General features: G+C 52.1%; 92 protein-coding genes and 1 pseudogene (2 of these 93 running past the window's edge). 37 read left to right on the top strand and 56 right to left on the bottom strand.

What is annotated here, in order from left to right; translation table 11 throughout:
* On the bottom strand, positions 1–1,174 hold the 5' portion of the coding sequence (gene hemL, locus LFE_RS12055; protein ID WP_014450497.1) for a glutamate-1-semialdehyde 2,1-aminomutase. Its footprint begins 143 nt before the window's first position; 1,174 of the gene's 1,317 nt are visible here — the first part of the coding sequence; the start codon lies at positions 1,172–1,174; its stop codon lies off the left edge, out of view.
* A gap of 276 nt (positions 1,175–1,450) precedes the next feature.
* Between hemL and LFE_RS12050 the strand changes: the two genes are divergently transcribed.
* The 13 genes from LFE_RS12050 (at position 1,451) to LFE_RS11985 (ending at position 11,050) form a co-directional block, all read left to right on the top strand.
* Positions 1,451–1,663: a hypothetical protein gene (locus LFE_RS12050; protein WP_014450496.1), complete on the top strand. Its 213-nt coding sequence runs from the start codon at positions 1,451–1,453 to the stop codon at positions 1,661–1,663.
* A gap of 17 nt (positions 1,664–1,680) precedes the next feature.
* Entirely contained in the window at positions 1,681–2,277 is a 597-nt protein-coding gene (locus LFE_RS12045) for a J domain-containing protein (RefSeq protein ID WP_014450495.1), read from the top strand.
* Between the two features lie 404 nt (positions 2,278–2,681).
* Positions 2,682–3,920, top strand: coding sequence for a transketolase C-terminal domain-containing protein (locus tag LFE_RS12040; RefSeq protein WP_014450494.1), 1,239 nt, complete (start codon positions 2,682–2,684; stop codon positions 3,918–3,920).
* Positions 3,921–4,078: 158 nt separating this feature from the next.
* The gene (locus LFE_RS12035) at positions 4,079–4,954 is read left to right on the top strand and encodes a thiamine pyrophosphate-dependent enzyme (RefSeq protein ID WP_014450493.1); all 876 of its coding nucleotides are present in this window, start codon (positions 4,079–4,081) and stop codon (positions 4,952–4,954) included.
* 34 nt (positions 4,955–4,988) lie between these two features.
* Positions 4,989–5,684, top strand: a complete 696-nt coding sequence (locus LFE_RS12030) for a 2-oxoacid:acceptor oxidoreductase family protein (RefSeq protein WP_014450492.1) — start codon at positions 4,989–4,991, stop codon at positions 5,682–5,684.
* A gap of 29 nt (positions 5,685–5,713) precedes the next feature.
* Positions 5,714–6,025 (top strand): 4Fe-4S dicluster domain-containing protein, encoded by a 312-nt coding sequence (locus LFE_RS12025; protein ID WP_014450491.1) that lies wholly within the window; start codon positions 5,714–5,716, stop codon positions 6,023–6,025.
* Positions 6,026–6,111: 86 nt separating this feature from the next.
* Positions 6,112–6,396, top strand: coding sequence for a hypothetical protein (locus tag LFE_RS12020; protein ID WP_014450490.1), 285 nt, complete (start codon positions 6,112–6,114; stop codon positions 6,394–6,396).
* Positions 6,397–6,819, top strand: a complete 423-nt coding sequence (locus LFE_RS12015; protein ID WP_014450489.1) for a DUF1841 family protein — start codon at positions 6,397–6,399, stop codon at positions 6,817–6,819.
* Positions 6,820–7,647: 828 nt separating this feature from the next.
* Positions 7,648–8,853 (top strand): transketolase C-terminal domain-containing protein, encoded by a 1,206-nt coding sequence (locus LFE_RS12005; protein ID WP_014450488.1) that lies wholly within the window; start codon positions 7,648–7,650, stop codon positions 8,851–8,853.
* Between the two features lie 49 nt (positions 8,854–8,902).
* A complete protein-coding gene (locus LFE_RS12000; RefSeq protein ID WP_014450487.1) occupies positions 8,903–9,796 on the top strand; it encodes a thiamine pyrophosphate-dependent enzyme in 894 nt (297 codons plus the stop codon).
* 27 nt (positions 9,797–9,823) lie between these two features.
* A complete protein-coding gene (locus tag LFE_RS11995; protein WP_014450486.1) occupies positions 9,824–10,513 on the top strand; it encodes a 2-oxoacid:acceptor oxidoreductase family protein in 690 nt (229 codons plus the stop codon).
* 19 nt (positions 10,514–10,532) lie between these two features.
* Positions 10,533–10,745, top strand: coding sequence for a 4Fe-4S dicluster-binding protein (locus LFE_RS11990; RefSeq protein WP_014450485.1), 213 nt, complete (start codon positions 10,533–10,535; stop codon positions 10,743–10,745).
* A gap of 41 nt (positions 10,746–10,786) precedes the next feature.
* On the top strand, positions 10,787–11,050 hold the full coding sequence (locus LFE_RS11985) for a hypothetical protein (protein ID WP_014450484.1): 264 nt from the start codon (positions 10,787–10,789) through the stop codon (positions 11,048–11,050).
* A gap of 207 nt (positions 11,051–11,257) precedes the next feature.
* Here the strand turns inward: LFE_RS11985 and LFE_RS11980 are convergent, their stop codons facing one another.
* The 7 genes from LFE_RS11980 to gltX form a co-directional block, all read right to left on the bottom strand.
* Complete coding sequence (locus LFE_RS11980; RefSeq protein ID WP_014450483.1) at positions 11,258–11,575, bottom strand: hypothetical protein; 318 nt, start codon at positions 11,573–11,575, stop codon at positions 11,258–11,260.
* Between the two features lie 24 nt (positions 11,576–11,599).
* Positions 11,600–12,382, bottom strand: coding sequence for an OmpA family protein (locus LFE_RS13345; protein WP_014450482.1), 783 nt, complete (start codon positions 12,380–12,382; stop codon positions 11,600–11,602).
* Between the two features lie 75 nt (positions 12,383–12,457).
* Positions 12,458–12,919, bottom strand: a complete 462-nt coding sequence (gene mscL / locus LFE_RS11970; protein WP_014450481.1) for a large conductance mechanosensitive channel protein MscL — start codon at positions 12,917–12,919, stop codon at positions 12,458–12,460.
* 233 nt (positions 12,920–13,152) lie between these two features.
* Positions 13,153–13,566 (bottom strand): hypothetical protein, encoded by a 414-nt coding sequence (locus tag LFE_RS11965; protein WP_014450480.1) that lies wholly within the window; start codon positions 13,564–13,566, stop codon positions 13,153–13,155.
* A gap of 168 nt (positions 13,567–13,734) precedes the next feature.
* Positions 13,735–14,316 (bottom strand): DUF2939 domain-containing protein, encoded by a 582-nt coding sequence (locus tag LFE_RS11960; RefSeq protein ID WP_158310276.1) that lies wholly within the window; start codon positions 14,314–14,316, stop codon positions 13,735–13,737.
* Positions 14,317–14,345: 29 nt separating this feature from the next.
* Positions 14,346–14,861, bottom strand: a complete 516-nt coding sequence (locus LFE_RS11955; protein ID WP_014450478.1) for a phosphate-starvation-inducible PsiE family protein — start codon at positions 14,859–14,861, stop codon at positions 14,346–14,348.
* Positions 14,858–16,351 (bottom strand): glutamate--tRNA ligase, encoded by a 1,494-nt coding sequence (gltX, locus tag LFE_RS11950; protein ID WP_014450477.1) that lies wholly within the window; start codon positions 16,349–16,351, stop codon positions 14,858–14,860. Before gltX ends, LFE_RS11955 begins: the two co-directional genes overlap by 4 nt.
* 116 nt (positions 16,352–16,467) lie before the next feature.
* Between gltX and LFE_RS11945 the strand changes: the two genes are divergently transcribed.
* The 5 genes from LFE_RS11945 (at position 16,468) to LFE_RS13340 (ending at position 22,496) form a co-directional block, all read left to right on the top strand.
* Entirely contained in the window at positions 16,468–17,013 is a 546-nt protein-coding gene (locus tag LFE_RS11945) for a hypothetical protein (RefSeq protein WP_014450476.1), read from the top strand.
* A complete protein-coding gene (locus tag LFE_RS11940; protein WP_232502528.1) occupies positions 16,988–18,553 on the top strand; it encodes an L-aspartate oxidase in 1,566 nt (521 codons plus the stop codon). The genes LFE_RS11945 and LFE_RS11940 overlap by 26 nt, the downstream gene beginning before the upstream one ends.
* 5 nt (positions 18,554–18,558) lie before the next feature.
* Positions 18,559–19,422: a DnaJ domain-containing protein gene (locus LFE_RS11935; RefSeq protein ID WP_014450474.1), complete on the top strand. Its 864-nt coding sequence runs from the start codon at positions 18,559–18,561 to the stop codon at positions 19,420–19,422.
* Positions 19,423–19,475: 53 nt separating this feature from the next.
* A complete protein-coding gene (locus tag LFE_RS11930; protein ID WP_014450473.1) occupies positions 19,476–19,775 on the top strand; it encodes a chaperone modulator CbpM in 300 nt (99 codons plus the stop codon).
* A gap of 120 nt (positions 19,776–19,895) precedes the next feature.
* Positions 19,896–22,496: a sensor domain-containing protein gene (locus LFE_RS13340; RefSeq protein ID WP_014450472.1), complete on the top strand. Its 2,601-nt coding sequence runs from the start codon at positions 19,896–19,898 to the stop codon at positions 22,494–22,496.
* Positions 22,497–22,524: 28 nt separating this feature from the next.
* On the opposite strand, the gene LFE_RS11920 is transcribed toward LFE_RS13340, so the two are convergent.
* Positions 22,525–23,841: a diguanylate cyclase domain-containing protein gene (locus LFE_RS11920; RefSeq protein WP_014450471.1), complete on the bottom strand. Its 1,317-nt coding sequence runs from the start codon at positions 23,839–23,841 to the stop codon at positions 22,525–22,527.
* Positions 23,842–24,397: 556 nt separating this feature from the next.
* On the opposite strand from LFE_RS11920, the gene LFE_RS11915 reads away from it, so the two are divergent.
* From LFE_RS11915 to LFE_RS11870, 8 genes are all read left to right on the top strand, one after another.
* Positions 24,398–25,078 (top strand): c-type cytochrome, encoded by a 681-nt coding sequence (locus LFE_RS11915; RefSeq protein WP_014450470.1) that lies wholly within the window; start codon positions 24,398–24,400, stop codon positions 25,076–25,078.
* 42 nt (positions 25,079–25,120) lie between these two features.
* Positions 25,121–25,924 carry a c-type cytochrome gene (locus LFE_RS11910; protein WP_014450469.1) on the top strand — a complete coding sequence of 268 codons (804 nt, stop codon included), beginning with the start codon at positions 25,121–25,123 and terminating at the stop codon, positions 25,922–25,924.
* Positions 25,925–26,009: 85 nt separating this feature from the next.
* A complete protein-coding gene (locus tag LFE_RS11905) occupies positions 26,010–26,834 on the top strand; it encodes a c-type cytochrome (protein WP_014450468.1) in 825 nt (274 codons plus the stop codon).
* A gap of 251 nt (positions 26,835–27,085) precedes the next feature.
* Positions 27,086–29,677, top strand: coding sequence for an ATP-dependent chaperone ClpB (clpB, locus tag LFE_RS11900; RefSeq protein ID WP_014450467.1), 2,592 nt, complete (start codon positions 27,086–27,088; stop codon positions 29,675–29,677).
* A complete protein-coding gene (locus LFE_RS11895; protein WP_014450466.1) occupies positions 29,674–30,255 on the top strand; it encodes a helix-turn-helix domain-containing protein in 582 nt (193 codons plus the stop codon). The genes clpB and LFE_RS11895 overlap by 4 nt, the downstream gene beginning before the upstream one ends.
* 280 nt (positions 30,256–30,535) lie before the next feature.
* On the top strand, positions 30,536–31,639 hold the full coding sequence (locus LFE_RS11885) for an HD domain-containing phosphohydrolase (protein WP_232502527.1): 1,104 nt from the start codon (positions 30,536–30,538) through the stop codon (positions 31,637–31,639).
* Positions 31,640–31,678: 39 nt separating this feature from the next.
* Positions 31,679–34,204 (top strand): hybrid sensor histidine kinase/response regulator, encoded by a 2,526-nt coding sequence (locus LFE_RS13335; protein WP_014450464.1) that lies wholly within the window; start codon positions 31,679–31,681, stop codon positions 34,202–34,204.
* A gap of 557 nt (positions 34,205–34,761) precedes the next feature.
* Entirely contained in the window at positions 34,762–35,628 is an 867-nt protein-coding gene (locus LFE_RS11870; protein WP_014450463.1) for a crotonase/enoyl-CoA hydratase family protein, read from the top strand.
* A gap of 93 nt (positions 35,629–35,721) precedes the next feature.
* On the opposite strand, the gene LFE_RS11865 is transcribed toward LFE_RS11870, so the two are convergent.
* Entirely contained in the window at positions 35,722–36,672 is a 951-nt protein-coding gene (locus LFE_RS11865) for a patatin-like phospholipase family protein (protein ID WP_014450462.1), read from the bottom strand.
* A gap of 274 nt (positions 36,673–36,946) precedes the next feature.
* On the opposite strand from LFE_RS11865, the gene LFE_RS13330 reads away from it, so the two are divergent.
* The 4 genes from LFE_RS13330 to LFE_RS11840 all read left to right on the top strand — a co-directional run bounded on the left by LFE_RS13330 (position 36,947) and on the right by LFE_RS11840 (position 40,453).
* Positions 36,947–38,779, top strand: a complete 1,833-nt coding sequence (locus LFE_RS13330; protein ID WP_014450461.1) for a sensor histidine kinase — start codon at positions 36,947–36,949, stop codon at positions 38,777–38,779.
* The gene (locus LFE_RS11850) at positions 38,776–39,246 is read left to right on the top strand and encodes a response regulator (protein ID WP_014450460.1); all 471 of its coding nucleotides are present in this window, start codon (positions 38,776–38,778) and stop codon (positions 39,244–39,246) included. Before LFE_RS13330 ends, LFE_RS11850 begins: the two co-directional genes overlap by 4 nt.
* A 95-nt stretch (positions 39,247–39,341) precedes the next feature.
* Entirely contained in the window at positions 39,342–40,142 is an 801-nt protein-coding gene (locus LFE_RS11845) for a PAS domain-containing protein (RefSeq protein WP_014450459.1), read from the top strand.
* On the top strand, positions 40,139–40,453 hold the full coding sequence (locus LFE_RS11840) for a hypothetical protein (protein WP_014450458.1): 315 nt from the start codon (positions 40,139–40,141) through the stop codon (positions 40,451–40,453). Before LFE_RS11845 ends, LFE_RS11840 begins: the two co-directional genes overlap by 4 nt.
* A gap of 70 nt (positions 40,454–40,523) precedes the next feature.
* Here the strand turns inward: LFE_RS11840 and LFE_RS14190 are convergent, their stop codons facing one another.
* On the bottom strand, positions 40,524–40,679 hold the full coding sequence (locus LFE_RS14190) for a hypothetical protein (protein WP_158310275.1): 156 nt from the start codon (positions 40,677–40,679) through the stop codon (positions 40,524–40,526).
* A gap of 68 nt (positions 40,680–40,747) precedes the next feature.
* Here LFE_RS14190 and LFE_RS11830 point away from each other — a divergent pair, with 68 nt between their 5' ends.
* Positions 40,748–42,835, top strand: coding sequence for a c-type cytochrome (locus LFE_RS11830; RefSeq protein ID WP_014450456.1), 2,088 nt, complete (start codon positions 40,748–40,750; stop codon positions 42,833–42,835).
* A gap of 344 nt (positions 42,836–43,179) precedes the next feature.
* Here LFE_RS11830 and LFE_RS13325 read toward each other — a convergent pair whose 3' ends face one another.
* The 4 genes from LFE_RS13325 to LFE_RS14005 all read right to left on the bottom strand — a co-directional run bounded on the left by LFE_RS13325 (position 43,180) and on the right by LFE_RS14005 (position 48,612).
* Entirely contained in the window at positions 43,180–46,020 is a 2,841-nt protein-coding gene (locus tag LFE_RS13325; protein WP_081495434.1) for an EAL domain-containing protein, read from the bottom strand.
* A gap of 754 nt (positions 46,021–46,774) precedes the next feature.
* Positions 46,775–47,230 (bottom strand): DUF5069 domain-containing protein, encoded by a 456-nt coding sequence (locus tag LFE_RS11820; RefSeq protein WP_014450454.1) that lies wholly within the window; start codon positions 47,228–47,230, stop codon positions 46,775–46,777.
* A 33-nt stretch (positions 47,231–47,263) separates the two neighbouring features.
* Positions 47,264–48,175: an NAD(P)-dependent oxidoreductase gene (locus tag LFE_RS11815; protein ID WP_014450453.1), complete on the bottom strand. Its 912-nt coding sequence runs from the start codon at positions 48,173–48,175 to the stop codon at positions 47,264–47,266.
* A gap of 182 nt (positions 48,176–48,357) precedes the next feature.
* Positions 48,358–48,612 carry a hypothetical protein gene (locus LFE_RS14005; RefSeq protein WP_014450452.1) on the bottom strand — a complete coding sequence of 85 codons (255 nt, stop codon included), beginning with the start codon at positions 48,610–48,612 and terminating at the stop codon, positions 48,358–48,360.
* Between the two features lie 217 nt (positions 48,613–48,829).
* Here LFE_RS14005 and LFE_RS11805 point away from each other — a divergent pair, with 217 nt between their 5' ends.
* A complete protein-coding gene (locus tag LFE_RS11805; RefSeq protein WP_014450451.1) occupies positions 48,830–50,068 on the top strand; it encodes an MFS transporter in 1,239 nt (412 codons plus the stop codon).
* 57 nt (positions 50,069–50,125) lie between these two features.
* Here the strand turns inward: LFE_RS11805 and LFE_RS11800 are convergent, their stop codons facing one another.
* Positions 50,126–52,732: an AAA family ATPase gene (locus LFE_RS11800; protein WP_081495432.1), complete on the bottom strand. Its 2,607-nt coding sequence runs from the start codon at positions 52,730–52,732 to the stop codon at positions 50,126–50,128.
* Positions 52,733–53,254: 522 nt separating this feature from the next.
* Here LFE_RS11800 and rhuM point away from each other — a divergent pair.
* Complete coding sequence (gene rhuM / locus LFE_RS11785) at positions 53,255–54,238, top strand: virulence protein RhuM/Fic/DOC family protein (protein ID WP_014450448.1); 984 nt, start codon at positions 53,255–53,257, stop codon at positions 54,236–54,238.
* A gap of 102 nt (positions 54,239–54,340) precedes the next feature.
* The gene (locus tag LFE_RS11780) at positions 54,341–57,979 is read left to right on the top strand and encodes an ATP-binding protein (RefSeq protein WP_014450447.1); all 3,639 of its coding nucleotides are present in this window, start codon (positions 54,341–54,343) and stop codon (positions 57,977–57,979) included.
* 31 nt (positions 57,980–58,010) lie between these two features.
* On the opposite strand, the gene LFE_RS11775 is transcribed toward LFE_RS11780, so the two are convergent.
* The 21 genes and pseudogenes from LFE_RS11775 to LFE_RS13810 form a co-directional block, all read right to left on the bottom strand.
* Positions 58,011–58,364 (bottom strand): hypothetical protein, encoded by a 354-nt coding sequence (locus tag LFE_RS11775; RefSeq protein ID WP_014450446.1) that lies wholly within the window; start codon positions 58,362–58,364, stop codon positions 58,011–58,013.
* Between the two features lie 98 nt (positions 58,365–58,462).
* Entirely contained in the window at positions 58,463–60,007 is a 1,545-nt protein-coding gene (gene tssA, locus LFE_RS11770; RefSeq protein WP_014450445.1) for a type VI secretion system protein TssA, read from the bottom strand.
* A 45-nt stretch (positions 60,008–60,052) separates the two neighbouring features.
* Complete coding sequence (locus LFE_RS11765; protein ID WP_014450444.1) at positions 60,053–63,895, bottom strand: type VI secretion protein IcmF/TssM N-terminal domain-containing protein; 3,843 nt, start codon at positions 63,893–63,895, stop codon at positions 60,053–60,055.
* Between the two features lie 16 nt (positions 63,896–63,911).
* A complete protein-coding gene (locus LFE_RS11755; RefSeq protein WP_014450443.1) occupies positions 63,912–64,580 on the bottom strand; it encodes a DotU family type IV/VI secretion system protein in 669 nt (222 codons plus the stop codon).
* Positions 64,580–65,959 (bottom strand): type VI secretion system baseplate subunit TssK, encoded by a 1,380-nt coding sequence (gene tssK / locus LFE_RS11750; protein ID WP_014450442.1) that lies wholly within the window; start codon positions 65,957–65,959, stop codon positions 64,580–64,582. Before tssK ends, LFE_RS11755 begins: the two co-directional genes overlap by 1 nt.
* A 16-nt stretch (positions 65,960–65,975) precedes the next feature.
* The gene (locus LFE_RS11745; protein ID WP_014450441.1) at positions 65,976–66,659 is read right to left on the bottom strand and encodes a type VI secretion lipoprotein TssJ; all 684 of its coding nucleotides are present in this window, start codon (positions 66,657–66,659) and stop codon (positions 65,976–65,978) included.
* A 31-nt stretch (positions 66,660–66,690) separates the two neighbouring features.
* The gene (locus LFE_RS11740) at positions 66,691–67,086 is read right to left on the bottom strand and encodes a DUF4150 domain-containing protein (RefSeq protein ID WP_014450440.1); all 396 of its coding nucleotides are present in this window, start codon (positions 67,084–67,086) and stop codon (positions 66,691–66,693) included.
* Positions 67,087–67,105: 19 nt separating this feature from the next.
* On the bottom strand, positions 67,106–67,756 hold the full coding sequence (locus LFE_RS11735) for a DUF3540 domain-containing protein (RefSeq protein WP_014450439.1): 651 nt from the start codon (positions 67,754–67,756) through the stop codon (positions 67,106–67,108).
* Positions 67,757–67,770: 14 nt separating this feature from the next.
* Entirely contained in the window at positions 67,771–68,838 is a 1,068-nt protein-coding gene (locus tag LFE_RS11730; RefSeq protein ID WP_014450438.1) for a pentapeptide repeat-containing protein, read from the bottom strand.
* Complete coding sequence (locus tag LFE_RS11725; protein WP_014450437.1) at positions 68,835–71,579, bottom strand: DUF2169 domain-containing protein; 2,745 nt, start codon at positions 71,577–71,579, stop codon at positions 68,835–68,837. Before LFE_RS11725 ends, LFE_RS11730 begins: the two co-directional genes overlap by 4 nt.
* Positions 71,580–71,662: 83 nt before the next feature.
* Complete coding sequence (locus LFE_RS11720) at positions 71,663–72,385, bottom strand: hypothetical protein (RefSeq protein ID WP_014450436.1); 723 nt, start codon at positions 72,383–72,385, stop codon at positions 71,663–71,665.
* 79 nt (positions 72,386–72,464) lie between these two features.
* The gene (locus LFE_RS11715; RefSeq protein WP_014450435.1) at positions 72,465–73,967 is read right to left on the bottom strand and encodes a type VI secretion system Vgr family protein; all 1,503 of its coding nucleotides are present in this window, start codon (positions 73,965–73,967) and stop codon (positions 72,465–72,467) included.
* Between the two features lie 5 nt (positions 73,968–73,972).
* Positions 73,973–76,633 carry a type VI secretion system ATPase TssH gene (gene tssH, locus LFE_RS11710; protein ID WP_014450434.1) on the bottom strand — a complete coding sequence of 887 codons (2,661 nt, stop codon included), beginning with the start codon at positions 76,631–76,633 and terminating at the stop codon, positions 73,973–73,975.
* Entirely contained in the window at positions 76,630–77,664 is a 1,035-nt protein-coding gene (gene tssG / locus LFE_RS11705) for a type VI secretion system baseplate subunit TssG (protein WP_014450433.1), read from the bottom strand. The genes tssH and tssG overlap by 4 nt, the downstream gene beginning before the upstream one ends.
* A complete protein-coding gene (gene tssF / locus LFE_RS11700) occupies positions 77,628–79,361 on the bottom strand; it encodes a type VI secretion system baseplate subunit TssF (RefSeq protein ID WP_014450432.1) in 1,734 nt (577 codons plus the stop codon). The genes tssG and tssF overlap by 37 nt, the downstream gene beginning before the upstream one ends.
* Positions 79,362–79,451: 90 nt before the next feature.
* A complete protein-coding gene (gene tssE / locus LFE_RS11695; RefSeq protein ID WP_014450431.1) occupies positions 79,452–79,868 on the bottom strand; it encodes a type VI secretion system baseplate subunit TssE in 417 nt (138 codons plus the stop codon).
* A gap of 13 nt (positions 79,869–79,881) precedes the next feature.
* Positions 79,882–80,370 (bottom strand): Hcp family type VI secretion system effector, encoded by a 489-nt coding sequence (locus tag LFE_RS11690; protein WP_014450430.1) that lies wholly within the window; start codon positions 80,368–80,370, stop codon positions 79,882–79,884.
* A 39-nt stretch (positions 80,371–80,409) separates the two neighbouring features.
* The gene (gene tssC / locus LFE_RS11685) at positions 80,410–81,903 is read right to left on the bottom strand and encodes a type VI secretion system contractile sheath large subunit (RefSeq protein WP_014450429.1); all 1,494 of its coding nucleotides are present in this window, start codon (positions 81,901–81,903) and stop codon (positions 80,410–80,412) included.
* 37 nt (positions 81,904–81,940) lie between these two features.
* Positions 81,941–82,441, bottom strand: a complete 501-nt coding sequence (gene tssB / locus LFE_RS11680; RefSeq protein WP_014450428.1) for a type VI secretion system contractile sheath small subunit — start codon at positions 82,439–82,441, stop codon at positions 81,941–81,943.
* Between the two features lie 429 nt (positions 82,442–82,870).
* Positions 82,871–83,035: pseudogene (locus tag LFE_RS13815) on the bottom strand (BrnA antitoxin family protein); the annotation flags it as partial.
* Positions 82,999–83,196, bottom strand: coding sequence for a hypothetical protein (locus LFE_RS13810; protein ID WP_014450426.1), 198 nt, complete (start codon positions 83,194–83,196; stop codon positions 82,999–83,001). The gene LFE_RS13810 and the pseudogene LFE_RS13815, both read right to left, overlap by 37 nt.
* A 98-nt stretch (positions 83,197–83,294) precedes the next feature.
* On the opposite strand from LFE_RS13810, the gene LFE_RS11670 reads away from it, so the two are divergent.
* Positions 83,295–84,518 carry an ISNCY family transposase gene (locus tag LFE_RS11670; RefSeq protein ID WP_014450425.1) on the top strand — a complete coding sequence of 408 codons (1,224 nt, stop codon included), beginning with the start codon at positions 83,295–83,297 and terminating at the stop codon, positions 84,516–84,518.
* Between the two features lie 803 nt (positions 84,519–85,321).
* Positions 85,322–86,272 (top strand): PEP-CTERM sorting domain-containing protein, encoded by a 951-nt coding sequence (locus LFE_RS14590; protein ID WP_041774472.1) that lies wholly within the window; start codon positions 85,322–85,324, stop codon positions 86,270–86,272.
* Between the two features lie 489 nt (positions 86,273–86,761).
* On the opposite strand, the gene LFE_RS11655 is transcribed toward LFE_RS14590, so the two are convergent.
* Together LFE_RS11655 and LFE_RS11650 are read right to left on the bottom strand one after the other, a co-directional pair.
* Positions 86,762–87,634 carry a ThiF family adenylyltransferase gene (locus tag LFE_RS11655; RefSeq protein WP_014450422.1) on the bottom strand — a complete coding sequence of 291 codons (873 nt, stop codon included), beginning with the start codon at positions 87,632–87,634 and terminating at the stop codon, positions 86,762–86,764.
* A 4-nt stretch (positions 87,635–87,638) separates the two neighbouring features.
* The gene (locus LFE_RS11650) at positions 87,639–88,418 is read right to left on the bottom strand and encodes an N-acyl amino acid synthase FeeM domain-containing protein (RefSeq protein ID WP_014450421.1); all 780 of its coding nucleotides are present in this window, start codon (positions 88,416–88,418) and stop codon (positions 87,639–87,641) included.
* 165 nt (positions 88,419–88,583) lie between these two features.
* Between LFE_RS11650 and LFE_RS11645 the strand changes: the two genes are divergently transcribed.
* The gene (locus LFE_RS11645) at positions 88,584–89,666 is read left to right on the top strand and encodes a glycosyltransferase family 2 protein (RefSeq protein WP_014450420.1); all 1,083 of its coding nucleotides are present in this window, start codon (positions 88,584–88,586) and stop codon (positions 89,664–89,666) included.
* Between the two features lie 115 nt (positions 89,667–89,781).
* Here the strand turns inward: LFE_RS11645 and LFE_RS11640 are convergent, their stop codons facing one another.
* From LFE_RS11640 to LFE_RS11560, 17 genes are all read right to left on the bottom strand, one after another.
* Positions 89,782–91,587, bottom strand: coding sequence for an ABC transporter ATP-binding protein (locus tag LFE_RS11640; protein WP_014450419.1), 1,806 nt, complete (start codon positions 91,585–91,587; stop codon positions 89,782–89,784).
* Positions 91,588–91,995: 408 nt separating this feature from the next.
* A complete protein-coding gene (locus LFE_RS11635) occupies positions 91,996–92,877 on the bottom strand; it encodes a DUF4422 domain-containing protein (protein ID WP_014450418.1) in 882 nt (293 codons plus the stop codon).
* Positions 92,878–93,037: 160 nt separating this feature from the next.
* A complete protein-coding gene (locus LFE_RS11630) occupies positions 93,038–94,492 on the bottom strand; it encodes a glycosyltransferase (protein ID WP_041774467.1) in 1,455 nt (484 codons plus the stop codon).
* 71 nt (positions 94,493–94,563) lie between these two features.
* Positions 94,564–95,658: a glycosyltransferase family 2 protein gene (locus LFE_RS11625; protein ID WP_014450416.1), complete on the bottom strand. Its 1,095-nt coding sequence runs from the start codon at positions 95,656–95,658 to the stop codon at positions 94,564–94,566.
* 16 nt (positions 95,659–95,674) lie between these two features.
* The gene (locus tag LFE_RS11620; RefSeq protein WP_014450415.1) at positions 95,675–96,751 is read right to left on the bottom strand and encodes a glycosyltransferase family 2 protein; all 1,077 of its coding nucleotides are present in this window, start codon (positions 96,749–96,751) and stop codon (positions 95,675–95,677) included.
* Between the two features lie 61 nt (positions 96,752–96,812).
* Positions 96,813–100,088: a tetratricopeptide repeat protein gene (locus tag LFE_RS11615; protein WP_014450414.1), complete on the bottom strand. Its 3,276-nt coding sequence runs from the start codon at positions 100,086–100,088 to the stop codon at positions 96,813–96,815.
* Between the two features lie 2 nt (positions 100,089–100,090).
* On the bottom strand, positions 100,091–101,509 hold the full coding sequence (locus LFE_RS11610) for a sigma-54-dependent transcriptional regulator (protein WP_014450413.1): 1,419 nt from the start codon (positions 101,507–101,509) through the stop codon (positions 100,091–100,093).
* Positions 101,502–102,257, bottom strand: coding sequence for an exosortase C-terminal domain/associated protein EpsI (locus tag LFE_RS11605; RefSeq protein ID WP_014450412.1), 756 nt, complete (start codon positions 102,255–102,257; stop codon positions 101,502–101,504). Before LFE_RS11605 ends, LFE_RS11610 begins: the two co-directional genes overlap by 8 nt.
* A complete protein-coding gene (locus tag LFE_RS11600) occupies positions 102,244–103,083 on the bottom strand; it encodes an exosortase/archaeosortase family protein (RefSeq protein WP_014450411.1) in 840 nt (279 codons plus the stop codon). Before LFE_RS11600 ends, LFE_RS11605 begins: the two co-directional genes overlap by 14 nt.
* Positions 103,084–103,513: 430 nt before the next feature.
* On the bottom strand, positions 103,514–105,676 hold the full coding sequence (locus LFE_RS11595) for an ATP-binding protein (RefSeq protein WP_014450410.1): 2,163 nt from the start codon (positions 105,674–105,676) through the stop codon (positions 103,514–103,516).
* 13 nt (positions 105,677–105,689) lie between these two features.
* Complete coding sequence (locus tag LFE_RS11590) at positions 105,690–107,711, bottom strand: DUF4091 domain-containing protein (RefSeq protein ID WP_014450409.1); 2,022 nt, start codon at positions 107,709–107,711, stop codon at positions 105,690–105,692.
* A gap of 100 nt (positions 107,712–107,811) precedes the next feature.
* A complete protein-coding gene (locus tag LFE_RS11585; protein ID WP_014450408.1) occupies positions 107,812–108,612 on the bottom strand; it encodes a polysaccharide deacetylase family protein in 801 nt (266 codons plus the stop codon).
* Complete coding sequence (locus LFE_RS11580; protein WP_014450407.1) at positions 108,612–109,751, bottom strand: glycosyltransferase family 2 protein; 1,140 nt, start codon at positions 109,749–109,751, stop codon at positions 108,612–108,614. The genes LFE_RS11585 and LFE_RS11580 overlap by 1 nt, the downstream gene beginning before the upstream one ends.
* Complete coding sequence (locus LFE_RS11575) at positions 109,748–110,887, bottom strand: glycosyltransferase family 4 protein (RefSeq protein WP_014450406.1); 1,140 nt, start codon at positions 110,885–110,887, stop codon at positions 109,748–109,750. Before LFE_RS11575 ends, LFE_RS11580 begins: the two co-directional genes overlap by 4 nt.
* On the bottom strand, positions 110,884–112,857 hold the full coding sequence (locus tag LFE_RS11570; RefSeq protein ID WP_014450405.1) for a glycosyltransferase: 1,974 nt from the start codon (positions 112,855–112,857) through the stop codon (positions 110,884–110,886). Before LFE_RS11570 ends, LFE_RS11575 begins: the two co-directional genes overlap by 4 nt.
* Before the next feature lie 76 nt (positions 112,858–112,933).
* Positions 112,934–114,574, bottom strand: coding sequence for an O-antigen ligase family protein (locus LFE_RS11565; RefSeq protein WP_014450404.1), 1,641 nt, complete (start codon positions 114,572–114,574; stop codon positions 112,934–112,936).
* On the bottom strand, positions 114,571–115,343 hold the 3' portion of the coding sequence (locus tag LFE_RS11560; protein ID WP_014450403.1) for a polysaccharide biosynthesis tyrosine autokinase. Its footprint extends 1,153 nt past the window's final position; only the last 773 of its 1,926 coding nucleotides appear in the window; its start codon lies off the right edge, out of view; the stop codon is at positions 114,571–114,573. Before LFE_RS11560 ends, LFE_RS11565 begins: the two co-directional genes overlap by 4 nt.

Below are 115,343 nucleotides of genomic sequence, written 5' to 3'. Positions count from 1 at the left end.
GATAAACTCCCTGCTTCAGGGATTCATGAAAAAAGACCCGGAACAGGGCTGTATCCGAACGTGCAGCGGATGTCCAGTCGGTAACGGGGTCCGGAGTGAAAAAAACGGTCATCATTGATCCCATGCGATTGACCGTTGCGGGGAGGGAGAGGCGAGAGATGATTTCCTTCAGCCCCTGGGAGAGTTTCCTTCCCTGTTCTTCAAGTTGGGAATAAAGGGCCGGTGTCTTGAGTTTCTGGATGGTTGCGAGACCGGCGGCCATCGATGCCGAGTTTCCAGAGAGGGTGCCGGCCTGATAGACAGGGCCTTCAGGGGAAATCTGGGACATGATTTTGGCAGAGGCGCCGTATGCGCCTACGGGAAGTCCGCCTCCGATGATTTTTCCAAGAGTTGTGATATCGGGCTCCATGGAAAAAAGAATTTGCGCGCCCCCATAGGTCTGACGAAAACCGGTCATGATTTCATCGGCGATCAGAAGTGCCCCGTATTTTTCGGTCAGACGCCGGAGTTCCCTGAGGAATTCATCGTCGGGAAGGACAACACCCATATTGCCGCTGACGGGCTCAATAATGGCGCAGGCAATCTTGTCCCCTTCGGAGGAGAAAAGGGTTTTGAGGGCTTCGGTATCGTTATAGGGAAGTGTCAGTGTTTCTCGGGCAATTTCAGGAGGAACTCCGGCAGATGAGGGAACCCCGAATGTGGCGCCTCCCGATCCGGCCTTGACCAGGAGGGAGTCGGCATGGCCATGATAGGCTCCTTCGAATTTGAGGATCTTCGATCTTCCTGTCACACCCCTGGCCAACCGGATTGCACTCATTGTGGCTTCCGTTCCGGAATTGACAAATCTCAATCGATCCACCGATGGAAGGGCCGAAACGATGATTTCTCCGAGTTGGAGTTCCTCTTCGGATGGTGCTCCAAAACTGATCCCCCGGTCGATGGCCGCATGCAAGCGGTCCAGAACGTCCGGATCGCCGTGTCCCAAAATATGTGGACCATAAGAAAGGACGTAATCTATATATTCATTTCCGTCAACATCTGTCAGAAGACATCCTTTTGCACTCCTGATAAAGGGAGGTACCCCCCCGACCGCTCCAAAAGCCCGGACAGGGCTGCTGACCCCTCCGGGAAAAATCGTTTTTGCCCGGTTGTAAAACTCCTCTGAATGCGTCAATGAACCTCCTGATAATCAATGTTTTTCGGAGTGATCCGATGAGATTGTCCGCCATTATAGTCGAACCCCGGAAGATTGGAAAGAATTTGTGGTGATTTTGTGACGTCGAAGCCGATCCCATTTTTTCCGGATTGTGCGTTATAATGGGAAGACAGATGTTTGGTTTTAAGTTCCAGATCCTATTTACTACGGTCGCTGCGGAGGATATATTGCAATGACTTCTTTGTGATCAACCCGGGGCTCCCGGGGAATTGGACAATCAGATGGAGGTAAGGAATGAAAAGTCATCAGGCGATCAGCGAAACCATTAATCAGCTAAGAACTGCATTTGAAAACGGAACCAGCGTGGACAGCGGGTTGTGGGAAAAGGTGGTCGAGGCTCTTGATGAGGGTGTGAATGTCGGATGGCTTTCGCAGGCTCAGGGTGACGATTTGCGAGAGAGGTTGTCCGAACTTGAAGACGAGATGAAGTCTCTGGAAAACTTCTAGATTAACCGGAGAGACGGGTGAAGGATTATTACCGGGAACGTGCCGCTCTCAGGCGGCGGCTTGAAGAAATGGTATCGGAAAGCCGGAAGGGGATGGAGTTCGCCCTTGAGCGCATGTTTCTGATCCAGCCCGAGTCATACATATTGTTCGATGAGCGCTATTCTGAACTCCTGCGTCTTTTTGGTTGTCTTTTAAGAGAGCTTGATGAGGTGAACTCATGGGGGGCTCTTCTTCAGATTCAAAGGAGAGCGGGATTTCTGGAAGAGCGTTTTGAAGATGTGGACTGTGTCTTGTGGAACCGGCCCAGAAAATCCAGATCAAGGATTTCCTGGAGCCGGTTCTTTGGTCATGCGACTGGGTCCGGAGGGGGAGATTCGGGAAATTCCTCCGGCTCTGATCCGGGGCTCAGCCACTCTGAGGCATGCTTGGTGCTTGGCGTTGAAGTCACGGCGACATTGACTGAGGTGAGAAATCGTTTCCGAAATCTGGTGAAGAGGCTTCATCCGGATGTGAGACAAGGAGACAGAAGTTCTGAGGCCGAGATGAGAAAAGTCATTGAAGCTTATAATGTTTTGAAAAGCATTCTTGGAGAAGAATCGCGTGGTGGCGCCTGAGGATCGAATTGACTTGGAATCCCGGACCATGATAGGGTCAAACTCCATATGATTCGCTGGTGATTAAAGGAATGCTTCTTTTCGCCCTGAAATAAGGGTTGATGCGTTATCGGTCCCTTTTTGATGGGCTGGACGCTAATTTTGTCTCTTGGATCTTTATTTGATCAGGATCTCAGCTCCGGATCGTCTGTAGGCCTTTCCATGGGAACGTGGTTGGTTTATTTTTCGCCCGGGTTTTTGGGGTGTTCTCTGGTTGTCCATCGGGCATTTCTAGCGTTTTCCGTGATCCGGTAGGACCTGGTCAAGTCGACCAGGTTAAAAAAGTCGTGTCGCATTGACCGGCTCAATTTATTATTGATCTCGTCCGGATCTGAAGATCCAGGCGTTGATGAAGGAGATGTCTCATGTCAGAAGGTGCTGGGGTAGAGGTTAAACCGACGTCTGCCGGTGCTGGGGTAGTCAAGGAATCTGAAACATCCGAGGCTGCCAAGCAAAAAGTCGTTACCCCCGAATATATGTTTTTTGAAGCTCCCCGGGAACGTGCTTTTATCACCGGTTCGGAAGCTGCAAAGGAAGCAATCCGTCGTGCAAATGTGGATGTGGCCATTTCTTATCCGATCACTCCCCAGAGCGAGACCATGCAGCAGGTCGGTGCTCTTTGGGCAGAAGGTTATGTAAAGGAATACTACCGTGGAGAAGAGGAAATCGGCGTTATGTCAGCGATTGCCGGTTCTTCCCGGGCGGGTGCGAGATCTTTGACGGCAACGGCAGGACCTGGCCTCATGCGTGGCATGGAAGTTGTTGCTTCCTGGCCCGGAGGCAGGATGCCCATTGTCCTCCTGATCATGTGCAGGGTTATCAATGCTCCCCTTTCCATCCAGCCGGACAATGCTGAATTGGCCTATCTCATCAATACCGGAAATATCGTTTTTCATGCAGAAAATCAGCAAGATTTCTTTGATTATACGTTGAAGGCCTTTATCATATCCGAACGGCCTGAAGTTACACTCCCTGTAGCAGTGGCGGTTGATGGTTTTTTTGTGACCCATGCCCGCGGATATGTAATGATGCCATCAAAGGATATCAAACTTCCCCCAAGGGATCCCTACCATGAAGCCGTTCCGGTGATGGACAATGAGAATCCCCCTGCCCGTCTTTCCAGGGATGCGCCGATCCAGAAATCCAACTTCATCAGCTATCATGTGCATGCCTCCTGGCAACAGGAAGTCTGGGCAGCTGTTGAGCGATCAAGAAAGTACATCGACTTGTACATGGGTGGTCTGGTCGAGATCGTCAATCCTGATGCGGACACGATCGTCATTGCATCGGGGAGCGCTGTTTCCCAGTCGAGGGAAGCGGTCCGTCAGGCGGAGGAAGACTTGGGAGAACGTATCGGCTTGATCAAGATCCGTTCCTTGAGGCCATTTCCGACAAAAGAGCTCAGGGATGCCTGCAAGAACGCAAAAAGAATTATTGTTCCGGAATTCAATTGTGTCGGTTGGCTTTACCGGGATGTTGCCGCAGCCCTTTACGGATATTCAAAGGCAGAGATCATTCCTGGTCCCCGGGTTTTCGGAGGAATCTCCCTTCCGACAGAGATGATTCTCCAGTACATCTTCCCGGACAAGAAGTTCGTGTTTTAATGATGTCCTCCGGGTGATTGGCCCGGAACAGTCTCCTTGCCGGTGTTTGCCCATTTTTGGAAAGACTGGCAAGGAGTGTATCAAGATGGATTGAACGATTGAATTTTCTTTTATGATATGGATCAATTTTATAACAGGTCACTCTGGAGGAACACCTAATGAGCATGGATAATCTGAAAATCTCGCCAGCCCTCGAAAAATATATGACAAAGGAATATCGGGATCTGGTTGAGCGCGGACCCTACGGAAAACAGAAAAAAGTATCCGAGATGGGGACATTCAAGGAAATCATCGAAGAGCACCCGATGTGTGCAGGATGTGCAATGACCCTTTTCATCCGTTTGACGATGATTGGTCTTCCAAACCCGGAACATACCATCCTTGTTGGAACAGCCGGATGCGGACGTCTTGCCCTTTCCCAAACCTCTATTCCCTTTATCTATGGTAACTATGGAGATACAAACGCAGTGGCTTCCGGTCTGAAGCGCGGTTTGGAAATGAGATTCCCAGACCAGTCCAAGGATGTGGTTGTCATGGCAGGTGACGGTGGATTGGCCGATATCGGTTTTTCGACTGTATTGCATTCCTGGTTCCGTAAGGAAAAATTCACCACGATCATGCTGGACAATGAGGTATACGGAAACACGGGTGGTCAGGAGTCTGGTATGACCGAGCGTGGCGCAATCCTCAAAATGGCCCCAAAGGGTAAAAAGTATGAAAAAATGGACATGCTCGGACTGGCAAAGACTGCCAATGTTCCTTACATTGTCAGAATGACCGTCACCAATCCGACAAGAGTTGCGTCTGTTGTCAGAAAAGCTGTTCTCATTGCCAGGGAAATCGGTCCGACCTTCATCCAGGCCTACACTTCCTGCAATATTGAATACGCGATTCCGACACCCAAAGTGATTGATGATGCCAAGTCCCTTGAAGCCGAGCGTTATGGGTTCCAGGAATTCATTTCCGATGAAGCCAAGGCGTTTCTTGAATCCATCGAGCCAAAGAAAACCAAGGCAACCAAATCAGCTGAATAATCATTGGTCTTTTTAGTCAGGTAAAGGAGATTACATGAACAAGGAACGCTATAACATCAGAATGGCCGGTATCGGTGGTCAGGGAGTTGTTACCGCATCCCACATTCTCAGTAATGGAATGGTGATCATGGGCGGAGAAAGCACGCTCGTCCCATTTTTCGGTTCGGAAAAGAGACTTGCGCCGGTTGAGAGCTATGTCAGGATCGCCAATGGAAAAATCTATGAAATCGGAGAGATCATCTACCCGAATTTGATCATGATCTTCCATCCTCAGGTGATCACCCATGGTAAATCCTATACCATGCCGTTCTATTCCGGCTTGAAGCCCAATGGTGTGGTTTTGATCAACTCGGAGACTCCGATCAATCTCGTTGCCGATGAGGAAAGAGAATTGATGGAGAGAAATGCCAGAGTCTATTACTTACCTGCAACACAGCTCTCAAGAGAAATTGCCGATACGGACCTTGCCACCAATATGGCCATGGTTGGTGCTGTCAGCGCTATTATGGGCATCCCTGATCTTCCATCCCTTGAACAATCGGTCAAGGAGAGATTCCTTGGCAAGGGATTTGTTGTGTCAGGAGGAACTGCAGCCCTGGACAACGTCATTGAGCGCAAGTTCGCGAAAAAAGAGCAGTTGTTGAAGAAGAACATGGAAGTCATTGTTGCCGCTTATAATTTTGCAGTCGAACGTGGCTGGGCAAAGGTGAAAGAGAAAGTTCAGGTTTAATCAAATTCTAGCGGGAGAGGTGACTCAAGATGTATCTTGTTGCCCATGTTGATACTGCAATCTGTTCGGAGACAGCCTGTAAGCTTTGTACGCAGTTCTGCCCGGAAACCAACACAATTCTCTATGACAACGACAAGAAGACAGCGTTTGTCGCTGTTGATCGTTGCAAGGCTTGCGAAATTTGCGTGAGCATCTGTGACACGATGGCAAAGCACCATGCTATCAAGATGATCATGATCAGCGAGCTTGAAAATCCGTTCGAGATGAACAAGGCAGGATTCAATCCGGCAAAGTGGAAAGAGCTCCCGGAAACGGTTGTTCTGGAAAAGGTCGCAAAGTAATCAGTTGCCCAAATCTGGGGGAAGTCTGTTTCCTGTCATTTGAGGGACCAGGCTTCCTGCCTGTGTTTTGATATTGGAGTTCTTGAGTGGAAGCGGTTGAAATCAGTGATCCGGACAAAATCAGGGAGATCCTCAAGGGAATTGTTCTCGAAGGGGATGGCTTTACAACAGATTGTCTATTGGTCGATGTTTATGATGCGGGATTGACTTATCCTGACTACTTCAAAGCAACAGGGGAAGACTCAAAAGCCTTTTTGAACGGGGTGAGTCCAGCTTGGGAATCCTACCATTTGCGTCAAGGGAAAAAAGTCTTCATGGTTTATGGATCAGGTGCCAGGGGTCGAAGATTGCATACAACGGAGACACCTTAAATGAATCTTTTTGATCGAGAAAACCAATGGCGATTTTCCTCTATTGCGCAAAGAAAAAAAGTCGGCCCCCTTGAAGGAGAGGATCAAAGCATCGCTGAATTGATGGATCTCCATCCTGAACTGGAACCTTTCTGGGCGTTAGGTGAAGGTTCTGCGTCTCCACAGGAAGTGGACGGGGGCATCGTCAATCCCTTTGTTCATTTGATGTTCCACCTTCAAGTCCAGAACCAGATCGAGAAAGAGTATCCCCCAGAGGTCAAAATGGCCTTTCTTCGTCTGGTGGAGCAAGGGCTGAGCGATCACGATGCTCTTCATGCCATCATTGGTGTATTTGCTGATATCGCTTTCAGGGCAACGAGAAGAGCTCAAACTTTTGATGAAACCGAGTATGTGTCAAGTCTTTCAAGGTTAACTGTCGGCTAAATAGAGTTCCAGTTTTCTGGAAGTCCAGGAAATCAGTCGAGAAAAACGGATTGAAAATCATTACATTCCCACAAATGCATTAGAGTGGATATGATTCTTATGTCTTAACCGCTTATGTGCTCATGACTTACGATGAGGTGGGCCGTTTTTTTTGCGAGACTTATTTCCCGGGTTTCTGTCATAAATGAGTTACTGAATAAAAGCGAGCGTAATCCTCATTCTTCTTCGCCCGCAAGGCAATAGGGGTTAGTGAACGATCTGATTTTCTGTTATCGTGTCCCTATTATAACAAGATCAGACTGTACACTCAGTGGCTCCTGCGAATCCGAAGACTCCACCGGGAGATTGAAGGCCGGAACGGTCCGAGGATAAATGCCTGAGGAGGGACATGTAAGGAGAAAAAGAGAACGTCTTTTTCTCAGGTCCCGAAGAAACAGGACCTTCCGCTCGTGAGACCGGAAAACCATTCTCTAGCGAGGATCGCTCAGGGGTGGAAAAGTTCGTAGGAGAGTCATCGGATCGCCCGGAGCGACCCGATGGAAAGCAGGATAGTTGCTACTCCGGAGATTTCAGAATAGAAGTTTTTATTTATTATCAGAAAATGGTTCAAGATATCGCTGGTTGAAATGGAGCCATCTTAAAAGAAACGAATATAACAACAGCTTTGACCATAAAAAGAACCAATTCGTTTTCCGATTCTTGCAAGATGTGTGTATAGCGCCTGGCGGCATAGAAGATTTTCTTCCTGTCGCAACATTGATGCCCCACTATGCCAAAATGGCGATGGCATTCTGGACCATATGCAATCCAACATATAAGGAGAACACCATGGGAACCCATGAAAACCCCAATGTCCCCCAAATCGGGACACCCAATAAAAAAGGTCAGATCATCACTGCTCCTGAAGAGATTTTTTTCAACTCTCCCCGTACTCAAGCCTTCCTTACAGGATCTGAAGTCATAAAAGAGGCTGTCAAAAGAAGCAGTGTCGATTTCTCGGTTGCCTATCCCATCACCCCACAAAGTGAAGCGTCGTCCCTTGTTGGCGAATTATATGCGGATGGATATGTCGGCGATTACATGAGAGGCGAATCTGAGTTTGCTGTTATGGGACAATGTGCCGGTGCAGCTTTCGGCGGCGCCCGTGTCTTTACCACTACAGCCGGACCAGGAACCCTTCGTGCATTCGAAAACTTCCCGATGTGGGCCGGAGCAAGGCTTCCCATTCAGGTTGTCTTTACCGTCCGGGGCGTAAACTCTCCGCTGACAATTCAGCCGGATACCCTGGAAATTGCATTTATGCTCGAGACCGGGATGCTCTTGTGGCACGCAGAAGACGCACAGGATCTTTTCGACTTCATGATGAAAGGGTACATCGTTGCCGAGCTTCCCGAGGTCCATCTTCCGATCGGTGTCATTTGTGACGGATTCTTTGTGACTCATACAAAAGATGTCGTGAGCATGACGCCCGAAAATGTGGCTCTTCCCCATTACAATCCCTATGCGAACCCCACCCCTGTAATGGATATGGAAACGGCTCCGATCCGACACATGAGGGATCCATTCATCATGAAATCAAACTATATTTCCTACATGACCCATGCCAGCTGGCAGCTTGAAGTCAAAGCGGCAATGGAGCGCTCACGGAAGATGACCAGAAAACTTCTGAATGGACTGATTGAAGTAGAAAACCCCGATGCTGAAATTCTCCTGGTGTCTTCTGGAACGGCCGTTTCCCAGTCAAGGGAAGCCATCCGCCTGTTCCGTGACAAGGGCGTGAAAGTGGGATTGGTCAAGATCAAGACGATCAGGCCCTTTCCAAAAGAAGAAATTCGGGAAGCGACAAAAAACGCCAAATACATTTTTGTCCCCGAATTCAATGTCGCCGGCTGGATGGCAAGAGAAATCGCCTCAGTTGTCGAAAGAAATGAGAGAGTTATTGCGGGACCTCATGTCGCTGGCGGTATGACCATGCCTCCAGAGGTCATTGTCGAAGAAGTAGAGAGAACGATTGCCAGGATGAACAAAAAATAAGATATCACGGGATTCAACACTTAAAATATAGTCACCTAGGAGGTTTTCAATGAGCAAAGAAAAAATTGTCATCAATCCTGAGTTCTGGGACATTATCCCTCAGGATTACCGGGATCTCGTTGACCATGCCACATATGGAAAAAATGATCGTGGCTGGAAAGATGTCGGTTCTTCCACCGAGCTGATTGCCGAGCATTCCCTTTGCGCAGGGTGTCCCGAGTCAATCGCCTTCAGGCATATCATGGCCTCGATTCCCGCTCCGGAAGATACGGTCATGGTTGGATCGACCGGTTGTACCAGTCTTGTTTTCCCGATGGTTGCGGTCCAGAACATTCATTCCCTGTTCGGAAACCAGAACGCAATCGCCACAGGGCTTAAAAGGGCATTGGCTTACCGTTTTCCAAATCAGGTGAAGGACGTCATCGTTCTTGCCGGTGATGGAGCGACTGTAGACATCGGACTGGATATGACACTCCAATCCTGGTTTCGTCAGGAGAAATTCACCACCATCTGTTTTGACAACGAGCTTTATGCCAATACCGGAGGTCAAGAGTCCGGCCTTATGCAGAAAGGTTTTGTTGCAAAGATGGCCCCCCAGGGGAAAAAGTTTGAAAAAGTCAGACTTCCGGAAATTGCGAGAGAGTCTGGTTGCGCATATGTTGCCGTTTTGACGACCAGCAAGCCCAGCCTTGTCGAAAGGGTTGTAAAGCAGGCTGTGTTGATTGCCCGCGAGATTGGCCCCACATATCTTCAGATCTATACCCCCTGTATTCTGGAAATCGGAAAACAGAGCATGGAAGGTCTGCAGGAAATGAGGGATTCTGAATCGGCTGGTGAGCGTTTCAAGTTCCGCGAATTTATCACCCCGGAAGCACAGGCGTTTATCGATGATATGAATGCAAAGAAAAAAGCGGACAAGTTGGCAGCTTCTGCTAACAACTGATCAAATCCGTTTTCTGAAGGAGAGAACATGAAAACCAGAATCAATGTTCGTATGTCTGGATTGGGTGGGCAGGGTGTTGTGACCTCAGCCCATATCTTGGCAATGGCAGCATCCAAAGAAAATTTGTTTGCCATCAGTAACCCATTTTTTGGAGCTGAAAAAAGAATGGCTCCGGCGGAAGCTTATGCCCGGATCGGTCCCGAAAAAATCTTTGATCGCGGGGAATTAGTCTTTCCGGATGTGGTCATGGTTTTTCATCCCCAGGTGATCACTATGGGCAAGTCCTATACGATGCCCTTTTTCTCTGGATTGAAAAAGAACGGGATCGTCATCATCAATGATGATATCGACCTTCTGAGTGACGCTGAAAAAGAGGGTCTTGAAAAACTCAATGCTCTTGTTTTTTATGTTCCAGCTACCAAGATTGCCCATGAAGTCGCGGGAACAGAGCTGGCAACCAACATGGCAATGATTGGCAGTCTTGTGGGATTGACCAATGTTGTGTCGATGAATGCCCTTGATCTCGCTCTTCAGGATCGTTTTGGTAAAAAGTATGTCGCATCCGGCGGTACGGCTACTCTTGATGAAGCCATCAAGAAGAAATTTGCCAAGAAAGAAATGCTTCTTCAGAAAAATCTTGAAACAATCCGACAGGGATTCGATCGAGCGGTAGAGTTTGCTAAAAATGCTCACTATACGCCCCAGATGATGGCTTAACCAAAGGCGGGAAAAATCAATGTATTACGTTGCAGAAATCAATGAAGAAGCATGTGTGGCCAACAAAGGATGCAGACTATGCATCATGTATTGTCCTGAAGCAAACTGCATCATGATGAATGATGAAAAAAAGGTTGCATTTGTTGTCGAATCCCGATGTAAGGGATGCGAGCTCTGCGTCGTTGTTTGTGACGCAGCAAAGCATAAAGCCATTACGATGCAGGATCGTTAGGCTCCCCGTCGGATTAAGTTACAGCAAAGGGGAAATGTTCCATGAGCGAGATGAAGAATGCACTGGACGAAGTGAGCGATGCAATGGACCGCTTCCTGTTCTTGCTCGATGCCCAGATTCGAAATCTTGAGCAATCCGGAGTATCTCCCGATGATTTAAGGGCTAAAATGGTCTCTTTTGTGGCCATAAGAGATAGCGGGAAAATGTATCTGGATTGGGCAGACTATTACTCGAAGAAAATATTTGGAGATTCGGAAGGAACTGAAAATGAAGCGGATTTGTTACAGGAAGAAGATCTTGCCTGATTCGCTTTAGATTCTCAGTGAAATGGATTTCCGCAAGAGATAGGGCAATGGCTTCGGTCATTGCCCTTTTTTATTGTGAATGTGAGAGCTATCAAATAAATTGAATTGATTATTTCGGATGGGCTCGCTTAGGTCTGTGATGAAAAAATCATAAAAAAAGGGATTCTGACAAAGTCAGAATCCCCCCTGCCATATCACCAAGACGTATTATTTACAGATGGCTGAGGCTTCCATTTTATAAACCTGTACGAGAAGAAAGAAATCTCTCACGTTCAACTGCGTCTGAACGTCGGTCATGGTACCGCTCTGGCATTGGGACATAAGGGCTTCATTGGTCTTTTGTGTCAGATCCTTGGGAGAAGTGATATGAAATAATCCATAATCACTGGTTACAGTCGCATGAATGGGGGTACCAGCTGTAGCTTTATTGCTTTCAGAGATACTTCCGGAATTGATCCAGGTGCAACCGCCAAATACGGAAAGAGAGATAGCTGCTGTTAATGCGAGAAATGTATTTTTTATCATTCAAGCCTCCACAAATGTTTAATGTTATCGGTTCTTGAGAAAGTGACCGTGTTTGTCAGAAATAACAACTTCCACCCGGCGGTTAAGCTGACGTCCATCAGCGGTTTTGTTGGTTGCGACTGGAAAGAGGGGGCCGTACCCTTTGGCCTGCATCCTGTTTTTGTCGATACCGGCTTTTAGGAGAGATTCTTCAACCGATTTCGCTCTGCGAATAGAAAGAACCTGATTGTACTTTTTGGATCCAGTACTGTCGGTGTAGCCCTCTATTCGGATGTTTCTGTTGGGATGATCCTTAAGATACGCCGTTAATTCGTTGACACTATTTCTGGCATTCTCGTTCAAATTGGATTTGTTTGTTGCAAAAAGAACGGAGCCGAGGGTGAACACAAGCCCTCTTTTGGTTTTTTTTGCATGGACAAGCTGGTGGACAACCGGAGCAGGTGCTGGGGCAACGACTGGGGTAGGAGCAGGAGCCGGAGCAGCGACAGGAAGACAGACTCCCTGGGCTCTGACCGTGTAGATCTGGACCAATAACAAAACATCCCTTTTGGAGACCTGGTCGACCACATCCGTCAGTCGACTGTTCGTGCACTGTGAAGCAAGAGCCTTGTTTGCTTTTGAAGTGTCCTTGCGGGTTCCGAAAATCTCGAGAAAACCATCCTGACTGGTTGTAGAGTGAACAACGGTTCCAGTGGATCCGTTGTGACTTTCCGAGATGGTTCCCGATTCAATGGAAACACACCCGCCAAACAATGCCAATGTCACCAAAGATAACCCGGTGATAGCTTGTTTTTTGAATTGGTTCATCATGCCTCCTTGCATTTTGAAGAGCCTTTACCGGTGCGAAAGAATAAAAGTGACTGCATAGAATGGCATTTGTTTCTACCCGTTTAAAAGGGATGTGCAGTTTGGGCATTTTGTGGCCTTGATGGAAATGGTCGAAAAACAATACGGGCATTCCTTGGTGGTCACTTCAACCGAAACGGGAGCTGGTTTGAGTGCGACCGTCTTTAAACGGTTGACGGCCCGGACCATGAAAAATACGACCGTGGAGATGATCAGGAAACTGATGATGGAGTTGATGAAGACTCCATAATTGATGGTGACGGCTCCGGCCTTTTTGGCAAGCATTAAAGATCCGTAAGGACCTGGAGTCGATCCTTCCTTGACGAGGAAATAGAGATTGGAAAAATTGACATTGCCAAGAATGTACCCAATGGGAGGCATGATCACATCATTTACCAAAGACTGGATGATTGCCATGAATGCGCTTCCCATGACAATACCCACGGCCATGTCTAGAACATTGCCTCTCATGATAAAGGTCTTGAATTCCTGGATCATGGTATCTCCCCCTTTTTTAAAGGAAGAAAATGTCAAAAAAACTCATATTTAGAATTTTTATGGGAAGCACGGGAAGACTACCTTTAGTAATGGAAAGAATCAAGAGATATTGGTTTTGGAGGAGAATGAAGCGGGAAGGGTTTTCGAGAATGAGGCAGAATACAAACATCCAAACTCCGGTTTCAGGGAAATGTGTCCACCCTCAAACCGGAATTCGGAGAGGAAATATTAGTTTATTCCTCGTTTTCGTCGAGTCCTGTAGCAAGTTCGTGGAGAAACCCGCCGGAGAGATCATCGGGCGCATGATCCGATTTCCAGTGATAGAGGGCAAGCCTGGCCATCTGGTGTGTGTCGTTGATGTGGGGAATGACCTCGTGATGGCGGGAGAAAATCTCCTGAAGTTCATTTTTGCTCAGGAGAAGGGTTTCATGCTGGGTATCCGAGAGGAATTTAGCGAGAAGATCGATCGCATGGCTATTGGGATGATCTTTTTCAACCAGGATGCGTGACTTTGGCCGATTGCCCAAGATTCGTTCAATATCCCCGGAAGCGGGGTGGGATTTGGTGTGCAAAATGATGGACTCGCCTTCGTTGATGATGGTGACTTCATATGATTCGTCCTGAAAGCGGACGGCGCAATAATACATGTCGGCTCCTCGTTAGTGTATTCAGAAAGGCCATTGATCACCCGGGTATCAATGGTAAATCTCAGATTTTGTGAACTGAGACTATAATCTAACACAGGCTGCGGGGGTTCTTCAAAAAACGAATCCGGAAAGCAGGTATTTAAGGAGGATCATTGGCGAGGTGTCCGGTCAGCCTTGTGCGTTCTTGAGAATAGCCCGGATTAACGGATCCGGCAATGAAACATTTGTTAGAATCCATTTCAAAAAATGTTTTCTTGTAAAAACAAGACCGAATACCTGCCCTCTCATGCGGGGATCGGGGAGATTCAGGCGCAGTTTGACGGTGAACTTATTGAATCCATGGTGCGAGTAACCTGCATAGCGAACAGGAGAGGGTCTTGAAGGGGACTCTGAAGCCGATTTGGGGGAAGGATGGTTCGGACCCAGGATTCTGCGGGGAAGGGAAGGGTTGACATATCGGTCTATGACAGCGGATGTGATTGCTCCGCGAAGGGGATGGAACAGAAATCCGAAGGAAGAGCGGTCGGTTCGGCTTCTCCGTTGTTCATAGGAGGAAAACTGTTGCTTCAGGTTGTGTCTCAGGGCCGGATAGTCGACGAAAGAAGAGATTCTTGAAGGATCGTTGTGAATGAAACCCTCGGCGAAAAGAAAGATGGAGACGAGAGGCGAGATCGTTATGAGGATCAGGATAGAGAAGAAAAATCCCCAAAAGATCGTTTTTTTGGGGATTCTGGAGGGGCCTGTTTTCAAGTTCTTGTCCAAGGTTTTGTTCTGATGGATTAATCCCTGAGTCTTGTTTCTGCCTCGTTCATGACAGATATCCTGACCAGTAAATAGTAGGCAACAACAAGAATGACCACAATCGCGACATAGAGAAGAAGGTCAACTGTTTGCGGGGAGAAGAATGTTGTGCTTTTTTCACTGTTGAAGGATGCCTGGGCTTCGATGAGAAGGATACGCCTGATGGTGGAGATGATTCCGATCAGGATGAACGAGGCGATGGGGAATCGCCTGCGCCCCAGATAGCTCAGCATGATCCAGAGGAGTTCCAGGATAATGATCACGAACAGCATGTCATTGATCAGGTTCAGGACGGAATCAATCGAAAGGGATGTCAGGCTGAACGCCGAGTGCAAAAGAACGACCACCGCTCCGGCCATGAGGAAAAGCGCAACCATGAGATGAACATAGTCGTCCAGCCGAAGGAGAAATCTCCGGAGCTTCTGGACAAAGTTCCGGTGAGGATCATACGGGAGGGGATTCTCCGGAAGATGTCTCTGATCGTCCTGGGTCATGGCGTTTCTCCAAGGTGTTTGATGGCTCTCCTGATCCGTGAGAGAGATTCATTGCGTCCAAGCAGGAGAAGGACCTCGTGGATTCCGGGGCTGACCGTCTGGCCAGTCAGCGCCCCTCGCAAGGGGCTTGCAACCTGGCCAAGCTTCAGGGAGAGGTCGAGTGTGGCGGATTTGAGGACTTCAGCCACGTGATCATGATCCCAGACATCAAGGGATTCGAAGCGAACGGCAAGTTCACTGAGGATGGGGATGCTTTCAGGCGTGAAACCTTTTTTCGAGAGCTCGGGACTGTAGGAGAAGTGGCGGTCAAGAAAGGGCTGAAGACTCTCTCCGAGCTCCACAAGGGTTCTTGTCCGTCCCTTCCATTCATCAATGGCGCGGATGATATGGCTTGCCGTCTCTCCTGTTTCCCTGGATCCGGGATAGAGTGGATCCTTTTCTTCTGGTAGAAAGGGGATCAGATGTGGCAGGAGATCTTTTCCAGGGGCTGTTTTCATGTAATGTGCGTTCAGCCATAACAGTTTCTCCGGATTGAAGATCGATGGAGAGGAGCCGACGTGATCGAGATCAAAAAACTCGATGAGCTCTGCTCGGGAAAAAATCTCCTGATCCTTGTGGGACCATCCGAGACGTACGATATAGTTGACCATGGCATCCGAAAGGTATCCCATCTCCCGATAGGCCGTGACAGAGGTGGCTCCGTGGCGTTTGGATAGTTTTGTACGGTCTGTTCCGTGAATCATCGGGATATGGGCGAAAGCGGGAAGCTCTGCCCCCAGAGCTTCGAACAAAAGGATCTGGCGGGGTGTGTTGTTGATATGGTCGTCTCCCCGGATCACGTGGGAGATGTTCATATCCCAATCGTCGATGACAACGGCAAAGTTGTAGGTCGGAGTGCGGTCTGTCCGGACCAGGACCAGATCGTCCAGAACGGCAGCGTCGAAGAGGACATTCCCCCGAATGAGGTCAGCCACGATGACATCTCCTTTTCTGCTGTTCAGAAAACGGATGACATGGGGCTTGTCGGGAGACACGTTCCTGTTTCTGCAACGGCCATCATATTTTGGTGGAAGTCCGGCCGCCATTGCTTCTTTTCTTCTTGCCTCCAATTCGTCGGGGAGACAGTCGCAACGATAGGCCTGACCGGAAGAGAGAAGAGTTTGTGCTGCTTCAAGATACCGTTCCATTCTCTGGCTCTGGTAAAAAGGGCCGCTGTCCCATTCGAGTCCCAGCCAGTGCATGCCGTCAAATATACCTGATACCGATTCCTCTGTGGAACGCTCCCGATCGGTGTCCTCAACCCTCAGTATGAACTCTCCCCCATGATGTCTGGCGAAGAGGTAGTTGAAAAGGGCCGTTCTTGCACCTCCGAGATGCAGTGCACCGGTAGGGCTTGGCGCAAATCGGACACGTACAGGATTTTTTGAAGGTCTCTTTAGGGATGTCAATGGATACTCCAGTATTGAAAGGGTGAAATGATTGAAAATCATATCCTTTTAACGACTTTATTTCAAATGGGAATTAAGAAATTTTGATCTTTCACCTTCTGCTCCATATAATGATGCGTTGATGTGGAAAATGGATTTCTTTCTGAAAAGAGGATCGCTTGAGGCATTTCAAAGGGACAGACAGACACTGTGACAAGGAAAGTGGCTCGTTCTTATGGTCTTTGCAGACGCTTTTCTTCTCTGTTTTTTTAATCTTGGGGGCGTGTTCCGAGGCCGTTGAGCTGACTCCCGAGCAGAAGGCCCTTTTCGGGGCCTGGAATATTACGAAGGAGATCTCCAAAGATTACGGAAAAGAGGATCAGCAAGCCATTCTGTCCCTGCTTTCTCCATCCATTCGTTCCGATGGCCATGTCGCAGCCGACCTTTCGGCGCTTTTTGTCCGGCTAGACCATGTCAGACTTCATCTGACAGCAGATTCGGGTGTGGAGGATGATCGTCTGGGGACCATGCTCCTGAGGTCCCATTGGGTCCTGTCAGGAATGGTGGTGGGAGCCAAGCCGGGAGAGGGCGGGGGATATCTGAAAGCCGGGGAATGCAGGCTTCTGGTGTCCATTCCCAAGCCGGGAGGTCATGCTGTCCTTTTGTCCATTTCCGGGGATGACTTTCTGAGAGTTCAGATTGCTCCAGCCCAGAAGGCTGGTTAACCCTGTGATGAAAAAAGAGTCGGTTGACTTTCTGGTTGTCGGTGGAGGTATCGCGGGATATCAGGCAGTGCTTTCCCTTTTGCCCCATGGATCGGTTCTTCTTGTTTCGAGGGGCCCCCTTTCAAGCGGGAGTTCCTATTATGCCCAGGGCGGGCTCGCCTTGCCCTGGGGATTCGGTCCAGAGGATTGCGAACGCCATGTTCAGGATACTCTCAGGGCGGGTGCCGGGCTCTGCGACGAGCCATCTGTCCGTACGCTTGTCGGAGATGGAGAAAGGGTCTGGAAAGGACTTTTGTCCCTCGATGTTCCCTTTGACCGGGATTCTGACGGGACATTCCTGACCACCCGGGAAGCGGCCCATTCGGTTCCCCGTATTGTTCATGCGGGGGGGGACAGGACAGGATTCCTGATCCTGTCCTCGCTGGCCAAGAAGGTTTCAGAGGATCCCGCTTTCCGATTCTTGTCGAACCATCAGCTCTACCGGCTCAGAAAGAATCCTGAAGGGAGGGTCACAGGTGCTCTTTTTCTGGGAGAGACGGGCCATGAACTTCTTGAAATTGAAGCTGGAGCCACGATTCTTTCGACAGGAGGAGGGAGTTCCCTCTTCCTCCGTTCCACGAACCCGAGACTCCAACGGGGTGATGGAGTCGCCGTTGCTGCCCGGGCAGGGTGCGAAATCGAACGGATGGCTTATTACCAGTTTCATCCCACTGTTCTGGATATTCCCGGGCAGGCTCCTTTTCTGTTGACGGAAGCCATGCGGGGGGAAGGGGCGAGAGTTGTCAACCGGAAGGGCCGGAGATTCCTGTTTGACTATCATCCGGACGGTGAACTGGCGCCAAGGGATGTTGTCTCCCGAGCCTTGTGGCTTGAGTCGAGAAAATCTCCGGAGGAGGGGATCTTTTTATCCCTGACGCATTTTCCAAAAGGCCGGGTCGCCCAGAGATTTCCTCAAGTCTACCGACATTGCCTTGAGCTTGGGGTTGATCTGGAGACAACGCCGGCCCCCATTCGCCCTGCTGCCCATTTCCAGATGGGGGGAATCAGGAGCGACATGAATGGCCGGACGACCCTTCCGGGACTTTATGCGATTGGTGAGGTGGCGAGCACGAGAGTTCATGGTGCCAACCGTCTGGCTTCCAACTCCCTTCTGGAAGCCCTGGTGATGGGTAGCCGGGTTGCTGATGCGATTGGATCTGTTCGTCATCTCCCCGAGACGGGAGATAACTCAAGTGATGAACCCGATCAGGCTTTATTGCCATCGGTCGACATCGAGGAAGGTTGGTCCCGTCTTCGACAGATCCTCTGGGACAGCGCCGGAATCGTGCGGACACTGCCTCTGGTCCAGAAAGGGTTGCTTGAGATCCTCGAAATGATTGGAACCTCAAGACAGGCTCCCGTTGAAGGGGGAAGGTTTGCTCTGGGAAATGGCCTGCTGGTCGCAAGGCTGATTCTTGAAGATATTCTGACGGCACCAGTGGCCGGCGCAAATTATGTCGTTTCTGAGATGCCCGCTCCAGCGGTAAAGAATAAGGACTGATCCCTATGGACTATTATCAGTTGCTGGGAGTCACAAAAACCTCCTCAGCCGAAGAGATCCGTAAAGCTTACAGGAAACTGGCCCGCAAGTATCATCCGGACCTGAATCCCGGAAACAGTACCGCCGAGCAGAAGTTCAAGGAGATCAACCAGGCGTATGAAATCCTTTCCGACTCTGAAAAGAGGGCGGCCTATGATATGGAACGGTCCGCTCCGCCGCCAGGAGCTGGGAGTAGCCGCAGACAAAAGCGCTCCACTGAAGGGGAGCCTTTTGGTGAATCCGCCTTTTGGGATCTTTTTGGCGGGATGGGTGGACAGCGATCAATGACGACCATTCATCTGACCCTGAGCTTCATGGAAGCGATCAGGGGTGCCCGAAAATCGGTTCAACTGTCCAGTCCGGGGGGGGGCGGGCAGACAGTGAATCTTGATATTCCCGCCGGAGCTGAGGCCGGAATGGGTTTTGAGGTGAATGTGCCATCTGCAGACGGCAAGTCTTCCATCTATGCCCAGGTCATCATCGACCATGTCCTTCCGGACAGCCGCTTCGACCGCAAAGGCGTCGATTTATATTCCGAGGTCAAGGTCACCCCAGGGGAGCTCTATTTCGGGACGACACTGGAAGTCGAGACTCCGGACGGAGCGTCAAGAATCCGCATTCCGCCAGGGACCCAGCCTGGCCAGGTATTCCGTCTGAAGGACAAGGGGGCCAGATCCTCCTTTCACGGAACGGGTGGCCATCTTTATGTCCGGGTCATGGCGGTTCTTCCTGTCCCGGGTGGGGATTCGCGGATTGATCAGTTGATGAGGGAGTTGTCCTCGGCCTCTCCTCCCATCAAGGTTCGTCAGGTTGCGGACTCCCGGAATTAGCAGGGAAAACATTTTTTTTCCATGGGTGTATCCCGAAGGGAAAGGGTGGGGCAATGATGAGCTTTGAAGGACCGGATCAAGACAATTCGGGTGTTTCGTCCGCACAGTGGGTCAGCTATGAATGGATCGAGTCCCGTTTCCATATTTCCCGAACTCAATTGCGGTATCTTGTTCGGGAGGGGTTGATCTCCCCGGTGGTGGATCAACCGGAGCCATGTCTCTCGAGACAGATGGTTGAACGGCTGGAGTTCATTCTTTTCCTTCAAAGGGAGCTTGGTGTCAACAAGGCGGGAGTCGGGATCATTCTGGACCTGAAGTCCCGGTTGGAATGGCACGTCCAGCGGAAAATGTAATCGTTTCCGGCACGACCGCACCCTGTTTTGAAATGAATTGGTCCGTTGTTTTTAGGCTCAATCTGATGATGGATTCGAGCCTTTGCAAGAAATCTGCTTCAAGAAGAAGGTGAACCGATCATGATTGGGGATGAGTCAGGGCTCAGAGGCTTTCTTGAAGAGGCTCCCGATGCGTTCTTCCTGCATGATCTTGAGGGGCGGATCCTCGATGTGAACCGGCGTGCCTGCGAAAGTCTCGGATATTCCCGATCAGAACTCCTCTCCCTCACTGTTTTCGACCTGGATGTCGGTATGGGAATCCCCACCGCCAGGGACCGCTGGAAAGCTCTCCGTCAGGGAAAGACCTTTTTGGTTTCAGGTATCCATCGTCGTAAAGACCGTACGACCTTTCCGGTGGAGGTCCACCTTGGTCTCCACATCAAGGATGGAGCTCCGGTTGTCATGGCCCTTGCCAGGGACGTTTCCCAGCGCGTCAAGACCGAAGAATCCCTCAAGAGACAGATCCGGATCAATCGGGCCCTTTCGGAGGTCAATCAGGCCATTATCCGGATGGAGGATGAGACGAAGCTCTTCCCCATGGTCTGTGAGGTAGCTGTTCGTTTTGGTGGAATGAGCCTTGCCTATATCGCCGAAAACAACCCTGAAACGAATCGACTGGAAATTCGCGCAAATTACGGAACCGGTGCGGATTATCTCGACGGCATTGCCTTGTCTTCCGATCCGGGAATTCCTGAAGGAAATGGACCATCGGGGACAAGTTTCCGGGAGAGCCGGATCATCCTTGTCCAGAACTTCTCGGAGGATCCCCTCACAGCCATCTGGCATGAGCGCGCCCGTTTTTACGGATGGGGTTCGAGCGGAACATTCCCTCTTCTCCGGGGCGGAGTTCCTTATGCCATCATGGGTGTCTACCATCCTGATCCCGAGGCCTTCGATCCGGAAATCGTCTCGCTTCTCGACGAGATGGTGCGTGATATTTCTTTTGCCCTCGATAATTTTGACCGAGAACGGATGAGGCAGGAGGCCGTTTCCGAGGCTTCCAAAAGCCAGGAGCGCTTCCGCGCGTATTTCGACAGTGCATTGATCGGAATGGTGGCTCTTTCTCCCGATGGCCATTTCCTTGAGGCCAATGAAAGCTTTCTACGTATGACCGGATACACAAGAAGTGAGCTTTTTGCCAGGCAATGGGAGGAGATCAAGGATCCCGAAGATCGATACGCTGCCCGGGAAGACTATGATCGGGTCATGAGGGGCGAGATCGATTTTTATCGAAAAGACAAGCGTCTGCTCAGAAGCGATGGGCAGATCATTTATGGCCATACCGCTGTCAGGGCAGTCCGAAAATCAACAGGCGAGGTCGATTATTTTGTCATCAACATAGAAGACGTCACTGAAAAGAAAAAATCCCAGGAGATGATCTGGCGGCAGGCGAACTTCGATCTGTTGACAGGGCTCCCCAATCGTTTCATGTTTCTGGACCGTCTGAAGGAAGAGATCAAGAAATCCCACCGGGGAGATGTTTCGCTCGCCCTCCTGTTCATTGATCTCGATCGTTTCAAAGAGGTCAACGACACGCTTGGCCATCAGACGGGAGACAAGCTTCTGATCGAGGCCGCCTCCCGGATTTCCTCCTGCATTCGTGAGTCGGACACGGTTTCAAGGTTCGGTGGAGATGAGTTTACCGTGATCCTGTCTCATGTTCACGCCGCCGATCACATCGAAGAGGTTGCCCAGAGTATCCTGGACCGTCTGTCGTTTCCCTTTGTTCTCGGAGAGGATGAGGAGAGTGTTTTTATTTCGGCTTCAATTGGAATCACCGTATATCCGGCGGATGGTTCGGATGCTGACAAGCTTCTCCAGAACGCCGACCAGTCGATGTATGTTGCCAAAAATAGCGGTCGCAACCGGTTTGCCTATTTTACCTCCGCGCTTCAGGAAAAAGCCCTCAGGAGGCTTGTTCTTTTAAATGAGCTCCGGAATGCTCTTGCCCTGTCGGAGTTCGGACTGTATTTTCAGCCGATCATGGATCTGAAAACCGGGAAGATCGTCAAGGCCGAAGCCCTGTTGCGGTGGCATCATCCCAAACTGGGGATGATTTGCCCCGGGGAATTCATCGCCATAACCGAAGAAACCGGTCTGATTGTCGAAATCGGTGACTTTGTGTTCCGGGAAGCCGCAAGATGGGTGAAGCATTGGGCGAAAATCTCTCCGGAGGGCTTCCAGGTCAGTGTCAATATGTCAACGGTTCAGTTTCAGAGCAAAAGCCCGTTTATGGCCGAATGGTTTGCCTATATCGACAGCCTTTCCCTACCTGGCAAGTCCCTGACGATCGAGATCACCGAGAGTCTTCTCCTCGATATCGAGAAAAGTGTGACGGAAAAGCTTAAGGCCTTTGCCGGGAAGGGGATCCAGATTTCCATCGACGACTTCGGGACGGGCTACTCTTCCCTGTCCTACCTGCTCAAATTTCATATCGACTATCTGAAGATTGACCAGTCCTTTGTCAAAAGCCTTGACACCCGGAACGGAAATCTGGCCATGGCGGAAGCCATTGTCATCATGGGCCACAAGATGGGGCTCGCTGTCATTGCCGAAGGGGTGGAGACCCCCGGCCAAAGAGACCTTCTGGCCTCGATCGGTTGCGATTTCGGCCAGGGGTTCTTCTTTGCCCACCCTCTTTCTCCTTCTGAGTTCGAGGATTTTCTGGGACGGTTTTCCTAAGTTTATCCTGCGGTCAGTTTCCGTTCGATCAAAAGAAGTGGTAGTTGTTCCGGCCTTTCCGTTTCGAAAAATACAGGGCCTTGTCCGCATTTCTCATGAGAATCTCCGGATCCTCCCCGTCGTCGGGATAAATGGCAATGCCGATACTGGCGCTCTGGACGATTTCATGGCCATCAATCTCGACAACCTGCGACATCAGGGTCTGGACCTTTTCCGCAACTTTTGCCGCATCTTCAGGATTTGTGATGGCATTTACGATCAGGATGAACTCGTCTCCCCCCATCCTCGCAACGATGTCTTCTCCACGGATGCCGAGCGCCAGACGCTTGGCGAGAACCTGCAGCAGCTTGTCTCCCACAATGTGGCCATAATTGTCGTTGACCGGTTTGAACCGGTCGAGGTCGATGGCCAAAATGGCAGCTTTCATGTCCCGCCGTTTGCAGAACGCCAGAATCTGGGGAATGCGTTCGAGAAGGAGGTAGCGGTTGGCAAGTCCGGTCAGTGGATCTTGGTAGGCAAGCCTCGTGAGTTGCTCCTCCCGGATTTTCTTTTCGCTGATGTCATCGAGAATCCCGACAAAGTGATCGATGATCCCTCCGGTCATGAGCGTTGTGATGGAGAGCCAGGAGGTGAAGAGGTCCCCGTTTTTCTTCTTGTTGATGATCTCGCCGTCCCAATGGCCCTTCGACAAAAGCGTCAGCCACATCTCCTTGTAGAATTCGGTGGAGTGAACATTTGACCGGAGAATCCTGGGATCTTCTCCAACGACCTCGGACGGGGCGTATCCTGTAATTTTTGAAAATGCGGGGTTGACCGACTGTATCCTGTTCGAAGAGTCGGTCACAATGATGGCTTCCCGGCTGTATTCAAGGATCCTGGTCGACAGGATGAGCTTGTTTTCGAAGTTGATCTGCTTTGAGATGTTTTCAAGGATCAGGATCGAGAGCTGGAACGCTCCCCGGATTTTCCTCGGGAAGATCCGGGCCCTGTAAATGACCCCGTCCGTTCCCGAAATTCTTTCTTCCTGCTCCAGTCCGGTGATATAGCCTTCCAGAGACGATGCCAGTGGGCCGTCCAGTTTGGGGTAGACGGTCCAGTAGGGCTTCCCCTTGATTTCGTCAAGCGTTTTTTGAACCTTTTCGAGGTAAACCTTGTTGGCGTAAAGGATCTGGAACTTTTCTCCGTGGATGAGAATCAGATCCTTCGAGGAGTTGTTGAACTCGACCCACTCGAGAAAGGACAGGGCGCTCTGAAAGACGGACCCGTCACCATCATCGCTCTGGTGTGCGTGTTTCTTGTTCAGGAGGGCTTTCAGTTCATCGTGCGACAGGATTGGATCGTCCATAGGGTTTTACCCATTCGTTTGACCGGTCCGGTGGTGCGCCACCGATCAGGAGATTAGAGCCGATGTTCTGTAACGGTATCCTTGATTTCAAAAATCATGGGAAAGATTCTCCAGGGCAATCCCTCATTCAGGAGGGATCTCCGATCGTTTGGAGGGATTTTGCCTGTCGATAGCTTATCTGTTTCCTCTTGGTTCTGATAAAATTATCTGTAACTATTTTTGATTTATTATTTTTTATTGATCGTCTCTTTATGTATTTGTTTTTATTATGAAATATGGTCGGATATGGTCTTTGAAATCAGGTGCATTTTAACACTAATTGTTCATGAATTATATACCTTAAAAATAATCCATGACGGGGCTGTATTTAATGATGCTTTCACGTGAAAAATATTGACTTTGCAAGGGTTATGGAAGGATGATTAAGGGATCTGTCCGTCCAGAGAACGGGTTCCGGAATATTTTTCAGCTCCAGTTCCGAACAATCTTCCCGATCCCGTTTGAGACATCCCCACAGCGGCCAATTTCTGAGAAGTGCTCAAAAAAGGAGTGTTCCATGAATAAAAAGCTCGTATCGTTTTTTCTTTTTTCATTTTTGACGGGGATGTTTTCGAGTGGATCCCCGGCCTTGGCAGGAGATCTTTACTCCTGGGGAAAGCATATCGCCGAAGCCGGGAACGGGATGCCGGGAAATACCGCCTGCATGGAATGCCATCGCTTGAAGGGCGGGGGAATGCCCTCCATTGGAGCGCCCCGGATTGCCGGGCAGACCCTCCAGTATATCCAGCGGGAGATTACGGAGGTCCAGAAGGGAGCCCGCTATGGTCCTGTCATGGCCGGAGTAGTCCAGAACCTTTCCCCCAAGGATATCCTGGCGGTGGCGACCTATTATTCAAAGGTGCATTCCCCGAAACTCAGGGACACGGAAACTTTGTCTCCGGAGAGGGTGAGTCTTGGAAAACAGATCGCCCATCAAGGATTATGGAAGAAGAATATTCCGGCCTGTGTGGTTTGCCATGGAGCCGACGGCTATGGAGTCCCTCCTCTGTTTCCCTATATTGCCGGGCAAAACAGGACATATCTGATGCGTCAGCTGATCGCCTACGCGTTTCTTGAAAGGAAAGACGATCCCCAGGGGTTGATGAGGGGAATTGCCAAAAGACTTTCTCCCCAGGAGAGAAAAGCGGTTGCGGAGTATTTCTCAAGCCTGAAGCCTCCCTACTCCGGATCAAGGTAGACTTTTTGTAAGGAATATGTGACCACAAAGGAAGGAGACGGTATGCTCAAAAAAACAGTTTTCATCAAGAGGATATTTTGGCCGATTCTACTCTCTGCCATTGTTTTTGGAGGAATGGCAACCGCCGGGGCAGAAACGGAAGGGGAGAAGATCTTTTCTCCTCCTTCGGAGAGATCCATTCCTGCCGGGTCCTTCGGGGATCTGGTCAGGAAGGGGGAGCACATCTTCACACAGACCGGAAAGTATGCCGGCCACTATTCCGGAAATGACCTGACCTGTGAGAGCTGTCATCTGAACAGGGGAAGGAAAGCCTATTCGGCGCCACTTTGGGGAGCCTATGGTATGTATCCCCGATATCGGGAAAAAAATCACAAGGTCAACTCTCTCGCCGAGCGTATCCAGGGCTGTTTCAGGTTCTCCATGAATGGAACAGCTCCAACGGTCGACAGCGAAACGATCAGGGCTCTGCTTGCCTACAGCTACTGGATGTCGAAGGGCGCTCCTGTCGGAGTGAAGCTTTCTGGAGCTGGCATGGTTCACATGGCTCCTCCATCGCGATCTCCAGATCCTTTTTCTGGGAAGAAGGTCTATGAAGCCAGATGCGCCCTTTGCCATGGTCTCCATGGTCAGGGGAGAAAATCCCGCGGGAAGATGGCGTTTCCTCCTGTCTGGGGTGCAAAGTCTTTTAACAAGGGAGCCGGTCTTTACAATGTTGGAAAATTGGCCGGATTCATCAAGATGAACATGCCCCTTTCAAAGGGATCGACCCTTTCCGACCAGGAATCCTGGGATGTTGCCGCCTATGTTGACAGCCAGCCAAGACCGGAAAAACCGGTGGTGAAATGACGGCTGAAAACCTTCGGATCAATCGTTTCGGGAAGGAGCTTCGACTCCAGCCACCCGTTTCCCCGAATTCAAGGAGACCTGTGCATTGAAAAAACAGACCGGATTGTTCTATTTGATGATACTTGTTCTGTCCGCAGTGGGGTTTGTCCTTTCCCCAGAACCGTCCAATGGAGCCACGTCTCCGGAGTTTTTCTCCCCGCCCCCAAAAGGCCATTACCCGGAGGGTCCCCTTGGGGAACTTGTGAAAAAGGGAGAAAAGATTTTTACGGACACCGGCCACTTTGTTCCCGGGTATAAAGGGAACTCACTGACCTGTGCGAGCTGTCATCTCGATCAGGGGAGAAAGCCCTATGCGGCTCCGATGTGGGGGGCTTATCCCATGTATCCCATGGTTGATCCGAAAACACACCGGACCGTCTGGCTCGATGACAGGATCCGGATGTGTTTTCGAAACGCGCTGAATGCCGCACCTCCTGACAGTGAAACCCTTAAGGCCCTTGATGTCTATCTTTTCTGGCTATCAAGGGGAGCCCCCATAGGACACTTCCTCAAGGGAAAAGGTTATGTAAAGATATCGTCTCCCGACAAGGAGAGCAGTTTTTTCCGTGGACCGGACCATCCCCGCTCTCCGGATACCCTCAAGGGGCTTGAGTTGTATTCCAAAAATTGCGCTTCATGCCATGGTGCTTCCGGTCAGGGGGAAAATGGCATTCACCGGTCGCCGCCACTATGGGGACCCAATTCCTACACGATGAAGTCGGGTATGGCGTCCGTCCATCTGCTTGCGCCGTTTTTGCGCATGAACATGCCTCCTGGCAGAAACCATCTGACCGATCAGGAATCTCTCGATATCGCTGCCTATGTCGACAGTCAGCCAAGGCCAGTGGACAATACTTCGTCCGGAAAGTAGCGCGCTGACCTGATCCGGTCCTTCCGTTTATTCCTTTTCGGGGTGGTGGCTTTTGATCTGGCCGCCACCCTCAAGTGTTCCTGCCCTGTGAACTCCTCCCCCTTGTCATCCCGACTTCGACCTTTTTCCGACTCTCTGGAAACTTCCGCTTCCGAGGGATATGATCATCTCATGCGAAGTGGTGAATAGGGAGATTTTGTTTCTCCTTCCGTGTCCAAACAGCTCCAGTCCCAACAAGAAAGGATGCACTCATGAATCTTGAAAAGCTGACGATCAAGTCCCAGGAAGCGCTTCAGTCCGCGGTCGACGAGGCAAGGAGACGCGGCAACACGTTGGTTGAGCCGATCCATCTTCTGAGGGAACTTCTGGTTCAGGAAGGGGGTTTGGTGATTCCCCTTCTCGAGAAAATGGGAACCGGTCAGGAGGCCCTGAAAGCCAAAACAGATGAGGCCATAAAACTTTTGCCCACAGTGACAGGGTCCGGAGCCGGGTCGGGTCCCTCCCTGTCCCGATCGACCGGGGATCTTCTGGATCGCGCTCAGGAAGAAGCCAAAACCTTCAAGGATGATTTTGTCAGTGTCGAGCACATCCTTCTGGCGATGATCGGGGGCTCCGGAACCGAATCGAAGCTTCTCAAGGGGGCGGGGCTCGACCGTGAAAAAGTAATGAAAGCCCTCACAGAGGTTAGGGGAAACCAGAGAGTCACCGACCAGAATCCGGAGGACAAGTATCAGGCCCTTTCGAAATTTGGCCGTGACCTGACCGCCATGGCCAAACAGAACAAGCTGGATCCGGTGATCGGAAGGGATGCGGAGATCCGCCGGGTTGTCCAGGTGCTTTCCCGGAGAACGAAGAACAACCCTGTCCTGATCGGAGATCCCGGTGTGGGAAAAACTGCTATTGTCGAGGGGCTGGCCCAGAGGATCGTTTCCGGGGATGTTCCCGAAGGGTTGAAGGACCGGACTATTTTCGCTCTCGATCTGGGATCGCTTCTGGCCGGTGCCAAGTATCGCGGGGATTTTGAGGAACGCCTCAAGGCGGTTCTGAAAGAAGTGACCGGTTCGGATGGCCGGATCATCCTGTTCATCGATGAGCTTCACACGATTGTTCGGGCCGGAGCGACAGAGGGCGGCGCCATGGATGCCTCGAACCTTCTGAAACCGGCTCTTGCGAGAGGTGAGCTTCGGGCAATCGGAGCCACTACGCTCGACGAGTTCAGGGAGCATATTGAAAAGGACGCCGCCCTTGAGAGACGGTTCCAGCCGGTTCTGGTAGGAGAGCCGTCCATTGAGGATACGATCGCGATTCTCCGGGGGCTCAAGGAAAAGTATGAGATCCATCATGGGGTCAGGATTCGGGATTCCGCCATCGTTGCCGCAGCGGTCCTCTCCCAGAGGTATATCTCTGGACGTTTTCTGCCGGACAAGGCGATCGACCTGATCGATGAGGCCGCTTCCCAGCTTCGGGTCGCCATCGACAGTATGCCCAGGACGCTAGACGATGTCGACCGGCGCATTCGCCAGCTCGAGATGGAGAAGATGGCCCTTGCTAAAGAGGAGGACACGGAATCCCTTGGCCGACGTCAGGAGGTCGAAAACGAGCTTGAGTCCAAAAAATCCGAGCTTGCCAGGCTGAAGGTTCAGTGGGACGGGGAGAAAAAAGACATCGGTACGGTCAGAACCCTCAAGCAACAGATCGAAGAGGCGAGGCAGGCGATGGAAATGGCCATCCGGGAAGGTTCCTTCGACCGGGCCTCAGAAATCCAGTACAGCCGGATTCCGAAGCTCGAGAAGGAGCTGGCGGATAGCCAGAAACTTCTCGAAAATCAGGGAAACCGGCTTTTGAAGGAAGAGGTCGAGGAGGAAGACGTTGCCGATGTGATCAGCCGGTGGACCGGGATTCCTGTCTCAAGAATGCTTGAAGGGGAGGTCCAGAAGCTCCTCCAGATGGAAGAGAGGCTGGGAAGCCGGGTCGTTGGGCAGCAGGAGGCGTTGGCTGCGGTATCGAATGCCATCAGGAGGGCTCGCGCCGGCATCCAGGATCCCAATCGACCCTTGGGCTCCTTCTTCTTTCTGGGCCCCACAGGTGTCGGAAAGACGGAACTGGCAAAAGCGCTGGCGGAGTTTCTCTTTGACAGTGACCAGGCCATGATCAGGATCGACATGTCGGAGTATATGGAAAAGCATGCCGTCTCCCGTCTGGTCGGGGCACCTCCCGGTTATGTGGGATATGAGGAGGGTGGCCAGCTGACGGAGTCCATCCGGAGGAAACCCTACTCGGTCATTTTGCTCGACGAGGTCGAAAAAGCCCATCCCGATGTTTTCAATATCCTTCTCCAGGTCCTTGATGACGGGAGACTGACGGACGGACAGGGACGGGTGGTCGATTTTCGGAACACGGTCATCATCATGACCTCGAATGTCGGATCGGACATTATCCGGGAACGGGTGGGCCTTGATGCGGATGAGACGAAGCAGGAGGTTCTGGAGATCCTCTCGAAGACATTTCGTCCGGAATTTTTGAACAGGATCGATGAGATCATCGTTTTCCACCCTCTTTTGAGACATGAGATTGGACGAATCGTCCGCATCCAGCTCGACGGGCTCAATGCCCGTCTGAAAGACCAGGGCATACAGCTTGAGATCTCTCCGGCGGCCGAAGAAGAGCTCACCGCTGTGGGATATGACCCCGTTTATGGGGCAAGACCACTGAAAAGGGCGGTCCAGTCCCTGATCCTGAATCCCCTCGCCCAGAAAATCCTTTCCGGGGGGATTTCCCAAGGGTCGGTTGTTTCGGTGGACTTTGACGGAATTGACTTTACTTTCCGGCCGCATGGCACATGAACCAGTCCAATCTTCCCGGGGATGGCCATGCCCTCCCCGGCCCCCATTCGATCAGGATCACCCTTCACTCCCGTTCGGAAAGGGTGATGAATGAGCTTGATTTGGTTCTGGACCGATTTGGACTTCGCGCGGAGAGGTTTCTGGAGGATTATCGTCCAATGGATGACTTTCCCGGGATCGACCTTCTGGTAATGGATCTGGATTCCCTATCGGAACGGGATCGGCGGGGGATCCGCCATCCTCTGATCCTTTCGGGAGACGCGACTGAGCTTCCCCATAAGCTGCACCTTTTCCTGGACCGTCTGAGGTGGGAAGACGGAAGGGGTGAGGCTTTTGATCATCTTATCCGGAGAAAAGTCCGGGATTTCATGGTTCGATCAAGCGGCCGGGGAGCACCGGGAGGGCTGGGGATCTTTGCTTTTTTCCGGTCGATGATGGAAGAGATTCTGGTCTCAGAGGCCCTGGCGATTTCCCGCGGGAATCAGGTCAAGGGTGCCAGACTTCTGGGAATCAGCCGCACGACCCTTCGGGAAAAATTGAAGCAAAATGAAGATCTGGAGGGGGGGGCATGCCAATAGTCTAGCGATCTTTAGTGTCGCTCTTTTCTGTTTCCCGGCTTTCCGAAGACTCTTTATCGCGGATGGCATATTGTCCGATTCTATTTTTTTTGGATTACATAAATTTATTTGTTGGAATGATGCTCCTTTTTCCTATAGACTTTGGTTATTTTTTGCCCGGTCAGATTGATGGCTCTTGTTTTTCGTCCGGAAGAAAATGAATTGTCTTGATGAATTTCCAATGATAAATACTGTTTTCCAAAAGGCCATGCTGCCCTATATCGCGATAAAGGAAAGAGGAATGGAAATGAAAGAGGCGAACCGATACCGGTCTTTTGAGCACTTCCTTGAGTCTGCGAGGGTCATGATCGTCGATGACCAGTTTGTTGGTCGCAAGGTTCTGGAAGAGATCATCAAATCGATCTCACCCAAGATCACGACAGTGAGTTTTTCGGATCCGGAAGAGGCTTTGGCTTCCTATGTGAAAGATCTCCCGGATTTGATCCTCCTGGACTATAAAATGCCCAAAATGAACGGAATCGACCTGATCCGGGGCTTTCGCTCCCAACCATCCGGGGAGGATGTTCCGATCATCATGGTGACGATTCTTGAAGATAAAAATATCCGCTATCAGGCCCTTGATGCCGGGGCCACCGACTTTCTCACCCGTCCGCTTGACCGGATCGAGTGCCAGTGCCGTTGCAAGAACCTGTTATCGCTACGAAAGATGACCATTGAACTGAAAAGTCATTCCCGTTTTTTGGAAGAGGAGGTCGCCGATGCGGTCCTCCTTCAGAAACAGCGCGAGAGAGAAACCCTGCTGAGGCTCGCCAGGGCGGGGGAGTTCCACGACTTTGAAACCGGTAATCATGTCGTCAGGATGGCCAGGTATGCAAAGCTTATTGCCCAGGCCATGGGGCTTCCGGAGGATCATTGCGAAGCGATCGAGCTGTCGGCGCCGATGCATGATATCGGCAAGATCGGGATCCCGGACCATGTTTTAAAAAAGCCGGGAATCCTGACGTCTGATGAATACGAGATCATCAAGATGCATCCGATGATTGGCCACCAGATTTTAAAGGAGAGCAGCTCCCGGTATATCGAGATGGGTGCGGTGATTGCCCTTGCCCATCAGGAGCGCTTTGACGGATCGGGATATCCGTTCGGCCTTTCGGGGAGAGAGATTCCCCTCGAGGCAAGGATTGTGACCGTTGCCGATGTTTTTGACGCGTTGACCTCGGTTCGTCCCTACAAGAACGCCTGGACTTTTGAGGACGCCATGTCCTATCTGCAGGAGCATTCGGGAAAACTGTTCGATCCGGACTGTGTAGAGGCTTTTCTGAGACAGATCGAAGAGGTTCGCCGGATCTCGATCATCATGGGAGATCTGGAAGCCCCGTCATGATCCTTTGGACGATTCCACCACTTTTGAATTGAGAGTTCGATGAATGGAATAGAAGCTCTTCGTTCGAGACTTCGGGAAAACAATAGCCAGGAACATGAGCAGGCTTTCATTCGTCTTGCCATCGGCATCCTGGGATCGTTGTACCTTCTCGCCTTGCCTTCAGGCGGGGATCGGGCGGGACAGCTTCTCCTGTCTGTCCATCGCTATTCCATTTTTTTCTTCCTCTCTCTTTCCGTTCTGATCATTGTTTCGATATTCCATCGTCCCCGTCCCTCTCCTGTCCGGAAAACGCTGGGCATCTTTCTCGATCTGTCCACCGCGTCTTTTGTCATGGCGACCAGCGGTGAGCAGGGACTTCCCATGGGTGTCATCTACCTTTGGGTGATCATGGGAAACGGTTTTCGCTATGGACTTCCGTATCTTGCTTTGTCGACATCTGTTTCTTTTGTTGGCCTTCTCTCGGTGTTTTTTATAAGCTCGTTCTGGAGAAGCCATCCGATCCTCTTCTGGAGCCAGTTTCTTGCGATTGTAGTTCTTCCGCTTTATATGGCCGTTCTTCTTGATAAGCAAAAAAAGCTGATCGATATGGCCAATGAGGCCAATCGGGCCAAATCCCGTTTTTTGGCCAATATGAGCCACGAGCTGAGGACACCCTTGAATGGCATTATCGGCATGGGTGATATTCTGCTTTCCAAAAATCCGACCGAGAAACAGCGCGGACTGATCGAAACGATGCAGGTATCAGCCAACAATCTTGTCGAGATGATCGAAAAGATCCTGGACTTTTCGAAAATCGAGGCCGGAAGGGTTGTTTCCGAGTCCCGCCGGTTCAATCTGGACCAATTTGTTTATCAGACACTGTCTTCGATCGAACCCCTGGCGATTAACAAGTCCTTACCCTTCAAGGTGATATGGGATAGCCGCCTTCCGGTTTTTTTAAACGGAGACGCATCGCACCTTCGCCAGATCCTGATCAATTTATTGGGGAATGCGGTGAAGTTCACCAGCACAGGGGCGGTCTCCCTCTCGATTCGAGTGGCCTTTGACGATCCATCGGGATCCCGTCTCCGATTCGAGGTGTCGGATACGGGAGTCGGGATTCCCGAGTCGATGAAGTCCCGCATCTTCGAACGGTTTATGCAGGGTGATGAAACAGTGACAAAACGTTTTGGCGGGACGGGTCTTGGGTTATCGTATGCACGGCAGCTTGTGGAACTATTGGGGGGGAGTATCGGTTTTCAAAGCAAGGAAGGTGTTGGCTCGACCTTCTGGTTCGAAGTTCCCTTCGGGCGCGAGGATAACCCTGATCCATCGCTCATCAAGACCGCCCCGAGAGTTTTTTTCTGGGGACAACATGAGGACTTTGGGCACTATGAAGAGATTCTTGCGCCATTTGCAGGTGATCTGCGTTTGATCCCTGCCGGTGCGAGAGCTCTTTTTTTCTATGAGCCAAATGACCTTCGAGGGGTGTTTGTGGCAAAAATCGATTCCTCCAACAGGGATCTTTTCTGGAACATCCTGTCAGACAAGGAAGATTCAAGAGTCCTGTCTTCCATGCTCAAGGTGCTGATTCTTGCTGACGATCTTCCCGAGCCTTCTCCCGGAGATTTGCCTGCTGGCGGCTCCTATGTGATAACCAGGGCGTTTCCTGACCGTTTACTGAGGTCGATTGCACTTTGGTCGCTCGAGGATGGACATTCGGGGGTGCAGGAATCCGCCGCCCCGGTGATCTCACCTCCCGGGCGTGCTTTGAGGATTCTGGTTGCAGAAGATAATTCGGTGAACCAGAAGGTGGTCGAGGGAATCCTGGCGGGGGCCGGCCATATGGTCCGGATAGTATCCGATGGGGAGATGGCTCTTGATTGTCTCGAATCCGAGACGTTTGACCTGATGATTCTGGATCTTTGCATGCCCGTCATGGGGGGCCTTGATGTATTGAAAACCCATCATTTTATGGAAGGAAAATCTCCCGTTCCGGCTATTATCCTGTCGGCAAACGCGACAAAAGAAGCGGCCGATTCCTGTTTTGAAGCCCGGGCGCAGGCCTTTTTGACAAAACCGATCCAGATCTCCCTTCTCTTGTCCGAAATTGATCGCATTACCTCGGCAGGGGATCGGCCCGGATCATCCTCGCCCGACACTTCCAGTTTTTCCGGGCTGGATCCATCAATTTTGGACAAGGCCATCCTGGCTGAGCTCGAGAAGGTCAGCCCCGATCCCGGGTTTATCCGGACCCTCCTTCAGGGTTTTTTGTCTGATGGGGAACGGCTTCTCTCACTGATGGAGGATTCACTGCTTCGTTGCGATTTCCCCGAGTTCATGGATGCGGTTCACGGACTCAAGGGAAGCGCTATCCAGATTGGGGCACAAAAGCTGGTCAAGCTTCTTTCGGATACCGAGTCCATGGAGATCTCTCTGATATTGTCCGGCAGGGCAATGTTCGTTATGGACCGGATCCGGGAGGTCTTTTTTCTGACCGCATCGGAGATCCGGCGTTTTGTCGACGAAGAGACCGATCTTTTCGATGATTCCAATAAAAAAAGGGAGTCATTCACAAATTCCTGATAAAAAATGGCTTGATGAATGCTGGAAAAAAGGAATAAATCCTTTTTTCCAGCAAAAACTCTCTGGTTTGGGAGCATATCCTCCGGAATGAGTTGGACTGCAATGCCGGATCAGACCGGACTCACAGGAGAGGCAACCTTGAAGCCAGAGTGATCTGACGGAATCCGTTTTTATCTGCCCACCACACCTTCTCCCATAGCCTTTATCGGGGCTCATTCCAGGAAGATCCAGCGCAATTTCCAGAATATTCAACAGCTTTGAAAATCGGATTTTCAAAGGGCCATCAAGTGATCTGGAGAGCCCTTTTCGGCGATCGGAAATCGATGGATCGCCATATTTTTGGGACGTATTTCCTTTTAAATAAATTATTTTAATTTATCAATAAAAAAATAAATTGACAACAAAAAAATCTGATGCCAATATGCTCTCAAGTTTTTTTATTTCGTTAAAGTGTTCAAGCGTTTGATTTTTTTTGTAGTATTTGCTTGGCTTTTTTTGTTTAACGATCTTTTATTTTTATTATTTTTAAAATTAATGAAATTTAAAGGAGAATGAACATGGAAAATCTTGAGACAAGAGAAGCTTTGACGGCACAAGTTGTTCCCTGCCCTTCCTATTCACAGCTTGCGATCACCCATGATGCCGCATATCGGACAGACTGGTGTTTCATGAAGGGAGATCCCCGTCCATGTTTTACTCCGACGATGCTCAAGGAGCTTCAGCATTATGCGAACCATCTGGCGGTGCAGGCGGACAGGGAGGTTCATTACATGGTCCAGGCCTCTTCGGTTCCGGGGATCTTCAACTACGGGGGCGACCTGAATCTTTTTCGGCAACTGATTGCCGAGAAGGACCGTGAAGCTCTCCTCTCCTACGCCCGCTCCTGCATCAATGCCATCTATGGTGGCGTCATCCACTTTACCCGGGATATCACTGCCATTGCCCTGGTGGAAGGGGATGCCCTGGGTGGAGGTTTTGAATGCGCACTGGCCTGTGATGTCATCATTGCCGAAAAAAACGCCCGGATGGGACTTCCGGAAATTCTTTTCAATCTCTTCCCCGGAATGGGTGCTTACAGTTTCCTTTCCAGAAGGATTGGTCCGTCAAAGGCGCAGAGACTGATCGAGAGTGGAATCATCCATACGGCCCAGGAGCTATACGATATGGGAGTGGTCGATCACCTTGCCGAAGAAGGTCAGGGGAAAAGTGCGGTCTATAACTATATCCGAAAGGAAAACAAGTTCCGGAATGGAATGATGGCGATCAGGGAGGTCAAAAAATATGTCGATCCTGTCTCCTATGAGGAGTTGATCCATATTACCGAGATCTGGGTTGATGCTGCCCTTCGCCTGACCGATCGGGACCTTCGCATGATGGAGAGGCTGGTTGCCAGGCAAACGGCAAAACCCATGGGAAACGGGTAACATTTGTCCATTATAACCCCCGCGAAGGGGTTCGATGAAAACGAACGGTTCCTTCAGGAGACAAGGGCTATCGAGGAGCGTGTCGGAGGGGGGTCATTTTTCCTTTTCCCAAAAAAGGGTGTCGTTGATCACCGGGAGCATCCGTTCGACGCACTCTTCTCCTTCCCTGATGGCTTCTTGCGCCCGATGGAAATCGAGTAGTCCAAGCTCCGAGAGCCTGGGGGAGAGTACGATGTCCGGCGGGTCGCCAGCCATCCGGCTCCTGGTGATCCGGTCTTGCATGATATTGATCGAACTGGCCAGTACTTTTAAAAGTCTGGGAACATCCGCCGGAGTGTCTTTGGGAACGGGTTCGCTTTTCCCGTTTGCGAATCGGCTTTTGAATTGCGAACTGATATTTTCCCAGAAAGAGATCTCCCGGTTCTCCGTTTCCTTTTCTTCAGGGATCGTCTGAGCGGGGGGAATGACGCGTTCCCGGACTCTTTTCACCAGATCGCCGTTCAGGTTGACCGCGATGACGATCTCGGCTCCCATGGCACGGCACAGTGTCACTGGAACCGGATTGACCAGACCTCCATCCACAAGCCAGCGCCTTCCAAAGGCGACCGGCGAGAATAATCCGGGAAGGGCGATTGATGGAGAGACCGCATCGACAAGGGGGCCCCTTTTGATCCAGACCTCCTCCCCTGAATCAAGATCTGTGGCAACGGCCGCGAACTTTTTGGGGAGCTCTTCGATCAGGATTGATCCGACCTCTTCTCCGAAAACCGGAAAAAGCTTGTCGCTTGAAAGAAACGTTCCTCCTCCGATCGAAATGAGGGCATAGCGGGCGATGGTCTTGGGTGTGAGCTCCAGAGCCCATTTTTCAAGATGCTCAAGCTTTCCGCTGGCGTAGGCCGCTCCGACAAGGGCTCCAACAGATGTCCCGCAGATGATGTCCGGTTCGATGCCAAGACGGGAGAGGGCCTTGATGACCCCTATGTGAGCCCATCCCCTGGCAGAACCGGAGCCAAGCGCCAGTCCGATTGTAAAATCCCTTGCCATTGTTTTTCCTTTTCTGGCTTGGAGTGTTTGCATTGATCCCGGCTGTCCGGAGATGGGCGCATTGGCCCTTCGGAAAAGAGGGTGAAGATCCAATGGATCTATCGGGTTATTTTGACAAAGAATTCTATTTTCAGGAAGATATCCCAATCTCAGTCATCGTCATCAAAAAACGGTCTCGTTTCGTCGCCGGACAGTCTTTCTTTTTTAGGGACTGATCTGGCGGATTTTCCTTTGGCAAATCCTGTACGGTGTCGAAAACCGAAAGGGAGGGCTTTTGGAACGGAAACCTCTTCTGGTCTCGGTGGTTCTTCTGGCTCTTGTGATGATGGGGTCGGTGGCCTTTATCTCTTGGGAGAGCGTCTCTTCGTTTGCCCGCCGGGAAGAGCTTGTCTCCCATTCTTACCTGATCATGACCAATATCAACCGGATGCTCTCCTTTCTGGAGGATGAAGAAACCGGAGAGCGGGGCTATTTTATCACAGGATCCTCCTCCTACCTTACCCCTTACAGTGAGGCGATCAAACGCTCCCGAAACGAAATCCTCCTCCTGAAAAACCTCACGAGAGATGATCCCTTCCAGCAAAAAAATCTCGATGAACTTCAGAGTCTTTCCGAAAGGCGGCTGACCTACCTGAAGGCGGGTGTGAGCATAAGGCAAAAATATCGGACACCGGATCCGGAGCAAAGCCTTCTCATCATGGATCTTGCCAAATCGGACATGGACCGGATCCGGTCGGTTATCAAAAGGATGCGCAGTGAAGAGTCTTTGCGGGTGGCCAATTACCGGAAGGAATCGGATCTCCATTCCGACAGGGTCCACCGGGTCATTCTGGCAGGGTATCTTCTGGCGTCCGCGATGATCATGATTTCGCTCGCGTTTTTGTTCCGGGAGCTTTCGGCCCATGAAAGGGCAGAAAGGGAAAATCGCAGATTGACCAGGGAGTATGAAGATCTCTATGACTATGCTCCATGCGGCTACCATTCCATAGATAAAAATGGTCTCATGGTCCGGATCAACAAGACGGAGCTTGGCTGGCTTGGATATGAAGCGCATGAGGTGGTCGGCGTGAAACATTATCATGAATTTATGACACCCGCCTCCCGTGAAGTCTATGAGCGGGAGTTTGACCGGTTCAAGGAATCCGGAATGGTCAGGGATGTCGAGTTCGAGTTTGTCCGAAAGGACGGAAGCCATTTTTGGGCGCTCTCGAATGCGACGGCCATCAGGGACCTGAAAGGGGGGTTCCTGTTGAGCCGTTCGGTGCTGATTGATATTACGGACAGGATCCGGGACCGGAAAGTGATCCTTGACCTCAACGATCTCCTGTCCTCCCATGCGAAGGAGCTTGAAGAGAAGAACAAGGAACTCGAGGGATTTACCTACTCTGTTTCCCACGATCTCCGCTCTCCTCTTCGGGCGATCGACGGTTTTTCCCGGATTCTGATGGAGGATTACGGAAAGGGGCTCGACAGGGAAGCCATGAGGCTTTTGGGGATCGTACGTGAAAATACCGCCAGAATGTCGCAGTTGATCGACGATTTGCTGACTCTTTCCCGAATGGGGAAGGCTCCTCTTGAAAAGCGGTGGGTGGATATGACCTCCCTGGCAAAGAAGGCGGTGGGGGAGGTTGGGGTTGTTTCCTCTTTTTCAGGGAGTATTCTGGTTGGAGATCTCCCCAGGGCGTTTGGCGATTCTTCCCTTTTGTTTCAGGTGTTCCTGAATCTTCTGTCGAACTCCGTGAAATTCACGCAAAAGACAGAATCCCCCCGGATCAGTGTCGAGGGGCAAAAAAGGGACGGAGAGGTGGTTTACTCCATCTCCGACAATGGGGAAGGTTTTGAGATGAAATATTACAAAAAGCTGTTTGGGGTCTTTCAACGGCTTCATTCCCAGGAGGATTTCCCGGGAACAGGTGTTGGTCTTGCCATTGTCCACCGGATTGTCTCCAGACACGGTGGCCGGGTCTGGGCAGTGGGCAAGCCAAAAGAGGGGGCCACATTCTTTTTTTCCATTCCGGTTCCCCTTGTTCCGGAAGATGATCAGGAGACTTTTTCCGGAAGATCGTTAGAAACCGCCACCATGGATACAAGAGAGGATGCATCATGAGCGAGTTGGTGGGGCCTGTCGAGATTCTCCTTGTGGAAGATAACCCCTTTGATGCGGAACTGACGATGAGGGCCCTTAAAAGCCATCATCTGACAAACAGCATCTATTGGGTGACCGATGGTCAGGAGGCGATCGATTTTCTGTTTTGCCAGGGGCGATTTGCCAATAGGCCGCCCCATCCTGTCCTGAAGCTTGTCCTTCTGGATATCAAGCTTCCGAAGCTTGACGGGACTGAGGTGTTAAAAATTCTCAAAAGCCATGAGGAAACCCGGTTCATTCCGGTGGTGATGCTCACCTCGTCGACCGAAGAGGCGGATCTTCTGGAGAGCTACAACCTGGGCGTCAACAGCTATATCGTCAAACCGGTGGAGTTTGAGCAATTCATGAAAACGGTCTCCGATGCGGGGCTTTACTGGACAGTGGTGAACCGTCTTCCCGATGGCGCTCCCGGAAACGAGGGGGAGTGAGTGAAAAAGTTCCTGTGACGGAAGCGGGTTTTTGGATTTTCCGCTTCTTCCGGGATCCTGGCAGCTGGGATGAAGAATGAAAGGATGGGTGGTCGATGTCTTCCGGGAACGAGGAAAAAGTCTTGAAAATTCTGTTTTGCGAGGATGTGGCAACCGATGCTGAGCTTGAAATCCGGGAGCTGACAAGGGCAGGGCTTCATTTTAAGACGATGGTGGTCAAGTCGGAGGAAAACTTCAGGAAGGGGATCCTTGAGTTTTCTCCCGACGTGATCCTGTCGGACTACACCCTTCCCGCTGACTTTAATGGACTCAAGGCTCTGGCCATCACACAGGCGCTCTGTCCCGATGTCCCCTTTATCTTTGTCTCAGGGACCATAGGGGAGGAGCGGGCGATTGAATCCCTCAAGATGGGAGCAACGGATTATGTTTTGAAAGATCATCCGGACAGGCTCCCTCAGGCGGTGTTGAGGGCGGTTTCGGAGTCGGAGGAAAAAAAGCTTCTCCGGGAAACGCAGGAAGCGCTTCGTGTCAGCGAGGAGCGCTTTTCCCAGTTCATGAAGCATCTTCCCGGTGCGGCTTTTATTCTCGATCAGGACGGGAACTATCTTTACGTCAATCAGATCTGGGAGCGGCGGTTTCTGAAAAGACCCTCCAGTTTTCTGGGAAGATCGCTGAAAGAGGTTTGGGGAGAAGAGGTCGCCAATGATCTTGAGGAAAACCTGAGAACCGTTCTGGGGACGGGAAAGCCCATTCAGACGGTGGAGAAGTTTGCCGTTGATGGGGCGATGGTCCGCTGGCTTTCAACGATGTTTCCGATTCTGGAACCTTCGGGTGAAGTCCGCATGGTGGGTGGGATCTGGCTCGATATTTCGGACCGGAAGGAGTCCGGGCTTTGACGGGAACACAGTGCAGTATCCATCATGACCTGAGGGTAACAGATCTGTTGGGGCAACCATTTTTCGACCATGAGAAGGTGAAGATGGATGTTGTTCTGAGTGGTCAGACCAAAAAGGCCGAAGATTGCATGGCCGTCCATCATGTGGTCAGGATCAGGGAGCAAATCCGAAGAAAAAGAGACGCGGCACAGCCGGGCTTCTCTGATGGTCGTCTGGATCCTCTTCCATCAAAGACCCGGATGGGGGTTTTCGATGGTCTTCCGCGTCCGGGTTTTTCTGGACTCTGGGTGGCCCGCCCCTACCCTTCGTAAAGCGATACAGATGGTGCAAGCCCGGGAGGGGGGATGGAGAAAAGGCGATGGGGAACCAGGGAGCGAAATCCTATGGAGGGGAATCCAGAAGCTTGACGACATCTCCGCCATGATGGCGATTTTGATCGACCTTCCGAATCTCCCCATGGAACTGTGTCCTGACGGAATCGGTATGGGTAAACTCAAGAGCAGAGGTGGAAGGTTCAAAAGTGTGCGTGCCGCTCAAAGAGCCATGCTCAACAGATCATCTGCCCCCATATAAGGGGGAGAGACTCATTCAGGGGGGGAAATCCGATGCGTCGAATCGCTCTGTTCAGAAAAATTCGCTGGATTCGTCCCGCGCTTCTCCTTGGTTTGATGGGAGCCTTATTGGGATTGAGTTTCCAGACTTCCCATGCATCGGCCGATACAACTCTTCCTCCTCCTGACGCCGCCACGATCCGCCAAGGAGAGTATCTGGCCCATCTGGGCGATTGTTTTGCCTGCCATACGGCACGCGGCGGGAAGCCTCTGGCCGGGGGAGTTCCCATGAATACCCCTTTCGGCATCCTCTATTCGACAAATATCACGCCCGATCGGGATACTGGGATCGGGGGCTACTCCCTGGCCCAGTTCATTCGGGCCATGAGGGACGGAGTCGACCGGAACGGGAAGAATCTCTTCCCTGCCATGCCTTATCCTTCCTATGCAAAAATCACCGACCAGGATCTGTATGCGCTCTATTCCTACCTGATGTACGGGGTCAGGCCCATATACCAGAGGAACAGAGAAAGCCGGATCCATTGGCCCTTCAATATTCGCCTTGGGCTGTCCGTGTGGAAATGGCTGTTTCTGGAGGACAGACCCTATCGCCCGGATCTTTCCAAATCCGCGGACTGGAACCGCGGGGCCTATATCATTCAGGGACTCGGCCACTGCGGCTCTTGCCACACTCCTCGCGGCCTCGGATTGCAGGAGAAGGCCATGGACGAAAGCGGCCCGAACGGACGGGAGTATCTGAGCGGGGCCACCATCGATTCTTGGTATGCCCCAAGCCTCAGGAATCCCCGATCGATAAAAGGGATCGAAGCCTTTCTGAAGACCGGGCGCAATGGACAGAATGCGGCATTCGGGATCATGGCCGAGGTGGATCATTTTAGCACGCAGAAATATACGGACAGTGACCTTCACGCAATGGATGTCTATCTGAAATCGCTCGTCAGGAATTCCGGATCCTCTCCCGGCGGACCACAAGAAACCATATCACCGAGCCAGAGTCATTCCGCTGCCTCTCTCTTCACGACAGCGGGCGGGCTCGGCTATGTCCAGTTCTGCGCCTCCTGTCACCAGCTCGACGGAAAGGGGGTGGCCAATCTTTTCCCCTCACTGGCGGAAAATCCGTCCATCCTTTCTCGCAACCCTCTCTCGGTCGTCCATGTGATTCTCTCCGGTTCCCGCTCCGCGGTGACCGCGGAGTATCCGAAGTCTTTCGCCATGCCGAACTATGGAGGACTGACAGATGAGGAGCTGGCCCAGATCGTCACATTCATCCGTACAGCGTGGGGAAATCATGCTCCGATGGTTACCCCGGAGCAGATCGGGAGAATCCGTTCTGAAATCACTCCCCGTCCCTCTTCCGCGGGATCCTACGCTGCCCCTCGCCTCGCGGGGATCCTCAAGGATCCCCATCGTGACGAGATCCTTTACGGAATGCGCCTGATGATCGAGACGAAGACTCTTCTTGCAAAAAATGTGGGGGATGAGCTTACCTGCGCGAGTTGCCACCTCGATGCGGGAACCATGGCGTATGCCTCTCCCTTTGTCGGGCTTGCCTCCCAGTTTCCCTCCTATTCATCCCGGGCGGGGAAGGTGATCGATATGGCCGACAGGATCAATGGCTGTTTCCTTCGCTCAATGAATGGGGTTGCTCTCGACAAACACTCAAAAGCCATGTCCGCCATGGTGGCTTATATGAACTGGATGAACGATGGTTTTCATCGACACGATACGATTCCCGGGCGGGGGCTTGGAGGGATCAGCAAGAGACTTGTGCCCGATCTTCCTGATGGAAAGAAGATCTACCGGCAAGACTGTGCATCGTGTCACGGAAAGCAGGGAGAAGGTCTTCTGGATGCTCACGGTTCCTATCTATTTCCTCCGTTATGGGGGCCACATTCCTTTAATATCGGGGCAGGAATCGCCAAAACCTATACCGCCGCGGCCTTCGTCAGGAACAACATGCCCATCTCCCACTCCATGGACACGCCTCTTGGACAGGGTGAGCTGACGGATCAGGAAGCTGTCGACGTATCGGCTTATTTTACCCATATGCCCCGGCCGGATTTCCCGGGGAAGGTCAATGATTGGCCTCACGGGAAAAAACCGTCTGATGCTCGCTATTGATGTGATCTAGGACTATAAGCCCCCCGAATCGAAGGGTTGCGGCGGGGATTGAAGTGAAGAATTCCGGGCTCGGCTTTCCGGGTCCAGAGACTAAGGAGTCTTCTTTGATCAGGACCGTTAGAGGGGACAATTCCCCGAACGGTCGACAGGATTTTTCTGTCAGGATTTGCTTTCTGTCACTCGCTTTGTCTTGGAAAAAAATAAGCCTGTTTTCACAAGATCGGCCTCAGAAACCGGTCATCTTCAAAGACGGGGGACTCTTTTAAACCAGAGAATAGAAAAATCTTCCTCTTGGAGATCATCTGGTTTGTCTTTTGACCGGAATCCTTCTTTGCGGCGTTGTGTCAGCCTTGGTCCAGATTCCAGATCCGGTCAATTCTTCTGATGAGGTCCTGATTGATTTCCCTGATTGCGCTTTTGAGCGCCTCGAATGCTGGATGGTCTTCCCTGTCCCGGGCTGAAATGGCTTGGCGGATATGCTCGTGAAGAGATTCGTGAGCCTCTTTGTACTCTCTGAATTCTTTTGTGTCTCCATAACGGAGAGCTCCGTTTCCGTCGATCCACCTCCCCTGGAGGCAACGGTGGGAGTCGATCCACTCAACTCTTGTTTCACCGGGAATTCCGATTCCAGAGATGAAGTTTTCATAAAAAACACGAGCCGCTTCCTTGGCCATCAGAAGGGGATAGTCTTTCGGTTCCCATGGAACCTTGTTCCATTTGGTCCATGACTCAAAGGGTTGATACTGTCTGTGCCATTCTGGAATGTTTTCCGCGGACATGGGGTGCGCGATCGCGAACCCCTGACCGATCCGGCATCCCCATTTGAGAAGAAGATGGCCTTCTTCTTCGGTTTCGATTCCTTCTCCGATCACATCGATGAGCAAGAGTTGAGCTGAGGTGACAAGACTCGCGACGATGGCCATATCCTGGGGGCTTTTGGGAAGTTTTCGGACAAATTTCTGATCGATCGACACCCGGTCTATTCCAAGTGTCTGGATGTAGGAAAGGGATCCATGATCTGTTCCGATATGGCTGATGGTGATGGCGACTCCGAAGCGCCTGCATTCATCGAAGACCTCTTTGACCTTCCGGATTTCCTGAAAGGATCTGGTTTCAGAAACGTCGAGTTCGAGGGATTGTGGGCGAATGTCGGGGTGGTGTGAAAAGGCCGACCGGAGATCTTCGATAAAGCTTCCCGAGAGGAGATGTCGGCTACTGACATTCATCCGGACCCTGGGGCAGATATTTTGCTTGGCCCAGATCGGAATATGGGAGAGAATCTCCTCCAGAACCCATCGTTCTACGTCGATAATGAGATCACAGCCTTCCAGAACGCCGATAAATTCTTCTGATTTCATCTGTCCCCGGTCGGGGTGGTTCCATCGGAGCAGTGCTTCCATTCCCTCGATCTTTCCCGAGGTCATTTCAACCTGGGGCTGGTAATCAATGGAAAACCGTTTTTCCTTGAAGGACCTGGCGAGCTCTTCCTTCATCCGATGGGCATTTTCGAGAGATCTGGACATGATCGGCTGAAAGACCTCCCAGCCATTCTTCCCATGTTCCTTGACCACATACATGGCGAGATCCGCATGCTTGATCAGACTTTCGTCACCTCCTTCATCGGGAGGAATGATCGTGATTCCAAGGCTTCCGCCGACCGTTGCGAGCTCTTTTCCCAGCGGGATCGGAAGTGCGAGGGAGGCGATGACCCGATCGAAGATGGCGGCTTCTTTTTCTCCTTCCAGGTCTGAAAAGATGATTCCGAACTCATCTCCTCCGAGCCTTGCGAGGGTGTCTGTTCCCCGAAGCACTCCTCTCAGGCGCTCGGAGACTTTCACGAGAAGTTCGTCTCCTGATTGGTGGCCCAGACGATCGTTCACCAGCTTGAATCCGTCAAGATCCAGAATCCCCACTCCGAACCGTCCTTTGGATCGAAGATGGCGATTGATGGTCTGGTTCAGCCTGTCCTGAAAGAGTCTGCGATTGGGAAGACCGGTGAGGGAGTCGAACAGGGAAAGTCTTGACACCTCCTCTTCCCGGAGCGCTCTTTCGTCATCTTTTCTTCGGTTTTCGATTGCAAAAGTGATATTTTGGGTGAGAACATCGACCAACTTTATGAGTTCCGGATCGAAATAATCTTGTTGGTTCGAATAAACGATCAATGCTCCGAACATGTCCCTGTCCAGTAAAACAGGAGAAGCTGCTATGGACAGGATGCCATTTTCCCGGAGAGTCTGAAGAAGGGAGGGATTCTTGATCTGCTCCTCTAATTGATTCCAGACGATCGTCTGTTTTTTCTCCAAAAGCTCTGTCCAGAGGGGATTCTTCTCCGGATTGGCGGGGTCGCTTGAGTGTTTTCGACGGATGAAATTCTCTGTGGCGTTTCCAAAATGGGTGAGGACGGTTCCTTCTCCGGACAAAGGGTCCATCTTGATGAAGCGAGCCAGGAGGAGACCTCCTTCCTCGACGACGATCTGGCAGGCTTCGGGAAGGAGGTGATCCATGTCGGGCAATGTCAGGATGAGTTGGTCGATTCGGGAAAGGGCTTGATGGAAACGGTTCTGCCGTGTGATTTTCCGATGGAGCCGGCTCTTCTGGTACAGGTAAATGAGTCCGCCCAAGGTTGTGGCAAGGATGATGATGGTCCTTTCAAAGTCCAAAAGCCGGATTTTCTGGAAGAAGGTAGTCCGTTGGTTTGTCGCCCATCCGGAAAGTTCGGTAGATAAAACCATCAATCGGTGATCTGTATTGACGAGATCGGAAACGGGGCCGGAAGAGATGATCTCTTTCCGGAAATGGTCGAAAAGGGAGGAGGTCTCTAGGAGGACGGCCCGTTTTTTTCCGGAAAGAAAATCATCATTGTTTGTCATGGTGGACAGGACCGTTTCTCCTTGCGATAACAGGCCGTCGCGATAGCGGGTCCACAAAACCCCAGGAAGAGTGGTTCTTGAGATGGAGTCGAGTGTCAGGGTGTCGTTGATCTTTTCAAGGAAGACGACCGCATCGGTGAAGCGGGCGATTTCGAGAGTTTTTTGAGTGATGGCGGCGCGCTCGATCGACAGAAAGCCATAGAGGCCTGCCATCAGGGCCAGGGCCCAGATGAGCCATAGCCCTGAAAGGCGAAGCTCTTTGAATACCTGGTGACTTTCAGCCGATGCGGATGGAGGCAATGCCAATCCTTTCATCAGGATGTGCGCTTTTCACCAAGCGGGATGGAGTGGATAATCTCCTGGGGGACCGCTGGCGATTCAGGAATCTTGAGGATTTTCTATAAGTATCACTGATACGATTTTTCTGCAACGTGAGATGTTTTCATGTGAGATGGTTGCTGTTTCCCGAGAAGAATCCATAACCTTTATGTCGGGAAAACGGCAAAACGTGTATGAGTCGAATCTGCCAGAAAGAAAGCCCTCTGCTTGTTCTGGTCGGTGGCTTTGGCCTGATCTTTTTTGATAGGGAAGAGGGGTTTGACCGGTGTCAATCGACGACAAATCCTGCCGGTCTTCATCTCGCGAGGCAATGTCCACCAAAGTCTCTTCCTGAATGCTTTGCTCTGCCTGATTCTGCTGGACCGGAAAGAAAGAATTCCTATCAGGGGCTCGGACGATTCTTGACCCGTACTTTAGTCTTGCTGAAGTGCTGTTAGCCATCGTATGGTCATAGTGGAATGATCCTCGCTGCCTGGGGTAAGACCGGCTTTTCGACGGAGTCTTCTTTTCGGGGCAAAAAATAAGGGAGAGGGCCTGAAACCAACTCTCTCTCAAAATAAAAACGAACCGTAAATCCTTGTAAATCGATTTGCCCCATTCTGCGAGTTCACGAAAACGAGCAGAATCACATGATCCGGCATGTCAGGATTTTAAGACAACAGAATTCCGGTGGACGCGGTTACAGGATGCGTCCACCGGCTGGTGAGCAATGATATAAGGAAAAATGGCTTTATCGGTTCTGGTTTACCTTGCGGTGAAGAAGGGCAAGGTCATCAAGCATGTTGAGCGCCACGGCGTGGGAGAGTGTTTCGTCGGTGACGCCAAGCTCTTCTCTCATCTTTTTGGCCAGGTCCGGAGCATGGATATATCCCCGAATGGCCTCGTTGTGGATCGTGATGGTCTGGGCATCGGTTTTTCCGTGCTTTTTGACATACTCCTCAAACTGGACATAGGTGGGTTTCTTCTCCTTGACAAAAGCCAAAAGGGAATCCTTGTCGAGCCCCAGATTGGAGATGGTCAACTGGTCGAACCCCTGTCCGCAATAATGATAGTCTTCAGGAAGAAGTCCAGCGTTTCCCAGTGTCAGTTTGGTCCAGAGTCTTGGAAGGTGAAGAATTCCCAAAGGACCGGCTGTTCCGGACGGAATGATGGGAACGATCGTTTCCGGGGTGTGCTTTTCTGCCATTGATCTTCCTTTCTTTGCTGGAGGTTTGGGTTTTCAGGGACGGTTCTCTGCCCTGTCGGGAGTTCTTTCCCGAAATGTCAGCTCTGAAATGCCGGACTTGTCAAGCTCTCCGAGTCCCATGCGAACCATACGATCATACTGCATGGCGGTGGCTTCGGCCAATGGGAGGGAGAGATTCGCCTCATGGGCGAGCTCGATTGCGATATGGGCATCCTTTGCCGCATGGGAGGCGGAAAAATAGACCTCATGGTCCCTGTTTTGCATGTCGGCTCCGTCAGTTTCCAGAACGCGCGACATGGCGCCGGTTTTGGAGAAGACCTCCCTGACGAGCGTCAGGTCGAGGCCAAGGGCATCGGCGAGCCCCAGACCTTCGGCCAGCCCAGCGGTGTTGATGTTCATGACCATGTTGACCAGAGCCTTCATCCTGGCGGCCTGACCGACGGGTCCCATGAGAACGATTGAAGAGGAGAGGTCTTCGAGAAGAGGAAGGATGCGATCAATGGTCTCTTTCTCTCCGCCTACGATCAGGAACAGCGATCCGCTCCGTGCCTGTGGAATGGAGCCGGCCATGGAGACCTCGAGCGATTTTGCTCCGGCTTTCCGGCATCTGCGTTCGGTTTCGATGTGGGTTTTGGGAAGAACGGTGGCACAGTTCAAAAAGATTTTTCCGGAAGATCCCGAAAGAAGGGAATCCCCCGTTTCGGAGAAGATCCGGTCCATGTCGGAGTCATTTCCCACGACGGTGATGACGACGTCAGCGCCGTCTGTCACCTCCCCGAGTGTCTTGGCTGCTGTGGAGCCCAGCTCCGATGCGGCTTTTTCGGCATGAAGCCTGTTGACGTCATGGACTTGTGTGATCGGGTAGCCCCGGTCGAACAGATTCCGGGCCATATTGAGTCCCATGCGTCCGAGTCCCACAAAACCGATTCTCAACTGTTTTTGCATGCAAAGGACTCCTGGAAAAATGATGGACAAGGATTTCTTGAGGAAACAGGATCAGAATAACCGATTTTCGAGAAAGGGATCAAAACCCTCCCCGATCGTCTGATACCGGCCAGAATGCCTGCCGGTTGCTCGAAAGATGGTCAGGGCGCAAGCGTAAGATTTTGTCTTGAGAGAGTTTGTCGTCAGAGCTCGTCTTCTTCGTCCTCAAGGGGAAGATCCGTCCCGAGGTTGTCTTCATCCATCGGGAAATCGTCGTCTTCCCCGTCATCGTCCATGGACAGGGGATCATATCCCAGTGCGGAGATGATGGATCGCGGAGTGCGTTCGGAGGGCTCATCATCGGGATCCTCCGGTGGGTCAACCGACCAGTCGATCTTGTCCTCATCCATTTCTCCGAAACGAAGCCCTGAAAATCCATCGTCTTCATCCTCTTCCATGGGATCCTCCCTTTGTGTGGGATTTTGGGAATGGTCTAATGGGTTAAAGCGCATGGCAGCTGATCCCGTGGCCCAAAGATCGGGCCCTGAAATATCTTTGCACAGCTTCGGTGCGAGAGAAAGCCCTTTTATGATGGATTTTAGGATGCGGCAACGGTCAGAATAAAAGTCCTTGATCCTTTTTCCTTTTGGCAGTTTGGACAGCGAGGGTGTTCTCATGATGTTTTTTAGTGACCTGAAGCATCTCGCACCTGCCCATCGCCGGGTGGTTCTTGCGGGATTTTTGGGATGGGCGCTTGATGCCTTTGATTTTTTCCTGTTGATCTTTGTGCTGAAGGATGTCGCGGCAACCTTTCATTCCTCCATGACCGAGGTGACGCTCGCCATCTTCCTGACCCTTGCGACGCGTCCTGTCGGAGCCCTTTTCTTCGGGATCCTCTCGGACCGTTATGGACGTCGGCCTGTCCTCATGGCGGTTGTCATGGCCTATTCGGTTTTTGGATTTTTTTCGGCGCTGGCTCCCTCTCTTGGCCTTTTCTTTCTTCTCCGGGCGTTTTTTGGCATTGCCATGGGGGGAGAGTGGGGCGCCGGTTCCGCTTTGGTCATGGAAAGCGTTCCACCGGCTGCCCGGGGGTTTGTCTCCGGGATCCTGCAGGCGGGTTACCCGTCCGGCTATCTTCTGGCCTCTTTGGCCTATGCGTTTATCTATCCTCTCACCGGGTGGCGGGGGCTTTTGATGCTGGCTATTCTTCCGGCCTTTCTGGTCTTGTATATCCGAAAAAACATTCCGGAATCCCATGTTGTGGAAAAAGGGGGAGGAGCGTTTCCGGATTTCCGGGAGATCTTTTCTGTTCACTGGAAAACCGTGGTGTTTGCCATTTGTCTCATGACAGCCTTCAACTTTCTGAGCCATGGGACCCAGGACCTGTATCCGAGTTTTCTGGAGGGAGTTCACCATCTGTCCCCCCATGAGGTGGGGGGGATCGCTGTCCTTTACAACATCGGGGCAATCCTTGGAGGGTTGACGCTCGGCACCCTGTCGGAGCGGGTGGGGCGCAGGCGGGCGATCTTCATGGCGGCGGTGATGGCGCTTTTATGCACCCCCTTCTGGGGGAGTTCCCATGGACTTCTGGTCATTGCCCTCGGAGCTTTCTGGATGCAGTTTTTCGTCCAGGGGGCATGGGGGGTGGTCCCGGTCTATCTGAACGAGATTTCTCCGTCGGGAATCAGGGGGATCTTTCCGGGTCTCGTCTATCAGGTGGGGAATCTTCTGGCCTCGGCAAATGCCACGATCCAGTCCGCCCTGTCGGTCCGGTTGGGGGGGCGGCTCGACATGGCGCTGATGTCGGTTGCGGGTTTATCAGCCTTGCTGATTGGTCTTTTTATTCTGGCGGGGCCGGAAAGAAGGGGAACGATTCTCGGAAAACACGTCCAGAAAGATCAACCCGACAGATAATGGCTTCAGGCTTCTCAAGCCAGAAACCATTTGATGGATGGGAAAGCATCCCTTCTTTCATATCGGTGAACGGCGGCCTTGGTGTTCTGACATTTTCCGGTGAAAATGGATCTCCTTTTCAGGGTCATGGGAGAATGGGGTCTCCCGGGACTCCAGAAGATGGAGGGTCCGGCGGTGGAGTTCTCGTCTTCTGCGATCTGTCAATGTCTGATAGGCCCTGTACCTCAGCAAGGTATTGCTGAAAGAGTAAAGGATGTGTCCGTCAACCTCCGTGAATTTGAGGATTTTGGACTGGATGAGCCCCTCAAGACGGGAATCGAGGTTCTTTTTTTCTTCCTCCGAACAGAGGGGGAGGAGGAGCTCGCGTGTAAAAGACTCTCCCAGAACGGCGGCCTTTCCCAGAAGGAATCGGTTTTCCCCTGTTGAATGGAGCTTGTGGGCGAGAAAGTCTTCGAGTGTGCCGGGAAGTTGGCAAGGATGAAGCGAATGGGTGTTCGGGGTATTTTGATAATATCGGACCAGCTCTTCGACAAAGAGGGGGATCCCGTCGGAGTCCTTCTCGATTTTCCCCATGATCTCGGGGCCAAGCTGTCCCTGGTGGTCCATTTCCTCAAGAAATGTCCGGATGTCCCGGGACGGAAGCGGTCCTAAAAGGACATGCTCTACCCTCCAGAAATCCACTCCGGAGCGATCAGCTGTATCCCGGCTGGTAAAGAGCAGAAGGAATGGGGCCGCCGGTGGGGCAACTCCGATCCGTTTCAGGATCCGGAGGGTGTAGGGGTCACCCCAGTGGATGTCCTCAATGGCAAGAATGAGCGGTGTCTTGTCTGGCCGAAGGAGCATGAAACGGGTGAACAGCTCTATAGCCTCCTGATACAGCTCTTCCTTGGGAATCGGGGTATTTTCTCCGCTGCTCTCCAGGGGAACCTCCAGAATCTGGGAGAGGACCTTTCCCAGGCGATGCCTGTAGGGGCTTCTGATCCCGACGGCGTCAAACATCTTTTCCAGGGTTTTTTGATCGAGAAGCTTGCCCACGGCAAAGGATTCCCGGATCTCATCTGCCATCGGAAAAAAGGGGGATCCCTGGGTTTCCGGCCGGCAAAAAATCGTCCGGACCAAGACCGGGCCGGTCTGGGTTTTTTTGAGGAAATGGCAAAGAAGACGGGATTTCCCCATCCCCTTCTCCCCTCTGATTCCGAAGATTGCGCACTGGCTCTGGAGAACCCGTTCCCAGATCTCCGTCAACCGGTAAAGCTCTGTTTCCCGGCCGACAAAAGGGGGTTTTGATTCTCCATCGATCTCCCTAAAACGTTGCCGGACATCGATGGAGGAAATAACCCGATAAGTCCGGTGGGGAGGCGTTCCGTCGGGACTGTCCGGAACCGGATGGCTCAGCACATGGCCGTGGGTTCTCTCGAGGGCTTGCCCTGTTGCCAGAACCTCCGAGTGTTTTCCGTTCTCCGCCAGACTGATGGCTGTTTTGATGGCATTTCCGGCCAGACTGACCGATGTGTTTTTGTCCGCTACGATGGCCGGTTCTCCGTGAATGCCGATGCAGACTGAAAGACCTTGTCCGGATGCAGCGATCGCGTCGACTTTATTTCTGATGCCAAGAGCACATAAAAGGGCATGGATGGACATCTGCTCCCGGATATGAGGATGTCCGAAGGTGCCCACGATAAGGGTTCCAAAATGTTGTGCGGGTATTCCTCCATAGTGTTCGATCAATGTGTGGGAGATTTCGATGACCCTCTCCACCCATCCAAATTGCTCGTCAGGATCCTCCACGCTCAGGAAAGAAACGGCAATGGCCAGATAGATCATGGGCCGCCATTCCAGTAGGGGCTCGGTTTTTCTGAGAGGGACGGACGTGATGAGCCCCTTGCCGTTGATCGCTCTTTCGTAAATCTGACGAATGCGATCGTCCGGCTCGATTCCGAAAAGATCGCGACAACGGCTCCTGATCTCCTTGAATCGCTCCAGGATCTCTTCCTGGCATCCGGCCTCTTCAAGAGATGTGAACAGTTCGGCCTGAAAGGGTTCCTGGTCGATATTGACGGAGGCCATCGAGCGGGCATGAAAAAGGGCTTTCTGGATGTCTCCCTGATTTTTATAGTGCTTGAGGACTTTCTTTAGCCTGTTGAGCGCGAGTGTCTCCATCTGGTCCCTGATTCCGATGGCCCAGTCGTCGAAAGGCTCGGATCCGGAGAGCTCCCATCCTTCCAAAAATGGACCCCTGTAAAGGGAGAGAGAGTGCTCAAGATCGTCAAAACAGGCCGGACACGCATCGGGCGGGTGGGGAGGCTGACAGCGGAAGGGAAACTGGAAGGAATGGAGATCAATGAGGATCTTTTCCGGATTCTTGACGAGGATCATCTCCCTGTCCGTTTCGATCAGTTCCGAGATCTCTTCTGGCATCGATTTCATCCGGAAGAGAAGCTGCCTCATGTTGTTCATGGGATCTTGCGAGTCCGGCCAGAGGGTTTGGGCCAGTTCGGTCCGGCGGAAACGGTGGGGCGCCGTGAGAAGAATCCGGAGCGCGAGCATGATGCAGAGGTTCGGGAGGAGCCGTCTGGACGGATCCTTCCCTGTGGTTATGGTAGGGGCTCCGAGAAGCTGGAGACTGATCTCGGGATGATTTTCGGAGATGGAACCAGCGTTCAAGACGGAACCTCTTTGAGGAACGATTTTCCTGTCGAATCTGTTGAGTGACCACTGGTGGCTGTTAAAAAGGCTTGTTTATCCTGGATGTGCTGTTTCGGAAGACATTTTCCGGGTGTTTCGGTGGGTGAAGAAGAGGCGCCGGCAACACATCGATAGAAACAGGCTAATCCTTCTCCTGAGCTATGAAAAGAAACGTCTATCAATTGTTCATCAATTGATCATCAATAAGAAAATGAATGAACGTAAGGGGATGTGCGATCCAAACATTATGGTCATCAGGGAAAATTGGTGATAAGATAAAAATCCGTTATTTGAAAATGGACCGATCGTTGCGATTTGCTGAGTGATATGGAGTTGGGGCCTCCTTTCTATCTTGGGCTTTTTTGGGGCGCTAGGTGTTTTTTAAGAATGCCGCCACCAGAGAAGGAATTTTGCGAATCTCCTCCGTCTCCCTGGCCACGGTGGTGATCAATCCTTCGGGACGGACGAGAAGATCCCGGAACGGATCGGAGAGGTTACTGAATGAAGGATGTTGTTATTTACCAATCGGACCGTGGTTCGATTGAGGTCACAGTGGATCGGGACAATGTCTGGTTAAGCCAGAAGCAAATGTCTCTGCTGTTTGATACCAGTCCTGATAATATCGGACTCCATCTCAAGAAGATTTATTCCGAAGGGGAGCTTGATGAGGAGGCAACAACCGAGGAATCCTCGGTTGTTCGTCTGGAAGGCCGCCGTCATGTGACGCGCCAGATCAAACACTACAACCTCGATGCCATTATTTCGGTCGGGTACCGGGTCAATTCAAAGAAAGGCGTACAGTTTCGCCAGTGGTCGACCGGGGTTCTCAAGAAACATCTTCTACAGGGATACACCCTGAACCAGAAGAGGTTCGAAGACAACGCCCGCGAGCTGGAAAAGGCATTGCTTCTGATCCGGAAGACTGCCGAAAGTCCGGCCCTGTCAACGGAGTCCGGGAAGGGACTTCTGGATGTTGTCACCCGCTACACCCGCACCTTCCTCTGGCTTGAGCGATATGACGAAGGATTGCTGTCGGAACCTTCAGGGCAGGAGGGTGGGGTATTGCCAACTCCGGAAGAGGCCAGACAGAGCATCGCCTTGTTGAAGGGCGAGCTCATCAAGCGGGGAGAGGCCGGAAATCTCTTTGGACAGGAGCGCGGAGACGGCTTCCTGTCCATCCTGGGCAATCTGGAGCAGAGTGTCTTCGGACAGCCCGCGTATCCAACGGTTGAGGCCAGGGCCGCCCATCTTCTGTACTTCGTCATCAAGAACCACCCCTTTTCGGACGGCAACAAACGGAGCGCCGCACTCCTCTTCCTGGACTTTTTAAACAGGAATGGCCGTTTGATAAAGGAGGACGGAACTCCGGTCGTCAACGATGTGGGGCTTGCCGCGTTGGCTCTTCTGGTGGCGGAATCGGATCCGAAAGACAAGGATGTGCTCATCCACCTGATCATGAACATGCTGGCCGAATGCGTCGCTTAAGCCCCTTGATTCATCCGTGGGGTGAGTGGCCGCCGGTTTGTTCTCTGAGGGTAGACAACGTTTAGTGGCGGGTCGTTGATGAGCGTTTCATAAGAGGGAGAGATGGCCCCGATGGGGAGGATTCGCCAAAAACAGGGACAGCTTGATGTTCGGGTACTGGGTTCTCCAGAACTGTTCTTTCGGGGACGATCCCTGGCAGGGTCGCTGTTCGACAAGCCGACCGCCCTTTTCTTGTATCTGGCGGTCGAGCGCAGGCGTCACAAGCGATCCGACCTGATTGGTCTGCTCTGGCCGGAAATGGATGAGCGATCGGGACGACAGAACCTCAACAGCACAATTTATATCCTGAAAAAGCGCTTCCAGGGATTGGGTGTGATGGATTGCGACCGGTTTTGTGTCTGGTGGGAGCTGTCCGGATGGGATCCCGATCCGGTCGACCTCGCGAGACTGATGGAGAACAAGCCTTTCCGGGAGTGTGACACCCTTCACGAACCGTCCTCCTGCAACAGATGCCATGAGAGAATCACCTCTTGCCTTTCCGAATATCGTGGAGATTTTCTGGAAAGCACAACGCTTCCCCATTTGCCGGCTTATGAAACATGGATCCGGGAAGTCCGGGAGGGGGTAAGGAGCCGGGTTCTTTACCTCAAGGGTCTCCTTTCCGGAACGACGCCGGTGGTTACGCCCGATGCCCCTTCCGTCGAGGGACCCGAGTCCCGTCAGGCAACCATCCTGTGTCTTCAGGTGGAACCGGAAAATCGCGAGGACCTTCAGGATCTGCTTCTGCAGATTGGCAAATGCCGGGAGCTGTTTTCGGACCTTTCCGTGAAGAATGGCGGCTGGGTCGCTCCGTTTCATGGATCTGCATGGTTTTCGTACTTCGGTTTTCCGTCCTCCCAGGAAAATTCCGCCCGGCAAGCTGTACGGACAGCCCTTGGAATACTGGAAAAAGTCCGGACCTCCGATTCTCCCTTTCCCCCTGTCAGGATGGGGATTCATACCGGAGAGATTGTTTGCGATCTGGCAAGAGGGCTCCCTGATGTTTTGGGGGAGGCGACCCGGATGGCCACACTGGTCGCCGATGAAGCCGGTCCTGGGGAGACCCTGGCAACGGAAGGGACGATCGGGAGTATCCGATCCTTTTTCATCTCCGAATCGGAGGGAGAGAGGCTGTTTGTAAACGGAAAAAATCCTGTCACCCTCCACAGGATCCTGGGAGAATCGGAAGGTCCTTCGTTCGGAGAGCTCTTTGTCGGGCGGGAGAAGGAGCTTGGAATCCTTCTGAAACTTTGGCGGCAGGTCCTCCGGGGGGAGAAAAAAGTCGTCTGGGTGACAGGAGAGGCGGGGATCGGAAAATCACGCCTCGTTCATGCTCTTGTCCGCTCTCTCGGTCAATCGGCTGTGGTCCGGGAGCTCTATTGTTTCCCCGAATGTCAAATGATTCCCTGGTTCCCCTTGACCCGCTTTTTCCGGACGTTTTTGAGCCTGAACCCTAAAAAGACAGCGGATGAGATCCGGTATGCTGCCGAAAAATATCTCCTGTCCATGGGGCGGCCGGTGGAGGAGGATCTTCCCGCCTTCCTCCGATTTGTTCTTGGAGAGGGACACTGGTCTGATCATCTCCCGCCACTGTCTCCGGGGAAGGTTTCTGTCCTGGTTGAAAATCTCATGGTGGACCTTCTGTCGGTCAGGGTCCGCAACTCGCCGGTTCTTCTGATCGTCGAGGATTGCCCATGGGCCGATCAACTGACCATCGCCATGATCCGGAAATTGCTCGGGACGATTTCTTCCGGTCGTCTGATGGTCCTGATGGTTTCCAGGACAGGGTCCGCTCTCCGGAATCTCTCCTTCGATGATCCGGACTGTCAGATCGAACTTCTACCCCTCGACCCAGAGGAGAGCCGGAAGTTCATCGGGGCGATCTCTTCCGACGCCCTGCCTCCGGAGAAGGTCCGGGAGCTGGTATCGCTGGGCTCCGGCGTGCCACTCTTTCTCGAGGAGTATGTCCGGATGGCCATCCGGTCATCGAGTGTTCAAACATCGGATTTTTCCCCCAATACGATGGAACTCCTTTCTTCCCGAATCGATGATCTGGGCGAGCATAAGGAACTGGCCCAGATTGCTGCCTGTCTCGGAAGGGAGTTTCCGAAGGATCTCTTCGGGCGGGTGGCCTCTTCACTGCATCCGGGCCAACAAGTTCCAAGATGGGAGTGTGGACTCAACACCCTTTTCGGAAAGGGGATTCTGATCAGGAGCGGGGAGGATCCTGAGTCGGTCTTGAGTTTTCGTCACGGGATTTTGCGGGATGCGATCCTCCGCTCCTTGCCGGATTCACGGCGGATGTTGATCCATCGACGGACGGTCGATGTTTTGAGGGAACAATTCTCCGACCGGGTCGAACAGGAACCGGATTGTCTGGCAGAACATATGGAAAAAGCCGGAATGTTCGAGGAGGTTCTTCCGGTCCTGGTTCGCGCCGCCAAGCGGGCAATTGCGATGGGGGCGATCCAGGAAGCCGGAGCCCGTCTGGAAAAGGCCCTTGAAATCGTCAGAAGCGATCGCTCGGAGAAGTCCCGGGAAAGGGAGCTCGAGATTCTCCTCGTCATCGGACCGGTCTGCCGGGTGCTTCACGGCTATGGATCGGACCGGATCGATGCGATCTACAGAAGTGCATTCGAGTTGTGCGACATGGTCGGACCTTCTTTCCGGACATTCCCTCTACTCTACGCCATGTGGGCCAGCGCGATCACCCGGTTTGGACCGGCGGAAGCGTTGCCCTGGGCCCGGAATCTCATGATCCATAGCCGGAAAAGCGGGCTTTGGGAAGATCGGGTCCGGGCGAGCCATGTTTTGGGGAATACGTTTTCCTGGACTGGAAAGCTTGACGAGTCGGAGAGGTCTTTGAAGGACGGGCTTTCAGAGGCCGCCGGATTCTACGACCTTGCGAGCAAGCCGGATCTTTCTCCCTATGCGGAGGAGCCGGTCGTCGGGCTGATGTGCGACCTTTCCCGGGTCTACTGCCTTCAGGGGAGGTCAGGGGAAGCGGAAAGCTGGGCATCCCGGGCGATCGGGCGGTCGACGGATCTTGGTCATCCGCTCTCCTTGTGCCTCTCCCTGTCCTCCATGACTCTCATCCATTTCTTTTCAGGTGAGTCCGAAAAGGCGGATGCGGTTTCGAGAAGGTTGCGATCCCTGTCAGAAACACATGGTTTTGAGTTGTGGGTGCACTCGGCTCTCTTTTCCATCGGTTGGTCCAAGGGGAGCGAGAAAGGGTGCGACATGATGCGGGATGCAAAACAGGTGATCATGAAGGATCTTCCTGGTTATGCCCCCCTATACAGCCTGTTCGAGGCCGACGGAGCCATTCGGGCAAAGAATCCCGAACGGGCGCTCATCGCTCTTCAGGAAGGAAGAAGGGCAGCTGTTTCAACGGGAATCAGCATTCTTGACCCGGAGCTTCTCCGGCTTGAAGGCGAGGCCCGTCTCATGATCGAACCCCATCGCTCCGAGCTGTCGAGAGCTCTCTATGGTGAAGCGCTCGACAGGGCCATTTCGAGCGGGGCGTACGGGCTGGCGCTGAAGGCTGTCCTGTCTCTTTCCCGGATTGTTCCGGGAGATATCCTGAAGGTCCGGGAGATTCTCGAGCATCTTCCCGAGATCGGGAGGGCGCCAGATTGGGAACAGGCCTTCAGGATCTCCCAGAATGTTCAGGAACCTTCGGGGGAATCCGGATTGCCCTGAAGGGATTGTCCTGAAAATGGAGACGATCAGGCTATTCCGGAAGATCCACCAGGAAATCCAGTGCCGACTCAAGCGGACAGGATCGTTTGTCCGAGAGATTGAGAATGACCGAGTCGCGAAGGGGAGCCCATTCCCGGATGGCTCCGGAAAAGGAGGTTTCTCCGTCCCGAAGTTTCTTGGCGATATTGTGGAGAATCCCGCGGGGATATTTGCCCGTGGCTTCGAGAACTCCGATAAGGTCCGGAAGACTCATGTCGGTCCTCATTCTCAGAAGACGTCCGAGTTCACGGTAGAAATCCATTCTCCTGGACAGGAACAGCTCCCGTGCCATTTCATCATATTCTTTTGGGCTGTCTGGCTCTTTGCCAGATGTCATGATGGCCATTCTCACCCCCTCAAGGATTTTCTCTATTAAAGGTTCACGCTGTTTTGAACAGTATGGACAGCCATTTTACCTGGATACTCGATCCGGTTCTGTGATGCTCATCTCTTCTGGAATGTTACGATGGCACTGGAGATGTCCAGAGCGACTAGACGGCGCATCAGGTGGCCGGCTTCCTTCTGGAGCTCGTCCTCTTCACTTTGCGAAAAGATCCGGTAGAGGAGCGGGAGAACCCTTTTGGAGAGCTCCGGTTCCCAAAGGTCGAGATCGATCCGGTCGCTCTCCCGGAGGAGGGAAAGCGCAAATATTTCAACGGGGAAATCGCGACCCCTTCCGGCGATCTCCATCAAAAACTCCGTATCCAGGTGAAGCCGGATCCGGGCCGAAGGTGCCTTTTTCCGGATCTCCTCAAATCGTCTGGCCGCTTCTTCATGTCGTCCATCGCCAATCATCAGCCGCACCGGCTCGAAAAGCGCTGATGAAGCCAACGTCTCCCCCCCTCCGGGGGGCTGATCGCCCATGTGGAGAGATTCAAGCCATTTTTTGCCTTCGGGAGAAAGGAAGGGAGTGTTGTCCGAGAAAGAGAGTGATTCGATTCCGGAAAGCCGTTTTAACAGGAAGGAGATCTCTCCCTTGAGGGCAAGAGCGGCCTGTTGGCCGGATTCGCCCATCTTTTCAAGCGCCATGGCCTCGTGGAAGGACAGATCCAGCCAGAAGGGGTAAACCGGTTGCTGGGTTTCCGAAAAGGCGATCAGGTCTTCGGGACTGCCCGAGGCGAGAACGGATTCCAGTGCGGACTGAAGGGGATGGGGAGGAGGGGGAATGCGGGTGACCCGATCCTGGGAGTCGGGGAGAACGGAGATCGGGTCCCACAGGGACATTCTGGAAGTACGATAAATCCGGAAATCGGTGGGATCCCCGGCCAGAAGATTTTCCGAAACGATTTTCATGGCCACATAGATCCGCTCCAGAGTGTCTTCCGGTTCTTCCTCCGGGATAGCGATCGGCTCCTCCTGACGGGACACGGGTTCCAAAGGTTCCGGAGAGGGAGCTGAACTCTCGGGGGGGACAGCCTCCTTTATCTCCTGGAGAGGCTCTGGCTCCAGGACGGGAAGGGCGTCCAAAAGGGCAATGACAGGGCTCAGAAGGGGGCCTTCAGGGTCTTTGTCTCCCAATGTCCGGTTCAATCGACGGGCGACCTCCCGGCCATCGGCCATCTCCCGGGGAGACAGTGGAGGATTGTCCAGCTTCGGAAGGATTTCCTTTTGCTGTTCGAGCCACCAGGAAATGGCGTTCCGTCTTCCCCGCAGTCTTTTCAGGGGTGGAAAAAGGGTTTCCCAATAGTCTTCGACGAGGTCGGCCATGACCTTGAGGCCGGCCAGAAAACCGGGGGGACCCCCGGTTCGGGTCAGGGCGACGGAAAGGTAGCAGGCGACCAGAAGGTCTTTTCCCTCCCTGTCGAGAAGCTCTTCGGAGAGTTTCTGGACCTTTTTCCAGTCGACCGCTCCTGACGCGGAGATGGACTGGCTTCGGTCGATTTCCGCCTGAAGAGCCAGAAAGCCCTCAAGCTCCCGAACATCGCGACCGGCAGGGAACTCTCCGGGGATCGCCTTTTTGCCAAGTTCTCTGATCGATTCAAGGTTCATTTTCTGATGAGCCCTTTCACGGTTTGTTTTTGGGATTTCCCCATGCTACAGGTTGTCATGAGATGGCGCCTCCGGTTGTGATGACGCGTTTTGTTCTCCCGGGAAGCAGTTTGAGATTCTCACGGGGATCTTGTCGCTGGCGAAGGGCCTGTCTTTTAAAGATTCCTGCTGGTGCTCGAGGTCATTCTGGTCGAGAATCGAGAGCTCCGAGTCGATTTTCCTGATCTTGTTCCGGATCCTGTCCTGGGAGGCCTGGGCCAGCTGGCCCTGCTTGTAGCTGGACAGGAGAGCATGCGCTCCCTTGAACCGGAAACGGACATCAAGGTGGGTCACATGGAGGTTGACGAGGGCGTCCTTGTAGAGAGGGAAGTCCTGGGGTGTCAGCCTCAATCGGCCCTGATAGAAGGCTTCCAGAAAATGGGCGAAACCGTTGGGTCCCGGATAGCTCCGGCTCACGGTGAGTTTTCCGATGCGGATATCGAGGGTCGTCCTTCCGCAGACAAGGGGGGACCATGTCCAGGAGCTCCGGACCGGAAGGTTGAAATTGTTGAGCACATGCGTCTTTTCCGCGCAGGAAAGTGTCAGACGTGTCAGGTAGGGCTTCGAAAGACTCTGGCTGTTCACGTCCGTCGGAAGGGCCTTTAACACCACCGGGAACTGTTTTTTGGTCATCATGAGGATCTTTCTGGAGTCGTCCTGATCTTGTTTCTGAAGGGACTGCCTCAGGGTGACGAGATCGAGATGCTGTTTCTTGCTTTCGAGTTCGGTCTCTTTCATCGCCAGTTCCAGCGATCGCCGTCCCGAGATGGCCGTGTTGATGAAGACCAGAAATTCTGGTGATACGGCGACTCCGGCTCCGTCTTTCGTGATGAGCCTGTAGCCGTTTGCGCCCCGCATGACAAAGGGTTTCATGGTTTTCTCCATGAAGGCGGGGATGCTTCCTCCCGCTCCCAGAAGAAAATGATTGAGCTCTTTCGACGTGAGAGAGGCCTGGGCGGGAGAGACGACATCGGCGACCCAGCGATCGTTGATCTCGCAGGCCGCTTCCCGGTCGAGAAAATCAAGGGCGCTTGAAAACTGGCCGGACACCAGCTCCCAGACGAGAATTTCCTTGGGATCCGAGCTCGAGATCAGGTTCTCTTTCATGCTGGAGAGGGCATCTCCGAGATCGATCAGGACGGGTTTTTTATTTTTGGAACGATGGCTGAAGGAGAAATAGGCCGCGGTCAGACCCAGGGCGTGTCCCTGTCCCTTTAGCCCGTCTCCCACCGCCTGGGAGAGATCCTGGGAAAACCGGGTATAGGCCTTGCTCGCATCGATCATGGAAACGAAGTATCTCTGTCCCCGTTTGGCCCCATGATGGGTTCCGGTGGAGCCGGACGCGTCGAGGATGCCGGCGTATCCCCGGATACGGGAGACCAGACCCGACTGGGGTCTGGCGTTTTCAATCCTGAGGATCCTTCGGAGAAGATCCTGCCAGCGTTCGTGCTGGTTGTCCTGGCTCGCCGGAAATTCCTCCGACATCCGGTTTGCAAGGAGGATGTAGGGATTTTGGGGTGTCGGAAGGCTCTGGAAGAAACCCTTCCAGGCAATGGCGTCGGAGAGGGTCGACTCGCCGTCCTGGAAGGACTGGAGAAAACCGAGCCATGCCTCTTCCTTTCGGATCCTGTACCAGGCCAGGAAGGATTGTTCATGCAAGGCGATGGGGAAGTTTGGCGGACTTGCCGCCTGGACCTCGGTGAGAAATTCGAAGATCCGTCTCATGCCGGTGTTTGTGTAGGCAGCCGGAATGGTCCGGCCATGTTTGGGGGTGGCGGTTCCCTTCCAGAAGGTTGCCAGAGTGACATTTTGCAAGTTCTGGGTGTTGACCCAGTCGACAAGCCATGTGAAGTCGGGAACGGTCTGTTCGACCTCCAGAAGGAGGGACTGGAGAAGGTCCTTGCTGGGGCCGATGGCTTCGGCCGGAACCCATGCGGTGTAGGCCAGATAGAGATCGGCGAAGTGCCGGGCTTCCTGGGGAGAGATGGTCGGATCGATGGTGGCGAGGTCCAGTGTTCCCGGCTGGGGTTGCCGCTTCAGATCGTCGTATCCCATCCGGTTTTCCCGGTCCCTGATGAGATTGATTCTCCGGACCAGGATTTCGGCATAGTCGGCCAGCTGATTTTTGGGATCATCGTTTAAAAGCTCCCGGATTTTGGCCCGGAGCGTCGCATTCATCTCGGGAAGGACCGCCCTTGAAAACAGGTCGGTGAATCGCTCCTTCATCCGGTCTTCAATCACCCCCACCTGTCCGGAAAAAGCGAGAAGGTGAAAGAGGATCGATCGATCCTTTCCCGCCATCCAGTCGATCAGGCTCCGGTAACCCTCGAGGTTTTCCAGATTCTGGTGAAAATCTCCTCCGATCCGGATTTCTCCGGGCTCCCGGGCGGAAAGCGTTTTGACGGTATGGTAGGTCACGTAAAACGAATAGGAAAAATAAAGTCCCAGAAGAAGATTGAATCCGTACCAGCTCACAAGGAGGATATTCGAGGAAAAGCGTCTCCATCGGGCCAAAAGACCCAGTGGAATGACCTGGGAGCGGTCGGAGGGCAGAAGGTCCGTAAAGAAATCCTTGAGGAAAACGCCCATGGTGAAGGGTGGTGCTTTTTTGGGAGAACCTCCGGAGATCATCGAGGCCGGTCGGGCGCCGGCCTGGTTTCCGTTCCCCAGCTCCAGGGTGCTCTGGTCGGATTTGAGGGCAACCCGGGAGTTGGGCTCGAGAATTTCAACGGGTTGTTCTTTTCGTATTCCGCCTTCATCGCCAAGAATCGAGGAGAACCGGGCTCCGCGGATCGTTCCGCTTGAAAGGAAAACCCCCCGGAAGACCGGAAGCTCGAGATAGGGTGAGGCTTCGAACAGTCCCTTGATAAAGGGGGTGAGAAGGGGCTTGAGGGCCTGGATTTCGAGCGGGAACACGAGAGCCTCGGAGGAGTCTGTTCCGGCATCGCTCCTGGAAAAGAGGATCTCGCGGATCTCTCCGGACAGCCTGTCGAGGGAGGACTCAAGCGTCTGGTCCCACTGCTCTTCCGGTTTTGAAAGATATCCCAGGATTTCATCGGTCCGGGGCTTCGGGAGCGACGAGACAAAATGGCCAAATCCCGACAGAAGATCGAGCTTGGTGACCATGATGTATACGGGAAAGCGGATGTTGGTGGTCCGCATCAGGGAGTCGATCCTCTGCCGGATGTTCTGGGAGATCCGGGCAAGCTTTGTGCTGTCGGAGCTCCAGAGATCTTCGACGGAAATGGTCACGATCACGCCGCTCAGGGATTCTCTCTGGCGCGTTTTTAAAAGAAGTCTTGTGATCAGATCCCATTCCTCATTGATGTCGGCGGTCTGCTCGGGATTGACGTAACGTCCCGAAGTGTCCAGAAGGATCGCCTTGTCCTCGAAGAAAAACTCGATGGTTTCGGTGGGGGGCGGATCGATTTGGGGAGAGACGTTCCTGAAGCGGATCGGGACGTTCGCATTGGCCAGAAGGGTGGTCTTTCCTGTTGTACCCCCGCCCAGAACAAGGAACAGCGGCAGGGTGGAGATCGGGTTCCCGCTCTTTCTCCCGGCCGATCCCCGGGCGGTGGAGATGGCTTTTTTCCAGAGGCTTCCGATCGAAAGAAGCCGCTCTGATTTCTTGTCCAGATTGGCGGAAGCACGGAGCTTTTGCTGGGAGGCCGTTTTTTGGATGAACCCGACGATCCGGCGTCCGGAGAAGGAGACAAGCACTACGATGGCGCCGGATAAAAGGGAAAGCCATATGGGCCAGTGTTCATAGGAGCCAAAAAGCCACACCAGGATAAACAGGGCCGTTGCCAGGAGAAGGGAGAGAACCGGTTTCAGGACTTTTTTAATCATTGGGCAAATCCCCGTTTCAATGAAGGTGTCTGAGGACGTTTCGGGTCATCTGGTGAATGATCCGGTCGTACAGGACGAAGAGGACCAGGACCATCAGGGACGGGACGAGCCAGACGAAAACCGTGTTCAGGGTCTTCCGGGAGGCGACCTTTGTCTGGCCCTCCGGACCCTCACGGGTCAGATAGCCGGAGGGAAAGATCTTGTCCCTTTCGAAGATCGGCAGATCCGGTTCCAGAATGCTCTGGAGATGTTTTTGGATCCTCGCTGCCTCGTGGCCGTTCGATTCCAGTCCGTATTGCCCCCTGAATCCCAGCTTGAGGGCCATCAGGTAGATCGACAGGATCTCCCTGGCATTCGGGTCCTTTGTCTCCTGGGGCATACGCCTGTAGAACTCGACCCCTCCGTTCGTGATCCTGAAAAAGGATTTCTGGAGCATGTTCCTGCTCCAGTCGACCGCGCCCGGCCAGTTGGCGCACATCAGGCTTTCATCGATCCAGACGATCGCCGGAAAGAGTCCGCTTTCAAAATGCGTATCGGAGATGCCGGAGCTTTTGGCCTGCGAGCGGGCCTTCTCGATCCGGTCAAGGATCTCCCGCCTGAGGGTGTTTGTCTCCGGAAGTGAACGCTCGAGCCTGTCCTTGACGAAGGCCAGAAGGGGGATGAGGCAATCGGATAGTGTTGTCATTATCGGACTCCAATAAGATCGATCATTGAACCTTCAGGTGCTCCCGGCCAATGGACCTGTATCGCCTCCTCCTGACGGATGGCGTCCCAGACCGGGTCATGCGGTTCGATCCGGAAATACTGGGCGTTGAGTCTTCTGGGAAGACCCTGGGGCGGTCCGCTCATGGCGGTGAGTTCGACACCGGGCAGAGCTCTTCTGATCAGGGAGGAGATGATGGAGGGAGGGCCGATTTTCGCATTGTCCATGAAGGAGGAGCTTTCCCGTTCCGGATCTCCCTCGGTCTTGACCACCAGGTAATAGCGTGTCCGGGGAGAGAAGAAGGACTGGGAAAGGGTTCCATTGAAGGATTCGTCGCTTTTTTCGAGCCGGATGATCAGATCCGGTCCGACGGTCAGGTTGTTCAGCAATGTAAACAGCACCGTCTGGGCTTTGGTCAGACATCCCCAGATATCCTCGTGATCATAGGGAGGAAGGGGCTCTCCGGATTGATCGGTCTCGCCGAGAAAATTGACCCGGTCGGAAAATGTGCTGACCTCTCCCACCATCTGCCTGAGTGTTCCGTAGAGGAGCCATGGATGAACAGGGTCGCTTTCGGCGTAGTGATAGAGGAGGGGGACGTAACGGTTCAGGGTGCGGAGGGCGAGGATATAGATCATGTATCCTGCGTCCATTCCTTCCGTCTTCTGCTCCCTGGGGGTCTTGAACTCCTCGAGCTGCCGGGAACGGCTGGCGCATTCATTCCGGATTTCCTGGACAAGGCTTGAAAGGTTCCGGGAGGTGGACAGGGAGAGGGAGGGAGGGATGAAAGAAGGGCTTGGCTTGATGACCCCTCCCTCCCACAGGACCTGCGCCACGGGAACAAGGTTATAGTGCTCGAGATTGTCGATTTCGTTGTCCCAGAAGAGACGGACATTGAAATAAAGTGTTTTGACGGAGGCTGGTGGTCCTTCCCCGTAAAGGTCCTGGACCTCTTCGGGGTCGGCAAGGGAGAGAAACCGGGTGTCTGCATCAGAATCGAGATTCGGGACGGTGGTGACATTCTTGCCCTGGTCCCTGAAGCGCCGGAGACCCGCATAGATCGTCAGCGGCTTGTCCCTGTATGTCCAGTCTTTTTCGAAAGAACGGGGTCGGATGACTGCGTTTCCGGGAAACTGTACGAAGCTTCCGTCCTGAAGGACCATGGACAGGGAGTTGACCTGAACCGATCCCCGTCCGAGGGCGGTCGTCTGGATGTCGATCGTCTGGACTCCCCATCCAAAGGGCAGAACGGTGTCGAGGACCGGGCGGGTCATTCCGGTGGTATGGGCGTCGGTCAGTTGGAAGTGCTGGGGCTGAAGGAAAAGTCCTTGGTGCCAGAAGATCGGTTTTGTGGATTTCATGGTCGTATGATCTCTCCTAAAGGGGCCTGATGGCCGAAGGTGTTTTGGCCGGAGCGGGATGGTCCGGTTGTTTCTTCTTGTGTTTCTTCTTCCTGGTGGTATCAAGGACCTGAAGGCTTTCAAGATGTTTTGGCCCAAGAATCAGCCGGACAGCCATTCTGGCTGGACGAAAATGGTTGCTCCGGAAAATGATTCCGGAGCGTCTGACACGGACAGCCATCGGCCGGATGCGGATATCCTTTTTGGAGGAGTAGCCGGAATAGCCGGCGATGATTCCCAGGTAGACGGCATCCCGCATCCGGTCGAGGACGATGTCACCAGCGGTGCCGGGAGAAATGATAAATCGCCTGACGGCCAGGATTCCGGATCGCTTCTTGCCGCTGGCAAGGGTTTCCATGGCCCTGTCCGGGTTCTGCAAAAGCGGAAGAAAGCCGTTCGGATCGCTGATTTCGGCGATCCCGATGATCAGAGTGTGAGGCTTCTTGTCGGAAAGGTTCAGATTCCTGTCCGGAATCACATGGATGGTGATGGCCTGTTTTTCCCATGTCCAATGGACCTTCTGTCGGATCTTGGCGTCCGGGGCGGTATTGATTCCGATCGTTGTGCATCCGGAAAGGATGAGAACGATGAACGGGAGCCATAAAGCCACCGGGATCACCTTGTGATATCGATGAGACTGAACCTTTTTGCCTTGAGCCATGGTGGTTGTCTTTTCTCCGGAGGTCATGGGGTTATGGCGCCAGCAAAAGGACGGTTACCTGGCTCGGGACCAGACAGGCTCCAGGGGCGTTAATGCCGTTCTGGAGGGTGGGGGATGTCAGCCTGGTGGCGGGCATCCCGGCCAGGAGGACGGTGTTGGCTCCGTCGAGGCACATGGCGCTTCCCATCATTTCCGAGGAGATGACTCCGCCCGCGACGCCGGCGTCGTCTCCTTGAGTCAGGGGGATTTCTGTCATGAGGTTGTGGGCGGGGGCTCCCCCGAAGAGAATCGTCGGCACGGGGGGGAGTCCGGTCGGTCCCGCTGCGACGTTCGGGTAGGGGATGGGGACGATGACCGGCCCCGCCGGTGTCTTGCAGACATCCGGAAAAGCCATGGCCATTCCGCCCATCTGGGTGTTTGCGAACATGAAGACCTCCTGGATCCTTCTATCCGAGATGGATCTGGTCGGAATCGATCTTGACCAGATCGGTTGAACGGAGAATGGTGGTTTTGGCTCCGATGGAAATCACGGAGGCCGATTCGATCATGGTCTGTCCTGATGTCGAGCGGTCGAGCGTTTCGACCTCTTTCGTCGCCGTGTGGGCGCGGGATGAAATCCAGTGCGCCGTTGTCTCGACGGTTTTGGCGATCTGCTCGAGCTTCCTGGCGACAAAGGACAGAAGATTTCCTGTGATGGCCGCTGTGGTGGCTTCGATGGAAAGATTGGAAAAAGACTGGCGACAAGTCCCTGCCCTGGCCTCGATTGTGCCGCCTTCAATCCGGATCTGTTCGGTCGTGGAGATGGAAATGTTTCCGGAGGATCGGATGTCGAGTCCTTCATCAAGGGAGATGGATCGGGATGTTCCCTCGGACCGGGTGGACAAAAGCGCAATGGCGAGGAAAAGCCCCTCTTCCGCTTCGATCAGGACCGCCCTGTCACCGGGAACGGGATCGATCAGAAGGCTCGTTCCCCTGATGGCCGGGATCCGTTGTCCGTTGTGTTCGCAGGTGAGGTGCGGACCTTCCACGGAGACGACTTCGGCCAGAAAGACGGATGAGGACTTTTCAGAATAGGGGGATATCGCGGGAAAAGGCATCTTTTGTCTCCTGTCTATGGGCTGTTTCGGGGAACAAAGTCCTCGGCTTCCTGAAGCTCGGGATCGGTTTCCCTGCCCAGGGGGCGGGAAGACCCCGAATAGTCGGCTCCATCTTCAAGCGCGCGGTGAAAGTTTGTCCTGTTCAGGTTGGCTCCTCCAAAAAGGGAATGTTTCAGGTTGGCATGGGAAAAATCTCCAAAGGAGACATTCGAATCGGTAAAATTCGCTCCTTCACAGTCGGACTGTCGCCATTGGGACAAGGACAGGTCTGCATGGGTCAGGTCGATCGTCCTGGCGGAGGTTTTTTGAAACGAGGCCATTTTGAGCATCGCCCCCCGCGCGGAGGCCCCCTCCATCCGGCTCTCCGAGAAGAGGGCCTTTTCCGCATTGGCTCCGTCGAGAACGGCCCCGGTCAGATCAGACTGGTAGAAGTTTGCCAAACGGATGTCGGAGCCGACCCATCTGGTTTCGGAGAGGTCTGAAGAGCTGGCCTGGACCATCGGGAGGCTCATGTTCGAAAAGTCGATCCCCTTGAGGCTGACTTTGATGAAAATGGGGTTCCGGAAGATGGCTCCCGCAAAAAAGGCCTGGTTGAGGGTTTGTCCGATGAAGGCTGTCTTGATGATCTTTGCTCCGGAAAAGGAGGTTCCCGGGAAGCTTCCGTGGACGAAGGACGTCTTCTCGAGATCCGCCCCATCGAAGGCGGTTCCGTCGAAAACGCAGTCGACCCAGGAGGAATGGTTCAGGAGGGTATCGGAAAATCGGCTTCCTGAAAGATCGGATTCCACCCAGCGTGAATTCTGGCCGCTGGCATGGTCGAATCCGGCCCTGTGGATCCGGCATTTGAGAAATGAGGCAAGGTGAAGCGATGAAGCTTGCCAGTTCGAACCTGAAAGGTCGCAGGAGTCGAAAAGGGTGTTTTTCAGGATACATCGGTCAAATCGGGCTCCGATGGCCCGGGTGTTGATAAAGATTCCGTGGGAAAGGTCGGCTCCGGAGAGATCGAATCCGGACAGATCCATCTCCTGGACCGGTTCTCCATCTGTGATCATGTCCACGATTTTTTGAGTTTCTGGGGTCATTTGCTTTCTCCCGGGGTGATGGTGGTTTTCCCGAGAAGGGCTTGGTCGAAAAGGGTGGAGTCGTCTATTTGGGCTTCGGTGACACAGCCCTTGTAGAGGGAAGAGCCGCTGAAGTTTGCAAATCTCAGGTCAGCCTTCAGAAAGACGGCTTGCCGGAAATCCCCCCATCGGCCATCAACCCATCGGAGATCGGTTTTCTGGAAGCGGGCTCCGATGGCCCTGACTCCCGAAAGGTTGGTGTGTTGCCAGTTCCCCCCGGATCCGTCGGTACCGAGGAGAATGGCTCCCCGAAAATCCGATCCGGAGAGATCGACTCCCCTGAGGTTTGCTCCGGAGAGATCCGCCGACCCGAAGGAGGATCCCTGGAACTGGACCGACTGTGCAAAGACTCCTTTCGTGAGGATCGCTCTTTTAAACGTGGTCGACGGTCCACAACACTCCAGAAATGTGGCTCCCGGGAGCTGGCATCCGGAGAAGTCGACGGCGAGAAAGTCGCACTTCATGAAGAGGGACTTTTCAAGATTCGATCCGGAGAAGTCGACATCTCGAAAAAGGGTCCTTTCCGATTGGCCGTCAGATTGGGAGGAGGATGGGGAAAGGGCTCCCTCGATCCGCATGAACCTGGCTCCGGGAAAGGAGCATCCTTTCGCCCTTGTCCGTGATATGGAGATGTTCGAGAGATCTGCGCCATCAAAGCGGGAATTGTCCAGGAGACAGTCTTCAAATGTCGTTCCGGACAAAACGGTTTTTTGAAACGATGCCCCGATGGCCCGGACACCTTTCATTTCAGAGTGTCCGGCGTTAGCTCCGTCCCACTTGGAGCCGGAAAGGTTGGTCTGCAGGAAACGGCCATGGGAGGCCCAGGCGCCCTGAAAGAGGGATCCGGTCAGATCACTTTCTGAAAAATCGCATCCGATCAGGTCGCTTTCTGAAAAGTCGCATTTCGAGAGGTCCAGACCGGACAAGTCCGCCCCGCGAAGAGACCATTTTCGGAAATTTCTGCTGCTTTTCATCTGTTCCAGAACTTTCTGTCGGCCGCGACCGGCGTTGGGTCGATCTTCTGGAGGAGGAGCAAAGAAATGGACAGAACGGACAAGCGTGTCGATCTTGTCCGACAGGGCCGAGAGCTTGTCTTCAACCTGTCCGGAGATTGCTTCGAACGCGCCATTTGCGGGGCGAAGGGGTACTGTTGTCCGATCCGTTTCCGGAACTGAGCCATCGATCGACATGAGGCGTTCTTTCAGCGCTGTGCTGGAGAGAGCATTTTCGAGATCTTTTTTCAGAGGGGCCATCGAGGCTTTCGGGGACAGGGGTCCCTCCCGGGTGAGATTGGCCTTTGATAGGGCGTTGTCGGGTATTCGGGAAAGCGCATCCCGGATCTTCTCGTCCATCTGTTTTTTGAGTTCCTCTGTTTTGAACTGTCCGGGTTGGAATGGAGTTTCGGAAAAAGGATTTTCCAGCTCTTTCCGAAGCTCCCGGAGCTTTTCCTCCATTGAACTTTGGGCCTCACCGATAGGGGAAGAGGCCGCTCCCGCCGGGGGAGGCTGCGTCGATTTTCCGGCCTTTTCCAGCTTTTTGGAGAGGATTCTTCTGGTCCTCTGTCCGATCTCGTCGGACTGGTGGGCCATGTGATACTGGACGTTCCCGATATTCGCCTGTGGATCGTCTTCGAGCCTGAGGGGCAAAAGCGGTCCATCACCGTAAAGGGAGAGGTCTTCCGGACTTCGCTGATCCCGGCGATTCCTGTAGGCGAGATAATGACTTTCGGGTCGATTCTCCCCGGGATCTTCCGCAGACAGAAGCAGGGAGGCCACCTCAGACGCATCGTCGGTTTCGATGGCCATCGATCCGCGATGGATAACAACCCCGATTTCAAGGTGCGGGAAGAGCCAGACGGTTTCCGGATGCATGGGGATTTCGACAAAAGTCCGGTTCCGGCTTGCGTCGAGGGTGGCAAAAGCGCGAACCCTGATCCCGGGAAGTCTCCCGGATTGCCGGTCGAATTCGGGATGAAGACCTTCGAGGAGGTAGCTCTCTCCGCCTGTCCAGAACCCGGATAGCCATTGATCGGATTGCGCCTGGTTATAAAGGGTCCAGTCGGCATTTGCGGGAAGCTCCGGGGGTTCGGTTCCGATCTCTCCCGGCTGGTACTGTCCTGTTCGGGATTGCCGTTCTGCCCAGGCGAGATCCAATGGCCCCAATCCGGCAGGAGGTGTGTCGGTCTCGGGCGAGATGGTGGGAAAAAGGGGGGATTCGATGTTTGGAAGTGAGACGGGACTTTCCTCCGGATCTAATGAAAATCCTTTCCCTGTGGGGTTTTTGGGGTAGTCTTTCCCGCCGAAGCTTCGGGTGTAGACAATCGGCATCGAACAGAATGGCTCCGGCCGGGATTTGATCCATTCTCCGTTTTTTTTGTGCCACAACCGGTCTCCGTAAAGAGCAATCTCTTTTCGGAGAGAGCCGACCTGTACGGAAATTCTCCGGGTTTCGACGGGGATTCCTCCGTATGCGTATCCGTGGGCGGACAGGAGAAGTTCTCCCCTGTCTTTGGGGATGCCGGCATCCCAGACGGTCTCTTCGGGACATTCGGCGGCAAGAATCGGCCACATGGCCTGCTCGGTCAGGGGGCGATCCGGTGTGGCGAAGGGAAAACACACCGTTCCTGTAACAGAGAGCCTGTGTCCGTTTCTCCGGTAAGTTTTCCACAGGAGTCCGAGCATCATGGGCTTGATGACTTTCATGAAAGGCTCACCCGCGTTTCTCCTTTGGACAATGTCTTTTTTGGGCTGAGTCTCCCTGGACGTTTTTGATCATCGTTTTCCTGTCAGCTGAACAGATGGATGGCGGCGGTGTAGATCTTTGACGCGTGCGTCTCGATCTTTGTGGCACCATTGTGGATGCTTGTCCCGTAGGACTTGAAGGTCGCGCCAATGGTCTCTTCCGTTACGGTCGTGGTCTCGACCTTCATGGTCCGGAGATTGATGGTGGGACCCGCGGCGAGATTCATGGTGATGGAGGCGGCAATATTCAGGATCGCGCTGAGAGCGATGTTTTCGACCCCGCCGATGACGACGCTCACCAGATCCCCGAGCATGGCGTTGGTCGTCAGGCCGACGGAGACAGTGTTGAATCCCCCAAGAAAAACATTGTTTGAACTGCCTTCGACGACAATGCTTCCGTTGCCGTTTGTAATGGCGGTGGAGTTTCCCTGGGTGTAAGTCGTCGTGTTTCCTCCTCCACCGCCGGTATTCTGGACGTTGGTGGTGAAGTTTCCGTTCTGGACGTTGACGACCATGTTTCCCTGGGCGCTGTCGATATGGATGCTCCCGTCGTCCAAGGTCTTGATGACGATCTGCCCGTTTTGGGCGGAGATGTAGACATTCCCCACTCCGCTGGTCACTTCGTCCGGCGCGGCCTCCGTTCCGAGCGTTGTGTTTCCGGCCGCGATGTAAACCCCCTTGCCGGCCTCGACCACAAAATATTTCGGGGTAATCTGCTGGATCCCGGGCAATGTGTTGACAGCGGGATCCGTATCGGAATCGGCCATGTCAATCCTCCTGTTGTTTCTGTGGCGTGTGTTGGTTTTCCCGGATGGCTCCGGCCTCCGGTGGTGTTATGGAGCCCAATCATGCGTACCCGTCGTCGTTCAGGGTGATGGAGTGTCCTCCGATCGACCGGATGACGTTGATCCCCGGATTTTTGTTCGTGATCAGGGCCCTGTGCTCCGAGTTGTGGACGGCTCCGAGAATCACCGGCTGGTCCGGGTCTCCTCCCAGAAAGGCCACCATGACTTCGGTCTCCTTGTGGAGGGGAAAGTGCATCCCGTTGTCGGCGCCCGCCAGCGGTGTGGCCATCCGGATCCATCCCGAGTTTTTCTGGGATCGCTTTTGTCCGAAGATGAACGGAAATCGGACCTTGTACTCTCCATATTCGGAGAGTTCGGCAAAGAGGCCTGACCCCTCGGCCTCGATGATGGCGCTTGAGACTCCGGGAATCCTCGGCCATGGAGTGGTTCTCTGGGGCCGGAAGGCCACATCGGAAGGGATTGCGACGAATGTGGCCTCGTAGTGTGTCTGTCTCTGTTCTTTTGGAGACCGGACATCGAATCCGGAGGTCAGAAATGCGGCCTGGGATCCCTTGTGAAGGACTGAGGTGACAAAAAATGTTCCGTTATGGTCGTTCCGGAAATGATGTTTTATATGGACGGTCGTGGCGGCGCGGATTCCTGTCGCGGTGGTTTTTCCTTCACAGGTCTTTTCGCGGACCTTATGGATTTCCGAAAGGATCGTCGCCTGTCTCTGGGCTTCCGCGTTTGTCCGGGTATTCTCTCCGAACGCGCGGACGGTTCCCTTCCCCCGTGGGTCGAGAATCCGGCTTTCTTCGATCTCGAGATTGGCTTTCCGGTAGTTGAAGTCCGAAACGACGATCCGGTGGGGCAACGGGACGATCCGCAGGGACCATTCCTGGAGAGAATCGTCGGAAAAGCCCGGGTCGAGTTCGGATGGTGGCCTGTAGGAGAGCGATTTTTTCCATGAGGGTTTTCGGGAAGGGTGGTCAAAAAAGACGAGCCGGTCTTTATGGTCATCGTGGTCGAAGTAATAGGCGATGCCTTCCCGTTCGGCCCAGCGGTCGACGAAGGAGAGGGCGGATTCCTCGAAGCGGCAGACGAATGAGCGGCTCCGGTAGGATTCGCTCATTCCGAAGGAATAGTCCTGGGAGGTCAACCCTTCTGCCTTCAGAAGATCTTCCAGAATGTCGGGGATGCCTTTTTCCGAGGTGTAGACCTCGGAGATCATGGAACGGGTCAGCATGTGGGCCCTGGGAACCAGAACGGCTTCGTAGAAGGTGTAGGGGATTGCCTGGTGCAGGACCCTGAATTCGGAGAATGTCCCGTGGTAGGGGGTGGTGGAGTGGGTGCCGTCCCGGGAGGAGTCTATCCGGAAGGTGACTGGCCGGCCCAGGGTATTGTCCGGATCGATGTCCTGTTTTTCACAGACAAGCCGGATCCGGAAGGAAAACAGCTCGTTCATGGCTTCCCGTCCCGAAAAATCGACAACCGAAAAATCTTCCCGGGCAAATCCTTCGACTGACAGGGCAAATGAGAGGTGACCGGCTTCTTCTGGTGGCATCGGATCTACCCTTTCCTTTTGGTCGTTTTACGGGAGACCGGGCTTTCTTCGTCATCCCACAGGATCGTCATCGTGGCATCGGGAGAGATGCCGACACGGATTTTGCCCGACAGGGTTCCGTCGGCGAGCCGGCCGATGAGTTTTCGGGAAATTTCGGGAAGGATCCGGCTCTGGAGAAGGTAGTCGATGTTTCGTGCACCGGCTTCGGAGGCCTCGCACTGATCGGAAAGATGGGCGATCAGGGAGTCTTCGAACAGGATTTCGGCCTGGTTGTTCTGGGCGAATGTCTGGCTCAGCCGCGCCGTTTTCAGACGGACGATCCGCCCGAGGGATTCTCCCTTGAGGGGAAGATAGGGAACGATGGTCATCCTGGCCAGAAGGGCCGGCTTGAAATGTCTTGAGAGTTCGGGACGGATGAGGTTTACCAGCTCTTCATATCCGGCTTCCGGGTGGTCTGTCGCATAGGCGGTCAACTGTCCGGAGGCAAGATTGCTGGTCAGAAAGATCACGGTGTTGGAAAAATCGATTTCCTTTCCCTCCCCGTCGGCGAGGACTCCCTTGTCGAAGACCTGATAGAAAAGATTGGGAATGTCGGGATGGGCTTTTTCGATTTCGTCGAGCAACACCACGGAGTACGGACGCTGCCGGACCGCTTCGGTCAGGACGCCTCCTTCACCGAACCCCACATATCCGGGTGGCGAGCCGATCAGCCTGCTGACCTGATGCTTTTCCTGGAATTCGCTCATGTTGATCGTTACCGTGGCTTTTTCGTCTCCGAAAAGGATGTCGGCGACGGTGAGAGCGGTTTCTGTTTTTCCCACCCCGCTGGGACCGACCAGAAGAAAGACGCCAATGGGCTGGTGTGGGCTTTTGAAGCCGACCTGGGCGTTCTGGATGATCTCGCTGACACGGGAGAGTGCCGCATCCTGTCCCATGACCCGTTTGCCGAGGTTTTCCTGCAGTCGGGAAACGGTCTGGGCCTGTTCCCGAAGAAGCTTTCCGAGGGGGATCCCTGTCCAGTCCGATACGACCTTTGCGACTGTTTCAGGATCGACTTCAAAGCGGATCATCGGATTTTCTCCCTGAACCTCCCGAAGCCGGTTCTCCTGATTCCTGAGCTCTTTTTTCCAGTCACCGGAGGATGAAGCGTCGGACTCCGAGCCTTCCCGGGCAAACGTATTCCGATGGGCCAGAAAACTTCCAACCGCCTCCCTTTCTTTCTCCCAAAGTGATTTTTCCGATTCCAGGGAGTTCGACAGATCCTTGAGCATTTTTTCGATCTCGCCGATTCGCCCTGCCGGAACCGGATGGCCGAAGGCCTCATCGCGGCGGAGTCCTTTCGCCTCCCGTTCGAGGGCCTGGATCTTGCGTTCGAGGCTTTCGACCCGTTCGGGTTTTCCGGAAAGGGAGACTTTGGTTCGGGCCGCGCTGGTATCGAGTAGATCCACCGCCTTGTCGGGGAGTTTCCTGCCGATGATGTAGCGGTCGGAAAACTTGGCGGCGGCAATCAGGGCGTCGTCCCGGATCGCGACCTTGTGGACCTGTTCGTAGTGTTCCTTGAGCCCCCGGAGGATCAGGATCGTCGTTTCAATGGAGGGTTCTTCAAGCTTGACCGGCTGGAATCGCCTGGCGAGGGCGGCATCTTTTTCGAAGTACTTCTTGTATTCGACCCAGGTTGTGGCGGCAATGGTCCGAAGTTCTCCCCGGGCGAGGGCGGGTTTCAGGAGATTGGCGGCATCCCCGCCCCCCTGGGCGCCTCCGGCTCCGATCAGGGTGTGGGCTTCGTCGATAAACAGGATGACGGGGGTGGGGGAGGAGCGGATTTCATTGATGACGCCTTTCAGACGATTCTCGAACTCTCCCTTGACGCCGGCTCCGGCTTCGAGAGCGCCGAGGTCGAGTCCGAGGAGTCTAACCTTCGAAAGGGATTCGGGAACGTCTCCGGTGACGATTCTCAAGGCGAGACTTTCGACGACCGCCGTTTTGCCAACCCCTGGGTCGCCCACGCAGATCGGGTTGTTCTTTCTTCTCCTGGAGAGGATATCGATGATCTGCCGAACCTCCTGGTCCCGTCCGAAGACCGGATCGATCTTGTTCTGGCGGGCCTTTTCGGTGAAGTCCTCGCAGAACCGTCCGATGGCGGTGGATTCGGCGCCTTCCTCTTTCCTCTCTCCTTCCGGAGCGGCCGTTTGCTCGCTCGATCCGGCGGTGAGCTCATCGAAATGGTCGGCAAGGGCATCTTTGGGGATCTGCTCGAGGGAGCGGGAGACTCTTCCGGAAGAGAAATAGCCGATCCGGTTCAGAAACGCCTGGAGAAGGGCTCCGGAGCGTATTTTCGGCTCCCCCCGGTTGATGGAAGAGATGATATGGGCATCCTGGATCAGTTCGATCAGGAGGGGGGAGAAGACAGGGCGTCCACCGTTTCCGGAGCGAAAATCCTCCATGGCGTCTGACAGCTCCCGGCGGACCTGTTCCGGGGCGATGTTCCTGTGTTCGAGGATCCTCGCCATGTCGCAACCCGGTTTCGAGAGGAGGGAGTACAGGATATGCTCCGCGGTGATCTCGTAGTGGGTCTTAGAAAGACAGAGTCCCGCGCCCTGCTCGAGTGAGAGGGTCAGGACCGTGTTCAGCCGTCTGAAAAGCGGTTTCAGCTCTGCAATGATCATAAGTCCCCTTCCATTTCGTTGGCGTGGAGCGAAAAAACAACATGTTTCCGGGAGGTGTGGGATCCGTTTTCGAGCCATGAGTCGAGTCCCAGCCTCGTTCGGACACGATCTCCAAGACAGATCGGTCTGGGTGATTGGTCCGAGAGAATGATCTCGATATCCGCCATGACCGGTTCGATCAGATAAAAGCGATACCAGAAGGCGACCTTTTCAAGGTCTTCGTTGCCGGGGAGAAGCCGGTCGAAGCCATCGTTCTCCACCGGTCCGACCCGTATCCGGATCTGGTTGATCCGGTCGGTGAGCGTTTCACCCAGAACGGTCTCCTCTCCAAGACGAAGGGATTTTCCCAGGATCAACAACTGGTCTTTCGGGATGGGAACGGTTTTTTCCGGACATTGTTCGACGGTGACCGGGACTTGGCCGAGGACATCGGAGAGGATCGATTCCAGAGCTTTTGCCGACCGGGGATGCTGTGTGAGAAGGCCGGCATAACGAAGGGTTGTCGCGTAGAGCGGGTCGCCTTCCCGGAAGAGGGAGTCTGAAAGGCCCGTAAAGGTATGAAACCACTCGAGGACGCTTTCCTCTTCATCTTCGTAGGCGCGTAGCGACAGCCGGTGTTTTTTCCAGGAGTCGTAGAGAAGGGGGTACAGGGCCCCATGAATGATGTCCAGAAAGTCCCTGGGGGCGGTGTTGTCATTGTTCTGATAATCGATCAGGTCTTCGGTGTAGAAGGTCGGGAGAGGCGAGGAGACGCCGTAAAGTCCAAAGAAGTTCACGTCCAGAAGCGCTGTTTTGCCCTCAGCTCCCCATTTGATGGTATCGATATCCATATGGGGAAATCCCAGGGCGAGCGCCGGTCTGATCCGGATCCGTTCCCAGAAATCCTCCGGGGCAAATCGATCGTCGGTTTTCTTCAGAACGAGCCGAAGAAGCCGGATGACCTGGGTAAAGCTGTATTGGTCTCCGTCCTCTTCCAGGGCCTTCTTGAGAGCGATCAGATCAGTGTCTGTGTGCCCAGCCGCTCGGGCCATGTCAGCAGTTCTCCTGTGAGCAGATCTTCGATTTCGACCAGTGTGAATGAGTTGATCGTTGAATAGACCGCCAGAAATTCGTTGAGGATCGATCCGAAGAGAGACATGTCGGCAATATCCGCGAATCCGTCTCCGCTGACCCTGATCCGGATCAGGGAGCCCCGGAGCAGAATGCCCCGGATCAATCTGGTGATCCTCTTGACGGTGACCTCCCGGATGCTTTCGATGCGTTTTTTGTTGGTGTCTTCAAGGGTCTTGTTCCGCTCCATCGGAAAGAGATAGAGGGAGAGAAGGGAGCGAAGTCGGCTGGCATCGGCCAGGGAGAGAAAATTGAGCCCCAGCTGGGAGAGGACTCTCCAGGAGAGATCGTCCCCCAGAGGTGGGTGGATATAGGGAGTGGGAGCGGTGAGATTGGTGAATGTCAGCCGCTCGGGAGAGTTGTCGGTGGTCCGGGTGATCTCTCCGGGTTTGAGGGACTCGGGGAGAAATCGGTTCGTGGCCAGGATCCTGAGCGAGAGGGTCTCGTGAGAGGGGACCTCCCCGGATCCATACAGGAGCCCCAAGCAGGTTTCCGTCCGGCGTTCGACCGGTGATGGCCGGAGCACCACCCGGTAGGCCCGGGTGGTGGGGGATTTGGGTTGTCCGAGAATCTCCTGAAAGGGCCGGTATTCAAATGATTTCCCGCTCCCGGTTTCGGTTCCCGTCACGCTCTTGATCCCGAAGATGTCGAAATGTCCGCGGGCGACTCCGGATGATGTGACCGGATAGTCGTTCTGACGATGTGTGACCTGGATCGGCTCCGCATCTGTTTCGTAGAGGTTGATCGCCGGCGCCGCCCCCAGGACAAAATGGCGGGGAGCGGGAGCAAGGGGGCGAGAGGGGGATTTTGAGAGGTGGAACGAGATGGTAAAGCTGTTTCCTGTCCCTCTTTCGGTCCATTGGTCCAGATCGGAAAGTTCCAGAAAGAGGAACTTCGAGGGCTGGACGAAGAACTCCTGGAAGAGCCGGTAGGAGGAAAATGAACCCGGGGAGGCGGGAAAAAGAGCGGAAGAATCGTCGAATGCCGGGGTTTTGAGAGACTTCGGAGACAGAAATGTCGAAGGCGCTCCGGGTGAAGAAAGTTCGATCCGGTCCAGCCAGCGGGTCAGAAGGTAAAAATGGTTGGATCCTTCCGAATAGCTTCCTCCCAGAAAGAACTGGAGGGAGGAGGCGCCAAACTGCGATAGGGCCATCCCTGTCAGGGTATAGGTCAAATGGATGGAGGCAGTCTTCCCTTCCTCCTGATCGGCCCTGGTCTGGGTCAGGGTCAGGGGATGAACGGTCAGCTCCTGGCAGGTTTCGAAAAAGCAGGTGGTCCCGTCTACCGGGATGGAGGCCGCCCGAGTTCCTTTCGGCACAACGATGGATTCCGCGATTTTTCCCTTGGGGGAAAAGGAGAGGATCGTTGATGACGGAAAGGGCCGTAGAAACTGGGAAAAGAGGACGCGCGCCACTTCCTGGATGAACTCCGGGTACTGGTCGTTTAACCGCTGGTGGAGAATGCCGGTGAGAAAAGCGACCCCTTCGAGGAGTCTCTCCACATCGGGATCGGTCGACTCCTGAGCGAGCATGGGGGCGAGCGAAGGGTGGGCCGCCGAGAATTCCTTCGACAGGGATCTGAGCCGCTTGAGTTCCTGTTCATAGAAGTGATTCGACATCGGTGCCTCTTGTCATCGCGTTGGGGTGGTCGAAGGTTCTGTTGTCAACGTTCGAGCCTCGGGTGGTTGCTGCATCGTCTCCGCGTTTCGTCAAGACAGGAGAATTTCTCCGTTTGCCCTGACGAAGGCAGGGATCTGGATCAGGGTTCTCTGGTCGTTTACAAGGATCTCTCCCGAGATTTCGATCCGGAGGGAAGACAGTTCCGTCGTATCGTCCAAGGCCCTGACCTTGGGGCTCAAAAGACGGGGTTCAAAACGGGCCACCGTCTCCAGAATGGTCTGGACCATCTGGAGGGAGGTGCCCGATTCGAAGGATCCTGCGATATTCGAGAGATCCGGGACACCGTATTCTGGGGAGATGGGAACCGATCCTTTCCGGGTCGTCAGAAGCCGGGAGAGATGGGCCCGTACGGAGGAGGAGACCGACTCGTATCTTGAAAGACGGTCTCTCTCCGCGCCTTCTTTCCAGAAGGCAATCCGCTCGAGAATGCGTTCACGGGACTCCATCCTGATTTACGGCCTAGCTTTTTGGTGAATTCCAGGAATCTTCACCGGAGATGCCCCCGTCCGCCCAGGTGACGGTGATCTTCTCGAAGGCGAAGGAGACATCTTCCATATGGCCCATCTGGCGATCTTCGGTTCTGAGGACGTTCGGCATCCATGTGCGCATGGAGACGACGGTGGCGTTTTCGAGCTCCGTCGTGTAGTACTTTTCTTCTTTCCCCTGGGGATTGATCCGGTACCAGTCGAGTGTCACCTTGCTCATCTGCTCTCCGGTGCAAAGGGCCTGAAAGAGCTTCGGGGAACTTTTGTCGATTTCCTTGGTGATCATGATCGGGTTATGGACCCTTCGGCCGGTGGGGAGTCCCGTCTGGGGGTTTTTAGGCAACTCCACAGCGTAGTCGAACGCCTGAACCTGGATGGTGCCTTCGCGTCCCTTGATGGAGCAGGATCCTTCAATTTTTCCCTGTTGTTTTCCCTGAAGATGGAGATAGCATGGCATCGGCATCGGGGCACCTTTCTGTTGGAGCGTTTTGAATGTGAGGGTTTATTTCTTGTCGAGCTTCCCGACAAGAGACAGGGTGAAGGAGGCGCCCATATACTTGAAGTGGGGCCTGACCTTCAGGGAAACCCGGTACCATCCCGGATCTCCGTCAACATCGGACACGACAATTTCGGCCTGCCTGAGGGGGCGCCGGCTCCGGACGCCGGGCGCGGGGTTGTCCATGTCGGAGACGTACTGGCGGATCCAGTTGTTGAGCTCCGTTTCGAGATCGCCCCGCTCTTTCCATGTTCCGATGTTTTCCCGCTGGATGATCTTGATGTAATGGGCGAGCCGGCTCACGACAAAAATATAGGGAAGCTGGGTCCCGAGCTTGTAGTTGAGCTCGGCCTCCTTGCCTTCTTTTGTCTGGGCGAAGATTTTGGCTTTCTGGGTGGAGTTTGCCGAGAAGAAAGCGGCGTTGTCGCTGTTCTTTCGCATGGTCAATCCAATGAAGCCCTGTTCGGCCAGTTCGAATTCCCGCCGCTCCGAGACGAGGATTTCTGTGGGAATCTTGCTCTGGACCTCCCCCATCGCTTCGAAGTTGTAGATCGGGAGATTGGTCACGGCGCCACCACCTTGAGGTCCGATGATGTTTGTGTTCCAGCGGTATTTGGCAAAGCTCTCCGACAGTCTCGACGCGAAGGCGAACGAGGCGTTTCCCCAGAGAAACGAGCTGTTGCCGCCCGAGACATCTTCCTGGTAGTTGAATTTTTTGGAGGGAACGGTGCCTTGCCCGTAGGGAAGACGAAGCATGAATCGGGGGACGGTCAGACCCACGAAGCGGGAGTCGTCGCTTTCGCGGAAGCTGTTCCATTTGGTGAACTGGGGCATTTCGTAGATCGAGGCCAGATCCTTCAGGTTCGGAAGTTTCGAGAAATCGTCCACTCCGAAAAATTCCGGGCCGGCGGCGGCGATGAATGGCGCGTGGGCCATGGTGGCGACGCTCGCGATATTCTGGAGGAGCTTGATGTCCTGTGGGCCGGGGTTCATTTCATAGTTGGCGATGATGGTTCCGTAGGGCTGTCCGCCAAACTGTCCGAATTCGTTGGTGTAGGCGATCTTGTAGAGTCCGGATTTGGTGATTTCGGGGGCGTCTTCGAAGTCTTCGAGGAGTTTCTGTTTGGAGACATTCAGGATCTCGATCTTGTTGTTTTCGCGAAAATCGGTCCGGTCGACGAGGAACTTGAGCGATCTCCAGGCCGATTCCATCTTCTGGAACTCCGCGTTGTGGAGGATGGCGTCCACCTGATGGCAGAGTTTTTTGTCGAGTTCGGCGATCATTTCGTCGACGGTGGCCTGGGTGACTTTTTCGACGGCTCTCTGCGGTTCGAGGAGTTCGTTAATGAAGGCTTTCACTCCCTGTCGGGTGATGGAGTAGGCCTCGTCTCCCGGTTTGAGCCGTGTCGCCTCCACGAGATCGTCAATCAGGGAATCGCTGAAGGTGGGTTGTTCTGACGACTGGGACTGCCCTTTTTGATCCTGGGCGTTTTCTGCCATGGTGATCCTCCTGGGTGCGTCTTGTTTTTTGGTGGGTTCAGGAATTCTTGATGCCAAGTTCGGAGAGGAATTTTTCCCGGGTTCCTTCGTTCTGGATGATCTCCTGAAGTTTCTTCCGGAAATCGGGAATATTCCCCAGTGGTCCCTTCAGGGCTTTCAGGGCATCTCTCAGTGCGATCAGCTCTCGAAGTTCGGGAACCTGCTCGACGATGGAGTCGGGGTCGAAATCCTTGAGGCTCTTGAACTTCAGGGAGACGCTCATGTTTTCGGGCTCTTCTCCGGGCTTCCTGGTTTCCAGGCTGTTGGGGACGGTCAGGTCAAGAGAGAGCTTGTGGCTTTCAAGGACATTGTCGAAGTTGTCCTTGTCCACATTGATGGGCTTGATCTCTTCAAGCTGCCGGTCGTCTTCTTTCTGGGTGAAGTCTCCGACCACGAGCTGCTTGAAGGCCAGTTCGACTTCTTCCTTCGCATCTCCCGTCGCCGGACGGTAGACGATATTGACTCTTTCCTTGGGGGCGACAGAACCTTGATCATCCATGACAGTGTCTCCTTGCGGTTGGCTTTATGGTGGGTATCGGCGTATCTGTCATCAGGAATCCTTCAGACTGAGCGGGGTCCGATGGATCCTTTTCCGGTTCCCGGGAAAGGATCTTCCAGCGTCGCCCAGTCTTGATGGGGCATACGCTATCATCCATGGCGTTATGGGGGCGTTACGGGATTTGGGGGAAAGGGGCGGGATCAGGAAATAGACTTCATGGACGCCGTTTTGGCCCGTAGAAAGGCAATATCAATGGTTTTAAGGGGTGGTGATCACTATTTTTGCGGTCATGGCGTTGGAAGGGGAAACGGGCATGAGAGGTTCGAGGTGTTCCAGCGGATGGTTCGAATTCAGACAGGCTTCTGTGGATGGTTCGGTTTTTTGAAGGAAAAGGTCGGAATTTTTCAGCCCGCCCTCTTCCAAAAAACATTAGCCGAGCTTTTTCAGCCAGTCCGGGTCCTTTTTGACCAGAATTTTTAAAGCCGCATCCATACGGGTCTGCCAGCCTGCGCCGGTTGAGCGGAAGTAAGACAGAACCTCCGGGCTATACCGGACGCTCACCTGTTCCTTGCGAGAGCCGCTGACCGGGCGACCTGTTTCTTGCGGTAAGCCTCAATACCTTTTTGCATTTCTTCGCGGCTCAAAGGGCGATCCACTTCATCCTTTCCGTCCCAAACGTAATCACCGTTCGGAGGAGGTTCCTTCACCGCTACCAAAATTGCTTTACGCTTTGTAGTCATTTTCGAGCCACTCATGATAGGCCTCCCTCTATTCCTGTAGGGAGCACATAATCTGTCCGGTTTTGTAGCGCAAGGCTTGTCCGGTTCCATAATGTGTCCGAGGAGGACCCAGAATGAACCGAACAAATGTGCTACAGGAGATCCGGAAGATGCGTTTTGAAGATACCTGGAATGAATGGAAGAAAGGATGTCTGACTCAGGAAGAAGCCGGCCGGATTCTGGGGATGAGTGAAAGGACATTCCGGAGATATGTCCGGCGAGTCGAAGAGGAAGGGATCCAGGGGATTCTGGACAAACGACTCACCCAGGCCTCATCAAGACGGGCACCGGTGGATGAAGCCCTGGGACTGGTCGAAAAGTACCGGAGCCGGCATGACGGGTGGAATGTGAAACACTTCCACTCCTGGTACCGGAAAGAGGGCGGGAAACGGAGCTATACCTGGGTCAAGAAGACGCTTCAGGAGAATGGAGCGGTCCAGAAAGCCCCCGGAAAGGGGAAGCACCGGAAGAGACGGGAGCGTGCGGCCTGGGAAGGGATGATGATCCATCAGGATGCCAGCCGTCATCCCTGGGTATCCGGACAGGTCTGGGATCTGGTGGTGGTGACGATGGATGATGCGACCAATGAGCATTACAGCATGTTCTTTGTGGCTGAGGAGGGAACCGCGTCCAGCCTTCAGGGGATACGGGAGGTGATCGGGAAAAAAGGCCTTCCTTCCTCCCTGTATACGGACCGGGGCAGCCACTACTGGATCACGCCGGAAGCGGGAGGGAAGGTGGACAAGAAAAACCTCACCCAGTTTGGACGGGCGATGAAGCAGCTGGGCATTGAAATGATTGCCGCGTATTCCCCCGAAGCGCGGGGACGCAGTGAACGGGCCTTCCGGACCCATCAGGAGCGTCTTCCCAAAGAACTCGCCCTGGCGGGAATCACGACGATGGAAGAGGCCAATCGCTACCTGTCCGAGATCTATCTTCCGGCCTTCAATACGGAATTTTCCCATCGGGCCCCGGAGGAAGGATCGGCTTTCGTTCCCTGGACCGGAGAGTCTCTGGACGAGATCCTCTGCGAGCACTACGAACGGACCGTTGGAAATGACAACTGCGTGTCTTTCGAAGGACGGATCCTTCAGATCCCTTCCGATCGGTACCGGCTCCATTACGTCCGGACGACCGTCAGGGTCCACCGGCATCCCGACGGATCGCTCTCCCTGTTTCATGGACCCCGGAAGCTTTCCGACTATCCTTTTAAAAAACCGGAGCACCCAAAAACGAAAAAGGAACCACGAACCAAAGCTCCTTCGACTGGAATCCGCCCGGTCGAAGCTCTTGTCTGAGAACGGGGAAACCCTGAGTTTTTTATTCAAAAAACCGGACAACTCTACTTGCTACTAACACCATTATCTAAAGAGGCTTGATCGAGATTCAGTCAGATCTGAATCACATTAGCGCTTCTTTTGCTTCCCCGTCTCGGACGCATCTTTGAGGAAGTTATTCCGAAAGAGAACCTGAAGTTCATCTCAACCTTTGATGTGTCCTCATCGGGGAAATCATTCGCCAGAACCGTATAGGTCAGCCAGCGACCGAGCCTCCTTATTTATTTCAGTTTTTTCGCCCTAAGACTATTCTGAATATCGGGCGACCCGAGACATGATCGATTATGTCTTGGTCGAGGGCAAACTAAGCCGGGTTCTGGGCTGAGAGTTTGGAAAAGGGTTGTGCGATAACTCGGCCTTCTCCATGGTTAACGTAATCTATACCTGTCTGAACATCCACTGTGCTTAAGTTTGCCTGAATACCTAATACGATCAAAAAGGTTACATGGAGAAATTGCTCCGGAGCATTGTTCAGGAATCAAATTTTGATTTGAGTTTGCCGATTTCGAGTCGGATGAACTGTCCGTCTCTTTTTCACCTGCCTTTACATCTGTCAGATATTTTATCACTTTGTTCTCCTTTCGGAGCAGATCAGATCTCGTTTTCGCAGGCATAAAGCGTTAACGTATTTAATGTATTTATATTTTTTTATTATTCATAAATTATATTGGTATGCCGTTTGCTAGCGGTTCATCAAGTCCCATCACCAGGAGATATCGCATTCCTTCACGCCTTCTTAGCTGAAAAATAAACTGGAGCTTATGATGAAAAACAGAATTAAGTATACCATGTTGCTCACACTATTCCCTGCATTGATGATTCTTGCAACGAATGAAGAGGCCCGGGCTACGATAATGGATTTCAGCTACACAGGGTCAATTGAAACCTACATAATACCCACCTCCGGGACCTACGATATTACCGCGTATGGGGCTCAAGGAGGGGGGTATGGAAGTACGGGCGCCATAGCAGGGGGAATGGGCGCTGTAATTGGAGGAGATTTATCCTTGAGCTCAGGAGAGGTGCTCCAAATTTTAACGGGAGGAATGGGTGCGAGCGCCGCCGATCCCGGAGGCAGCTTTGGCGGAGGCGGTGGTGGCAGCTTCGTTGCTTTGGGTAGCTCCCTTAGTACAGCAACTCCTCTGGTGGTTGCCGGTGGTGGTGGAGGCAGTGGTACTGGTGAATACAACGGGGTACCTCAAGGCGGGCCCGGAATCATCAGTCCATCTGGCACCGGTACTAGCGGTGGTACCCTCGGAATGGGCGGCGGCGGCGGTGGTTTTAGCGGACCTGCTGGAGCCACTGGTACTTACGGTGGCGATGGTGTTGGAGGTTCAAGTTTTCAAAACGGCGGTGCCGGCGGTTCAGGAGGGACATACGTCAGTTTTGGTAGCGGTTTTACAGGCTCAAATGGAGGATTTGGTGGTGGTGGTGGTAACGGTGGTGGCGGTGGCGGCTATACTGGAGGAGAGGGCGGAGGGCAACCCGACGGCGGTAACGGTGAGGGTGGAAGTTCATTCTTTCTCGGAACTCCAACAGTTGCTATAGCCGGTGACAACTCAGGAAACGGGCTGATCACCCTCTCATTCATAACGAATGCATCTTCCCCTTCGGGAACTCCTGAACCTTCGACATGGCTCCTCTTTGGCACAGGGATGGCCCTGATGGGAGCGATGGAACTCCGAAAACGAATGGGACTGATGAATAAGGCATAGGATAAGTGACATGCTTTTCTCATAGACGGGGCAACCATAAGCCCCGTCTTTCGTGTCTGAACGTATGCTTCTCCCAATGAGAAACTTCTTAGTCCGGTCCTGGCCATAGAGGCCATAGAGAAGGGTGTCCGCATCAGAAAAACAGTCTATAAAATGAGACAGTTTATTCAAAACGGCTTATGATCGCTAATGTCATTTTAGAAGCGATGCGTTATAGAATGAATACTAAGAAAACCTTTGGAGTGGAAAGACAAACAGCCAAGGGAAGAATATTGGAAGGAGACAAGCTTTTTGTCCCAATGATCCTGTCTCTGTGATGCAACCTACAGATCCGCAACCCTCAGACATTCTCTGGAAATATGGGTCTCGTTCCCAAGATCGGTGAAAACCCCAAGAGCGATGGATAAGAGCGGGCCGATGGAACTGTCCTGGCTCAGAGAGACAAAGACCGCACGATGGTGTTTTATTGGGGTGCGTTTGCAGATGTCGTCAGTGTTTTTTGAGACCGTCGAGTTTTTTTCTCGCAAACATCAGGGCCAGACGCTGGAGCGGATTTCTGTTCCCGCCGGGAAGCCATGTTTTGGAAAGTTTGTTTCTGTAGGCATCGAACTGAAGTCCACGGGGTGCGGCGAGAACCTCTCCCCGCTTTAAGAGGATTTTCAAGGCTTCGGTTGCGGCCATTCCGGCGCAGATCTGGCAGGCCATGATAGTGGAAGGGCCACGATGCTCTTCGAGGTTGACTGCTGCGGGGTCGACGAGATAATTGAAATGGAGTCTGGCCGGAGCCAGTCCCAAAAGAAAGAGAAGACCTTTTTCATCGTCCGAGGAATCGCCCCAGCCAAAATAGTCTTCAAATGTCATCTGCCCGGGGAGAAAGTTCAAAAGGGCTGCTCCCATTCCGAGAGGGGCGGCAATCGTCGCAGGAATTCCGAGTCTTGTAAGGGAGGCATAGGTCACCTGTCTGGCGGAAAAAGCGAAAAAGTCGAGACCGTCGATATAGAGATCCACACCGTTAAAAAAATCGGGAAGATTGTCTTTGTCCACCCCTTTTGGAAAGACCTTGATGTCGAGTTCGGGGTTGATCTCAAGCGCCATCTTCGAAAGGGTCTCGGCCTTGGGTTTTCCCAGGTGAGGGATCGTGGCACCGACCTGACGGTTGAAGTTGACCGTTTCAAAGACATCGAGATCGGCGATATGAAAAGCGCCGATTCCCAGTCTGGCGAGGGTTAGGAGATGAACGCCTCCGACTCCGCCCATTCCGGCGATGGCGATTCTTTTCTTCCTGAGGATCTGTTGTTCGGCTTTTGTGATCCATCCGATATTTCTGGAAAAGGCTTCTTCGTAGACGAATGTCGTGCTCATCGGATCAGGCCATGTTTCTAAGACGGCCCAGAATACCGTCTGCGTCAGTTTTGCTGAAGAAATACGGGAAGAGGGACATGTCTGTGGTTTCCTTGTCCATCAGCCCTCCGACTCTTGCGATGCGCTCATTGGCTTCCGCAAAGTTGCCTCTCAATAAAACTCCCGGAACATTGACCCTCGGGCAGATCCGTTCTTCCCCGATCTGGGTGAACCCCATCATCTTCCGGTAAAATCCTGCATGGTTTGGCGCCACTTCAATGACCCCGTCAGTATAACCAAAGAGGCCATAGGGGTAAAGCATGGCGATGTGAAACAGGCTGGCGAGAACCCTTTTGGACTTGATGCTCGAGTCCACGGCCAATGCGTTGTATTCGCAAAGCCGACAACCCTGGTTTCGGAGAGACTCCAGCTCCTCGTGGTAGTTTTCATCCGCGAAAAGTCCCTCCGGAGAATCCATCCCGACGGAAATGGTTCCAATGACCTGATTTTCCATTCCGTAGGTGATCAGGGTGATCCGGTGGGGGTTTTCGCTGACAAGACTGCCTCGACCATATCCTTTCCACGCATACATCCGGTCGATGAGGACGTTCGCGGATTCACGTCGTTCGGGGGTATTGGCAAGACGGATCCGGAACTGGCGGCGTTCGGAGAAGGTCTCTTCAGTGGACTCGGGCTCGGTTTTGTTGAGGCTGATGGGGGCGAGTGTGTTGGGAACGGTCGTGAAGAAAGCGGCGATAATGTCTTCTGTTTCAGCGGCAGTCGGCGCCATCGAACTATCGGCCATGGGAAAGTTCCTCCGGTGACAAACAGAATCTATTTTTTTTGGATTTCAAAGGAAGATATTGATTTTCCATCATGGCGATCATATTCTAGGAGGCTTGGGAAGGTCAATATAGACTGAATCTAAGGCGTTGGACTTAAGGCAATATTCTCATGAAAGGATCTGGAAGTGGATTGTCCGGATGTCTCCGTCATTATCCCGTGTTACTCCAGAAGCTGGGAATTGTCTGAATCGATAGAGTCTGTTTTGTCGCAAACATTCCAGAACTTCGAGCTCATTTTAGTGGACAACAATGCCAAGCCTGCAACCCGGGAAGTGATTCAAAAGTTTGTTCGTCAATTTCCGGATAAGGTTCGGGTGATTCATGAGCCGGAGCAGGGAGTCTGTTCTGCCAGAAATGCCGGCATCCTCGCTAGTCGAGGGAGATTTGTGGCTCTCCAGGACGAAGATGACATGATGAAACCTCATAGGCTTGAACGCCAGAGGGAGCTTCTTTTAAGTCGTCCGGATCTTTCATTGGCAACTTCGGGCTATGATCTAGTCTCTCCCGATGGAAAAAGAATCCTGAAAGACAGTCTTTTTTCATCCACTATCAATACCCAAAATTCTTTCAAGATCATTGAGGAAAAGATTATCCTCCTGCTTAAAAGCCTTTTTTCGGCCGCCCACTCGGAATCCTTTCATTTTCATGTGCCATCAGCGTTCATGTTTCCCAAAGAGGTGGCAATAAAAGTGGGTCTTTTTGATACCAGGTTGAATCCTCAGTTTCTGGAGGATTATGAGTTTCAGGTCAGAATGATCATGGAGGGTCCATTCGGCCAAGTTCCCGAATCACTTTTTTGCTTCAGGGAGTCTCCCTGGAAGATGGAAAAGGACTCTTTTTCCCAGACTCCTGTCAAATACCAGGTGCATTCAAACTGGCATCAGAATGATCAGGTCTTTTTTTATTCCCTTTGTGAACATTTTGCGAAGATCAATTCTGAAAATGATCAGAATCTGAAAAAGATCAAGGCGGTCATTCTTCGAACGGTGGGATCTCATGCGCTGAGGTATCCGGATGGTGCATCCGTTGGAGCTGATCTGCTGAAAAGGTCTTTTAAGGAAGATCCGTCGGACATCTATACCTTAAAGCTTTGGTTCAAGACATTTTTGCCGAAAACTCTATACCCCCGCCTGTTTTGGTTCGATCGCTTCGAAGCCGGCTCTCTTGAGAAAATACCCAAAGATTTTGGGAGGACATTCCTCTCCTGATTCTCTGAAATCAGGCAAGGTCTTTCGATAAGGTGGATATTGGGGAATTTGACAATAACATCTTTATCCATTTCGCTTATCAATCATTTTGTCTTGATGTCGACTTCGTTCCGTTTCAGGATTTGGGGGCGAGCTGTTGAAAGATGCTGTTTCTTGAGAGAAGTTCCGAGTATGTCCCCTGATCTGAAAGATGCCCATTTTCCATGACAAAGATCCAGTCACATTCCTTGACGGTTGTCAGACGATGGGCGACCATAAGGATCGTTTTTTGTCTTGACAGTGTGTGAAGCGCTTCCATAATGACATTCTCGGTGATGTTGTCGAGGGCGCTGGTGGCTTCATCCAGGACCAGCACCGAAGGTTCATGGTAAAGGGCCCTGGCGATACCGATCCGCTGACGTTGGCCGCCGCTTAAGCGAATACCTTTTTCTCCAATTTCAGTTTCATAGCCTTTTTCAAGCTCCTTCTCGATAAAGTCATTAAGGTGGGCAAGCTTTGCTGCCCTGATGACCTTTTTCCTGTCGACCTTGTCATCGGGGATTCCGAAGGCGATATTCCGTTCGATCGTGTCGTCCATCAGCATGATTTGCTGGGGAACATAACCGATATTGGCTTGCCAAGCCCTGACGTTTTCCTTTGAGATAGGGACTCCATCAACGAGGAGTTGTCCGGATTCTGGTTCGAGAAGACCGAGAAAAATGTCCAGCGTTGTCGTTTTGCCTGACCCGGTCGAACCGACGATGCCGATGGTGGTATTGGCCTTGATCGAAAGGGAGATTCCCTTGAGGACAGGCTCTGGGCGGTCTTTGTAACGGAAGACGATATTTTCGAGGGAGATCTTTTCGGAAAAGGAAAGTGGAGTTTCCTCAGGTGACGGAACGGGCGGTTCCCCGTCTTTTTTGGGGGATAGTGTTTCTAGGTCTTTTGTGATCTTGGCGACTGCTGAAATGCTGAAGCGGACATTGGCCAGATTGACAAAGATCTGCTGGAGAGCTGGCATCAACCTGTATCCGGCAAGAGCATAAAGTGCCAGCATGGGAAGCGTGTGGCTGACATCTTTCTGGACGCTTAAGAGATAGATGACGATCACGATGATACCGCCGTAAGCGAGGGTTTCAAGGGCATACCGTGGGAGCAGGGAGATCATCTGGCTTTTCGACTGATACAAGGCATAGAGCCTGATGGGACGATAGAATCGGTCGTAGAAATCACGTTCTCTACCCAAGAGTTTGATGTCTTTGATGGCTCCGAGTGTTTCGTAAGCGATCTGGGTTCGCTTGGCATTTTCAACGGAAACCTCAATCCCTGATTTGGCCAGGCTCTTTCTCACGAAGAAAAAAACCATGGAATAGGCTCCCCCCAGTACCAGTCCGGATACGAGAGCCAGTTGAGGATTCATCCAGACGAGAAGCAAAAGAATGGAAAATGTTACGACAATTCGGGAATAGATCGTCAGGATTGGAATAAGGATGCCGTTGACGATGCGACCGACCTCCCACACGATGTTCTGGACAAGCTCCGAGCTATTTCTATTTAAAAAGAAGACGTAAGGATGGTTTAAATACGCTGAGAACATCTTGATGGAAAGATCTCTCCCGAGAGAAAAGGAAAACTGGAGAATGCCCCAGATGGTGATGGCAGAGATCAGGTTGGAGAGAAGCATGATGGCAAGAACAAGAACTCCGATAAAGCGGAGAAATGTATTGGTGGATGAAAAGGAGAAGTATTGGTAGAGGATAGCCAGATAATGGTTATGAACGACTATGTCGGGGCTGACAACCATTCCCATGAAAGGCATGATTGATGCAATGCCGATGATCTCTGCCACTCCGGACATAACGACCAGTATGCTGAGGAGGGCAAGCCTTTTCCGGTGGCTGGGGGTCAGGAGGTTATTCAGTTGTTTTAATAGGGATAGCAATACATTTCCTCCTGTACCTGGTTCAACACTGAAATCCACTTTAAAGCAAGTTATGCTGCCGACCAATTATCCTGCCAGAGCCGATTTGACGACCAGTCGAAATCATTGTTGGAGAAATTCTGGACCTCCCCCCAAGGAGTAAAGATACCAGATTTATAAGATGAAACAAGCAGATTTATGAACGGAGAGGAAATTTTGCAAACAGAGGGGAGGCTGGAACGTTACAATGAGAGGGGAGATGTTCGTGGGTCTTATTGACAGATCTCTTCATTTTTTCTGAACAGGAAAAATGGAAGAAGTTTCTAATTCTTGCTCACTACCCCGAGTCTATTTGGCTAGCTGTCGTGTAATCGTCGGAGTACCGAGCCCGTTACCCGGCGGACTTAAAATATTAACTTTGATTTTCTATCAAATATTTGGTTCTTTTAGAAATATTGTCTCCAATTCCGTTATTCTTAGTGTATTATTTTTGTTAATGTGTTTTATATATAAGTTGAAAAATCTTTCAGAAAGAAACCCGAAGATTCTTTTCTGGTAATCGTTTTTGTTTTGCAAAACAATCATTTTTTCCATTTCAAAAAGGATATCAAATAGTTTTTCGCAGTAATCATTAAAGAGGTCTCTCTTCATTATGAACATGTTATATGTATATAGCTCGTTCTTTTTGAGTGTGTCTTTTATGTGAACACCTATATCAGGATATTTTGCTTTTACCAAATCCATGAGCAGATTCAGATCGTCATGATTATGATAGAGACGATATTGCTGTTCTACATTGAGATATTTGGAATAAAATTTTTTCGGTAAAACAATATCGTAATTTCTTAAATCATTTTGAACAAAAAGCTCCAATCCCTTAATGCTTTCCTTTATATCAGCAAGATTGCTTAACTCTATCGAGTTTTTTAGACAAAGATTAATATCAAACTCAACAAAAGTGCTTCTTAAATAATGAAAATTATATTTCATTCTCATTAATGCTTTTTGAAGAATAAAGTTCTTCGTTGAAAAGAGTCGCCGATAATGCATAAATCCTATATAATCAGAGGTAGTATTTTTCCAGGCCCAATAAAAAGCTGTTAACTCACAAAAGGTTTTATTTTTAGAAGAAATATTTTCTCCGGTATTATCCGCCATGATATTCAAATCGAGGTTAGAAAGAGTCTTTCCGACATGAACGGCGAGAAACCTCTCCTTTAATAAATCGAGAAAGGCATCTTGTTTATGATGAGAAGTGATTAAGAGAGTGGATTCTGTCATTTTAGCCTTTGGTAATAATTTTAATGACAATAATATTTTTTATCTCATTTGGCCTTATTGAAATTTTGACTTTACCTTTTTTGCCCTTTTCGGAGCATAGGTCCAATGAGAAGGTGTCCGACCGATTGGATCATGGGGCAACCTCCTTTTGGATCCGGTGCGGTAGATATCATTCAGGATAATTGCGATATCATAAGGTATCTTTTTCTTCGCTAAGGTAATATTGAACCAGCTGTTGACAGTGCTCTGCCACGGTCATTGGTGTGATACTGTTTTTCCAATATTCCTCATGGGTCACTTTTCCTTCTAGGATCTTTCTGACGCATTCAATAAATTCTGATCGGTTTCCATGGCCATACACCATTGACTTGCATCCTGACAGTTCGGACGCTCCCCCCAGGTCACTTGTCAGGAGAGGAATATGTCGACAGTGCATCTCCCAAGCGGTAATTGGGCCTGAATCTTCCCAAAGCTGGCATAGAAGGCCAATGCTGCCTTTTCCCAGAATGGTATCGAGCTGATCAGGGGTATAGCCGTTATAATGTATCAAGCTTTTGAGTTTGGGTTGAAGGCTCATCAAGCGGTTAAGAACAAAAGGATCGTTGGGAGCTTTTGCCGCAACAACAAGATTGATTTTTCCGGAGAGCTCTTCGGGCATTTCTTCAAATGCATCCAATAAAAAAAAGAAGCCTTTATGGATTGTCATATAACCAAGATAAACGAAAGTCAGGCTTCCGTCTTCCCGAATCAGAGGTCCTTGAGGAGGTGGCTCTTGACGGAATCTTGGTGCTTCAGGGATTCCCAGACGCAGTAATTTCAGAAGATTCGAGTGGATGCCGTGGCGCAATGCTATTTGCTGAACACGTTTTGAGACAGGAAGAACGGAATCCACATGTTTATTCATCAGCTCAACAATATAGTGCCAATTCAGCAGGACATTGTCCGGAGGAGGATTGGGAGGAGTGATCGTCGTTTTCCCGATAAAGACTTGATGGAAAAACTTTTGGATCAGGGTACCAATGGTTCCCTCAGGATTGAATCCGACCCGGTCAATGATCTGGAATGCAAACCAGTTGGCCCGCTTACTGGAAAGCGAAGATCTGAAGTCTTCCACTGGTAAACAGCTCAGGCATTTTTTTCCATTTTGGGAGTCGTTGCAAAGATCTCTTCCCTTGTAAAGAAAGGTGACTTGGGGGCAAAGCGCGTAATAGTCATGCATGCTGAACAAAATCTTGATATGGGGCAGTCGTTCCTTGATGGTCAACACTTCCGCCGGAAGACCTTCTAAATGCTGGAAGTGGATGACGTCAAATTGGTGTTTGACAACAAATTCAAAAAAAATCTCTTTCATTTTCAGATGATTGATTGAGTAGGGATTCCCAAAGTGATTACAGGCAGGAGCCCATACGGAAGAGTTGACTATTCCAAAGCGTTCCAATTCATTGGTTCTTGAGGGAAGACGCTTGATGCGGATGGATGGATCTATGAAATCATATAAGTCGGAGGATCCGGATGAAAGAACCGTCAGATGAAGATCCTTTATCTTCACTAACTCTTGCAGAATGGTCTTTTGATAGACCTTGATTCCGCCACCTCTTGAGGATGGAAAGTCATCCTGAGTCCAATGGTACATGAGTATCTTCAAGTTTTTTCTTTCCGTCTAGCCTAAAAACCTACAATGTTTTTGGGAATGCTCTTTATGCATCGAGCTTCTTTTCACGTTACCGTTTTTTGTTCTTCGAGAAATCTCGGAGGCCAGGAGAGAAATTTGAATTGAAAATCCCGGTCGAACTTGTCCAGGGGCTGTTCGTTGAATGTCTGAAACCAGAAGATTTTGGGATACAGGAAATGAGGAAAGAAGGTTTTCAGGTAAAATTTCCATGTTGTGATGTCCCCCGGATCCGCTTTCAGGGATCTCTTGATCAGGGTATCTCCAATCGATTTTCCTTGCCGGTAAACCAGCATCCGATGCCCGATATCCCTGAGCCACAATGCCCTGATCTTTTTCAAGACAGGAATATTTTCCTTCGATAGCGGGGCAAAGTGTTCCCAAAGGATTGTGAAAAACTTATGGTCCTGCAGGAATCGTTCCTGTCCGGGAATCTGGCTGTCCTTGAATTTTTTGGCCTCAGGGGAGTTGGTCCTGTAGAGAACCAGGGACTCCGGAATGCAGTAAAACGGTCCATGCTCGAACATCCTTGTTTCAAACTCCACCTCTTCTCCCCATCGGGGATTGAGGCGAAGATCAAAAAGTCCCGCCTTTATGGCCGTTTCTTTTTTAAAAAAAAAGGTCGATGGAGGCTGGAAGCTGAAAGAAGCCAGATAATCTTTCCCGAATCGTGTTCTGAACAGTTTGGCAAATTCCTTTTCAAACTGCCTCCAGGTCGCATCTGAAGGACCGCAGACGTCCTGTTGGAGAACCTCCCGGTTGTCGAACGAAATGCGGTCATGGATGCAGGTGACCATGGAAAGATCCGGTCTGCCCTTCATGACAGCGATCTGTCTTTCAAGGCGTCCGGGCTTTAAAATGTCATCTCCGTCGAGAAGGGCGATATAGGCCCCCCTGCTTTCCCGTATCCCTGTATTTCTTGCCGAGCAGATTCCCTGCACCGTTTCTTTGATGATCCGGATCCTGTCCGGGAATCGTCCGGCGTATGATTTCGCGATGGAGATCGTTTCTGGGAATGCATTATTGTCGACCAATACGATTTCAAAGTTTTGAAAGGTTTGATCGAGAACCGAGTCGATCGTTTCGCCTAGGAGTTCCCCTTCCTGATAAAGGGTGATAACGACTGAGATTTCCGGGTTCATTTCTGGCCTTTCTGATTCATGCTTGTCTTTTTCCCTGAAAGAATCGGTCGACCATCTCTTCATCCGCTCCGGGAGGTAACGGGTCCTGATTCAGCGAATCGAACCAAAAGAGCTTGGGATGAAGGGATTTGGGAAGAGAGGACTTCATCCAGAGCTTCCATGTCACCATATCCCGCGGGTTCAATCTCAGCGAATGGGAAAGCATCCGCGTTCCAAGTCCCCTATCTTTTTCATACCGGAGAAAATAAAAGCTCGAATGACGGAACCAGAGAGCTCTCAGACGCTCGAAGAGTGTTTGTATCTTTGGCTCCTGATTTCCGTATCGTTCCCACAAGACCTGATAGAACACTCCCAGCTGGCGGCAAAGACCCACCCAGTCCATCTGCTTCTGTTTGACCTCCATCGCTTCAGGAGAAGAGATCCTGTAGCGCACCAAAGAAACGGGCACCTTGTGGAACTCTCCCATCTCATGCATCCGGATGAAGAACTCCACATCCTCATACCAGCGCGGATTGAAAACGAGATTGAACCCACCCGCTTCCAGGGCTTTTTCCCGTCTGAAAAGAGCGGTCGATGTCAGCGGGAAGTGAAGGGTCTTTCCGGATCCCGATGTTTTTGAAACGGGAAAAAGCCCCTTGAGGATCTCTTCGGTCTCAAGCCAGATCGTGGGCTCAGTCTGTTTGACATTCGCACGACTGACCGTTTTGTTGTCCATCGAAACCCTGTCATACCAGGAACTGACGACGGAAAGGCTCGGGTTCTCATCAAAAACAGCTCTCTGCAGGGCCAGGCGATCGGGATGCATCAGATCGTCTCCGTCGAGAATCGCGATAAATGTTCCGCGGCATTCCCTGAAGCCTGTGTTTCTGGCGGAGCAGACCCCCTGCACAGGCTCATGGACGAGTCGAACGGTTTTCGGATAACGGGAGACGTACTGTTCTGCAACAGCCCTGTTTTCCGGAGAGCCATTGTTGTCGACAAGCAGAATCTCCATATCCGAAAATCCCTGGGACAATGCCGATTCGATCGTGTCTTTCAAAACACCTTCTTCTCTGAAGAACGTAATCAGAACGGAGGTATCAGGAGAGGGCATCAGTCCTCCCGGGTGAAAAGCCGATCAGCTGTTCCCACTTCAGGCTGATGCCGTCGATCGCTCATTTCGATGCCATCTGGTCAAGGGCTTCGTGGGCCTTTTTCTTTTCGTCGTCGGTCAGGGTGCCGTCGAGGATTGCCTTTTTCAAAGTCTCACTCGCCATTTGGGTATTGCCTAGACGCCATTCATTGAGCCCCATATGATACTGGAATTCTGTATTCTTGAATCCGGCCTTATTGGCGGCATCAAACTGCACCTGGGCCTGATGGTAGTGTCCGGAGAGATAGAGAAGATACCCTAGAGTGTCCTCAATGAACGGCTGTTTTGTGATGGAAAGGGCTTTTTGGGCATAAGTGACCGCTTGGGGCAGGTCTTTTTTATCACTGGAAAGAAGAAATGCCAGATTGTTCAGGATAAGCGGATTTTTGGGCGCTGTCTTCAAGGCTTTTTTCCAATAACTGATCGCCTGCCCTTTTTCCCCCATGCGAAGGGATGCGTCTCCCATCAGAGAGTAGATGCTGGAGGGATCCTTGGATGAGGATAGCAATGGTTTCAGAGTGTCGATGGCGCCCTGATAATCGGCAAGTCCCATGTCGGAGCGGGCAAGATAGAACTGGGCAAGAAGAAACTTTGGATTGTTCTGGGTGAGCTGGGTCAAAATGGCTTTCGCCTGGGAAAACCGGCCGAGCGAAAGATCCGCTAGCGACAGGGCCAGTGCCGGCTGTACCCAATTGGGGCGTTGATGGTTGACTGTTTCCAGCCGGGAGGCCTCGTCCTGGATATTGTTGGTCTGGAGGTCGATCCCGGCAAGCATCAGGTTGGCCTGGATGTTATTGGGGTGGTCGGTGAGAAGATGGCCAACAAGAGTGCGTGCTTGATTGACATGTTTTTGAGAGACCAAAATTCCGGATTTTCCGAGAATGGCCTGGGAGTTGCTGGGGTTTATTGAGAGGACAGAATCAAACACTTTCAGTGCTGCGTCGGTCTTTCCGAGCATAGCGTCCCCCCGTGCCTCGATCATGGCGGCGGTCTGGTCTTTAGGATTGTCTTTCCTGAACTGGGATGCTTCGTTTACGACCGTCTGGATCTTTTGGGGATCGACTTTCCCTTTTTGGAGGTTCAGTGCGATCCAGTCACGCTTAATCCTGATCAAGGTATTTTCTGGATCGAGGGAATAGGCCTTGGAGAGCTCCTTGTTCGCTTTGGAAAAATCGCCCTCTGCCGCCCACAGGTCTCCCAGACTTTCATGATAGGTGAAGTTTCCGGGAGCCAATCCGGTGGCTTTTACAAGCGCCCGTTCTGCTCGGGGATATTCCCCTTCCTGCATGGAGGCAATGCCCCAAAGCCACTGCACATCTGCCTCTTGTGGCGGGGGGAAGTTGAGCTTCAGGAGCGGTGTGAGGTGAACGATTGCCCTGGGTGTTTCACCGGAGGTGATTTCAGATTGGGACAGTTCCAGAAGAGCCAGAGGCTGGTTGGGGTCTATCTCCAGCGCTTTTTGATAGGCGGCTTCTGCGGGCTGTTGCTGGTTTTCGGCACTGAGCGTTTCACCAAGGCTGGTATAAAGGGCGGAGTTGTCCGGAGCGATGGCGATGGCCTGCCGAAAGAGAGATTCCGCTTCCGGAAAATGCTTCTGCCCCAGATCAAGGTTCGCGAGAGTGGTGATGGCTGTCAGATTCTTGGGGTTGGCGGAAATGATGGATTTAAGTTCAGACTGCCCCTTTTCCGTTTTTCCTTCCTGAAGGTGGAGTCCCGCAATCAACAGTTCCATCGTCTGGTCGGATGGGTGGGCTTGAAGATAGTCTCTGGCCGTTTTGATGGCCTTGTCCATTTCCTTGTTGCCGGAAAGAGCCTGGATATAGCTGATCTCAAGCGTCTGGTTGTTCGGGTATGAAATGGTGTTGGCTTTCAGGAAGGAGATTGCCGCGGGAAGTCCCTTGCTTTGGGCGAGAAGACCGGCTTTTCGCACGATTGCCTGGGTATTGTCCGGATTTTTTGAAAGAATGCCATTCAGAACGGACATGGCTCTGGATGGCTTCTGGTTGGCGGAATAGCCATTGGCCAGGGCGAGCTTGAGAGGAATGTTTTCCGGATATTTTGAAGTGGCATCCTCAAGCTCCGAAAGCGCTTCACCACGATGTCCGAGTTCAAGCTCGGCGGTTGAACTCGAAAGCCAGTAGCCCGGAAGATTTTTTTCACTGTCCTTGAGGGTGGAGAGGATTTTCAGCGCCTCGGTGGGATTCCCTTCCCGGAGCTCGATATTCGACGCGGCCAATAAAATGGATTGGTTGTCGAATTTCAGCGCCATCAGCTTGTCAACATTCTCGAGGGCCTTTTGTTTGTTTCCGGATTGTTCGTAAGCTTTTGCCAGGACAAAATAGAGTTCGACAATGGGAACTTTCTGTTGGCCGTATGGTCGCAAAAGAGCGATGGCTTCATCGTTTTTGTTGAGCAATGTATCGTATTCGGCGATTTTTAAAGGGATACGGATATCCGTATGGCCCTTTGAAAGAAGTTGCAACTGGGCAATGGCCTGATTCAGGTGCCCTTCCTTGGCGAGATAATTGGCGAGAATAATGGACGATCGAATATTGTTTGGGGAAACGGAAACCGCCTTTTTATAGTTCGCGAGGGCTTCGTCCTTTTGTCCTTGACGTTCGGCAACCTTTCCGAGTCCGATCCAGCCTCGGCTGTTGTCCGGGGTTTTGTTCAGGGCCTTTTGGTAAAACTCCTTGGCTTTGTCCGGCTGATTGAGCGCCAGTTCCAGATCCCCCATGGCGACAACAGCCGGGGTGTAGTCCGGTTTGATCTCAAGCGCGTGGGTGAGCGCGGCCTGGGCCTTGGTGGTATCTCCAAGGGCAAGGTTCCTTTGCCCCTTGAAGGTCCAGCCTTCGGGATCGGAGGGGGAAAGCTTCAGGATCGTCTGGACTTCCGGAAGAACGGCCGGCCACTGCGCGCTGTTGACCTCATACCGGGCGATCTCGAGATGGGGCGGGAGGTAGGTGGGATCAAGCTCCGATGCCTGTCGAAATTGCAGGAGGGCATCGGTGATCCAGCCTTTTGCCTTGTATCCTTCTCCCAGATAGAAATGTCCGGCAGCGGATTTGGGGTTGATCTTCAGAAGATTCTGAAACTCGATGATGGATTCGTTGTTTTTTCCCTTGGCAAGGTAGTCGAGACCGCTGGCCATATATTTCTTTTGAAGCTCTGCCGGGTTTTTGCTGCATCCGGCCAAAAGGGAGACGATCAAGACAACCGAGGCGGCAAACGGAAGCATTGCGGGACGAATCGCGGAAAATGCTGGAGCAGGGCATTTGCTGGAAAAATGATTATCCATCGTTATTCCTTAAAGTTTCGGGGGGTGATCCCGTGTTTTTTGGCAAGGGCATGAACCGTTGGCCGGCTAGTGCCGATCATCCGGGCGACTTCGCTGATGTTGCCTCTTGTTTTTTCAAACGCCTCGATCAACATGCGTTTTTCCGCGTCTTCCCGCGTTTTCTGAAGATTGGCCAGAGAATCGGTGTTTTGGGGTTGGATCTCGTTTTTGATTTCGGTTGAAAGGTCCAGATCCTCCGGAGTGATCCAGTTTCCTCCGGAAATGATTACCGCCCGCTGGATACGGTTTTCAAGCTCCCGGATATTGCCGGGCCATCCATACCGTTTGATCCGTTCTTCGCTGTCGCGGGTGAATCCCATCATGGCGGGTTTCTGGTAGGTTTCCTTGAACCGGTTGAGGAAATAGTGGGCCAGCGTCATGATGTCTCCCCCCCTTTCCCTTAGGGGAGGGAGGTGAAACTTGATGACGGAGAGGCGGTAGAAAAGGTCTTCCCTGAATTTGCCCTGAGCCATGTATTGGGTCAGATCCTGATTGGTTGCGGCGATGATTCTCACATCAAGGTGTTTTCCGGTGCGGCTTCCGACCCGCTCCACGATCTTGTCCTGCAGAACCCTCAAAAGTTTGACCTGGAGATCTAGGGGCATCTCTCCGACTTCGTCCAAAAACAGGGTCCCGTTGTTTGCCGATTCGAATTTTCCCGGACGGGATTCTGTGGCGCCTGTAAAGGATCCTTTTTCATGGCCGAACAATTCGCTTTCAATGAGGTTTTCGGGAATGGCTCCGCAGTTGATGGCAATGAACGGTCCGTTCTTTCGTTGGCTTTTTTCATGGCAGGCCCTGGCAAAGAGTTCCTTTCCCGTTCCGCTCTCTCCTGTGATCAGAACGGCGATATCGGTTGTGCTGATCTTGAGGAGCAGTCCCAGCATCTCTTTCATCTTGGGGTTGGTGGTGACAATTCCCGGGAAGTCGTTTCGGGAATCCTCTTCCGAGACAGGTGGAGGCGTTGCCCTTGTGGCCTGTTGAAGCATGGCCCGATTGCAGGCCCGACCGACAATCCGCTTGAGTTCGTCGGGATCGATGGATTTGTCCAGGAGGTCGTAGGCTCCGAGCCTGACCGCTTCGAGCGCCTTGGGGCGATCGATCGATCCGGAAAGGATAATGCCGTGAAAGTTGGGATCGGATTCGGAAAATATCCGTAAAAGATCGATTCCATTTTGTCCCTCGACATCGCCGAGGGCGAGGTCGAGGATCACGACTGCAGGTCTTTTCTTGAGGAAGATGTCGACCGCTTCCGAGAAGGTTCCGGAGGACAGGACGGGATATGTGGACCGGAAAAGCCACGTCAGCTGTTTGACGATCACAGGATCATCGTCAACAATAAAAATGGTCGGTTTTTCGGCCTGGGGGACCTCATCACCCATTTTTGACATCTCCACTGATCGGGCTGATTTCTGAGACATCCGGATTTTCCGGAACCGGTAGCATGGAGGTTCCCGGGGAAGAGGGCATGGCGACTTGGTGTCTTCCGGGAATATATTCCGACAGCATCGGGGTCAGGTTCCTGATGAAGCGAAGCTCCTTCTGGACGGTATTGTCGACCGATCCTTCAAGGGAAGCGGAAATCCTGACCAGGGCGCCATCGGTCCTGTGAAGGGTCAGTGCGTCTTTCACCAGGTAGAAACGTCCCCAATATTCATTCGGAAAGATCCTTCCCCTTTCCTGATACCAGTAAAGAACGACCTGTTTGGAGAGCCCCTTCTGGATGACAACCTGATTGATTCTTTGCGGTTTGCCTCCATTTTCAAGGGGAACGGTGATGACTTTTGTATCGATCATCGCCCATCCGGATCCGGGGAGACAATTCTTGGGGGAGTGGATGTTCTTCTCGGGGGTCTGATGCTGATAGAAGGCGCTGAAGAAAAAAATAGAGGATTCCGTCGCCGCTTTTGTGAACAGGATCGAGGCAAAGTCGTCCGCGTTTAAAATCTCCTGCTCTTTTTTCGAGAGTGGAACGGGGGTGCCTGACCAACCGGACAGCTCTTCGGGAAATGCCCTGAGAGAGAGGTGGGCGGGCACCGGTCTCCGGTCAATGCTCCCAAGAAGGAAGGCAAAGGAAACCCCCATGATCATAGAGGATAAAAGCATGTTGAACTGTCTAGACGGTTTCAAGCGGCCTCCTCTTCCTGAGAAGCTGTATGGCCTTTATCTCGAGAAACAGGGTAAGAAACGCAAACAGGAAAACGACCCAGCCCGAAAAAAGATGAAAGAACCCTTCCGCGAGGTGAGGGTTTACAAATGAGCCGAGAATCCCTGTACCCGCAATGCGCATCATGTTTGCCAAAATGGCAATCGGGATGGCGGACAGGGCAAAGAGAACGCCTGTCACGCCTTCAAGATGTCCCAGTTTTTTCATCAGAACAGAGATGGCCAGAAGGCTCACCAATGACTGAATGCCGCTGCATGCTTCCTCAACACCAAGGGAGATATGGGGAAGGTGGATGATTGTCCCTTCCCGGAAAACAGGTATCTGTATCCCGTTCAATATGTTCGATGCGCCCTCTGCCGCAAGAATCTGAAGTGGAAAAGCGATCGAATTGAAGACGATGAAGGGGAGGGGAATCATGAACAGCAAATAAAGCACCGGAAAGCGGAGGGCCTTTAGTGTCCTCAGTCCCCAGTAACCGGCAATGATCCCGGAAATCAGAAAAAGAATGGAAATCTGACGGATGAAATCGAGGCCCGACCAAGTTCCGATGAGAAGGCAAATCACTCCCGCGCTGATAAAAACAATCCCCCAGAGAGATGGTTGATCCTGAATTCTTGTCAATTGTTTTTTATCCAGATAGACGAGGAGAATGGCGACGAAAGGGACAAGAAACCCGTGGGAATAGGATGGCAGCGAGTTCCAGTCGTCCACCAGTTTCAAAATGTTCGACCAGGACAGGACGATAACTGTCACAGAGGCGATCAATAGGGCGATCTTTTCTCCTGCCATGTGGTGACTCCCTATTTTCAGTCATTTTGTAAAAACAACTTGTCCGCTCAAACATATTTTGTGACGGTGATCACGCTTCATTGATCTATTTATAACATTTGGCGGCTGCAGTTGAAAGGAATTGTTTTTATGGAACGCTCTAAAAACAATACATTTTACTAACAGATAGCGGAAAAAGTCACTCCCTCCGAAGCTTGATCTCATCAGAATGAAAAAGAAAAATAGCTTGTTCCTTGATGGGAATATCCGGTGAATGCTGATTCCCGGGTTTGAGAGTGATCTTCAATGTTCCATTGATCTTTCTGGCTCCAGTAGTAATGAAAGAGAATCTTATTCTTAGAAAATAGGTCTCCTTTGCTATTCATTTGTTTCATAGGATCAACCGGGATGGCGACGTCAAACCATTATACTCACATGTCTTTAGAGGATTTTAGATGGACAGGTTGTTGTTGTGTTCTTTCAGGATGGGCGACTCCTGATCGCCATTGTCCACCTCAGGTGATCCTGTTGGGAGTGTGATCATGAATTCCGTTCCGACCCCTTCTTTTGAATTGACCTGGATCTGTCCCCCACTTTGTTCAATCAACAGTTTCGAGCTGAAGAGGCCGAGTCCCGATCCCTTTTTTTTGGTTGTTTGAAAAGGCCTGAACAGATTATTGTCCATAAATTCCTGACTCATTCCTGGCCCGTTGTCGGAGACTGTGATCAAAACTGTTTCCCCATCAAGGCTTCGTGTTGCGATTTTGATGATCCCTTTCCCTTGCATGGCTTCCCGGGCATTGATCAAAAGATTCCGGATGGTTGTTTCAAGTGCCCGTGCGTTTCCTGAAACAAGGGGAATCTCCTGAAAGTTCAGTTTGGTTTCAAGCTCTGGATACTTCTCCGAAGCAATCCCTTTCAGAGTGTTTTTGATCAGGTTGTTCGCATCAAATGAGGTTTGCCGGGTGTACTCCTGACGAAAAGGATAGAGAAACTGTTCAACGGACTGCTCGATCTGATGAGATATGCTTTGAAGATTCTGGAGAAGTTCTTCCTGAAAGTCGGCAAACATGATGTTATCTCGGGCATTGTGGAGAATCAGCTTGAGGGCGATGCCAGCATTTTTGAGGTCGTGGAATGTAAAGGCCCGAAGACCGGAAAGAAGGTCCGATTCCCATGTCCACGCCATCTCCCTTGAGAGTGTGGCACTGACCAGCAGGCTGACCCACTGCACTGACAGGGCTTGAAGAAAAAGACGATCTTCGGACAAACCTTTGCTTCCCGTGTTTTTGATATTCAAACCGAGAAGTCCGAGGATTTTGTTTCGGAAGACGAGAGGCAATATCCAGTTGGCGGACAACGAGTTAAAAAGACCGGAAAGGAGCTCATTTTGTTCGGGAGTAAAAGAATCCTTTTGATGAATAGGGGATCCGGACAGGAGGACTGACAACAGGGATGGGGCCAGAATATCGTTATTGAGGGGGGTGGGGTGGTCCCATCCCAGGGATTGCCGAACGGAGATGGTTTGGGGAATTCCTTCGCCGATATGGCAATAAACGAGGGATTCGGCAAAAGAAATTTCCCTAGTCCTTTCCATTAAAGTCGGAATCATTTCCCGAAGATCTTTTGATTCCGAAAGGACTTTTGTGAGTGTCATCCATGTGGCACGGTAGTCATACCGACTTGAGTAAAAATGGATGCCCAGGAAGTACTCAAGCTCGCGTCGGAGCCGTTCGGAAGAGAAGAGGACCAGAAGGGCGGCCACTCCTAGAAAGACCATAAGGCTGGAGGATAAACGAGACCAGACTGGACCGAATTCCTTGAGAGTGGAGCTGAGTCCACCCAGAAAAATGAGACCTCCCCCCCCGAGAAGAAGTAAAAGGGAGCGATTGATGGCATTTCTTGAAACTTGCAATGAAACATCCTTGACTCGCTGGATCAGGAGTGAGTAGAGGAATAGAAAATCCATGGAAAAGAGTCCCAGATCCTCCAGGTAGAGAAATGATCGCTCGAATCCTCCCGAGAGAACCTGATTGGTATGAACGAGAAAGACGGAGAGAGTCCAGAGAAAGACTCCGATCATCGGGTATTTGATGTTCCATCTCTCAACTCCTGCAGCGGAGATATATGTTCTGGACAACTGGAACAGCGACAGAATGATCATTCCCATGATGAAGAATGCAAAAATCGTCATTTCCGGAGAATTGATGAGAAGAACGGAAGGTCCCGGAAGGAGAAGAATCTTGATCAGGGCAGGGTTTTCAAGGATCTCGTAGGTTGCAAGCAGGATTCCCGATATGATGAAGGCCAAGAGGAACTTTTGGCCACGAATTTCTTTCCATGGGTCCTGTCGCGAGAACCCCAGGGAAAAAAGAATAAGTCCGAGGCACGATAGCGTCTCTCCCGCCAGCCAGAGCTGAAAGTTATGATCGATTGAAAGAAGTGTTTGCGGAATAAAAATAAAAAAACTGGCAAGAACGGGAAGGAGTGCCGAAAGAGGAGCCAGAAGAAGAAAGGCTGAGGCGGATTTTCTCCTGGGGGCTATATAGGCGACAATCATGGTCGCAATGGTCAGGCAAATTGTGATGATGGGAAAAAGGTCATGGATTTTCAAGAACATTCCTTTTTCAATTTTTGGGAAGAGATTGGCCGTAGAGGGATTCTATCTCTTTTGCCATTTTGATTCGGGTATCATGCCAGTCTTTGGGATTGTGGCTCCAAGCTCCCGGTTTGTGCCAGAGTGGGTTGTACCAATAGGGGAAGTAATCTCCGTCATCGAGAGCTTTGTGGACAAGATGGTTGACCGTCTTGTCCACCTCTTCCCGCCTCCCTTTCTTGGCTAGCATGAAAAAATATTTGTAGTCGTCATAACCCCGCCGCCATTGAGCCATCCGGATGGAAGGGACCGGTCCGTCAATATCGGGAAATCCGATCAGGTGAAGCTGGTGTCCAGGATAAAAGATGATACCGTCTCCGGTTCCGGGATTGGTGTAGGGATTGACCGCCATCGTATTGTCCGGCCAGAAATCATCTGCCCAGTAGAAAACCCCATTTGTCCGATATTTCCATGCGGCCCAGAACCACATGCGGAATCCAACGCCTGTCGAGTAGAGGTCGCTTGCTCCGATGAAAGGAGGACCACTCTGGTAGAACCAAGTCCGCTCACCGATTGTCTGGACTTTCGCCATTCGGTCGGGCATGAATGTTTCCGAGTTCGGCGACCAGATATCGACCTTTCCCTTCATGAGGCTTTTGTGATGTCCTGGCTGTTTCCTGTCCCAGGCATAAGGGGCATCGGTCAACATGAAACGGATCTGGTTGTGTGAGCCTTTATGAAGAGAATCGGCTGTGTCGGCCACCAGCTTGTAAATATCCTGGTAATAAAAAAGCTGATGCTCCGGTTCGTCGAAAGCATAGGCAAAGGCATTTTTCAAAGGCCAGCCTTTTTCCTTCCAGTGTTCGGTGATGACTCTGGCAAGTTCCTGGGCTGCTGTGTCCGGGATTCCCTTCCATTTTTCAATTGGAGATGATGTTCCCTCATGAATTGTGAAGCCTCCCCACATGCCCACCCCCAGCATGCCCGTCCGGATTGGCAGTGCCCATGCGTTGGGAGTCGATCCGGTCACTTGTCCGGAGAGAATGGGGCCCAGCATATAGTCATAGTGGCTCCAGTCGGTTGAGAGTGCTTTCCCGGTGTTCCAGTCGAAATGGACACCAGGACCGATATTGTCGACGTCATTTGTGGCAAATCCATAGTCGTGGCCAAGTTTGACATAGCGATAAAAGAGCATTCTGTAAGCTTCATCATTGGGAGGAGATTCTCCGTGCCAGAATCGTCCCGCATAAAACTGCATCCACCGGTCGAGGCCCACCTGCCTGGGAAGGGTCGCATTGAGAACGCTGATTGCCAGGGTGGTCGAGCGGATGGTTCTACCGTCTTTTTTGACCAGCAATGTCGCCCGGAAGTTATGGGCCGGGCAAAGGCGGGAAAAATGAATATCGATCCAGACGGGCTGGTCGGAGGATGATTTTAATGAGACTTTTCCGACGACGACCCTCCCTGACTGGTAGGGGTCATGAAATGGGATCAGGGGATCGGGCTCCTGATTTTTGCCGATAGGTTCGTACCATTCGAGAAAACGATGAATGGAAAGACAGGAGACATTAGGATCGGACTGGTCCGGATGGATCTCGACATCAAGGTCCTTGACCGGATCGTCAGATCGTAGCACCAGCTGGAAAGAAGCTGTTTCCCCCCTTAATCCGCTAATGATGTAGGGTTTTGTGTTGTCTTTTGTTGCGCTGGAGAAATGGCCGGGATGCTCAGAAGGAGGGATCCTTGCCGAGGTGGGATCAATCCAGGAGATGACTCCATCGTTCTTTTCGACCATTGAACCTGGGAACTTGGGGGGAGACAGGGCCGATAGTGAGTAGGCATCCACTTTTTTGATCGTGGACTTTACGGTTTGGGTAACGCTCCGGATCTTTCCAAGGGGGTGGACTGTTCTCACAAAAAGTTTCGCGCTTTGCTTGGCCCATTCCATAACGCCTGTCGAGAGAAACAGGATTGAGGTTCCGGAAACGATCAATAGAATAAACATTGCCAGAAATACCAGGAAAATTCTCCGTCCGGTCCGATTGTTTGCCATTGTTGTTCCTTCTGGTCTGGAATGAGCGGAATTCATTGAAAATGCCCTGAACGATTGAGCGTTCCCGTCTCAGAATGATTGGTGTCCACAAGTCCTCCCATCATGGCTTCTTCCTGGAGAGAGGGGGAGAGGAAATCCATTCCCGGACGAGGCGTCTTCCTGTGCGGATCCATCTATTTGCCTGAAACGAAAAAGAATCGGGATCAAGAAGGGATTCAAGCTGTTTGACTGACATGGTGTTCGTAACCGGCAATCTGGGAATGAAAAAAGGATCCCCTCCCTTTATATAGGCTCCCGGGTTCGATGTCAAAAGACCTTTATAGCCGGCTTCCATGACTTTCCTGATGGCATTGGAATTGATCCTGCCGCCAGGAGCGGAAATGTAGATATTTTTTTCTCCACTCCATTCCTGAATTTTAAGTTTTGCATCCTGAAGCTCACCTTCCAGTTCCTTATCTGTCAAATCGGTCAGGAACCGATGGGTTGCGCCATGGGCTCCGATCCTCATACGGGGAAGGAGTGCAAGCTCACGGGCCTGCTCCGGGGTCATCATACCATGACCACCGAGACGTGCGGTTGAGAGGAAAAAGATGGCGGGAAATCCGGCTGTTACCAGTGCTTTTCCTGCAAGGGCCAAATCCGATTGGTAACCATCGTCGAAAGAGATGATGATTGATAGGGGAGGGTCCTCCCTGGAAGCCTCTTCGGAGAGATAATGATCCAGATCGATCACGGGAAGTGAGGTTCTCCGGAAAAGAGAGAGGTGTTCCCGAAAGACCTGTTCCCTGACCCCGTAATAGGGATCGGCAAGATCGTTCGGAGTCCAGTTCCCGGGAGCATCGTTCGGGATAAGCTGATGGTACATGAGGATGATCGCGCGTTTGCGCTTTGTGTGTTCCATCAGCTCTTTTCCCATTGGAGGAGGTTTGACTTCCGGTTTTTGAGAAATCGGAAAAATCCGGCAAGAATGGCGGCATTTCCGAGGGTGAAGTAAAGTGGAATGGCCAGAAGACGGGATCGGCTTTTTCTTGAGATAGCAGCGGCCCCCAGCAGATAAAACAAACCCTGCATCAGGACGAAGAGCTTTGGGAGCAGCCCTTCCATTGCGATGGGGACGATCAGGATCACTATAAGTGGTAATGGCTGAAAGGCCCTGAGAACCTTGTGGCTCCAGAATACAAAGGAGACTCTGGGATGAGAGAGTCCGAGCATGGACTTCAGGAAGGCTATCTGCTGAAAGTTTCCATGGGAAATTCTGGTTCTCCGTTTGAATTCTCCATCAATACTTGTCTGATGGTATTCGTAGACAAGAGCCTTTTCCTCGTAGACCGTCCGAAACCCGGATTTCACGATTAGCATTGGAATGACAAAATCATCATTTATGATGTTTGCCGGGATATCGGGAGAAAGACTTCGTCTGATGGCATAAAAGGCGCCATGGGCCCCTAGAGTGGTATAAAAGAGACTTTCCTTCCTTCTCTGGAAGACTTCAAATTCGAAATAGCCCTTTTCCCCTGCGCTCCTTCCATCCTGGATCTTTGTCATGTCGTTTGAAACGATATATCGTCCGGAAACGCACCCTACTGTTTCATCCGAGAAGTTTTCCAGAAGCCGGGTGAGTGCGTCCTTGGCGAGAATAGCCGATGTGTCAGAGAAGATGACAATTTCTCCCGAGGCTCTGGAGAGGGCATCTTTCAATACCGAAAGTTTCCCCCTGCGATTGGGAAAATCAAGGATCATGATCCTTGGATCTGGGAGTGTCCGGGCAATTTCGACCGTTCGATCTGTCGATCCGTCGGATGCGATCAGAACCTCTATCTTGTCTTTGGGATAGTCAAGAGAAAGGGTATTGCGGATCTTGGCTTCGACAACCGCTTCTTCATTGAATGCGGGGATGATGAATGTGACTGTTTGAGCATGGTGAAGCCCGGTTTTCCGGATTGGTTTCGGAAAGAAAGCCGCAAGAAGAGAGATGATGGGGGGATAGATGAGAAGAGGATAGAGAAAGACAAGAATGGCGAAAAATAGAAGTCCGGTCATGGCAATGATCCGGCAAGATTTCCCGAAGAGGCCTTTTTATAAAGTGCTTCGTTCTCAGAAAGCCATATATCAAGGCTGAATCTCTTCCGTATGAGCTCAAGGCTTAGAGAGGTCATGTCTTCTCTGGTTTTGGGGTCCGAGCCAAGAGAGATCATGGCTTTGGCCAGTTTGGCAGGATTCCCCGGTGGAACCAGTAGACCGCTTTTACCATGGTGGACGACCTCTCGAGTCGCTCCCACCCGGGTTGCAATGATCGGTTTCCCGCAGGCCATGGCTTCTCTTGCGGCTCTCGGGAGGGATTCTCGAGTGGAGGCGAGAACGAAAACATCGAACAGGCTGACGTATTCGCGGATTGCGGACTGTTGCCCCGCGAAATGAACAAAGGGTTCCAACCCAAGACTTTTTGTCTGGTGAATGAGGCTGTCTTTTAGTGGGCCATCCCCCACCAGGATAAGTCGGGATTCAGGGATTTCTTTTCGAACCTCAAAAAAAGCTTTTAGGAGGTCTGAATGGGCTTTTTCAGGGGATAGCCTTGCCACACATCCAAAAATGACGGAATGCTCGGAAAGTCCGGGAATGCTTTTCCATAAAGCCTGGGATCTTTCGATCGGGTAGAAGGTGGTCGTATCGATACCACTGGGAATAACCGTTGTTTTTTTTGGATCCAATCCGAGTTTTGTCAGTCTATGGTGTTCGTGTTCGGATTCGAAAACAACGGCATCCGAACACTTGTTCAGGAGAAAACCTGCCCAGAGGCTGTTGAACGGAGTGTGGATGTTATGAATGGTTGTAATCCTCGGAATGGGAAGGTCTTTTGCCGCTGCATGGCATAACCACGAGGATCGTATCGACTGTGGCGCGAGTACGGTCGGTCGGATGGTCTGAATCAGATCTCTCAAACGTTTTTTGCATTCCTGGAATTGTCCGGGCGTTTTGAAATGAACATCAAAGGGGATATGGACAACTCCTCCTTTTTGAAGGAGTTCAAGTTGATCGCCTGTCGGACAGGCAATAAAAACTTCGTGTCCATTCTTGACAAAATGGGGACCGAGCGATTTCATGTCGCTCTGGACCCCCCCAGTTCCAAATGGTTCGGTCAGAAGATAGAGTAGCCTGAATGGAGACTGTTCGGTCATCTTGACCTCCGTAGGCTTTGATAGAGTTTGTGGAGGGAGTCAAGGCCACCTCTCACCTTGAGTGAGAAATCCAATAGGGAGTCTCGTCCGCTGATTTCTGTTCGTCTCAGTTCCCAGAAGGAAGTCCCGTCTGTATTGAGACCCGGAAGAGTGGTCAGCGCAGACCGGTAGCCGGCAGTTTCGAGAGATAAAAAACAGTTCGGGTTGAAGGCACCGTTAGGATATGCGAAGGAATGGACGGATGCTCCGGTCCAATCTTCAAGAATTTGTTTCGATTTTAAGACTTCCTGCATGACAGCTTCCCGAGAGAGGCTGGTCAGCAGCGGATGGGTGTCGGTATGAGAGCCGAAGGAGATGCCATTACGGCTCATTTCACCAATCTGGGCAGCGGTGAGATATGTGATTGGATAGGGATAATTTTTATATCTTGGATGACTGCTCTCTCCTCGGGAAAAAGAGGTGACTGGAAAGATCGTAGCGGGAAAAGAGAGCTCCGAAAGGATGGGATAAGCATTCCGGTAATTGTCCTCGTATCCGTCGTCAAAAGTGATGACGACCGATTTTGCCGGCAATGCTCCCGATCGGAGATGGTCGAGAGCCTTCTCAAGCTCTATGACATGATAGCCTTCTTCTTTCAGCCAGGCCATCTGTAATGAGAAGGCGAATGGAGTCACGCACAAGATATCCTGATCAATGGTGTCGTCTATCCTGTGATACATCAGGATGCGTAGAGTCCCGGCGCGGGAAGCGACAGACAAAGTTTTCCCGGCAATTGTGCGTATGATGTCCCGGATTCCCCGACGGAACTGACATTCTCTTGTTATTGTCCTGTAGACATCGGTGTATCGGGCGGCGGTCCTTTTAATATTATATCGGTTTGACGCAATTTTTTGGGCTTCCCGGGCCATTTCCTCCATATGGGGAAGATTGGAGAGTCCTCGGACCATCGCATCCGTCAGAGATGGAGAATCGGGAGTGGTGAGAATGCCTGTTGATCCATCGGTCAAGGCGTCGGGAATCCCTCCGACTCGTGTTGCGATAACGGGAGTTCCTGCGGCCATCGCTTCAAGCATTACGATGGGGAGTCCTTCCCATATTGATGGAATGACCAGGATATCCGAGGCGGACAGAATGGTCGGGATATCTCTTCTGAGCCCAAGAAGAATAACGGTGTCTCCTAGATGATATCTTGTGATGGTCTCCCGGATTTCCGCTTCCTTTTCACCATTCCCGACAAGGAGGACTTTTAGTTTTGGGAACTTTTCCCGAACGGCTGGTAGAGAACTGATGAAGGTGATGTGGTTTTTGGCCGCTGCAAAACGGCCGATAACGACCAGAAGATTATCGTCATCGGAAAACCCGAGCATCTTTCTTGCTTCCTGCTTTGAGGGAAGATCTCCCTGCTCCGGGAAAACAATCCCGTTTTCAATTGTGCAAAGCTTGGTCCGGGGAAGACCTACATCCCGGAGCATGGAGGATTCAACCTCTTTTGAGACATTGATGAGAATGCTCGTTGTTAGGACCAGCAGACGGTCGAAAAAAATCTCTATTCTGGCTTGTGTCGGATTGTGTCGTGAATGAATGTTGTGAACCGTGACGACAAACGGTATTTTCAGTCCGAAGGCTGCGAGTCTTCCCCACAAATTGGCGGTAAAGAGATTCGAGTGGATAATATCGAATCCACCTTTCTTCAGAAAGGCCCTGAGCCGCCAAATGATTGAGATGTCGTACCGTCCATGTTTTTGGATGAGTGTGACAGGGATTCCCATTGCTCTGAAGTCCTTGACCAGTTCTCCTTCGGCAGAGATCAGGCAGATGGCGTTTTTTGTCTTTTCGGGGTCAAGTTGCTTTGCCAGAGAGTAAAAATGATTTTCCGCTCCATGGAGGGGTAGTGCAGGAAACAGATGGCAAACGGACAATTGGCGTTCAGGATTGTTTTTCTGTTTTTTTGAGGGTTTGGACGGATCCATCTGTTTTCCTTCTATTCCTGTTTTTCGAATGCAGAAACGAACATATTGCTAAGGAGCTACCTCTTCGATGAATGGGTCAGGTCTTTTGCTGTGAGATCTTGTTCATCTGCCAGATCGGGATCTTCAGGATGATAGCGAGTAGCGCCCACAAATATCCGGTAACGATCATGCTATTGAAGCGGGATCCAAAAATATTGGTGACCGCAAGAGAAACAACGGTGCTTGCCGTTCCGAGGCAGACGAGTTTCCAGAATCGGTCGGTACTGACCCAGAAACTGTAAAAAGAGACCCGGAACATTGAAAAGATCAGGTAGATGAAGACCAGGAGCGTCGGTATGCCCATTTCTGCACCTATCAACAGGTAAGCGTTGTGGGCATCCCTATTTCTGAGGGAAAGATGAGCTGTTTCGTCATTTTTGGGAACATATCGGTAGATGTTGCTTTGAAACATCTTATAGCCTACTCCAAAAATGGGGTGGGATTCTATCATCGCGGTCGCTCCTTTCCACAGTGCAAGTCTCGTTCTGGCGCTGGCATCGAGCGTGGTTCTCTGGTCCAGACTATTCGCGTCCTGATGAACGACCGTGCGCTGAAGTCTTGTTCCAAGGCCACCGGGAAGATATTGGGCATTGAGGATGGCGACGGCGAGAAGGGCGACAATCCCCAGAAAAAGGATGCGACTTCTGATAAAAAAGAAAAACATGAGAGCGATGGCCATGGAAAGGGCATCTCCTCGGGATTCTGTCATGAAAAGCCCAAGAAGAGATCCTCCCAATCCAAAAAAGAGGAAAAATCTTCGGCGAAGACCAAGTCCCTTCATCATGAAAAAAGCGATCATGATCATGAGATAGTTTGAGTAGAATGCTCCCATCTGATTCGCTTGCTGGGCGATTCCCGTCAGTCGGACAAGGTGGTGGGCCATTCCGTTGATCCGATGTTCCTCGAACGTTCCGAGTCCGATGACAACAAGGGACATTGCCATGAGAGTGACGAGAAGACGTCCGTCTTCCTCCGTTTTCAGCAGATACGAAAAAACAAAGAACACGAGAAAGGGGTCCAGCCAGCGTTTATAGTCGACGAGTGCAGAAAGAGGGCCAAATCCGGAAGAGGAGATATCGGTATGAATAACGGAGAAGGCTCCGAGTATGCAGAAAAGAACGACCAGATGTCGAAATGACCGTTCCCCCGGAAGAACAGCCAATGGAGCATCTCTTCTTGATACGGCGCTTGCTGACAGGAAACAAAGCAGCATGATAGCGGTTGTGAAGTTCAGCCCCGTGACGGCTCCGCCAAGATTTCCTGAAACGGCTTTGGAGTAGGGAATGTAAACGATAAGGGCCATTAATGCGGGAAGAGGATACTGGAGAGATTTAAAGAATAGGGGGATGAAAATCATGGCGCTGCCCAGAAGCATGATCGGTCTGGGAACGGAGACATCGAAGGATGCGATGAATCCCAGAAGGATGGCAAGAAGATAGACCGTCAGGGGGATCGGAGGAACTCCGGTTCCGGGGGCGTTCTCCCGCGGAATGGCGATTGATCCCCGAAGACGGAGATCCGGGATCTTTTTCCAGCTTGTCTCTCCAGTATCTTCTGTTTCTTCCCAGCGATTATCCCATCTTGCCCCGGACATTGGTTTAGCGGAGAGTTTCCACCTGTTTCCCGGGGTGGGAACGGCTTGATCCGGTGCATCATCGGGGGAAGGGCAGTCGTTCATTTTTTTCTGGATGTTTCCTCATATCCATAATAATACTGGATATGGGTTGATTTTGAGTAATTCAGTACGGTGCCCATGACTTCGAACTGATGGTCGCGTAGGAGAGATTCAACTTTCAGGAGATCTTTTTCCGCAGTGACCTTGTCTCGGACCACGATAATAACCCCGTCTATCATGGCCGGAAGGGAGAGAAGATCGGTTGAAGCCATGAGGGGGGGGGCGTCGATCAGGATATAGTCACACTGAAAGCGAAGCATCTCGAACCATTTTGAAATGACCGCCTCCGGATTCTTTTTCCAGAATCCCGGGCCTGCATTACCCATCGATATCGTGGCGAGGTTGGTATTGTCCCATACGATCCGGGAATAGCTGCCGTCATTTCTGGGTAGGAAATCTTCTACGGTAAAGGAATTTGGAAGCCCAAGATTTTCCTGCACCCTGCCTCGGACAGTATCCGTGTCGAGAATGATGGCGCGATGTCCCATGGCTGCCATGGTCATGGCCAAGTTCATGACGGTGAGGCTTTTTCCGTCTTCCGGTGCACAGCTAGTGAATAGGAGGACCTGGCCCTTGTTCATCTTGAGAAGGCGTTTGACCCGAAGAAAGAAGGATTCAAATTCCTTTTGGAAGACCCAGAACTCCTCCCGGTCAAATGGGTGGTCTATCCGGAGAACCTTTTTTCCATTGATTTCGGGAATATGGCGTCTCTGGATTCTGGGGATGTTGGCGAGGTTCTGGTATCCGGTCAGAATTTTGAGGTTGTCTTCTC

It is taken from the genome of Leptospirillum ferrooxidans C2-3 (genome assembly GCF_000284315.1).
GTDB lineage: Bacteria > Nitrospirota > Leptospirillia > Leptospirillales > Leptospirillaceae > Leptospirillum > Leptospirillum ferrooxidans.
The sequence above is the reverse complement of the archived record's forward strand: the minus strand, read 5'-3'. Positions and strand labels throughout refer to the sequence as shown.

Coding starts and splice junctions, on each gene's coding strand:
- LFE_RS12050 (WP_014450496.1), top strand. CDS start 1,451: ATGAAAAGTCATCAGGCGATCAGCGAAACCATTAATCAGCTAAGAACT.
- LFE_RS12040 (WP_014450494.1), top strand. CDS start 2,682: ATGTCAGAAGGTGCTGGGGTAGAGGTTAAACCGACGTCTGCCGGTGCT.
- LFE_RS12035 (WP_014450493.1), top strand. CDS start 4,079: ATGAGCATGGATAATCTGAAAATCTCGCCAGCCCTCGAAAAATATATG.
- LFE_RS12030 (WP_014450492.1), top strand. CDS start 4,989: ATGAACAAGGAACGCTATAACATCAGAATGGCCGGTATCGGTGGTCAG.
- LFE_RS12025 (WP_014450491.1), top strand. CDS start 5,714: ATGTATCTTGTTGCCCATGTTGATACTGCAATCTGTTCGGAGACAGCC.
- LFE_RS12015 (WP_014450489.1), top strand. CDS start 6,397: ATGAATCTTTTTGATCGAGAAAACCAATGGCGATTTTCCTCTATTGCG.
- LFE_RS12005 (WP_014450488.1), top strand. CDS start 7,648: ATGGGAACCCATGAAAACCCCAATGTCCCCCAAATCGGGACACCCAAT.
- LFE_RS12000 (WP_014450487.1), top strand. CDS start 8,903: ATGAGCAAAGAAAAAATTGTCATCAATCCTGAGTTCTGGGACATTATC.
- LFE_RS11995 (WP_014450486.1), top strand. CDS start 9,824: ATGAAAACCAGAATCAATGTTCGTATGTCTGGATTGGGTGGGCAGGGT.
- LFE_RS11990 (WP_014450485.1), top strand. CDS start 10,533: ATGTATTACGTTGCAGAAATCAATGAAGAAGCATGTGTGGCCAACAAA.
- LFE_RS11985 (WP_014450484.1), top strand. CDS start 10,787: ATGAGCGAGATGAAGAATGCACTGGACGAAGTGAGCGATGCAATGGAC.
- LFE_RS11980 (WP_014450483.1), bottom strand. CDS start 11,575: ATGATAAAAAATACATTTCTCGCATTAACAGCAGCTATCTCTCTTTCC.
- LFE_RS13345 (WP_014450482.1), bottom strand. CDS start 12,382: ATGAACCAATTCAAAAAACAAGCTATCACCGGGTTATCTTTGGTGACA.
- mscL (WP_014450481.1), bottom strand. CDS start 12,919: ATGATCCAGGAATTCAAGACCTTTATCATGAGAGGCAATGTTCTAGAC.
- LFE_RS11965 (WP_014450480.1), bottom strand. CDS start 13,566: ATGTATTATTGCGCCGTCCGCTTTCAGGACGAATCATATGAAGTCACC.
- LFE_RS11955 (WP_014450478.1), bottom strand. CDS start 14,861: ATGACCCAGGACGATCAGAGACATCTTCCGGAGAATCCCCTCCCGTAT.
- gltX (WP_014450477.1), bottom strand. CDS start 16,351: ATGATTTTCAATCATTTCACCCTTTCAATACTGGAGTATCCATTGACA.
- LFE_RS11935 (WP_014450474.1), top strand. CDS start 18,559: ATGGACTATTATCAGTTGCTGGGAGTCACAAAAACCTCCTCAGCCGAA.
- LFE_RS11930 (WP_014450473.1), top strand. CDS start 19,476: ATGATGAGCTTTGAAGGACCGGATCAAGACAATTCGGGTGTTTCGTCC.
- LFE_RS13340 (WP_014450472.1), top strand. CDS start 19,896: ATGATTGGGGATGAGTCAGGGCTCAGAGGCTTTCTTGAAGAGGCTCCC.
- LFE_RS11920 (WP_014450471.1), bottom strand. CDS start 23,841: ATGGACGATCCAATCCTGTCGCACGATGAACTGAAAGCCCTCCTGAAC.
- LFE_RS11915 (WP_014450470.1), top strand. CDS start 24,398: ATGAATAAAAAGCTCGTATCGTTTTTTCTTTTTTCATTTTTGACGGGG.
- LFE_RS11910 (WP_014450469.1), top strand. CDS start 25,121: ATGCTCAAAAAAACAGTTTTCATCAAGAGGATATTTTGGCCGATTCTA.
- clpB (WP_014450467.1), top strand. CDS start 27,086: ATGAATCTTGAAAAGCTGACGATCAAGTCCCAGGAAGCGCTTCAGTCC.
- LFE_RS11895 (WP_014450466.1), top strand. CDS start 29,674: ATGAACCAGTCCAATCTTCCCGGGGATGGCCATGCCCTCCCCGGCCCC.
- LFE_RS11885 (WP_232502527.1), top strand. CDS start 30,536: ATGGAAATGAAAGAGGCGAACCGATACCGGTCTTTTGAGCACTTCCTT.
- LFE_RS13335 (WP_014450464.1), top strand. CDS start 31,679: ATGAATGGAATAGAAGCTCTTCGTTCGAGACTTCGGGAAAACAATAGC.
- LFE_RS11870 (WP_014450463.1), top strand. CDS start 34,762: ATGGAAAATCTTGAGACAAGAGAAGCTTTGACGGCACAAGTTGTTCCC.
- LFE_RS11865 (WP_014450462.1), bottom strand. CDS start 36,672: ATGGCAAGGGATTTTACAATCGGACTGGCGCTTGGCTCCGGTTCTGCC.
- LFE_RS11850 (WP_014450460.1), top strand. CDS start 38,776: ATGAGCGAGTTGGTGGGGCCTGTCGAGATTCTCCTTGTGGAAGATAAC.
- LFE_RS11845 (WP_014450459.1), top strand. CDS start 39,342: ATGTCTTCCGGGAACGAGGAAAAAGTCTTGAAAATTCTGTTTTGCGAG.
- LFE_RS11830 (WP_014450456.1), top strand. CDS start 40,748: ATGCGTCGAATCGCTCTGTTCAGAAAAATTCGCTGGATTCGTCCCGCG.
- LFE_RS13325 (WP_081495434.1), bottom strand. CDS start 46,020: ATGAAAGGATTGGCATTGCCTCCATCCGCATCGGCTGAAAGTCACCAG.
- LFE_RS11820 (WP_014450454.1), bottom strand. CDS start 47,230: ATGGCAGAAAAGCACACCCCGGAAACGATCGTTCCCATCATTCCGTCC.
- LFE_RS11815 (WP_014450453.1), bottom strand. CDS start 48,175: ATGCAAAAACAGTTGAGAATCGGTTTTGTGGGACTCGGACGCATGGGA.
- LFE_RS14005 (WP_014450452.1), bottom strand. CDS start 48,612: ATGGAAGAGGATGAAGACGATGGATTTTCAGGGCTTCGTTTCGGAGAA.
- LFE_RS11805 (WP_014450451.1), top strand. CDS start 48,830: ATGATGTTTTTTAGTGACCTGAAGCATCTCGCACCTGCCCATCGCCGG.
- rhuM (WP_014450448.1), top strand. CDS start 53,255: ATGAAGGATGTTGTTATTTACCAATCGGACCGTGGTTCGATTGAGGTC.
- LFE_RS11780 (WP_014450447.1), top strand. CDS start 54,341: ATGGCCCCGATGGGGAGGATTCGCCAAAAACAGGGACAGCTTGATGTT.
- LFE_RS11775 (WP_014450446.1), bottom strand. CDS start 58,364: ATGGCCATCATGACATCTGGCAAAGAGCCAGACAGCCCAAAAGAATAT.
- tssA (WP_014450445.1), bottom strand. CDS start 60,007: ATGAACCTTGAATCGATCAGAGAACTTGGCAAAAAGGCGATCCCCGGA.
- LFE_RS11765 (WP_014450444.1), bottom strand. CDS start 63,895: ATGATTAAAAAAGTCCTGAAACCGGTTCTCTCCCTTCTCCTGGCAACG.
- LFE_RS11755 (WP_014450443.1), bottom strand. CDS start 64,580: ATGACAACACTATCCGATTGCCTCATCCCCCTTCTGGCCTTCGTCAAG.
- tssK (WP_014450442.1), bottom strand. CDS start 65,959: ATGAAATCCACAAAACCGATCTTCTGGCACCAAGGACTTTTCCTTCAG.
- LFE_RS11745 (WP_014450441.1), bottom strand. CDS start 66,659: ATGGCTCAAGGCAAAAAGGTTCAGTCTCATCGATATCACAAGGTGATC.
- LFE_RS11740 (WP_014450440.1), bottom strand. CDS start 67,086: ATGTTCGCAAACACCCAGATGGGCGGAATGGCCATGGCTTTTCCGGAT.
- LFE_RS11735 (WP_014450439.1), bottom strand. CDS start 67,756: ATGCCTTTTCCCGCGATATCCCCCTATTCTGAAAAGTCCTCATCCGTC.
- LFE_RS11730 (WP_014450438.1), bottom strand. CDS start 68,838: ATGACCCCAGAAACTCAAAAAATCGTGGACATGATCACAGATGGAGAA.
- LFE_RS11725 (WP_014450437.1), bottom strand. CDS start 71,579: ATGAAAGTCATCAAGCCCATGATGCTCGGACTCCTGTGGAAAACTTAC.
- LFE_RS11720 (WP_014450436.1), bottom strand. CDS start 72,385: ATGGCCGATTCCGATACGGATCCCGCTGTCAACACATTGCCCGGGATC.
- LFE_RS11715 (WP_014450435.1), bottom strand. CDS start 73,967: ATGCCACCAGAAGAAGCCGGTCACCTCTCATTTGCCCTGTCAGTCGAA.
- tssH (WP_014450434.1), bottom strand. CDS start 76,633: ATGATCATTGCAGAGCTGAAACCGCTTTTCAGACGGCTGAACACGGTC.
- tssG (WP_014450433.1), bottom strand. CDS start 77,664: ATGGCCCGAGCGGCTGGGCACACAGACACTGATCTGATCGCTCTCAAG.
- tssF (WP_014450432.1), bottom strand. CDS start 79,361: ATGTCGAATCACTTCTATGAACAGGAACTCAAGCGGCTCAGATCCCTG.
- tssE (WP_014450431.1), bottom strand. CDS start 79,868: ATGGAGTCCCGTGAACGCATTCTCGAGCGGATTGCCTTCTGGAAAGAA.
- LFE_RS11690 (WP_014450430.1), bottom strand. CDS start 80,370: ATGCCGATGCCATGCTATCTCCATCTTCAGGGAAAACAACAGGGAAAA.
- tssC (WP_014450429.1), bottom strand. CDS start 81,903: ATGGCAGAAAACGCCCAGGATCAAAAAGGGCAGTCCCAGTCGTCAGAA.
- tssB (WP_014450428.1), bottom strand. CDS start 82,441: ATGGATGATCAAGGTTCTGTCGCCCCCAAGGAAAGAGTCAATATCGTC.
- LFE_RS13810 (WP_014450426.1), bottom strand. CDS start 83,196: ATGAGTGGCTCGAAAATGACTACAAAGCGTAAAGCAATTTTGGTAGCG.
- LFE_RS11670 (WP_014450425.1), top strand. CDS start 83,295: ATGAACCGAACAAATGTGCTACAGGAGATCCGGAAGATGCGTTTTGAA.
- LFE_RS14590 (WP_041774472.1), top strand. CDS start 85,322: ATGAAAAACAGAATTAAGTATACCATGTTGCTCACACTATTCCCTGCA.
- LFE_RS11655 (WP_014450422.1), bottom strand. CDS start 87,634: ATGAGCACGACATTCGTCTACGAAGAAGCCTTTTCCAGAAATATCGGA.
- LFE_RS11650 (WP_014450421.1), bottom strand. CDS start 88,418: ATGGCCGATAGTTCGATGGCGCCGACTGCCGCTGAAACAGAAGACATT.
- LFE_RS11625 (WP_014450416.1), bottom strand. CDS start 95,658: ATGAACCCGGAAATCTCAGTCGTTATCACCCTTTATCAGGAAGGGGAA.
- LFE_RS11620 (WP_014450415.1), bottom strand. CDS start 96,751: ATGCCCTCTCCTGATACCTCCGTTCTGATTACGTTCTTCAGAGAAGAA.
- LFE_RS11615 (WP_014450414.1), bottom strand. CDS start 100,088: ATGGATAATCATTTTTCCAGCAAATGCCCTGCTCCAGCATTTTCCGCG.
- LFE_RS11610 (WP_014450413.1), bottom strand. CDS start 101,509: ATGGGTGATGAGGTCCCCCAGGCCGAAAAACCGACCATTTTTATTGTT.
- LFE_RS11600 (WP_014450411.1), bottom strand. CDS start 103,083: ATGGCAGGAGAAAAGATCGCCCTATTGATCGCCTCTGTGACAGTTATC.
- LFE_RS11590 (WP_014450409.1), bottom strand. CDS start 107,711: ATGGCAAACAATCGGACCGGACGGAGAATTTTCCTGGTATTTCTGGCA.
- LFE_RS11585 (WP_014450408.1), bottom strand. CDS start 108,612: ATGGAACACACAAAGCGCAAACGCGCGATCATCCTCATGTACCATCAG.
- LFE_RS11580 (WP_014450407.1), bottom strand. CDS start 109,751: ATGACCGGACTTCTATTTTTCGCCATTCTTGTCTTTCTCTATCCTCTT.
- LFE_RS11575 (WP_014450406.1), bottom strand. CDS start 110,887: ATGACCGAACAGTCTCCATTCAGGCTACTCTATCTTCTGACCGAACCA.
- LFE_RS11570 (WP_014450405.1), bottom strand. CDS start 112,857: ATGGATCCGTCCAAACCCTCAAAAAAACAGAAAAACAATCCTGAACGC.
- LFE_RS11565 (WP_014450404.1), bottom strand. CDS start 114,574: ATGAACGACTGCCCTTCCCCCGATGATGCACCGGATCAAGCCGTTCCC.